A 115343-nucleotide genomic window follows, 5' to 3' on the forward strand; every position below is an offset into this window, starting at 1 on the left:
TGCGACGGACAAGGACGTCTGGGAGGAATACTGGATCAAAAAGGGCGAGATTGATTTTGAGCCGGTTCCGGTGGGCGTGATTGTGACCGTGGTCGGCACTGGAAGCGAGGTCAACGGCGAGGGTGTAATCACCCATGAGGAACAGAAAATTAAGACGAGCCGGAATTATCCGCGCTGCAATCCGGTGTTTGCGATGATGGACCCGAAATATACCTACACGGTTTCTCCACTCCAGACGGCAGCGGGCGGTTTTGATATGCTCAGCCATGTGATGGAGACATATTTCAGTGCACCGGATGAGGATAATCTTTCGGATGCGATCTCGGAGGCGTTGATGCGGAGTATTATTGAGAACCTGCCGGTGGCGATCCGGGAACCGGAAAATTATGAGGCGCGCAGCAACCTGATGTGGGCGTCCACGATGGCGGAGATTGGCATTATCAAATTAGGAAAACAGTGTGATTTTGAGGCGCATATGATTGAACATCAGATGGGGGCTTACACGGACTGCAACCACGGCATGGGACTTGGCGTGATCCATCCGGCGTATTATCGTCGAATTTGCCGGGACGGCATCAAGAAATTTGTGAAATTTGCCGTAAATGTCTGGGGAATGTCACCAGATGGCGGCGATGAGGAAGAACTGGCATTTGGCGGAATTGACGCATTGCAGGCGTTTATTCAGGAGATTGGTTTGCCGGGGACGCTGCGGGAACTGGGGATCACAGATCAGAGCCTGCTGAAAACGATTGCTGATTCATGTATCCGCAATGACGGCGGGTATCGGCAGCTGACGCACGCGGAAATCTTGGATATTTTGGAAGAGTGCTATTAGTACAAAGGAGGAAAATCATGCCACACATTGCAATATCTATGTACCCGGGACGGAGCCGGGAAGAGAAAGCAGCGCTGGCTGAGAAGGTCAGAACGCTGGTATCAGAAGAATTAAAGAAGGATCCGAAGGTTGTGACGGTATCGGTTCATGATGTACCGGCTGAGAAATGGCAGGAACATTTGGATGCGATTCCGGGCGAGGAGAGATTCTATTAGAAGTCTAAGTCGGGGTTGCAGAAAGAGGCAAAAGATCATCAGACGATGGATAATATACCAATGGATAATATAGCTCAAGCAGTGTCGAAAAAATAAACTGCAAAAGATATATAATAATGAATAAAAAAGAACGGACTGTTCATAAATAGACAAAAAAGCATAGGATGTAGAAAATAGATATTTGAACTGTGCCGGTTTACAGAGTATCATCTGTAAACCGGGCAGAAAGAAGCACATTTACGCGCATTACTTAGTGGATTTTGTCTGTATGAACAGTCTTTTTTGCAGCATTTTATAATTGAGAAAACATTTCATTTACTCCTTTTAAATTTCCACAAATATTTCTTGACATTTCCCAGTTACATTCATATAATGAACATATGAACAATGATTCATATAAATAAAAATATTTCAAAGAAATCTTGATAAAATCCTGCAAACTGGTTTCACGAAAGAAGCAGTGAAGCAGGGCAGAAACGCGTAGCATGAAGGGAGAAATCGGATGGCAATTCATGATGTAGAGTGCTGTGAGGAGTGTGCTGTTCACGATGAGGTTGTGCAGTCGGTCCGGGGAATGCTGCCGGATGACGATGATTTGTATGATCTGGCGGAGCTGTTTAAGGTATTTGGTGATTCGACGCGGATCCGGATTTTGTTTGTGCTGTTTGAGTCGGAGATGTGTGTCTGCGACATTGCACAGCTGCTTAATATGACGCAGTCGGCGATTTCGCATCAGCTTCGGATTCTCAAGCAGTCGCAGCTTGTCAAGAGCCGCCGGGACGGAAAGTCGGTGTTCTATTCGCTGGCAGACGACCATGTTTACCGGATTATCAACCAGGGCTTTGAGCATATTAAAGAATAGCAAGTTCCTTGAATGATGATAATGGATTGAATGAATGTGAAAGCGGTGCTATCTGTAAAGAAAAAAATTGCAGGTCTCGGAAAGCAAACATTAAAAATTTATAACTCAATAAAAAGAGGAGGATTATCATGAAGAAGAAATTTAAATTAACTGATCTGGATTGTGCAAACTGTGCAGCAAAGATGGAGGATGCGATCAAGAAGCTGGATGGAGTCAATGATGCGAGTGTCAGCTTTATGATGCAGAAAATGACGATCGATGCGGATGACGCACGTTTCGACGAGATCATGAAAGAGGTTGTAGAAGTGTGCAAGAAGGTGGAACCGGACTGCATTATTAATATGTAAAATTGGAAAAGGCATAATCGGATCAAAAGCTGCTTTTTAAAAGAATAAAATCAGATTGTGTAATGCACAGAAGGGCAAAGTAAAAAGATATAGGCAAATGAGCTGTGCCGGCACATTTTCCTATATCTTTTTTTCTGGGAATGTGTTTCCAGAATGAAGGGAGGCTTTATGAATCAGAAGCAGAAAACGATGCTGAAGCGGATCGTCGCGGCGGCAATCGTATATATCGCGGCGGCAGCAGCGAAAAAAATGAATGTATTTGCCGGAATGCCGCAGCCGTGGACAGAGTTAGTCGTATTTTTAATTCCGTATCTGATTATTGGATGGGATATTGTATACAAGGCGTTCCGGGGGATTAAAAATGGTCAGGTGTTTGATGAGAATTTCCTCATGACAGTAGCGACGTTCGGAGCGTTCGGTGTGGGCGAGTTTTCTGAGGCGGTTGCGGTTATGCTGTTCTATCAGGTTGGCGAGTTGTTTCAGAGTTATGCGGTCAACCGTTCGCGCCAGTCGATCAGCGATCTCATGAATATCTGCCCGGAATATGCCAATATTGAAAAAGATGGACAGATAGAGCAGGTCGATCCGGATGATGTGGAAGTAGATGACATCATCGTGGTACAGCCGGGAGAGCGGATTCCGCTGGATGGCGTGGTGGTAGAGGGTGAATCGATGATCGATACCTCGGCGCTGACTGGTGAATCGGTACCGCGCCGTGCGGCAGCCGGGGATGGAATCATCAGCGGATGTGTCAATGGCAGCGGGCTTCTGCGGGTGCGCGTGACGAAAGAATTTGATGATTCGACGGTGGCGCGGATTCTGGAACTGGTGGAGAATGCCAGTAGCAAGAAGGCGAAGGTGGAGAACTTTATCACCCGGTTTGCCAGATATTATACGCCGGTGGTCGTGATCGCGGCGGTTGCTTTGGCATTTGTGCCGCCGATTGTGCTGGGCGGAGAATTTGGCGAGTGGATTCAGAGAGCTTGTATTTTCCTGGTAATTTCCTGCCCGTGTGCGTTGGTGATTTCGGTTCCGCTTAGCTTCTTTGGCGGCATTGGTGCTGCATCCCGCATCGGTGTGTTAGTTAAGGGAAGCAATTATCTGGAGGCAGTTTCGGAGCTGGATACGGTTGTATTTGATAAGACAGGCACCCTGACGAAGGGCGAGTTTAAAGTGACGGAGCTGCATCCGGCGGGAATCAGAGAGGATGAGCTTCTGGAGCTGGCGGCGTATGCCGAGAATTATTCGACGCATCCGATCGCGGAATCGATACGGGAGGCGTATCGTGAGAGAAAATGCAGTTTGGCAGAAGCAGAAACTCAAAAGGCGAATGCGGGAACAGCAGAAATCGTTCTGGATGCTGACAATGACACAATAAAAGAGGTGCAGTCCAAAGAGGGTGTGCAGGGAGTGGTACGCAAACCCCTGATCGACTTAACCCGCATCGGTGAAACCAACGAGATTTCCGGTCATGGTATCGAGACAACGATCGACGGTCACATAGTTCTGGCGGGTAATGGACGCCTGATGAAGAGTAAAAATATACCGTATCAGGAATGCGACGGCATCGGCACTGTGATTTATCTGGCAAAGGACGGAAAATTTGCCGGAAGTATCCTGATTGCCGATACGATCAAGCCGGAGACGGAGGATGCGATCCGTGGACTGAAAGCGGCTGGAATCCGCCGTACTGTTATGCTGACGGGCGACCGGAAAGCGGTCGGCGAGGCGGTGGCTGCGAAGGTTGGCATCGATCAGGCGTACACGGAGCTGCTTCCGGCGGATAAGGTGCAGAAGGTCGAGGAGATGCTGGCGGAGATGACCGGAAAGCGGAAGCTGGCATTTGTCGGCGACGGCATCAACGATGCACCGGTTCTCTCCCGCGCAGATGTCGGTATTGCAATGGGAAGCATGGGAAGTGACGCGGCGATCGAGGCGGCGGACATTGTCCTGATGGATGATAACCCGGCGAAGATTGCAGGTGTGGTTAAAATCGGACGCAAGACAATGGCAATCGCGCACCAGAATATCGTGTTTGCCCTGGCGGTTAAGGCGGTTGTGCTTCTGATGGGCGCGGCTGGAGTGGCGAATATGTGGGAAGCCGTGTTTGCGGACGTCGGTGTTTCCGTCATTGCAATTTTAAATGCGATGAGGGCATTAAGAACTAAATAATCGGTAATATCAAAAAGCTATGGCGGAAGGAATACTTGATGGTTCCGGAAACTGTAGCTTTTTAAACTTGCGGCTCTAAGGGATTTATATATAAAACCAATATTTGCAAGTGGTAAAAGAATAGGTATAAGAAAGAAATCAAGGCTTGGAAAAGACAAAATGCTGGGAACCATACAGAATTTCCAAAATAGTTGTAATAATCCTTAATAAAATAGTAATTGAAACTGACGGAAGAATGAAGTATGATCAAATACCATAGGATATTAGACGGAAAGGAAGGAACAGGATGAAAAAATGGATGAAAACGGCGCTTGTCCTGGCTGCAGCGGTCTGCCTGAGTGTGGCGGCTGCGTTCACAGCACTGGCGGCGCAGACGTTTCAGATAACCGCTTCGATCGGCTCCTGTCTGATTGGTTCGGGGCAGAATACAGTGGATATTTCACTTTCAAGCAACGGTGATACAACGGGGACGGACGGAAAGATTTATCTGTTTGAATTGCGGCCGTATGAGTCGGAGATTGGAAGCCGGACTGATTATGTCAGCAGCGTAGGCGCAGGGGAGACGAGGACCGTCTCGATTCCTTTAAACAAGGGAACTGCCCAGGACTGCCTTTACAGCCGGTTTGTTCCGGCAGTGTTTGACGGAACTACATTTACGGCAGTTGGCGCGGCACATTATATCACAAATCCGGAGGTGGTTGCATCCAATCAGGATGCGTTTAAGACGCCGCTGACGAAAAAGGGCTTGAATATCCAGTTAAATATGCTCAACGATGCATTTACACTGGGTGTCAAACATGTGGCGGTCAATATCGCATTTTCCCAGTTTTTAGGAAGTGGCATTGATTATGAGTACGATGGAAAAACGTATCATTTTAATAAGTCGGTGGTTGAAAATTATGACAAGGTGATCAGTGCATATATCGGAAAAGATATATCTGTGACGGCGATCGTTTTAAATGACTGGAATGACGCGCACCCGGAACTGGTTCATGCGGGAACTGCGAAATCTTCGAGCGCCAATTATTATATGTTTAACACGAAGACACAGGAAGGATTTGAGACAACGCGTGCGATCTTCGCGTTTTTGGCGGATCGTTACAGCGGCAAGAATCATAATTCAAATTATGCGAAGATTTCCAACTGGATTCTGGGCAATGAGATCAACAACCAGATTTGGAACTACATGGGACCGGCAGATTTGAATACATATGTATCCACGTATCAGCAGGCATTCCGCACGTTCTACACGGCGATCAAGAGCACAAGTGCGAATGACCGGGTTTATTTTTCACTTGATTTCTGGTGGGGAGCTCCGTATGAGAACCTGAACGATCAGGTGCATTATACGGGCAAAGGCATTGTTGATACGTTTAACGCCTTGGCAGTAACGGAAGGCCAGATGGACTGGGGCATTGCCTACCATCCGTATCCGTACCCGATGACGGAACCGGAATTCTGGGATGATCCGGCAACGGGGCTGGTAACCGAGAGTGCAGATTCACCGATTGTCAACTTTGCAAACCTGCATGTACTGACCGATTATCTGAATCAGGATTCGATGAAGACAGCATCTGGCGAGGTGCGCCATGTCATTCTGACAGAGGAAGGATTTACTGCACAGAGTCTGACGCGCGGCGATGTGTCGGATATCCAGGCGGCGGCATTTGCATATTCTTACTATATCGTGGACAGTAACCCGTATATCGACGCGTACATTCTGAGTCGTCAGGTCGATGCGCCGTCAGAGGTAAGGGCAGGCTTAAGCTTCGGTCTGTGGTCCTGTGATATGAATCAGGGCAATGAGATTGTAGCGGTAAAGGATCGAAAGCTCTGGAGAGTTTTCCACGACATTGATCAGAAGAGATACACGCTGGAAACTTCGAATTTTGCAAAATCAATCATCGGAATTAATAAGTGGTCGGATGTGATTCCGAACTTCCGGTGGAAGTCTCTGGAACAGTAGCGGATGGTAGACAGAGACTTGTAGAACAAAAACTATAAGAAAAAAAGTATAAATAAAAAAGTGCCTTTCTTCTCGAAGAAAATTTCTTGAGAGGAAAAGCACTTTTTTTAGAAAATAAACGTATCTGATGTATCGGAGAACCGGGAGTCTCAGATACCATAGATGGTTTGCTGGAGTTTGTCTCCGAATTCTGCCGATTTTATCAGATCTTGAGTTCTTATCAGATCTTATTGCTCTGTCTCCAGATATGCATCTTCTCAGCTTCCTTAATCAGCTGATCGCGGAACTGCGGATGTGCAACGGAGATGATAGCTTCGCATTTCTGCCAGGTTGCAAGACCCTTTAAGTTTACTTTACCGTACTCAGTTACCAGGTAGTGCAGGTTTGCACGTGTATCGGTTACGATGGAACCCTGATTTAAGGTCGGGAGAATACGGGACTGCAGCTCGCCAGCCTTGTTCTTGAAGGTGGAGGAGCAGCAGATGAAGCTCTTTCCGCCCTTGGACAGGTAAGCGCCCAGAACGAAGTCAAGCTGTCCGCCTGCACCGCTGATGTGCTTGATTCCTGCGGACTCTGCATTTACCTGACCGAAGAGGTCGAGGTCAACCGCGTTGTTGATGGACATGAAGTTGTCCAGGGCTGCGATGGTGCGGACGTCGTTGGTGTAATCAACCGGAGCACTCATGCAGGCCGGGTTGTTGTTTAAGTAGTCATACAGTTTCTTGGTACCAGCGCCGAATGCGTATACCTGACGGCCTTTGTCCAGTGCTTTGTGAGCGCCTGTGATCTTGCCGGCTGCGGCAATATCAACGAATGCGTCAACGTACATCTCGGTGTGAACACCCAGATCCTTTAAGTCAGATTTCGCAATCAGGGAACCAACTGCGTTCGGCATACCGCCGATACCTAACTGTAAGCAGGCACCATCCGGGATCTCGTCTACGATCAGTTTTGCAACTGCTTCATCGACATCAGTCGCCGCTGCGCCGCCTCCCATCTCTGCGATGGTCGGGTTGCTGCCCTCTACGATCATGTCTACGTTGGAGATATGAACACCGTTCTCAAATCCGCCGAGGCAGACCGGCATATTTTCATTGACCTCTACGATGACAACCTTGGAAGTCTCGCAGCAGGCTGCCATATGGGAAGCATTTGGTCCGAAGTTGAAATAACCGTGCTCGTCCATCGGAGCGACCTGAAATACAGCTACATCCGGTTTGGTTGCGGACTCACGATAGTATCTCGGAAGCTCGGAATAACGGATCGGAGCATAGAAGCTGAATCCCTGTGCGATTGCCTTTCTCTCGATACCGCTCATGTGCCAGGAGTTCCAGGTCATATGAGCTGCCGGGTTTTCGATCTTGAAGATCTCCGGTACCCACATCAGGATACCGCCGCGGAAGTTTACATTCTCCAGTTCCGGAAGACGTTTTGCGATAGCAGCATCGACTGCTACCGGAGTGCCGGTGGTCCAGCCATAGTCAACCCAGTCGCCAGATTTAACGACGGAAGCAGCTTTTTCAGCGGAAACCAGCTTTTCTGCATACAGTTTCTTGTAATCCATATTTATTCACCTTGTCCTTTTTAATAATATGAAGAAGTCCGTACAAATGCGTGATTCGGACATCCCCCGTTGTTTATCAGTGTATCATCTCCACTACCCCTTGTCAACGAAAGAGGCGGAGGACAAAATAGGGGAAAATGACGACATATTCATATTTATGAATTACAGATATAAGCATATGTAAATGGAAGAGAAATGAGTTTGTCTATTAATTCACAAACAAAATACCGTGTTGGTTATAATGCCAGAGAAGACCACTTTTATTGAGAAAACGGAAGAAAAAAATTGTGCATTCCGCCTAAAGGAGATCAAAACGATGTAGAAATAAGTGGATTGTACGCGGAAAAATGAGAATCTTAAATCTTTATAAATCCATTGATAATTATTTGACAGGAGCCGCGCGGGGTGTTAAGATACAAATACACTATCATATTTATCACTATTTTACTATTTACTGCAGTTGTGTTATTTACGTGGTGGATCATTTTCAAGGAGGATTTTTTCAATGTCTAAGAAAGTCGTAATTGCAAGTGCATGCCGTACCGCAGTAGGTTCCATGGGTGGCCAGCTCAGTACTGTTCCAGCAGCTGAGATGGGTGCCGTAGTTATCAAGGAGGCTCTGAAGAGAGCAGGCGTTGCTCCGGAGCAGGTTGATCACGTATACATGGGATGTGTTATCCAGGCTGGCCTTGGTCAGAACGTAGCACGTCAGATGTCTCTGAAAGCTGGTCTTCCGGTAGAAGTTCCGGCAGTTACCCTGAACGTGGTTTGCGGTTCTGGTCTGAATGCTGTAAACGCAGCAGCAGATATGATCCTTGCAGGCGATGCTGACATCGTAGTAGCTGGTGGTGCAGAGAACATGTCCGCAGCTCCGTATGCTCTGATGAAGGCTCGTTACGGATACCGTATGAACAATGCGACCATGATCGACACCATGGTAAATGACGCTCTGTGGGATGCATTCAACGATTACCACATGGGTATCACCGCTGAGAACATCTGCGATCAGTGGGGTATCACAAGAGAAGAACTCGATGAGTTTGCAGCAGCTAGCCAGCAGAAGGCTTGCGCAGCTATCGAGGCTGGACGTTTCAAAGACGAGATCGTTCCGATCGAAGTTAAGAAGAAAAAAGAGACTGTTATCGTAGATACCGATGAGGGTCCGCGTCCGGGTTCCACTGTAGAGGTTCTTGGCAAGCTTCGTCCGGCATTCAAGAAAGACGGACGTGTAACAGCTGGTAACGCTTCCTCCATCAACGATGGTGCAGCAGCTGTAGTTGTTATGAGCGAAGAGAAAGCAAAAGAACTGGGTATCAAACCGATGGCTACATGGGTAGCAGGCGCTCTGGGCGGTGTAGATCCGAGCATCATGGGTATTGGACCGGTTGCAGCTACCAAGAAAGTTCTGAAGAAGACAGGCTGGAAGGTAGAAGACTTCGACCTGATCGAGGCAAACGAGGCATTCGCAGCTCAGTCTATCGCTGTAGCTCGTGACCTTGGCTTCAACAAAGACATCCTGAACGTAAACGGCGGTGCAATCGCTATCGGACATCCGGTAGGAGCATCTGGCTGCCGTATCCTGACAACTCTGTTATACGAGATGCAGAAACGTGACGCTAAGAAGGGTCTGGCTACTCTGTGTATCGGTGGCGGCATGGGCTGCGCAACGATCGTTGAGAGAGACTAATTTCTGACGCAGAACCGGAGTCGTCGGGGCTTATCCCCGGCGCTCCGGCTGTTTCTGGTTTTACGTATTTCAATTCAAGAGCTTTTTAGGAGGAACTGGAAGTGGGATTTGTAGACTATGAGGTAGACGGACACGTCGCAGTCATAACTATTAATCGTCCGAAGGCACTGAACGCGTTAAACGAGGATGTGCTGAAGGATATTGAAGCTGCATTTGATGCAGTAGACCTTTCCGAAATTCGTGCAATTATCCTGACCGGCGCAGGAGAGAAATCTTTCGTAGCCGGTGCTGACATCGCTGCTATGAGCGTGATGACCAAGGAGCAGGGCGAGCACTTCGGTAAATTCGGCAACGATATTTTCCGCAAGATCGAAACTTTCCCGGTTCCGGTTATCGCGGCAGTAAACGGTTTCGCACTCGGCGGCGGCAACGAGCTTGCCATGAGCTGTGATATCCGTATCTGCTCGGACAATGCATTATTCGGACAGCCTGAAGTAGGTCTTGGTATTACACCAGGCTTCGGCGGTACACAGAGACTCGCACGTCTCATCGGACCGGGCAAGGCAAAAGAGATGGTATTTGCGTCCCGCAACATCAAAGCGGACGAGGCATACCGTGTCGGACTTGTAAATGCTGTTTATACACAGGAAGAGCTGATGCCGGCTGCGAAGAAGCTGGCAGGCGCTATCGCAAAGATGGCTCCGATCGCTGTCAGAAACAGCAAGAAGGCGATGAACGACGGACTTCAGACTGATATGGATCAGGCTATCGTGATCGAGGAAAAACTGTTTGGCGGATGCTTCGAGACAGAAGATCAGAAGAACGGTATGCAGGCATTCCTTGAGAAACGGAAAGTGGAGCAGTTTAACAATAGATAGTTAGTTAAATTATAGTTGTATAATTTCAGGAGGATTTGTCATGAAAGTTGGTATTATTGGTGCAGGAACCATGGGTTCCGGAATCGCTCAGGCATTTGCCCAGGTAGATGGATATGAAGTATGCCTGTGTGATATTAACGAAGAGTTTGCTTCCAACGGCAAACTGAAAATTTCCAAGAACTTTGAGAAGAGAGTAGCAAAAGGAAAGATGGCAAAAGAGGATGCAGACAAGATCCTTGCCAGAATCCATACCGGCGTTAAGACTATCTGCAGCGACTGCGATCTCGTAGTTGAGGCAGCAATCGAGAACATGGAGATCAAAAAACAGACCTTTAAAGAGCTGGGCGCTATCTGCAAGGCAGACTGCGTATTCGCTACCAACACCTCTTCTCTGTCCATTACTGAGATCGGTGCAGGTCTTGACCGCCCGGTTATCGGTATGCACTTCTTCAACCCGGCTCCGGTTATGAAGCTGGTTGAGGTTATCGCAGGCTTAAACACTCCGGTAGAGATTGTTGACAAAGTTAAGACGATCTCTGAAGAGATCGGCAAGATCCCGGTACAGGTAGAAGAGGGCGCTGGTTTCGTAGTAAACCGTATCCTCATCCCGATGATCAACGAAGCTATCGGTATCTACGCTGAGGGCGAGGCTTCTGTAGAGGGTATCGATACCGCTATGAAGCTGGGTGCTAACCATCCGATGGGACCGCTTGAACTGGGCGACCTGGTAGGTCTGGACGTTGTTCTGGCTATCATGGAAGTACTTCAGTCTGAGACTGGTGACCCGAAGTACCGTCCGCAGCCGCTTCTTAGAAAGATGGTTCGCGGCGGCAAGCTTGGCCGTAAGTCTGGCGAAGGCTTCTACAAGTACAACTAATATGTACATAAGTCTGGCTTCTTGACCAGATGAAAACATAATAGAGTACCAGATTTTTAAGAACCGCAACGGGGCGGCGCTTAAAGCCGCCTCTTAAGCGTATATAAGAAAATGATGGAGGAATAGACACATGGATTTTACATTAAGTAAAGAGCATGAAATGGCGAGAAAGTTATTCCATGACTTCGCCGAGAACGAAGTAAAACCTTTGGCACAGGAAGTTGACGAGACAGAGCACTTCCCGGAGGAAACCGTTAAAAAGATGCAGAAGCTTGGCTTCATGGGCATCCCGGTTCCGAAGGAGTATGGCGGACAGGGCTGTGATCCGTTAACATACGCTATGTGCGTTGAGGAGCTTTCCAAAGTTTGTGGTACTACCGGCGTTATCGTATCTGCACACACATCTCTGTGCTGCGATCCGATCCAGACTTTCGGTACTGAAGAGCAGAAACAGAAATACCTGGTTCCGCTTGCTAAGGGCGAGAAGCTTGGTGCTTTCGGTCTTACTGAGCCGGGTGCTGGTACAGATGCTCAGGGTCAGCAGACCAAGGCTGTATTAGACGGCGACGAGTGGGTATTAAACGGCTCCAAAGTTTTCATTACCAATGGTAAAGAGGCTGACATTTACGTTATCATCGCTGTAACAGGCGTTGTTGAAGTAAAGGGCAGAAAGAAAAAAGAGATCTCTGCATTTATCGTAGAGAAAGGAACTCCGGGCTTCACCTTCGGTACCAAAGAGAAGAAGATGGGTATCCGTGGATCTGCTACATACGAGCTGATCTTCACAGATTGCCGTATCCCGAAAGAGAACCTGCTTGGCCAGAAGGGCAAAGGTTTCCACATCGCTATGCATACCCTGGATGGCGGACGTATCGGTATCGCTTCCCAGGCACTTGGTCTTGCAGAGGGCGCTCTTGAGAGAACTGTTGATTATGTAAAAGAGAGAAAACAGTTTGGTCGTGCTATCGGTCAGTTCCAGAACACTCAGTTCCAGCTGGCAGATATGGCTACCAAAGTTAAAGCAGCTCAGCTCCTTGTTTACAGAGCAGCCGTTGCTAAGAAGACACAGAAAACCTATTCTGTAGAAGCAGCTATGGCTAAACTGTATGCAGCAGAGGTTGCTATGGAAGTTACAACCAAGGCTGTACAGCTTCACGGTGGTTACGGCTACACGAGAGAGTACGACGTAGAGCGTATGATGCGTGATGCTAAGATCACTGAGATCTACGAGGGTACATCTGAGGTTCAGAGAATGGTTATCTCCGCTGATCTGTTAAAATAATTCAGTCTGCAGAGAAATCAGAACAATCTCAGTCCTAGAGAAAAAAGAAAAAAATAAGGAGTGAAAATACCGTGAAAATTGTAGTTTGTGTAAAACAGGTTCCGGATACCAAAGGCGGAGTTAAATTTAACCCGGATGGTACTCTTGACAGAAGCGCAATGCTGGCAATCATGAACCCAGATGATAAAGCAGGTCTGGAGGCAGCGCTTCGCTTAAAAGATCAGTATGGTGCAGAAGTTACCGTAGTTACTATGGGTCTTCCGAAGGCTGAAGAGGTTCTTCGCGAGGCTATGGCTATGGGCGCAGACAATGGTGTTCTTGTAACTGATCGTGTACTTGGTGGTGCAGATACCTGGGCTACTTCCCAGACAATCGCAGGCGCACTTCGCAACCTGGATTATGACTTAATCATTACTGGCCGTCAGGCTATCGATGGCGATACCGCTCAGGTAGGTCCGCAGATCTCCGAGCACCTTGGCCTTCCGGTAATCAGCTACGCTCAGAAGATTCGTGAAGTAAACGAAGCTGAGAAATACATCGTAGTTGAGCGTCAGTATGATGATAGATATCATGTAGTAAAAGCACAGCTTCCGTGTCTTTTAACCGCTCTTGCAGAGTTAAACGAGCCGCGTTATATGACTCCGGGCGGAATCTTTGATGCATATGCAAAAGAGATCACCGTTTGGGGCAGAAAAGATCTGAAAGAGGTTGAGGATTCCAACCTTGGTCTGAAGGGATCACCGACACAGATCGCAAAAGCTTCCGATAAGGTAAGAAAGGGTGCTGGCGAGAAAGTAGAACTTGATCCGGCAGCTTCCGCAGATTATATCGTTGGCAAACTGGCAGAGAAACACATTATCTAATTATTTTATAGAAAAGAGTGGTGAATAAGATGAACAACTTAGAAGCATATAAGGGCGTATTTGTCTTTGCACAGCAGGTGGATAATGTTATCAGCAATATCGCTTTTGAGCTGATTGGCAAAGGTAAAGAATTAGCAAAAGATTTAGGAGTAGAAGTAACCGCTGTTTTAGTTGGTTCTGACGTTAAGGGTCTTGCAGATCAGTTAGCAGAGTACGGTGCAGACAAGGTTATCGTTGTAGACGATCCGGAGTTAAAAGAGTACCGTACAGAGCCGTACACACATGCAATCGCATCTGTTATCGAAGAGTTCAAACCGGAAATCTTCCTGATCGGTGCTACTGCAATCGGTCGTGACCTTGGTCCGCGTGTTTGCGCTAGAATCCATACAGGTCTGACTGCAGACTGTACAAAACTTGATATCGGTGATTTCCCGATGAATCCGGTTCCGGGTAGAGAGACAAAGCACAATCAGCTGCTTATGACTCGTCCGGCATTCGGCGGCAACACCATCGCTACCATCGCTTGCCCGGATTTCCGTCCGCAGATGGCAACCGTTCGTCCGGGTGTTATGCAGAAGGCTCCGAAGGAAGCTGGCAAAAAAGCTGTTGTTACTGAGTTCAATCCGGGATTCACAAAGAACAACAAATATGTTGATATTCTGGAAGTTGTTAAGGCTGTATCCAACACCGTTGATATCATGGATGCTAAGATCCTTGTATCCGGCGGCCGTGGCGTAGGAAGCCCGGAGAACTTCAAGATTCTGGATGATCTGGCAGAGGCTATCGGCGGTACCGTAAGCTGCTCTCGTGCAGTTGTAGATGCTGGCTGGAAGCCGAAGGATCTTCAGGTAGGTCAGACAGGTAAGACTGTTCGCCCGAACGTATACTTTGCAATCGGTATCTCCGGTGCTATCCAGCATCTGGCAGGTATGGAAGAGTCTGACATCATCGTTGCTATCAACAAAGATGAGTCTGCTCCGATCTTCGATGTTGCTGACTACGGCGTAGTAGGTGACTTAAACAAGATCGTTCCGATGCTGACTGAGAAGATCAAAGAAGCTAAAGCAGCAGCTAAGAACAACTAATTAAAAGCAGGAAGAGATATCTTCTTACAATAAATAAGCAGTAGAGTTTTGTATATTTTTCTCTGATAAATATATGAGACAGCGCCGGCTGGACGGATTTACTCCACCCAGTACTCCGCAGTCCCGTGCCAGCGAGTAAAGAGAACCCTGTTTCCGAGGTGATGAACCTGGGAGGCAGGGTTTTTTTGTGTAATAGGAAATTCCTTAGAATTCGCTATTACACAAAAAGGCACATTCTTTATTCTGGTCAAAAACACTTGACAGATTAAGGGGGATTACCCGTATAATAGAGTGTCTGGAATATAGATATGATTTATCTGCTATATAAGAAAATACAGATTACTGTTCACGGGTAGGCACTTTTGGAACCGAAAGTGCCGTAAGAAAACGTGGTGGCGGCAGGAATTTGCCGTCTTTAAATGAGAAGCCACGGCAAATTCCGTTACTGGGGACGTATTCGTGAAAAGTAACAAATACAGGTTACTGTTCACGGGTAGGCACTTTTGGAACCGAAAGTGCCGTAAGAAAACGTGGTGGCGGCAGGAAGTTGCCGTATTTAAATGCGAAACCACGGCAAATTCTGTTACTGGGCACGTATGCGTGAACAGTAACAAATACAGGATGGTATGATTTATGTTATTTAGTTCCCTTGTGTTCCTATGGTATTTTTTGCCAGCGGTATTTTTTCTTTATTTTATAACGAAAAATCTGCATATCCGCAATAGCGTCCTTCTGACTGCCAGCCTCTTTTTTTATGCGTGGGGCGAGCCGAAGTATGTGATTCTGATGCTTGTTTCGATCGGGCTGAATTATTTCTTTGGATTGTGGATTGGGAGGATGCAGAGTAAACACAGAATGCGCCTTGCTGTTACAACCTGCGTGTTTTTAAACCTCCTTCTTCTGGGCTATTTCAAATATTTTAACTTCGCAGTCGAGATTGCAAATTCTCTGTTAAGCCGCTTTGCGGGCGGCGCACATACACTTTCTTTCCGCGAGATTGCTCTTCCGGTCGGAATATCCTTCTACACGTTTCAGGCGCTTTCCTACGTGGTGGATGTGTACCGGGGGACGATTCAGGCGCAAAAAAATATCTTTCATCTGGCGCTCTATATTTCTTTCTTTCCGCAGCTCATCGCGGGACCGATCGTCAAGTATCACGATGTCTGCGAACAGATTGGGGACCGGCAGTGTACGGCGGAGGGGATGGCGTATGGAATCAAGCGCTTTTCCTACGGACTGGCGAAAAAAATGTTGTTTGCTAATACCTTTGCGGCGACGGTGGACTGGATGATGGAGAAACCGCTGGCACAGCTGGGAACGGTCAATGCGTGGATGTTGGCGGTTTTGTACACACTTCAGATTTATTTTGATTTTTCGGGATATTCGGATATGGCGATCGGATTGGGAAAAATGTTTGGATTTGATTTTATGGAGAACTTCAATTATCCGTATATATCTACCTCGATCCGCGAGTTCTGGAGACGCTGGCATATTTCACTCTCGACCTGGTTTAGGGAATATCTTTATATCCCGTTGGGCGGCAACCGGAAAGGGCAGGTGCGGACGTATATTAATCTGCTGATTGTCTTTTTTGCGACCGGGCTCTGGCATGGCGCTGGGGCAACCTTTATCATCTGGGGATTGTACCATGGGCTGTTTCTGGTGGTGGAACGCATGGGACTTGGGAAGCTATTGGAGAAGAACTGCTTCCGGGGACTGAATCACATCTATACGGCGTTGGTTGTAGTGGTTGGCTGGGTGTTCTTCCGCGCCGATACGCTGGCGGATGCGAAAGTGATCCTGCATCAGATGTTTACCTGGGAGAACGGCATCTATCCGGCGTCGCTGTTCGTGAATCGGAAGGTGATTTTTCTTGCGGTGCTGGGCGTGCTGCTTTCGGGCATCGTGCAGAGTATATGCCCGAAGCTGCGGGAGCATCTGTATGAGAAAGAAGTGACAAAGACAGTGGATATTGTGATTATGGCTGTGCTGCTGTTTTTGTGTACCATGTATCTCGTCAGCAGCACGTATAATCCGTTTATTTATTTCAGGTTTTAGATCCAGCCGCCGTCCAGTTGAATTATCTGTCCCGTTAAATAGGAGTCCTCGCTCCCCAGCTGGTATGCCAGTTTTCCGACTTCCTCGGCACGCCCCATACGTCCTGCTGGAATTTCTTCCAGCAGGGCATTCCGTTCTTCTTCATCGAGAAACTGGTTCATTTCGGTGTCAATAGCGCCGCAGGCGATCGCGTTGACCTGGATGCTGCTCGGCGCAAGTTCCTTCGCGAGGGCGCGCGTCATGGCGTTGATGCCGCCTTTGGTGGCAGAATAGGCGACTTCGCAGGAAGCGCCGCAGACGCCCCAGACGGAGGAAATATTGAGAATGCGTCCCGATTTGCGTGACACCATCATTGGAACGGCGAGGCGGCAGCAGTTGAAGACGGAGGTCAGGTTGGTATTGAGAATGTGGTTCCACTCGTCCGGCGTCATATCCTGGAACAGACCGATGTAGGAAATCCCTGCATTGTTGACGAGGACATCCAGGGAACCGAAGCGCTCCCGGATCGCGCCAAACAGGCGGGAACAGCTCTCAAAATCGCCCGCATCGCCCATCCAGGTAAGGCAGGAAACGCCCAGCGCTTCGATTTCGCGCTGGGTCTTTTTTAATTCTTCTTCCCGCCTCAGGCAGGTAATCACGACATCCCAGCCATTCCTGGCGTAGGTTAATGCAATCGCTTTCCCGATTCCGCGGGAAGCGCCGGTTACGAGGATAGTTTTATGATTCATGGCAGTAAACTCCTTATATGCGTATATTTGATGATACCAGGGTCAAAAGGTCAGAAGTTCGACGCAAGCTTGCTTGCAGGAGAATTTTTGACCTTGGGACCCGCCAAAAACATGAGTAAGTAGCCATTTTTCAAAGAAAAATGAGCGAATTGCGAATGTTTTTGAGAATTGCGGGAGCACGCAGTGCAGAGCAATTTGGTATTAGAGGGGTCAAAAGCTTTTGACTCCAACATCATATTTGATTGAATTATAGCATGTATTTAAAATTCATGAAATAGTTTCATTTTTCCGCCTGTCATAAAATCGTAAGAAATTTTCATCCATTTTTTGCTCTTCTGAGTGTTTTACAGCATTGTATGAAAGTGCCAAAATGTGTTATACTAAAACCAAATGGATCTGACACAGCGATAGAGCGGATCAATTACCGAACAGATTCGGAAGAAAGGGACTGTATACCATGTATGATATAATAATCATTGGTTCCGGACCAGCTGGCTTGAGTGCGGCGATTTATGCACAGCGGGCATGTCTGGACACGATTGTGATAGAGAAGAATGGAATCAGCGGCGGACAGGTGCTGAATACCTGGGAGGTGGACAATTATCCGGGATTTCCGGGTGTGACCGGCTTTGAGCTTTCCAGACAGTTCCGGGAGCATGCAAACAAGCTGGGAGCAAGAGTTGTACAGGATGAGGTCGTGCAGGTCGAGCTTTCAGGAAATGTGAAGAAAGTAGTCTGCGAGGAAGAGACGTATGAGGCACGCTGTGTGATTCTGGCATCCGGAGCACATCACAGGACGTTGGAGGTGCCGGGAGAAGAGGAACTTCGCGGGGCAGGCGTTTCATACTGCGCGACCTGCGACGGGGCATTTTTCCGGGGAAGGACGGTTGCCGTTGTGGGCGGCGGCGACGCGGCGCTGGAAGATGCAATTTTTCTTGCACGGATGTGTGAAAAAGTATATATCGTCCACCGCAGAGACAAGCTTCGCGGGGCAAAACGGCTGCAGGAGCGCTTACAGGCGCTTGAAAATATTGAATTTGTCTGGAACAGCGAGACGGTTGCGATTGAAGGGGAAGGTCAGGTGGAGGCGTTGCGGCTGAGACAGACCCAAACCGGAGAAGAGAGGCGGCTGGACGTGGATGGTGTCTTTATTGCGGTCGGAATCGCACCGGAGAGTGAGCTGTATGCGGGTCAGTTAGAGCTTGATGAGCAGGGCTACATCCGGGCGGATGAGAGCGGTCAGACGAGCGTTCCGGGCGTATTTGCAGCCGGAGATGTCCGGACCAAGGCGCTGCGCCAGATTCTGACAGCGGCATCGGACGGTGCAAACTGCGTGGCATCTGCAGAGCGATATCTTCAGGCATAACTCATTTTTAACATAGAAGAAAACAGAGTAACTGTTTAGTAGGTCTGCGCATTTACTGCGCTGACCGTACGAAAACATGGGTCAGCAGGCAAAAATCCCATTGCCGTAGGCAATTTTTAATGGATTTTTGCGCGTGACTGTGAAGGTACTGAACAGTTACAGTTTGAGATAAAACGACGGAACAGAACGGACAGAAGAGTAGGAGGTTCTTATGAGAAAAACGCTGAAATTTCTGATAGCATCAGGGGCGTGCCTTGTGATGGCAGGGACGGGACAGATGAGCGCCCAGGCGGCGATGAATCTGGAGACGGATGCCCCGGTCGCTGGTGCGTCAGTGGCGATCAATAATTACTATGCGAGCAGCTTGAACCCGGAAAAAGAGCTGGCGGAGGCATTTGCTTCTAAAGAAGTTCTGGCAGTGGCGGGAGCCGGTCAGACGGGCGTGGCAGGCGGCGCGCAGACAGCCAAACCGGCACAGGTGGCAGCAGAGACGAAAGCCCAGCCAAAGGAGACAACTGGCGAGACTGAGGCGGTTGTCCGCGCGATGTCCAAGTCGATCTACGATAATATCGCGATTTCCCGTGTGACCAATTATGTCAATGTTCGCGCACAGGCGAGCACAGGCAGCGAGGTAGTTGGAAAGATTTACAATAACTGTGCGGCGACAATTCTGGACACGGTGGACGGCGAGGGCGGCAAATGGTACCATATCCAGTCGGGTTCCGTGACCGGTTATATTAAAGCACAGTATTTTGTGACCGGTGAGGAGGCGTCCAAGATTGCCAGGGAAGTCGGCACAACCTACGCGAAGGTTACAAATACCTCTACGCTTCGCCTGAGAGAGACGCCGAGCTTAGAGGGCAAGACGCTGGATCTTCTTTCTGCCGATGCAGAGTATGAGGTGATCGGAGAAGAGGGCGATTTTGCCAAGATTTCCGTCGATAATGATCTGGTCGGATATGTGTATAAAGATTATATTACGACACAGGTAGACTTTAAGCAGGCAGTTTCCGTAGCTGAGGAACAGCAGCAGAAAGCTGAAGAAGAAAAACTGAAACAGGAAGCGAATGCGGCGATCGAGAACCTGGAACAGGTAAAGAAGAAAGCCGAGGAAGAGTCGAGGGCAGCGGAAACCACGGCAGCGGCGAAGGAAACCACGGCAGCGGCCAAAGAGACGACCAAAGCACCGGAGACTTCCTACAGCGGAACAATAGAGGCGAATCCGAGCGAAAGCAAGGCAGCTGGGACGACAGCGGCAGCCAAGGAGACGACAAAGGCAGCTGAGACGAAAGCGCCGACTACCGCGGCAGCGACGAAAGCGACCACTGCAAGCGGCGTTGGACCGGGCGGCGGACCAGGCACAGGCGGTACGTCCTCTTCTGGAAATGAAGTAACAAATGCTACCCGTTCTGCGGTTGTGGCATATGCAAAGCAGTTCCTTGGAAATCCGTATGTATACGGCGGAACCAGTCTGACAAACGGCGCGGACTGTTCCGGATTTACAATGAGTGTATTTGCACATTTCGGTATTTCAACCGGACGAAGCTCGAGAGATCAGGCGGCAAAGGGCAAGGAGGTTGCGGTCAGCGCAGTACAGCCGGGCGATCTGCTTTTTTATGCGAGCGGCAATTATATCAATCACGTAGCACTTTACATAGGCAATGGACAGGTTATCCACGCAAGTACGGCAAAGAGCGGCATCAAGATTTCGCCGTCCAACTACCGAACACCGTGTAAGGCAGTTTCATTCTTAAATTAGTAAACGCAGATAAAGGAGTATATCGGTTCTTACGGAACGATTTCATATCCGTAGGGCTCGGTGGGAATACCGCAAAATTACGTTGCCAGCGGGGCAGAAGATTTCTGATCGGTGAGACAAGTAATTTTGCGGTATTTTTTCATTTTCATAGGAGAATGTATGCACTCGCGCGAAGCAGAAACATGTCGCAAGCGACCGCGCTCGGCGCGAGAATGTGCCAAGGCACATTCTTTTTATAAAAAAGGAGAAAAATCATGGCAGAATTAAGAGAACTTTCCGTAAACCAGTTTGTAGAAGAAGCTGCTTCGAAGGCGTCCGTACCGGGCGGCGGAAGCGTGTCGGCGATGGTGGGGGCGCTGGGCGCGGCATTGATGGAAATGGTGGCAAATCTGACGATCGGAAAGGAAAAATATGCCGGGGTGCAGGAGGAAATGCAGGCGCTGGCAGCTGAGGGCGCTGCGCTGCATGAGGAGCTGCTGGCGGGGATCAAAAAGGACAGCGAATCGTTCAATGGATATATGAGAGCGCTGAAGCTTCCGAAGGAGACGGAGGAGGAGAAAAAAATCCGCACTGCCGCCCTGCAGCAGGGGTTAAAAGAGGCGACCGAAGCGCCGCTTGCGATTGCGGAGTCAGCGGCAAAGATTTTTCCGATGGCGGAAGCGGTCGTAAAGAGGGGCAATAAAGGTGCCGTTTCCGACGGTCTGATTGCGGCGATGTTAGCCCGGACAGCGGTTGTGGGTGCGCTCTTTAATGTGAAGATCAATCTGGCATCGATCAAGGACGAAAGTTATGTATCAGAACTTGAGAAAAGAGTAGAAAAACTGGAATCGGATGCAATTTTTTGTGAAAAATCAATTTTGTGTCTTTCCAAATTGTCAGACACAGTATATAATAGATAACATTCACAGCCTTTCCGGGAAATTCACAGGGGGGATCTTCTTTACAGAAGATAAAGCAGATAACATTCACTGTGTGAAAACTTCCGGAACAGGCAAAACCGCAAAAACAGGGAGGTACAGGAGTAATGATGACAGATATTGAGATTGCACAGGCAGCGAATCCACTGAAAATCGGTGAGATTGCACAGGCAGCAGGCGTAGACGAGAAGTATCTGGAGCAGTATGGAAATTATAAGGCAAAGGTTGACTACAGTCTTCTGAAAGAGACCGAGGGCAAGGATGGAAAACTGATTCTGGTGACCGCGATCAACCCGACTCCAGCCGGAGAAGGAAAGACCACGACCACGGTCGGTCTGGCAGACGGATTGAAACGTCTTGGCAAAAAGGTAACCGTAGCGCTTCGTGAGCCGTCGTTGGGACCGGTCTTTGGTGTCAAAGGTGGTGCAGCTGGCGGCGGATATGCACAGGTCATTCCAATGGAGGATATCAACCTCCATTTTACCGGTGATTTCCACGCGATCGGCGCAGCAAACAACCTGCTGGCAGCGATGCTGGACAATCATATCTATCAGGGCAATGCACTCCGCATCGATCCGAAGCGCATTACCTGGAAGCGTGTTGTCGATATGAATGACCGTCAGCTCCGCAACATCGTAGATGGTCTGGGACGCCGCGTGGATGGCGTGACCCGTGAGGACGGATATGACATCACGGTTGCCAGCGAGATCATGGCAGTTCTGTGCCTGGCACGCAATATTACGGATCTGAAAGAACGCCTTTCCAAGATTATCGTAGGTTATACCTATGACGAGGAACCGGTCACTGCCGGTGATCTGAAAGCAGCGGGCGCGATGACGGCTCTTTTAAAGGATGCCCTGAAACCAAACCTGGTACAGACCTTAGAGCATACACCGGCATTTATCCACGGCGGTCCGTTCGCGAACATCGCGCATGGATGTAACTCCGTCATTGCGACAAAGATGGCATTAAAGCTGGGTGATTACACGATCACAGAGGCTGGCTTCGGCGCTGACCTGGGTGCGGAGAAATTCCTGGATATCAAGTGCCGGATGGCAGAGCTGAAACCGTCGGCGGTCGTTGTAGTAGCGACAGTACGTGCCCTGAAGCATCACGGCGGCGTGGCGAAGGCTGACTTAAACGCAGAGAATCTGGAAGCACTGGAGAAGGGACTTCCGAACCTGATGCAGCATGTAGAAAATATTACCAAGGTATATGGACTTCCGTGTGTCGTAGCGATCAACCGTTTCCCAATGGATACCGAGGCAGAATTAAAGCTGATCGAGGACAAGTGCCATGAGGTCGGTGTCAATGTAGCTCTGTCCGAGGTATGGGCGAAAGGCGGAGAAGGCGGCGAGGAGCTGGCAAAAGAAGTCATCCGCCTGTGCGAGACTGAGAGCGAGTTCCACTACTGCTACGAGACCGATACAACGATCGAGGAGAAACTGGATGCGATCGTGAAGAAGATCTACCACGGCGACGGCGTTGTACTCACGGATGCAGCAAAGAAGCAGGCAAAACGCCTGACTGAGCTTGGATTTGGTAACTATCCGATCTGTATGGCGAAGACGCAGTACAGCTTTTCGGACAATGCGAAGCTGCTCGGCGCACCGAAGAACTTTACAGTAACTGTCCGCAACCTGAAAGTATCCGCGGGCGCAGGCTTCATCGTAGCGCTGACCGGCGACATCATGACGATGCCAGGACTTCCGAAGGTGCCGGCGGCAGAGAAGATCGATGTCGATGAGAATGGACGGATCACGGGGCTGTTCTAAGAAAAGAAATAGGATATGAATGGAACTTAACACAACGCAAAAAGGGGAACTGCCACATGGCAGCTCCCCTTTTTGCTAGGAAACTTGTCTACTTATAGTACGAAGCGATGAATTAAAATTCTGGTTCAATCAATCCGTAGGTGTTGCCTTTACGTTTGTAAACAACATTGACCTGCTCGGTCTCGGAATTCAGGAATACATAGAAACTATGTCCTAAGAGTTCCATCTGTACACAAGCCTCTTCCGGATCCATCGGCTTCATAGCGAATTTCTTTACTTTGACGATATCTACTTCGTCGTTGGAATCATACTCTTCGTTTATGAAGAGGTCAGAGAATGCAACGGCTGCCTGTTTCTTGTCTACGATTTTATTCTTATATTTTTTGAGCTGACGCTCGATGATTTCTTCTACCAAATCAATCGATACATACATATCGTTGCTTTCCTGCTCTGCACGGATGATGGTGCCTTTGACAGGGATGGTAACCTCGATCTTCTGACGATCTTTCTCAACCGTAAGTGTGATATTCACTTCGGTGTCCTGATTGAAGTATCGCTCTAACTTTCCGATCTTCTCCTCTACAGCTGCTTTTAACCCCGGGGTAACATTGATATTTCTTCCAGTAATCTTATAACGCATAATCATCGCTCCTTTTTATTGGGATGGCTATAGTATACCACTTTTGGATGTTAAATTCAACCTTTTTCGCAAAATTGTCAACACAATTAATTGAAAAACAGGTCGAAATACTGTGTCGTTTGATTTTTCACGAATTGCTGTTGTTTTATAAGGGAGTTGCGCGCGGTTTGTGCGGCGGACAATGAAATATGAAAAAAGAGTCTTGCAGGATAGGGCAGAATGGGTGTGTTTTTGCAACAAAAAAAGGTCGAAAAAGCTAGGAAAAACGGGGGTTTGGAGGCAATGCGAGGGTTCTTCATTTGTCAATAGATCTGCTTGTATTTTTGGAAGAAATATGCAAGTTTATGAGATCTGAACAAAAAAGAAATCAAAATGCGCCGGGGAAAACGGGGGCTTCGTGAACAGACGGAAATTGTGGATAATGTGGATAAGTCGGTGCAAAACTCCATTTTCCCTAAAAAAGGGAAAAAATGGGTGTGCAAAACTTATCCACAAAACTGGGGACAAAATGTGGATAATGTGGACAACAAGAAAGCCGAACATACATTTTGTGCAACTTGTCTGGTTTACCATAAAGTTGGCGGGATGGCAGAAGAAAAAACGTTTTACCTGGATAGGCAGAGAGGCGGCGTTTTACAGCAGGTTTCTTTGTTCGTGTATGGAGGGTCTTGTTTTATGGCTGGGATTTTCCGGGTACGGCAGGTTCGGGTTATCTCAGCCGGGCGCGTGCGCAGCGTAAATGTAAAAAAATAATGAAATCATTGAATAAAATCCCCGTTAGTGTTAGAATAAATAAGATTGTATAACTATGCCTATATGATCTTTATGTATTAAAACATATCATTTATGATGGAATGAAATAAAATAACTAGATTTAGAATGTAAGAAATAGGAGAGAAAAGCATGAATCTGATAGAGAAAGTGTTTGGTACCCACAGCGAACGCGAGCTGAAGCTGATCCGCCCGATCGTGGATAAGATTCTAGGTATGCGCGAGCAGATGACTGCCTTATCGGATGATGAACTGCGTGACAATACGCGCAAGTTCAAAGAGCGCCTTGCAAACGGCGAGACGCTGGACGACCTTCTGCCGGAGGCATTTGCAACCGTGCGTGAGGCGGCGAGACGAGTATTAAATATGGAGCATTACCCGGTTCAGCTGATCGGTGGTATCGTCCTGCATCAGGGACGTATCGCAGAGATGCGTACTGGTGAGGGTAAAACCTTGGTTTCCACCGCACCGGCGTACTTAAATGCGCTGGCTGGAAAGGGTGTATTCATCGTTACCGTCAACGACTATCTGGCAAAACGAGATGCAGAGTGGATGGGCGAGGTTCACAGATTCCTCGGCCTGACGGTCGGCGTGGTTTTAAACTCGATGAATTCCGACGAGCGCCGGGAAGCTTACAACTGTGATATTACCTACGTTACCAACAATGAGCTTGGTTTCGATTATCTGCGTGACAACATGGCGATCTACAAAGAGCAGATGGTTATGCGGAATCTGGACTATGCGATTATCGATGAGGTCGATTCCGTCCTGATCGATGAGGCGAGAACTCCGCTTATCATTTCCGGACAGAGCGGCAAGTCCACGAAGCTCTATGAGGTCTGCGATATTCTGGCACGTCAGCTGGAAAAGGGCGAGGAATCAGCGGAATTTTCCAAGATGGCAGCCATCATGGGCGAGGAGATCGAGGAGACAGGCGATTTCGTAGTCAATGAGAAAGATAAAGTAGTCAACCTGACCGAGGCTGGTGTGAAGAAGGTCGAAGATTTCTTCCACATCGAAAACCTGGCGGATCCGGAGAACCTGGAGATCCAGCACAACATCATTCTGGCACTGCGTGCCAACTACCTGATGTTCCGCGATAAAGACTACGTGGTAAAAGATGACGAGGTTCTGATTGTCGATGAGTTTACCGGACGTATCATGCCGGGACGCCGTTATTCCGATGGTCTCCATCAGGCGATTGAGGCAAAAGAACACGTACATGTGCGTCGTGAGAGCCGCACACTGGCTACCATTACGTTCCAGAACTTCTTTAATAAGTTCAATAAGAAAGCAGGTATGACCGGTACGGCACAGACTGAGGAGAAGGAGTTCCGTAACATTTACCAGATGGACGTTATCTCCATCCCGACGAACCGCCCGGTACAGCGTATTGATTACGAGGATGCGGTTTATAAGACGAAAAAAGAGAAATTCCATGCGGTTGTCGAGGAAGTGGCAGCAGCCCATGAAAAGGGACAGCCGGTTCTGGTTGGTACCATTACGATCGAGACTTCCGAGCTTCTGAGCAAGATGCTGACAAGACGCGGCATTCCGCATAAGGTATTAAATGCGAAGTTCCATGAGCTGGAGGCTGAGATCGTAGCAGATGCAGGTATCCACGGTGCCGTTACGATCGCGACTAATATGGCAGGTCGTGGTACGGATATCAAGCTGGATGAGATTTCCAGAGAACTGGGCGGCTTAAAGATTATCGGTACAGAGCGTCATGAGTCCAGACGTATTGATAACCAGCTGCGCGGTCGTGCCGGACGTCAGGGCGATCCGGGTGAATCACGTTTCTATTTGTCTCTGGAAGATGATCTGATGCGCCTCTTTGGTTCTGAGCGTCTGATGAATATGTTCAACGCCATGGGCGTACCGGAGAATGAGCAGATCGAGCACAAGATGCTTTCCAAGGCGATCGAGAAGGCACAGATGAAGATCGAGACCAACAACTACGGTATCCGCGAGAACCTGTTAAAATACGACGAGGTTATGAACGAGCAGCGTGAGGCAATCTACGCAGAGCGCCGCCGTGTACTGGATGGCGAGAATATGCGTTCCGTTATCATGAAGATGATCACGGATATCGTAGAAAACGCCGTAGATATGTCCATCTCTGATGAGCAGGAACCGGCTGAGTGGGATTTGTCCGAGTTAAATTCCCTGCTGCTTCCGGTTATCCCGTTAGAGCCGATTCAGCTGGCGGAAGATCAGCAGCATATGAAGAAAAATGAGCTGAAACATATGCTCAAAGAGGCGGCAACGAAGCTTTATGAGACACGCGAGGCAGAGTTTACAAGCGCGGAACAGGTACGCGAGATGGAGCGCGTGATCCTTCTGAAAGTGGTTGATGCAAAGTGGATGGCTCATATCGACGATATGGATCAGCTGCGCGAAGGCATCGGTCTGCAGGCGTATGGTCAGAGAGACCCGCTGGTTGAGTATAAGATGAGCGGCTATGAGATGTTCGACAGCATGACGGCAGCGATTCGTGAGGATACCGTCCGTATTCTGTTCCACATCCGTGCAGAGCAGAAGGTCGAGCGTGAACCGGCTGCCAAGGTAACGGGAACCAACCGTGACGACAGCACCGTGCAGGCACCGAAGAAGCGTGAGGAGAAGAAGATTTACCCGAACGATCCGTGCCCATGCGGTTCCGGCAAGAAGTACAAACAGTGTTGTGGACGGAAGCTGTACGCGAAGAATTAATAGATGAAAGAAGGCAGGCTGCCGTGATTTTACAGCAGTCTGTGCAGAAAATTCCCGAAACTATGGCGAAATACCTGGTTCCGGGAATTTTTCCAAATATAAAAAAGAGTTACGGTCTATATGTGTGTGATCCGTAACAAAATATAACTGAAAGAATGCTGAACCGTTGAGGAAAATGGCAGCAGATAGATGAGAATGGAGAAGGTGAGAGCATGGTTGAATTAGATCAGTTTAAGTATACATTATCAACCTACGATGAGACGCTGAAAGAGGTCAAGGATTCCCTGGATCTGGAAAATAAGGAGCGCCGCATCACGGAGCTTGACAAATCAATGGAAGAACCGGGCTTCTGGGATGATCCGGAGCGCTCGACCAAGACGGTCCGTGAGGCGAAAAATCTCAAAGATACCGTGGATGGCTACAAGCACCTTGAACAGCAGTATGAGGATATCCAGGTCATGATCGAGATGGGCTATGAGGAAAATGACCCGGCGATGATTCCGGAGATTCAGGAGATGTTGGATGAGTTTGTCAAAGAGCTGGAAGAACTCCGCACAAAGACACTCCTGTCCGGCGAGTACGACGGCTGCAACGCGATCCTCAAGCTGAACGCGGGCGCGGGTGGTACCGAGGCGATGGACTGGTGCAGTATGCTGTATCGTATGTACCAGCGCTGGGCGGACAAAAAGGGCTTTACGACCGAGGTGCTTGATTTCCTGGATGGCGACGAGGCGGGACTTAAGTCCATCACACTGCAGGTCAACGGCGAAAATGCCTACGGCTACCTGAAATCGGAGAAAGGTGTCCATCGTCTGGTCCGTATTTCCCCGTTCAACGCGGCTGGCAAGCGTCAGACCTCGTTCGTTTCCTGTGATGTCATGCCGGATATTGAAGAAGATCTGGATGTGGAGATTAATCCGGACGATCTGCGGATCGATACCTATCGCTCGAGTGGTGCCGGTGGACAGCATATCAACAAGACGTCCTCCGCGATCCGTATCACGCATCTGCCGACCGGTATCGTCGTACAGTGCCAGAATGAGCGTTCCCAGTTCCAGAACAAGGACAAGGCGATGCAGATGTTAAAGGCAAAGCTGTACCTGCTCAAACAACAGGAGAATGCCGAGAAGTTGTCCGACATCCGCGGCGATGTCAAGGACATTAACTTCGGAAACCAGATCCGTTCCTACGTTATGCAGCCGTACACGCTCGTCAAGGATCACCGGACGAACGCTGAAAATGGCAATGTGAACGCGGTGATGGATGGAGATATTGATCTGTTTATCAGTGCGTATTTAAAGTGGATCAGCCTGAAAAACCAGAAGACAGAAGAGGCGTAAAAGAAGATAAATCAGCCTGGATTGGCGGCACAAAAGTTTGACAGAGAAGAAAATACTCTGTCGAGTGCCGTCAGTTCAGGCTGTTTTTTTACAGATACAATTCGATTATTATGAAAAAAATAGATTGCAGAGCGTCAATAAATGTGATAATATCTTCCTGGTAAACACAAATGTATTTCTGGTGCGTACATAAGCGGAGATGGAATGGAAGAAAAGACAAAGTATTATCTGTTAAAGCAGAAAGCAGTGCCGGAAGTCCTTTTGAAGGTGGCGGAAGCGAAGAAGCTCATTGCGTCGGAAAAGGCGATGACGATTCAGGAGGCGACCGACCAGCTTGGGATCAGCCGGAGTTCCTTTTATAAGTATAAGGACGATATTTTTCCATTTTACGACAACGCCAAGGGCAAAACGATTACCATGGTGCTGCAGATGGATGATGAACAGGGACTTTTATCGGATCTTCTTCATATCGTAGCGATTTACAAGGCGAATATTCTGACGATTCATCAGAGTATTCCGGTCAACAATGTGGCGACGCTGACACTCAGCGTGGAAGTCCGCTCGGATACCGGAAATATATCGCATATGGTCGAAGAGATGGAAGAAAATTCGGGAGTACACAACGTAAAAATTATAGCCAGGGAGTAAAGATTATGATTCAGGTAGCAGTGATGGGCTATGGAACAATTGGTTCCGGAGTCGTAGAAGTATTAGAAACCAACAAAGACAAAATCACAGAAAAAACCGGCAAAGAGATTGCAGTAAAATATATTCTGGATCTGCGTGAATTTCCGGGTGATCCGCACGAAGCGCAGATTGTTCATGATTTTGAGATCATTGAAAAAGACGAAGAAGTAGAGATCGTTGTGGAGGCGATGGGCGGCGTCAATCCGGCATACAAGTTTGCAAAAGCGTGCCTGTTAGCCGGTAAGCACGTTGTGACCTCCAACAAGGCACTTGTAGCGGCACACGGCACCGAGCTTCTGGCGATTGCACGCGAGAAGAACTTAAACTTCCTCTTCGAAGCCAGCGTAGGCGGCGGTATTCCGCTTCTGCGTCCGCTGACCCAGTCTCTTGCGGGCGAGAAGATTGAGGAAATCAGCGGTATCTTAAACGGTACAACTAACTACATACTTACCAAGATGGCAAGAGAAGGTCAGACCTTTGAGGAAGCCTTAAAGAAAGCGCAGGAACTCGGATATGCAGAGCGCAACCCGGAGGCAGACGTAGAAGGTTACGATACCTGCCGCAAGATCACGATTCTCACCTCTCTGGCAACTGGAAAAGAAGTAAATTACGAAGATGTGCCGACTGAGGGCATCACAAAGATTACCGATACCGATTTCAAGTATGCGTCAAAGCTGGGAACCTCGATTAAACTGTTCGGAACCAGCCGCATGGAGGGCAATAAAGCCAGTGTTTATGTATGCCCGATGATGATTGGATCAGATCACCCGCTCTTTGCAGTCAATGACGTATACAACGCAGTCATGGTTCGCGGCAATACACTTGGAACAGTCATGTTCTACGGCAGTGGCGCCGGAAAACTCCCGACCGCCAGCGCGGTCGTCAGCGACATTGTGGAGATTGCCGGACACATGGAAGACAACATTCCGACCGGCTGGACCGACGAAAAACAGCCAGTTGCACCGATGGGCGAAGTGACCTTCAGCTACTTCCTCCGCCTGGCAGGCAAATCAGCCGATAAACTTGCCGATGTGCGTGCAGCTTTCGGTGAAGCAGAAACCATCGAACTCCCGGAGATGGACGAATTTGCAGTCGTAACCGGAGAAATGACCGAAGCACGCTTCCGGAAACTGGCAGCAGCATTCGAGGAAGATATCCGCCAGACGATTCGCTATACCAGATAGGATATAGAGCTTAAAAACAAAAAGCACGCCAAAGTCAATATGTTGACAAGGCGTGCTTTTTTTTACTGCAGTGGACCAATCAAACTCTCATACAACTCCATCGCCTGATCAAAAAACGGCGCATATTGTGGATCTGTAATCATATGGTACACCTGGATCAGGCAGAAAAACTCAACTACTCCAAAGATGGTAGACATAACTCCCAGTATCAGCCCGACCACTGCGCTGCCGCGCCGCGGCTGTCCTTCCTCCTTGGATAGGACAAACAGTACATTCGCCGACATTCCGAGCAGAATCGCGGCGGAAAAACTCAAAAACAGGGAGAAAAATGCGAAGATGCCGCACATCATTGACATCGTGGCATAGCGGCGCGAACGATTGCGCCGGGTTTCATTTGTATCTGAATGTTCCTTCGGAGAAGGTGTTTCATCGTAATAACTCATCGTATATCTAATCCTTTCATAACTGTGAAAAAAGAAAACAGCTACATCCTTTTCTGAAAATTAGAGACAGCCGCCAAATAGGGCAAAACAAAATCTATGCCAATCCGGCAGATTGAATCCGATAAAAGTGTATCATGAATAAAGCCGCTTGTCCAGTTAGGCATTGACTTGCGAAATATGCGCTGGAATGGTATGATTAAACAGCGTATTGATATTGAAGGAGAGTTTTTGCATGGATATTATACAGGCATTAAAAGAAGAGCTTCAGATAGGGAAAAATCAGGTCGAGGCGGCGGTCAAACTGATCGATGAGGGAAACACGATCCCGTTCATCGCGCGCTACCGCAAGGAGGCAACCGGTTCCCTGAACGATGAGGTGCTGCGCCAGTTAGATGAGCGTCTGCGCTATCTCCGGAATCTGGAGGATAAAAAGGAGCAGGTGATCGGGGCGATCCGCGTCCAGGAGAAGCTGACGCCGGCGTTGGAAAAACAGATCCGCGAGGCTGCAACGCTGGTGGCAGTGGAAGATCTGTATCTTCCGTACCGCCCGAAACGTCGTACCCGTGCCGGAATTGCCCGTGAAAAAGGGCTGGAACCGTTAGCGGTCTGGATTTACAAGCAGGAAGCGGGCGGCAGCCTGGAGGCGGAAGCGGCGAAGTATGTGTCGGAAGAAAAGGGCGTTGCAGATGTTTCAGAGGCAATAGAAGGAGCGCGTGATATTCTGGCTGAACGAATCAGCGAGATGGCAAAGTACCGCAACTACGCACGTAAAAAGACGATGCAGGACGGTCTTTTGGAGGCGTCCGCGAAGGATGAGAAGGTACAGTCGGTGTACGAGATGTATTATCATTTTTCCGAACCAGTCAAAAAGCTGGCGGGACACCGCGTGCTGGCGATCAATCGCGGTGAGAAAGAGAAGATTCTGAGCGTGAAGCTTATAGCGCCGGAGGAGCAGATTGTCCGGTATATGGAGAAACAGCTGATTATCCGCCCGGATGGGGATGCGGCGCGCGCGATGGAAGAGGTCATTTTAGACAGCTACCGCCGCCTGATCGGACCGGCCATCGAGCGCGAGATCCGCACGGGGCTGACAGAAACGGCAGAGAGCGGCGCGATTCAGGTATTTGGCAAGAATCTGGAACAGCTCCTGATGCAGCCGCCAATCGCAGGATGCGTGGTGCTCGGCTGGGATCCGGCATTTCGGACGGGCTGCAAGCTGGCAGTTGTGGATGAGACGGGAAAGGTGCTCGATACGACGGTCATTTATCCGACCGCACCGCAGAACCGCGTGGAAGAGTCGAAGGAGATCGTGAAAAAGCTGATCCGCAAGTATGGCATTTCCCTGATCTCGGTGGGAAATGGTACGGCAAGCCGTGAATCTGAGCAGATCATCGTGGAACTCTTAAAAGAAATTCCGGAGAAAGTCCAGTATGTCATCGTCAATGAGGCGGGCGCGTCGGTTTATTCGGCGAGTAAGCTGGCGACGGAGGAATTTCCGCAGTTTGACGTCGGACAGAGAAGTGCGGCATCGATCGCGAGACGCCTGCAGGATCCGCTGGCGGAGCTGGTAAAAATTGATCCGAAATCCATTGGAGTCGGTCAGTACCAGCATGATATGAACCAGAAAAATTTAAGCGAGGCGCTGCAGGGCGTGGTGGAAACGTGCGTAAATAAGGTCGGCGTGGATCTGAATACGGCATCGGCGCCGCTGCTCGCCTATATTTCCGGCATTAACAAGACGATCGCGAAAAATATCGTGGCATACCGGGAGGAGAATGGCGCATTTTCAACGCGCCGTGAACTTTTGAAGGTGGCGAAGCTGGGACCGAAGGCGTATGAACAGTGCGCCGGATTTATGCGGATTCAGGGCGGCAGGAATCCTCTCGATGTGACGAGTGTGCACCCGGAGAGCTATAAAGCAGCGGAGGCACTTTTAAAGCAGCTTGGACATGATCCGAAGGAGATCGCGGCGGGCGGCATCCGCAATATCCGCAATGAGATCGCGGATACGGCAAAGCTGGCAAAAGAGCTTTCGATCGGCGAGCCGACCTTACTTGATATCGTGAGCGAGTTGGAAAAACCGGCGCGCGACCCGCGTGAGGAGATGCCGAAGCCGATTCTCCGCACGGATGTGCTGGAAATCAAGGATTTGAAGCCGGGTATGATTTTAAAAGGAACTGTGCGGAATGTCATTGATTTCGGCGCGTTTGTGGATATCGGCGTGCATCAGGATGGTCTGGTTCACGTGTCCCAGATGACAGACCGCTATATTAAGCATCCGCTGGAGGCGGTCAGCGTCGGGGACATCGTGGAGGTCAAGGTGCTGGCGGTTGATGTGGCGAAAAAGCGCATTTCGCTGACGATGAAAATCCGGGAGACGAAGTAAGCTGCGGCAGATTCAGCCGTTGGTTATATGATGCAGGACCGCCGACTGGAATGGGGCGGCGGATAAGGCATAGAAAATTAGGGGGAAGATAAAATGGACTTACGTGTAAAAATACAGCCAAAAGAGATTTTTATTTATTCAATGTACAATTTCTGGGCGGGAATGCGTGGAATCGGAAGCATCATACTGACGGTGCTCGTCATTATTGCGGCGGCAGCCAGCGAGGAACGTCTGGGAACGCAGGTGACGAATCTGGTGATTCTGGGAGTGATTGCCTTGACAGGCTTTCAGATTTTTGCAATCTGGAAACAGGCAGAGCGCACCGCCGGGGATGCGAAAACGGGAGCTGAGATTGTATTTCACATTGGAGACGAGGGCATCCGTGCCCGCCAGGCGAACAGCAAGGGCGAGATCAGCTGGGATAAGCTGGTAAAAGTGAAAAAGATCGCGGGAATCTATGTGCTTTACCTGGGTCGGGACAAGGCGTACCTGATGCCGAAGCGCGTGTTCAGAGGTTCGGAGGAGCAGATTTTTCTCAGTATGCTTACAAGAAATCTGCCGCAGGAAAAGAGAAGAGGAATTCGAGCATGATGATAGAAACAAACAGCCCGGAAGAGACGTATGCGTTTGGAAAAAAGCTTGGAATGGAAGCGCAGGCAGGGCAGGTGTATTGTTTGAATGGTGATCTGGGCGTAGGAAAGACGGTCTTTACCCAGGGGTTTGCCGCGGGACTTGGAATTCAGGAACCGGTCAACAGCCCGACTTTCACGATCGTGCAGGAGTACGACGATGGGCGCCTGCCGCTCTACCATTTTGATGTATATCGTCTCGGCGATGTGGACGAGATGGATGAGATTGGCTATGAGGACTATTTCTACGGCGAGGGCATCTGCCTGATCGAATGGTCGGAGCGCATCCGCGAGATCCTGCCGGAACATCCGATCCAGATCACGATTGAAAAGGATCTGGAAAAGGGCTTTGATTACCGGAAAATTTCAGTAAACGAGCAGTAGCCGGCGACAGGAGGAAAGAGAAAATGAGAATTTTGGGAATCGAAAGCGCATCCCTGGTGGCATCGGTTGCTATTGTTACGGATGATGTGATCACGGCGGAATATACGGTGAATCTGAAAAAAACGCATTCGCAGACACTTCTTCCGATGATTGATGAGATTGTGAAAATGCTGGAGGTGCCGTTGGAAAGCATCGATGCAATCGCAGTATCCGGCGGTCCGGGCTCTTTTACGGGGCTTCGGATTGGCTCTGCGACAGCGAAAGGACTGGGACTGGCGCTTGGGAAGCCGCTGATCCATGTGCCGACGATGGATGCGATGGGATATTGTCTGTACGGGGCTTCGGCGCTCATCTGCCCGATGCTGGATGCGAGACGGCAGCAGGTGTACACGGGACTCTATCGCTATGAAGAGAAGTTCGAGATTGTGAAAGAACAGTGCATTACGGATATCCATGCGTTGATTGCCGAGTTAAATGAGCGCGGCGAGCGCGTGATTTTCCTGGGGGACGGTGTGCCGGTCAACCGGGCGGTGATCGAGGAAGAGATGAAGGTGCCGTATTCGTTTGCACCGGCACAGGCGAGCCGTCAGCGAGCTTCGGCGGTGGCAGCGCTTGGTGCAGTGTATCTGGCAGAGGGAAAGACTGAGACGGCAGCCGAACACAAGCCGGATTATCTGCGGAAATCGCAGGCGGAGCGCGAGCGCGAGGTCGCAGAGCGCCAGGGCGAGATGGATAAGCTGGCAGCCGGTATTGTGGTTGTGGAGAAGAAATAATGGCGGCAGGAACGGGAACGCAAAAAAAGCTTCGTGTTCAGATAGTGGATTTTCAGCCGGGGGATCTTCCTGCGGTCCGGGCACTGGAACTGGAATGCTTTTCGGATGCATGGTCGGAGAAGCTTTTACAGGATCTGCTGACGAGCAGCTGGGATAAAAACTGGGTGCTGAAAGAGGATGAAACCGTCCGTGGCTACTGCAATTTCCGCGTCATTGCCGGGGAAGGCGAGCTGATGCGGATCGCGGTTCACGGCGCGTGCCGGGGGCGCGGCTATGGGCGGCTTCTGATGGAACGGCTGTTAAGAGAAGCAGAGGAAGAAAACGTCGAGGATATCACCTTGGAGGTGCGTGCATCCAATGCCCCGGCGATTGCGCTGTATGAGGCGTATGGCTTTCAGAAAGAGGCGGTTCGGAAGAATTATTACAGCGGGCCGACGGAAGATGCGCTGATTTATTGGAAAAGAAGCGGAAAAAGCATTGACAGATGAAATGGAAATGAGTATACTGTTTAACAGATAAAAGCGTAACACTTTACAGTGTTAAATTAAGAGAAAAGAACGGTAGGAGGTTCATATGCTGAGTCAGGTATCTATTTTTGCAGAGAATAAGAAAGGACGTTTACAGAATATTACATCCCTTCTTCAGAAGGAGAATATTAACATCTGGGGTTCGATCACGAATGACAGTGCGGAGTACGGTATTATCCGTATGGTTGTTTCTAATCCAGAGCACGCGGAGAAAGTGCTGGCGGAAGCTGGTTATCTCTGCCGTCTGACAGAGGTGCTTGGCGTCGAACTGGATGACGAGGTCGGAGCACTCAACCGTCTGTTAATTTCCCTCGAAGAGAGCAATATCAATGTAGATTACCTGTATCTCTCCTTCAATCGTGATTCTGGCAAGCCGGTTATGGTGCTTCACACGGACGATGTGAGGGAGGTCAGCATCTGCCTGACATCGAAGGGATATAAGGTACTGTAAGTATTTCCAGCACTTTCCGCTTAAAAACCGGTATAAAAAACAGTATAATGATGGAGAAGCTGTGGAGGACATGGCTTCTCCATTTTGCGTATATAGAAGAGAAAGGCGAGGAGAGCATGAGAAAATATGGAGAGAGCGGCATTCTTCTGTCGGTTGTCTGCAACCGGTGCGGAAAGAAGCTGGCGGTGAAAGAAGGCATTCTGCGCGAAGGAGCGGCGCATTTTGATGTGGCATGGGACTATTTTTCGGAGAAAGATGGGGAGGTGCATCATTTTGATCTGTGCGAGGAGTGCTATGATGGAGTGACGCGGGAATTTCTGATTGAGGCAGATAAGGAGGAGAGGACGGAACTATTGTAGAGTCGTGAGGGGGACGGAGAAACGCGGGACAGGCGGTGTGCCATCTGCGTCTCTCCAGTGAATTGGATTGCTTAATTTCTGGCTTGCAACATAGTATTTCTTTATGATATTATTAAATGATATGGGAGTTAGGAGAAAAGGTGTTTTGACAGCTTTTTGCATGACTTTTAATTAAAAAGATTTATTATGAATCATTTATTTAATAGAAAAGAGGATGTTTCATGTTAGATGTATGTTTGCTGGGAACGGGCGGGATGATGCCGCTGCCGTATCGGTGGCTGACGGCTTTGATGGTCCGCTGCTCGGGCAGCAATTTGCTGATAGACTGCGGGGAAGGCACGCAGATTGCGTTGAAAGAAAAGGGCTGGAGCCCGAAGCCGGTGGATGTGATTTGTTTTACACATTATCACGCGGATCATATCAGCGGTCTGCCGGGACTTTTGTTGACGATGGGAAATGCGGAGCGGACGGAGCCGATCACGATGATTGGACCGAAGGGACTGGAACGCGTGGTGACGGCACTGCGGACGATCGCGCCGGAACTGCCGTTTCCGCTTGAGTTTATTGAGCTGACGGAGCCGAGACAGCAGCTTCAGATTGGACCGTATGTGATCGATGCGTACCGGGTCAACCATAATGTGACCTGTTATGGGTACTCGATTTCGATTCCGAGAAAGGGACGGTTCGATGTGGAACGCGCGCGGGCGCAGGAGATTCCGCAGAAGTTCTGGAGCCGCCTGCAGAAGGGGGAGACGATCGAGGAGGAAGGCAGAACGCTGACACCGGATATGGTGCTCGGAGGTGACCGGAAGGGAATCAAGGTGGCATACTGTACCGATACGAGACCGCTTCCGGTAATTGCGGAGTACGCGAAGGATGCGGATCTGTTTATCTGTGAAGGCATGTACGGCGAGGACGGGAAAGAAGCCAAGGCGAGAGAATACAAGCATATGACATTCCAGGAGGCGGCGCACCTGGCGAAGGAGGCCCAGCCGAAGGAAATGTGGCTGACTCATTACAGCCCGTCGCTCATCCGTCCGGATGATTATATGGATAAAGTGCGTGAGATATTCCCGAGAGCGAAAGCCGCCCGTGATGGTTGGACGGCAGAGCTGGGATTTGATGAGGAGTAAGGGCGATGCAGACGGAAGAAAAGAGAGAAAATATAGAAGAAAAGAAGGAAGAACGGATGGAAATGCCAGTTTCAGGAGCATTTGGACGGGGACTAGGGAAAGCTCCGGTATCGGGGGCAGAGATTTCCGTGCATGATACAGAAAACGGACACCCATCAGAAGATGTTTACATTCTTGCAATCGAGAGTTCCTGTGATGAGACGGCAGCTTCAGTCGTGAAAAACGGACGTACCGTTCTTTCCAATATCATATCTTCCCAGATCGATCTTCACACGCTGTTTGGCGGCGTTGTGCCGGAGATTGCGTCGAGAAAGCATATCGAGAAGATCAACCAGGTTATTGAAGAGGCGCTGACAGAGGCACATATGAGTCTGGAGGAGATGACGGCGATTGCAGTTACCTACGGTCCAGGGCTGGTTGGCGCGCTTTTGGTCGGTGTGGCGGAAGCCAAAGCACTCGCGTATGCGGCGAAGAAGCCGCTGGTCGGCGTACACCATATCGAGGGGCACGTATCGGCAAATTTCATCGAAAATCCGGATCTGGAACCGCCGTTCATGTGCCTGATCGTGTCAGGCGGACATACACATCTGGTGATTGTGAAAGATTATGGCGAATTTGAGATTCTGGGACGCACCCGAGACGATGCAGCAGGCGAGGCGTTTGACAAGGTGGCACGCGCGGTCGGGCTCGGTTATCCGGGCGGCCCGAAGGTCGATAAGGCGGCAAAAGAGGGGAATCCACATGCGATTGAGTTTCCACGGGCAAAAGTGGGCGACAATCCATATGATTTCAGCTTCAGCGGCTTAAAATCGGCGGTCTTAAATTATATTAACCATGCGAAAATGATGTGCGAGGAGATTAATGTGCCGGATCTGGCGGCTTCGTTCCAGAATGCGGTTGTGGAAGTGTTGGTATCGCGCACGATCGAGGCGGCGAAACAGCATGGCTATAAGCGCGTGGCGATCGCCGGTGGTGTGGCATCTAACTCCGCTCTCCGGGCGGGCATGGAGAAGGCCTGTAAAGAGGCGGGCATCCAGTTTTTCCATCCGTCACCGATCTTCTGTACGGACAATGCGGCGATGATCGGCGCGGCGGCGTACTATGAATATAAGAAGGGCGCGCGCGCAGGCTGGGATCTGAATGCGGTGCCGAATTTGAAGCTGGGCGAGAGATAATACAAATTTTTTCAGGAAGAATTGTTTTGCGGTTAGTTTTTTTTAAAATATTGATTTGACAAAAAGTGGAAAAAGAGTGTTTTAAGAGATCGTTCTGGCATGGAGGAGAAACGAGATGGAACATACATTGGATCAATTTGGGAAAGAGAAAATTACACCGCATCCGACCCGCACCGCCGCTATCGTTCTGGCAGCCGGACAGGGAAAACGGATGAAAAGCAAGATTCAGAAGCAGTTTCTCCTTCTGGAGGAAAAGCCGGTCATCTGGTATGCACTTCACGCGTTTGAGGAGAGCCGGGTCGATGATGTGATTCTGGTGACCGGGGCGGATGAGATCGCGTACTGCCGGGACGAGATTGTAGGAAAATATGGATTTTCCAAGGTGCGCGCTATCGTTGCGGGCGGAAAAGAGCGCTACCATTCGGTCTACGAGGGTTTAAAGGCGCTCGGCAGCCAGCTTTCCTATGGGGAGGGGGACTGCGTCCTGATTCATGACGGGGCGCGTCCGTTTGTGGACGAGCCGATGATTGAACGTATCGTATCAGATATACGAAGTTATAGCGCAGCAGTGGCAGGCATGCCGTCAAAGGATACGGTCAAGCTGGTGGATGCGGACGGATTTGCCTCTGTGACGCCGGAACGGGCGCATGTCTGGATGATTCAGACACCGCAGGGATTTACTTACCCGCTGATCCGCGCGGCGTATGACAAGATGATGAGTCGGGAAGAGTACCAGCAGGGAGTGACGGATGATGCGATGGTGGTCGAGACGATGACCGATCACAAGGTGCGCCTGACCGAAGGTTCTTACCGGAATATCAAGGTGACAACGCCGGAGGATATGGAGGTTGCGGCTGCATTTTTACAAAATAAAAAAAGTTAATAGGTCTATTGACAACCCTTGACTTCTATGTTATAGTACTTATCGTGTTTAACTGCCGAAGACAGCAGGTGCCGAAAGGCATAAGGTTAATACGCCTGCCGAGGGAACTGATATCGTTGTATATTTCTATCCCCCTGTCCTGCGAGTGACGGAGGGATTTTATTTTACAGAAAACGTTTACCAGGCGGTTATAGAAATAAAACAGGAGGTAAACCAATCATGGCAAAAGTTGAATTAAAGCAGCCGGTTGTTGCTGAAATCGCAGAATTATTCAACGGCGCTAAGGGCGCAGTAGTAGTTGACTACCGTGGACTGACAGTTGAGCAGGACACACAGCTCCGTAAGCAGTTAAGAGAAGCTGGTGTTACTTATAAAGTATATAAGAACACCATGATTCGTTTCGCTGCTAAGGGTACCGCGTTCGAGGCTCTGGAGCCGAATCTGGAGGGTCCGACCGCTCTGGCTGTATCCAAAGAGGATGCTACAGCTCCGGCAAGAATTTTAGCTGAGTTCGCTAAAAAAGCAGACAAGCTTGAGATCAAGGGCGGCGTTGTAGAGGATACTTACTACGATGCAAAGGGCATGCAGGTTATCGCAACCATCCCGTCCAGAGAAGTTCTTCTTGGAAAACTTCTTGGAAGCATGCAGTCTCCGATCACAAACTTCGCTCGTGTTATCAAACAGATCGCAGAGCAGCAGGAGGCATAAGACCCTTACCTGCAAAGCAGGGTGTAAGGTGCGTGAGAGCCGCATAGTAAAGCAAGAGGCCGCATAAGGTCGATTTAAAATTCAATCACAGGAGGAATATTAAAATGGCAAAGTTAACAACAGCTGAGTTCATTGAGGCAATCAAAGAATTATCCGTATTAGAGTTAAACGATTTAGTAAAAGCTTGCGAGGAAGAGTTCGGTGTATCCGCAGCAGCAGGCGTTGTTGTAGCAGCAGCAGGTGCAGCTGAGGCAGCAGAAGAGAAGACTGAGTTCGACGTAGAGCTGACAGAGGTTGGCCCGAACAAAGTTAAAGTTATCAAGGTAGTTCGTGAAGCTACAGGTCTTGGTCTGAAAGAGGCTAAGGAAGTAGTTGACGGTGCTCCGAAGGTAGTTAAGGCTGGCGCTTCCAAGGAAGAGGCTGAGGACATCAAGACTAAATTAGAGGCTGAAGGCGCTAAAGTTACCTTAAAGTAATTTAAGTAATTTCGCATAGAGCTAATTGCATTACAGATGGAGAGTCTGGCGTGTGCGTGAGCGCATGCCAGGCTCTTTTTATTTCATGGGAAATTGCATCCTATGAAATAAAAAACGCTCCGCGAAGATGCAGACTCTTTTTTAAACGGGGGAATCAAATCAAGATGGCAGAGAAGACAAGAAATGAAACGGCAGCAGATGAGGAACTTAAAACGCTTCGGGAACGGCTTAAGGCGTGCGAATTTCTGCTGATTGGGCTTGGAAGCGAATGGGAGAAGGCGGGAGGCGCGGAGGTACAGGAGGCATACCGGGCGCTGGCATCGATGACAGAGGGGAAGGATTATTTTATCGTGACAACCGCAAAGGATGCGCGCATCTTTGAAAGCCCGTTGGATGAGACGAAAATCACGGCGCCGTGCGGTAATGTGAACTGGCTTCAGTGTTCGAAAGGCTGTACGAAGGATATCTGGGAGCGCGGCGAGGTGGCGGATGGTATCTGCCCGCACTGTGGGGCGCCGCTGACAGAAAACACAGTTCTGGCGAATCCGTATATCAAGGAAGGTTATTTGAAAAGCTGGAATCTCTACCGGGAATGGCTGGCTGGAACCTTAAACCATGCGCTTCTGATTCTCGAGCTGGGAGTGGATTTCAAGACGCCGACCGTCATCCGCTGGCCCTTTGAAAAGACGGTCTTTTTTAACCGCAAATCGCATATGTATCGGATAAACCAGAAGTTTTACCAGATTGTCGGAGATATTCAGGAGAGGACCGTATCGATTCCGCAGAATTCGGTCGGCTTTATCCGCAATTTTGCTTCCTGCGATTGAGAGTCCACTTAATTACTGGGCACGTATGCGTGAACAGTAACGTCCACTTATCTGCAGAGGGGACATTTGGGAAGCAAAACTTGAGAAACCGCTTCGATTGTGCTAAAATGGAACCATCGTTTGACAGAAAACGACAGAAAATGACATGGACGAGAGGATAGGGCAATGGGAGCAATCAGTAATGACTGGCTGGCTCCGCTCAGCGGAGAGTTTAAAAAGCCATATTACAGAAAGTTATACGATACTGTGAAACGGGAATATGAGACGCATGTTGTATATCCGGATGCGAATGATATTTTCAATGCATTTGATTTTACCCCTCTTTCCGAGGTAAAGGTGGTTATTTTAGGTCAGGATCCCTACCATGGTCCGGGACAGGCGCATGGGCTTTGCTTTTCGGTAAAGCCGGATGTGGAAATCCCGCCGTCCCTGGTGAATATTTATCAGGAATTGCACGATGATCTCGGCTGCTACATCCCGAACAATGGCTATCTGACGAAATGGGCGAAGCAGGGAGTCATGCTGCTGAACACAGTTCTGACCGTCCGCGCGCATCAGGCAAATTCCCACCGTGGAATCGGCTGGGAGGAGTTTACGGACGCTGCGATCAAGATCTTAAATGAGCAGGACCGTCCGATGGTATTTATTCTGTGGGGACGTCCGGCACAAGCGAAGAAATCGATGCTTAATAATCCGAAGCATCTGATTCTCGAAGCACCGCATCCGAGCCCGCTGTCTGCGTACCGTGGATTTTTCGGCAGTCGGCCATTCAGCAAGACCAATGAATTTTTAAAAGAACATGGTGTTGCCCCGATCGACTGGCAGATAGAAAACGTGTAGGAAGGAGCAGACATGAGTTTTGTTGAGATTTTAAAGGTAATTGTACTGGGAATCGTGGAAGGTTTCACGGAATGGCTTCCGATCAGCAGTACCGGGCATATGATTCTGGTGGATGAGATCATCCATCTGGATGTCAGCGAGGCGTACCGGGAAGTGTTTATGGTTGTCATCCAGCTGGGTGCGATTCTGGCGGTTATGGTGCTGTATTTCAATAAATTGAATCCGTTTTCACCGCACAAATCGATGGCGCAGAAGCGCGGTACAATCCGTTTGTGGATAAAAATTATTATAGCCTGCATTCCGGCAGCGGTGATTGGGCTTCCGCTTGACCATTTCATGGATAAACTGATGAACGGCTATGTCGTAGCAGCGATGCTGATTCTCTACGGCGTTTTGTTTATCGTACTGGAAAATCGAAACGTACACCGTCATTTTCCGATTGAGCGCGTGACGCAGATTTCGTTCCAGACAGCGGCACTGATCGGCTGTTTCCAGGTGCTGGCGATGATTCCGGGTACTTCCCGTTCGGGCGCGACGATTCTGGGCGCGATGCTGATCGGCTGTTCACGTCCGGCGGCGGCAGAATTTTCATTCTTCCTTGGGATTCCGGTTATGTTCGGTGCGAGTTTTTTAAAGATTGTGAAATTTTTCATTCAGGGCGGCGGATTTTCTTTCGCGGAGTTCATTTATCTGGTTCTTGGTATGGTGGTCGCATTTGGCGTGTCTGTGTACTCGATCAAGTTCCTGATGGGATATGTCCGCAAGCATGATTTCAAGTTTTTCGGATATTATCGGATTGTGCTTGGTATCGTGGTGCTGTCCTACTTTGGTATTTCGGCGCTAGTAGGTTAAAATGTACTCTCGGAGTCTTTCCTACACTTGCTTTTGCGGCTGGCGGAAAGATTCTGAGAGCACATTAAATAGAAAAAGAGGATTCAGACCTGACAGAAATGCGGAGGTCTGGATCCTTTTTTGCATTCATATAATACATGGAAGCGGAAACGCAAATATAAAGGGGATGCCCTGTCACAGTTCAGGGCTGACACGTCTAAAATGGTAAATCGGATCATTCAAAATAAGGGTTCCATGAGGAAAAAACTGCTCTGCCTGTGCACGGCAGTGCTGCTGGATCTGTGTTTCTTAGGAATCGTGTGCAGGCTGGCAGTGGGGATGCAGTGGGAAGATTTGGCGGAAGTGGAGCAGGCGGACCAGACGGACCAGACGGTTTCCTCCCCGGAATGCTTTTCCGGCGGGGAGCTGGCGCTGACCTTCGACGACGGACCGCACAGGGTGTACACGAAAAAGCTGCTGGACGGCTTGCGCGAGAGGGGCGTGAAAGCCTCTTTTTTTCTGGTCGGGGAAAATATTCCGGGTAATGAGGAACTGGTGCAACAGATGGCTAAAGACGGTCATCTCATCGGGGTTCACTGCATGGCACATGTGGATCTGGCGCGCCAGCCGATTGAAAAGAGCGTGGAGGAGATTCGGGAGACGGCCGATTGGATCGAGGCGGTCACGGGAAAACGTCCGGAATACATACGTCCGCCGTATGGTTCATGGAGTACGGAGCTTCAGGAGAGAGTGTCGATGACGCCGGTGTTCTGGGACGTCGATACGCTGGACTGGAAAAACCGGAATACGGCGCGGATTGTGAAGCATATCTGCAAAAATGCGGCGGTTCACACGGTGGTGCTGATGCATGATGCATATCAGACTTCGGTCGATGCTGCGCTTGAGACGATTGACACATTGACGGCGGAGGGATATACTTTTGTTACAATAGAAGAATGTCTGATTGATTGAGAGGATACGATGGATTTATTTGATTATATGCGGAAAAATACGATCGAGCAGGAGGCGCCGCTGGCATCCAGGCTGCGCCCGTCCACGCTTGACGAGGTGGTGGGACAGAAGCATATCATAGGAAAGGATAAGCTTTTGTACCGGGCGATCAAGGCAGATAAGCTCGGATCGCTGATTTTTTATGGACCGCCCGGAACGGGCAAAACGACGCTGGCGCGCGTGATTGCCAACACGACGAGCGCGCGTTTTGAGCAGCTCAACGCGACGGTGGCGGGGAAAAAAGATATGGAACAGGTCGTGCAGGATGCCAAGGATGCGCTGGGGATGTACGGAAAGCGCACGATCCTGTTTATCGACGAGATTCACCGCTTTAATAAGGGGCAGCAGGACTATCTTCTGCCGTTTGTTGAGGACGGGACGATTCTGCTCATTGGTGCGACGACGGAGAATCCGTATTTTGAGGTCAACGGGGCGCTGATTTCCCGATCACGTATTTTTGAGCTGAAACCGTTGGAAAATGCGGATATCCGCGAGCTTTTAGAGCGGGCGATCCATGACAAGGAAAAGGGCATGGGAAGCTATCGCGCGGAGGCGACGGACGAGGCTCTGGATTTTCTGGCCGATATGGCAGGCGGAGACGCGCGCGCGGCGCTCAATGCGATCGAGCTTGGTATTCTCACAACGGAACGGAGTGGAGATGGGCTGATTCACATTACACTCGATGTGGCGCAGGAGTGCATCCAGCGCCGTGCCGTGAAGTATGACAAGACGGGGGATAACCATTACGATACGATCTCAGCGTTTATCAAGAGTATGCGCGGTACCGATCCGGATGCGGCAGTTTATTATCTGGCGAAGATGCTGGATGCAGGCGAGGATATCAAATTTATTGCGCGGCGTATCATGATCTGTGCGTCGGAGGATGTCGGCAATGCGGATCCGCAGGCGATTCAGGTTGCGGTCAGCGCGGCATTGGCAGTGGAACGGATTGGTCTGCCGGAGGCGCGGATTATCCTGTCGCAGGCAGCTACCTATGTGGCGAGCGCGCCGAAGAGCAACGCGGCGTATGTGGCCGTCGATGAGGCACAGGAGGCGGTCAGGTTAAAGGGCAACTTTACGGTGCCGTCCCATCTGCGCGACTGCCATTACAGCGGGGCGGAGAAGCTGGGGCATGGCGACGGGTACAAGTATGCACATGATTATCCGAATCATTATGTGAAGCAGCAGTACCTGCCGGATGGACTGGAGGGCAGCACATTTTACCGCCCGTCAGAAAATGGGTATGAGAAGAAGATTGGGGAGTGGCTGCGCTTCCTGAAGGGCTCTGAATGAGAAAAGCTTCTTTTCAGATGGATTTTGCCGATGCTACGCATTCCAAATCGGCAAAATCTGCTGCCGGAACTGTATCGTACGGAATTTTCAGTTCAGAAAATTCCTACCTGTGAACAGTTACTATGTTCCTGAATTGATATGTATGAAGAAAATGTCTACTTGAATTTTTATGAAAACCGTTTATAATAAAACCAAGGTGGCTGCAGGATAAAGAGCAGTCACAGCATAAAAGGCTATGTTAAAAAGGTATGCCGGGCAGGTATCTGCCTGTCCGGTTTCGTGTAAGTACCTGGAAGACATCCACACGTTTCTTATTTCTGATTTTTGAATCCCAGAGAATATGACACAATTAAACAGGGCAAGGAGAATTATATGAGAGAAAAATTAAAGACACTCCCTCTGGTGCAGCTTCGGGAAATGGCGAAGGCACAGGGGTTAAAGGGGATCAGCACCCTGAAAAAGGCGGAGATCATAGACAGGCTGTGCGAACTTGAGAAGCCGGTGGAAGAGGGACAGAAAGAAGAAACGCCCCAGGCTTCTGTCAGTGAGCATCCGGCTGGATCGGCGGAACCGGCAGAGAGAACGGAAATGCACGTGCAGCCGCGCAGAACTGATGCAGGGCAGAATACATCGGCACAGACGTATTCGCAGCCGCGGAGATCTGCCAACGGAGAACGGGCTGCGGGAGGGCAGAATTACAGTTATGAGCGCCGCAGCGAAGGCGGATACCGCCGGAATGAATACGGCTCCTATACACGCCGTGAGAATAATAATACCCGTTATCAGGATAATCGCAGACGCGAGTACACGCAGCGAGAGGGGTATCAGAGAAATTCCTATGTGCCGCGTAACAATTACAATGAAGCGATGAGCGCAAGAACCGAGTATAGCCAGCCGGAACATACCGCACCGGCACCGCAGATGGCAGAAGCAGCCTCCGAGTACAGTCAGCCGGAACGTACCGCGCCGGTGCAGCAGATGGAAAGCACCCGTACTGAGGTGGAAAATGCACGCATGGAGGATCTGAAAAATGAATTTCAGGAGCTGGACAGCGGCATCGAGGCGAACGGAATCCTGGAGGTTATGCCGGATGGATTTGGATTTATCCGTTGTGAAAACTTCCTGCCGGGTGAAAATGACGTCTATGTGGCGCCGTCCCAGATCCGCCGTTTTAATCTGAAAACTGGTGATATCGTGCGCGGAAGCCGTCGTGTGAAGTCGGCGACGGAGAAATTTGCCGCATTATTATATATTAATTCGGTCAATGGATACCCGACCAGCGTGGTGGAAAAACGTCCGAATTTTGAAAATCTGACGCCAATTTTCCCAAATGAACGTCTGCACCTGGAATATCCGGGGGTTAAGACTTCCATGGCGATGCGTGTGATGGATCTGCTGTCCCCGATCGGAAAAGGACAGCGAGGCATGATCGTATCCCCGCCAAAAGCCGGAAAGACCACCCTGTTAAAGCAGGTGGCGACGACCATCACAAAGAACCATCCAGAAATGCACCTGATCATCCTTCTGATCGATGAGCGTCCGGAGGAGGTGACAGATATCCGTGAGACGGTAACGGGAGAAAATGTCGAGGTCATCTATTCGACGTTTGACGAGCTGCCGGAGCGTCATAAACGTGTGTCGGAGATGGTAGTAGAACGGGCGAAGCGCCTTGTCGAGCACGGCAGGGACGTTATGATTCTTTTAGACAGTATCACCCGTCTGGCGAGGGCTTACAACCTGGTGGTTCCGCCGAGTGGACGAACTCTTTCAGGTGGTTTGGATCCGGCAGCGCTGCATATGCCGAAGCGCTTCTTCGGTGCGGCGAGAAATATACGCGAGGGCGGCAGCCTGACGATTCTGGCGACCGCGCTGATTGAGACGGGCAGCCGTATGGACGATGTTATTTACGAGGAATTTAAGGGAACCGGCAACATGGAGCTGGTGCTTGACCGCAAACTTTCCGAGAAGCGCATCTTCCCGGCGCTCGATATCCTGCGTTCCGGTACGCGAAGAGATGATCTGCTTCTTTCGTCCGCCGAGGCGGAAGCGGTCGATATCGTCCACAAGGCGACCAACACGCAGAAACCGGAGGATACCGTCGAGCGGATCCTGGATCTGTTTGCCAAGACGAAGAACAATACGGAATTTGTAGAGATCACGCGGAAAAAGGGGTCATTTTACTAAAAATCATGTTTCACCAATAGCGCATCTGTGAGGACTTTCTTCAAGGCAGGAAAACAGGACTGTAAGAAGAAAAATAGTATTGAAAAATAGATAAAATTGCTTGCTAAAAAGTACACACCATGATATAATTATAAGGCTGTATTAACAGACGGTAGTTCTGACATCTGCGTGAGTCGTCCTTACGAGTGGAAGGAACGCTTAAATGATGGAATAGCGTGCCTGGATGTGCGGAGCTTTATATAGAGCCGTTTTAAGACGGCTTGCAATTAAAAAAGCGGTCGGAAATCGCAATGAAAAATTCAGAGAGGTGAAAGAAATGAGAGAAGGAATCCATCCAGCCTATTATCAGGCAAAAGTAGTTTGCAACTGTGGTAACGAGTTCGTAACTGGTTCTACCAAGAAAGACATCCACGTAGAGGTTTGCTCCAAGTGTCATTCATTCTACACAGGCCAGCAGAAAGCAGCCGCTGCCCGCGGACGTATCGATAAGTTCAACCGCAAGTACGGCATCAACGCAGGCAAATAAGTTTGAACCATGTAAAGGTTGGGTTTTAGTGGCGACATTAAACTCAGCCTTTTTGTTTTCTTCGTAACTGTTCAGTACCTTCACAGTCACGCGCAAAAATCCATTAAAAATTGCCTGCGGCAATGGGATTTTTGCCTGCTGGCTCATGTATTCGTACGGTCAGCGCAGTAAATGCGCAGACCTGCTGAACAGTTACTTTTCTTCTTTTTTTATTTTATTTTGAAAGGACAGCATGAAGTATTCAGGAATTGGCGGTCAGGCGGTAATTGAAGGAATCATGATGATGAAAGGCGAGGACTATGCAGTGGCAGTCCGCCGGCCTGACAAAGAGATAGAAGTAAAAAAAGACACATACCAGAGTATCACGAAAAAAGCGAAGATTTTACAGCTCCCGTTTGTGCGCGGCGTGTTCCGGTTTGCAGATTCGATGATCATCGGCATGCGGAGTCTGTCGTATTCCGCCAGCTTTTTTGAGGATGATGAGGATGCAGAGCCTGGAAAATTCGAACAGCTTTTAGACCGTGTGTTCGGCGAGAAGCTGGAGAGTGCGATCATGGCAGCAGTTCTGGTAATTTCGTTTATCCTGGCAATTGGTATTTTTATGATCCTGCCGCTGGGGATTGCGAACCTGTTTAAGGGAGTTATCACATCGGATCATCTGATGGCAGTGCTGGAAGGTGTGATCCGGATCGCGATTTTTATTATCTATATTAAACTCGTTTCGCGGATGGAGGACATCCGGCGGACATTTATGTACCACGGGGCGGAGCACAAGTGCATCAACTGTGTGGAACACGGACATCCGCTGACGGTAAAATATGTGCGCGAGAGCTCGAAGGAGCACAAGCGCTGTGGTACCAGTTTCATATTGATTGTCATGGTGATCAGTATTCTGATGTTTATGGTGATCCGGGTCGATACGATCTGGATGCGGATTCTGAGCCGTATTATTCTGGTTCCGGTCATTGCAGGTATATCATATGAGGTATTGCAGTGCGCCGGACGGAGCAATTCGAAGTTTATGGATCTGGTGAGCCGTCCGGGTATGTGGATGCAGGGTCTGACGACGAAGGAGCCGGATGACTCGATGATTGAGGTGGCGATCGCGGCGACCGAGGCAGTTTTTGACTGGAGAGAATACCTGACGGAGAATTTCCCAGGCTGGGAAAAGCAGCTGGAAGAGTCATAAATAGAACACGGTACGACAGAGGGGATGATTCGATGAGCGAGGAAAACGGAAGAACAGACCTGACCTGGAGAGAACTGTTGGATGAGGGCGGCGCGCGCTTAAGTGAGGCGGGTGTACCGGACGCAGGGACGGATGCCTGGTATCTGATGGAAGCGGCGTTCGGGATTGACCGGGTGCATTATTATCTGGATCAGAACCGTCCGATCCATGCGGAACGCCTGGAAAAGGGCTATGGGCGCTATCAGGAAATGCTTCAGAAACGGGCAGAGCGCATTCCACTGCAGCAGATTCTGGGAATGCAGGATTTTATGGGAATGACATTTTCTGTCGATGAAAATGTCCTGATTCCGCGCCAGGATACGGAGACGTTAGTTGAGCGGGTTCTTCGGGATTACCCGGAAAAGGATCTGAAACTTTTGGATATGTGTACCGGATCCGGCTGTATCGCGATCAGCCTTGCCGTGCTTGGCGGCTACCAGAACGTGACGGCGGTGGATATTTCCGAGGCGGCGCTGCGCGTGGCAAAGAAAAATGCGAGACGTCTCTTTTTGATTCAGAAGGGAACTGCGCGGTCAGAATCGTTTCAGGTATCGGAGGATCCGTGGTGCATCCGCCTGAAAACGTGGCTGGCAAAGGGACCGCGCCTGCAGGCAGAGATCGAGGAACACAGCCTGACACTTTTGCAGAGCAATCTGTTTCAGGCGGTGGAGGCGGATGTCATGTACGATGTGATTGTGTCGAATCCGCCATATATCCCATCGGCGGTGATCGACGGTCTGGAACCGGAGGTACGCGACCATGAGCCTCGGCTGGCGCTGGACGGCAGCGAGGACGGTCTGTATTTTTACCGGGTTCTGGCGCTGGAGTGCAGCAAACATCTGAACAAGGGCGGCTGCGTATATTTTGAGATAGGATATGACCAGGCGGAGGCGGTCAGCCGGATACTGACCATCGCCGGGTATCGGGAGATAGAAGTGATAAAGGATGAGCCGGGGCTTAACCGCGTGGTAAAGGCACGGTGGAACCGTTAGACGATAGAGGAGGATATCATGTTTGACAGATTGGATGATTTGCTGATCCGTTATGAAGAGCTGATGGAAGAGCTCGGCAGCCCGGAAGTGGCAAGCGATACAAATCGTTTCCGCAAGCTGATGAAGGAGCAGTCGGATCTGGCTCCGATTGTGGAGGCATATAAAGAGTATAAGAAGGCAAAACAGGACGTAGAGGACAGTCTGGCGCTTCTGGATGAGGAATCCGACGAGGAGATGCGCGAGATGGCGAAGGAAGAGTTAAATGCTGCGAAAAAGCGCATCGAAGATCTGGAGCAGGAATTAAAAATTCTGCTTCTTCCGAAGGATCCGAACGATGAAAAGAACGTTATCGTCGAGATCCGTGCAGGTGCAGGCGGCGATGAGGCGGCATTATTTGCGTCCGAACTGTACCGTATGTATGTGCGCTTTGCAGAGCGCAACCGCTGGAAAACTGAGCTTGTCAGCGTCAGTGAAAATGGAATCGGCGGCTTCAAGGAGGTCGTTTTCATGATTACCGGTCAGGGCGCTTACTCCAAGATGAAGTACGAGAGCGGTGTCCACCGCGTACAGCGTGTGCCGGAGACCGAGTCCGGCGGACGTATCCATACCTCGACCGCGACGGTTGCCGTGATGCCGGAGGCAGAGGATGTGGACGTTGTCATCGATGATAAAGATATCCGTATTGACGTTATGCGTGCGTCCGGAAACGGTGGACAGTGTGTCAACACGACTGACTCCGCGGTACGTCTGACCCATATTCCAACCGGTATCGTGATCTACAGCCAGACTGAGAAATCGCAGTTACAGAACAAGGAAAAGGCGTTCCGTCTTCTGCGTTCCAAGCTATATGATCTGGAGCTGGAGAGACGCCAGAACGAGGAAGCGGCAGAACGCCGCAGCCAGATTGGTACCGGTGACCGTTCCGAGAAGATCCGTACCTATAACTTCCCGCAGGGACGTGTGACCGAGCACCGCATCAAACTGACCTTGTATAAGATCGATTCGATCATGGACGGCGATCTGTATGAGATCATTGACAGCTTAATTGCAGCCGATCAGGCGGCGAAGCTGGCGAAGATGAATGAGGGCATCTAAAGAATTAGAGAAAACGGAAGGGGGATCCTATATGGAAAGAAGAGATAAAGTCAATTATTATTTGGATCTGGCGGAAATGGTTTCGCAGCGGAGTACCTGTCTGCGAAAGCACTACGGGGCAGTGATTGTGAATAACGATGAGGTTATCTCGACCGGCTATGTGGGTGCCCCGCGCGGACGGAAAAACTGTTCCGATATCGGTCGCTGCATCCGCGAGGAGCTTCATGTGCCGCGCGGCGAGCGGTACGAGTTGTGCCGCAGTGTCCATGCCGAGGCCAATGCCCTGATCAGTGCCTCCAGAGAGCGCATGATCGGCGCGTCGCTGTATCTGACCGGTGTCGATGCGAGAACCGGCGGGTATGTGGAAAAATCGAGCTGCTGTTCGATGTGCAAGCGCATGGTAATCAATGCCGGAATTGAACATGTCTATATCCGTGATACGAAAAATGAGTACCGAAAAGTCGATGTAGAAGATTGGATCCGCGAAGATGAATCGCTGGAAGGAAAATTTGGGTACTAAGAAGCGCACAGGAGACGGCGCTGCCCGCTGGGCACGCCGCATCTTCTGTGCTTTTTTGATCGTGATTGGATGTCTGGTTCTGGCGGATGGTGTGGGGGATGCGGTTAGAAGGGCGGAAAACAGAGATTCCCAATCTGAAGGAAATGTAGAGCAGAATTTATCTGGAAAATCTGATTCAGATGCGTCAGAGCCGATATGGCAGCCAGATTTCGCAGCCTTAAAATGCCAGAATGCCGACGTCATCGCCTGGATTCGCATTCCCGGTACTCACATCGACGAACCGATTGTCCAGACAACCGACAATGAATCGTACCGCAGCATCGGGCTGGATGGAAAACCAGATCCAGCCGGGACTGTCTTTCTGGACTGCGAGAGTGCACCGGATGCATCGGATTTTCATTCGATTTTTTACGGGCATCATATGAAGGACGGAAGCCGGTTTTCCGAGCTGATCCGCCTGAAAGACGAAGATTTCTTCCAGAAGCATCGGACTGCTTATCTCTATTTCCCAGATGGGAAAAGGCGGACACTCCGTCTGATTGCAGCGCTCACTGCGGGCAGTCAGGGGGAACGGCGTAGGACGGAATTTGCGGATCGGTCGGAGATGCATCCTTATATAGAAGAAATGACGGAGGGATGCCGGTTTCGCGAACTGCCAGACGAGGAGGTTTCCCACTTGTATTCCTTTGTGACGTGCAGTTATGAATTTGCGGATGCGCGGACGATTGTGTATGCAGTGGATGAATGATGCTTATGGATTGTACGTTACAGTTCACGTATACGTGCCCAGTAACGGAATTTGCCGTGGCTCCGCATTTAAATACGGCAAATTCCTGTTGCCACCACGTTTTCTTACGGCACTTTCGGTTCCAAAAGTGCCTACCCGTGAACAGTTACGATTGTACAATGCAAGAAAGAAGTGCAAAGCAAATAAATTTGCAAGCAGCAGGCAAATGTGGTATATTACTTATAGTGATGAGATCTGCCTTTTTTTAGAAAAGAGGCGTGAAAATAAAACATATGAGGAGAACAAGATATGAAGGGTATCGTTTTAGCAGGCGGTTCAGGCACACGCCTTTACCCGCTGACACGCGTAACTTCCAAACAGCTGCTTCCGATTTATGACAAACCGATGATTTACTATCCGATCTCCGTTCTGATGAACGCGGGAATCCGGGATATTCTGATTATTTCGACACCGGATGACACACCGCGTTTTAAGGAATTGTTGGGCGATGGACATCAGTTTGGTTTACATTTAAGCTATGCCGTGCAGCCAAGTCCGGATGGACTGGCACAGGCATTTATCATCGGCGAGGAGTTCATCGGAGACGATTCCGTGGCGATGATTCTGGGCGACAATATTTTCCAGGGTCAGGGACTTGTGAAACGCCTGCGTGCTGCCTCTGCCAAGAAAGAGGGCGCGACTGTATTTGGCTACTATGTCGATGATCCGGAGCGCTTCGGTATCGTAGAATTTGACGACCAGGGCAAGGCGATCTCCATCGAGGAGAAGCCGGAGAAACCGAAGTCCAATTACTGTGTAACGGGTCTGTATTTCTATGACAACCGGGTAGTAGAGTATGCGAAACAGTTAAAACCGTCTGCCAGAGGCGAGCTTGAGATTACCGATTTGAACCGCATCTATCTGGAAAATGGCGATCTGGATGTCATTCTTCTGGGACAGGGCTTTACCTGGCTCGATACCGGTACACATGAGTCCTTAGTTGAGGCAACCAATTTCGTTAAGACAGTAGAGACCCACCAGCACCGCAAGATCGCGTGCCTGGAGGAGATTGCGTACTTAAACGGCTGGATCAGCAAGGAAGAAGTGCTGGAGGCATACGAGGTATACAAGAAAAACCAGTATGGCAAATATCTGAAAGACGTACTGGATGGGAAATATGTTGATAAAATACATCAGAATTAAAAGGAGTTAAAACAATGAAGATTATCGTGACAGGCGGAGCCGGATTCATCGGCGGAAACTTCGTACACCATATGGTAAATAAATACCCGGAGTATCAGATCATCAATCTGGATCTTCTGACCTATGCGGGTAACTTAGAGACACTGAAACCGGTTGAAAACAAACCAAATTACAAATTTGTACACGGCGATATCGCAGACCGCGACTTCGTATTCAAGCTGTTTGAAGAGGAAAAACCAGATGTCGTTGTAAACTTTGCAGCGGAGAGCCACGTAGACCGTTCCATCACGGACCCGGAGGCATTTGTCCGTACCAATGTCATGGGAACGACCACCCTGCTGGATGCCTGCCGCACCTATGGAATTAAACGTTATCATCAAGTATCGACCGATGAGGTATACGGCGATCTGCCGTTAGACCGCCCGGATCTCTTCTTCACGGAGACGACCCCGCTTCATACCTCCAGCCCGTACTCTTCTTCCAAGGCGAGTGCGGATCTGTTTGTATTGGCATACCATAGAACCTACGGACTTCCGGTGACAGTATCCCGCTGCTCCAACAATTACGGTCCATATCATTTTCCGGAGAAGCTGATTCCGCTGATGATCAGCCGTGCGCTGGCAGACGAGGAACTTCCGGTATACGGCGACGGCGCGAACGTTCGCGACTGGCTGCACGTATCCGATCATTGTGAGGCGATCGATCTGATTCTCCACAAGGGACGCGTCGGTGAGATTTACAACATCGGCGGACACAATGAGAGGACCAACCTGGAGGTTGTCAAAACCATCCTGAAAGCGCTGGACAAGCCGGAAAGCCTGATCCGTTACGTCAAGGATCGTCCGGGTCATGACCGCCGTTATGCGATCGATCCGACCAAGATCGAGACGGAGCTTGGCTGGAAGCCGAAATACAATTTTGACACCGGCATTCGTCAGACGATCGACTGGTATCTGAACAATCAGGACTGGTGGAAACACATTTTAAGCGGTGAGTACAGCCAGTACTTCGAAAAAATGTATGGAGATAGATTATAATGAGAGTATTAGTGACAGGCGTTAAAGGCCAGCTTGGCTATGACGTGATGAATGAGCTGAAAAAACAGGGTCTTACTGGCATCGGTGTGGATGTCGATGAGATGGATATTACCGATGCAGAGGCATGCCGCCGCGTGATCACCGAGGCAAAGCCGGATGCAGTGATCCACTGCGCTGCATATACTGCAGTAGACGCAGCGGAACAGAATATGGAACTCTGCCGTAAAGTCAATGCAGATGGAACGAGAAATATCGCTGAGGTCTGCAAAGGTCTGGACATCAAAATGATGTACATCAGCACCGATTATGTATTCAACGGTCAGGGCACCCGCCCGTGGGAGCCGGATGACCACCGGGAACCACTCAACGCCTACGGTCAGTCGAAGTATGAGGGTGAGCTGGCAGTCGAGGAGCTGGTAAAGAAGTTTTTCATCGTCCGTATAGCGTGGGTATTTGGCGTGAACGGCAAGAACTTCATCAAGACGATGCTGCGCGTTGGCAAAGAGCGCGGGGCAGTCAGTGTTGTGGATGATCAGATCGGTTCCCCGACTTACACATACGATCTGGCACGTTTGCTGGTTGATATGATTCAGAGTGATAAATATGGTCGTTACCATGCGACGAATGAGGGACTTTGCAGCTGGTATGAATTTGCAGTTGAGATCTTTAAACAGGCGGGCATGGACGTCAAGGTGACGCCGGTCAGCACTGCCGAGTATACAGCTGCTTATCCGGGTCAGGCAAAACGCCCGATGAACAGCCGGATCAGCAAAGAAAAACTTTCGGACAACGGATTTGAGCGCCTTCCGTCCTGGCAGGATGCGGTAGGTCGCTATCTGAAAGAAATTCAGTAAAAAATGTGCAATCAGACATAGAAAGCAGCAGCGGCAGAAAGTGTGAAGCGCCGTTGGCTGCAGGATTTTCTTCAGGTTGGAATCAAAATCGTAGAAGGTCATGTATGTTAGTGGGGTATTTCCATAAATGTACATGACCTTTGGACTCTGTATTTGATGATGTAGGAGGAACTCTCAAAATGGGTAAATATTTTGGAACAGACGGATTCCGCGGCGAGGCAAATGTGACGCTGACCGTGGAGGACGCCTATAAAGTAGGTCGTTTCCTGGGCTGGTACTATGGACAGAAGACGAAAGCAGATCGCTGCCGGGTCGTGATCGGCAAGGATACGAGACGCAGCAGCTATATGTTTGAGTATTCGCTGGTATCGGGACTGACCGCTTCCGGCGCAGATGTCTATCTGCTTCACGTGACAACTACTCCGAGTGTATCGTATGTTGTACGCACCGAGGAGTTTGACTGCGGTATCATGATCTCCGCAAGCCACAATCCATACTATGACAACGGAATCAAGGTCATCAATGGACGCGGCGAGAAACTGGAGGAGGAGACGATCGAGAAGATTGAGTCGTATCTGGATGGCGAGATGGGCGAAATTCCATTTGCCAAGCGCGATGCGATCGGACGCACCGTTGACTATGCAGCGGGACGCAACCGCTATATCGGTTATCTGATTTCCCTGGCAACACGGTCTTTCAAAAATATGCGGGTAGGTCTGGACTGTGCAAACGGAAGCGCTTCCGCGATTGCGAAAAACGTATTCGATGCACTGGGCGCGGAGACGCACGTCATCAACAACACGCCGGACGGTCTGAATATCAATACAAATTGCGGTTCCACCCACATCGAGGGACTGCAGAAATACGTGGTTGAAAATCATCTGGACGTTGGATTCGCTTATGATGGAGATGCGGACCGCTGCCTGGCAGTGGACAGTGAAGGCAAGCTGGTGGATGGCGACAAGATCCTCTATGTATGCGGAAAATACATGAAAGAACAGGGCACGCTGGTCAACAATACAGTTGTCACCACGGTTATGTCAAACTTCGGTCTTTATAAGGCATTTGAGCGCGATGGTATTTCCTATGAGAAGACGGCAGTTGGCGATAAGTATGTCTATGAAAATATGTCCCAGAACGGCCACTGCTTGGGAGGCGAGCAGTCGGGTCATATCATTTTCAGCAAGCACGCGACGACCGGAGACGGCATTTTAACATCATTAAAGCTGATGGAAGTGATTCTGGAGAAGAAAGAGACACTTGCAAAGCTGGCTGACGAGGTGCAGATTTATCCTCAGGTTCTGAAAAATGTCAGAGTCAAGGATAAAGAGGCGGCGCAGGCAGACCGCGACGTGCAGGCGGAGGTTCAGAAGGTATCGGATGCGTTGGGCGATACCGGTCGAATCTTAGTTCGTCCGAGTGGTACGGAGCCGCTGATCCGCGTGATGGTCGAGGCACCGACGGATGAAATCTGCGGAAAATATGTAGCACAGGTTGTAGAAATGATAGAAAAAAAGGGACTGGCAGAGTAAGACATGAGAGAGCAGCTGACAGAAAGTGATGTAAAGAAGATTCAGGAAGAGATCGACCATCGGAAGCTGGTGGTCCGCAAAGAGGCGATCGAGGCGGTCAAGGAGGCGCGCGCACAGGGTGACTTGAGCGAAAACTTCGAATATTATGCTGCTAAGAAGGATAAGAACCGGAATGAAAGCCGTATTCGCTATCTGGAAAATATGCTGAAGCACGCTAAGATCGTATCGGAAGAATCCCGCCCGGATGAGGTCGGAATGAATGATACGGTTACCCTGTATTTTGAGGATGACGACGAGGAAGAAGTATACCGTCTGGTAACGAGCATCCGGGGCAATTCCCTGGAAAACCGGATCAGCATCGAGTCGCCGCTCGGAAAAGCGATCGAAGGACACCATGTGGGTGACCAGGTGGAAGTGAAGGTCAACGATAAGAGCAGCTATGTGGTGGAGATCCGGAAGATCGAGAAGACGGGGGAAGAGGATTCGGATCGGATTCGGAGCTATTAGTTGTAACGCAAAGGAGAGTTTTGATTACTATGAAATTTGAAGAATTATGTGATGCACGTTATTCACTTCGTAAATTTGACAGCCGTCCGGTTGAGGCAGAAAAATTACAGAAAGTGCTGGAGGCGGGACGCAAAGCCCCGACGGCACATAACTTACAGCCACAGCGCTTTTTCGTGATGCAGAGTGAGGAGGCTCTGGCGAAAGCGGATGCATGTACGGCGTGTCAGTTTCATTCGCCGGTTGTGATTGTAGCAGCCTATGATCCAGAGATTTCCTGGAAAAGGGAAGAGGACGGGAAAAACCATGGAGAGATCGATGTGACATTGGCGGTTTCCCAGATGATGCTGCAGGCAGCAGAACTGGGACTGGGAACAACGTATGTTGGTATGTTTAATCCAGAAAAATTGCTGGAGCAGTTCCCAGAGATGAAGGGCTTACAGCCGACGGCCTATCTGCCGCTTGGATATCCGGCAGAGACAGCTCATCCGTCCAGGCTGCATACAGATCGCAAGCCGCTAGAAGAGCTGGCAGTATTTCTGTAAAATATAGACAATCCGTAACTGTTCAGTACCTTCACAGTCACGCGCAAAAATCCATTAAAAATTGCCTGCGGCAATGGGATTTTTGCCTGCTGGCCCATGTTTTCGTACGGTCAGCGCAGTAAATGCGCAGACCTACTGAACAGTTACGACAATCCTTTATTTACCATAATCCTTAATCGATACAGTCTGTTTCCTGAGAAGCTTGGAGACAGGCTGTATTTTTGTGTAATGCCAATGATGCGCACTCGCGCGAAGCAGAAATATGTAACGATATATCTTGCAATCCATGTGCATTTAAAAGTATAATAAAAAAATATGAAGAGAAGCATGAAACGATGTAAGATGAGAAAAGGAAATGGTATGTTATTAAGAGAATATTTAAAAGAATGGACCAAAGAAGACTTATTAAACGAAGCAAGAAGCTACGAGTTAAAGAACTGTTCCCGGCTTAAAAAGGATGACCTGATTGACCGAATTGTTGAATATTTAACGACAAAAGAGGCACTCCGGGGCAGACTTTCATGCCTGACGAAAGAGCAGATGGTGCTTTTTTGCAAAGCCTGTACCGAGCCACAGAAAATTTCTGCAGAAGAGATTATGGATGGAATGCAGTTATATAAATACGTACTTGGAAGTTTTGAGGAAGTGAGTGACTGCTTTACTGTCTTTGAAGAGATTGCACAGGGGTTTAGCGGGATTGACGATGAGGCATTCCGGGCGGTTCAGAGCAAAAAAGGCTGGCTGATGAAGTGTATCAGCTTCTTTATCGATTATTATGAGATTGCGCCGTTGGAAATTTTGTATGAACTGTACAAATTGAAGGTGAAAGGCACGATCGAAGAAATGATCGGGATGCTGGAGGAAATGCCGGAGGACATCACAGAATCCTGCATTTTCCCGATGGAGAAACTGGGAATGCAGGACCTGCCGAAAGAGAATCCGCTTTATTCCGAGAGGGGATTGTATGTACATCTTCCAGTTTTTGAGGGTGATGGACTCACTGCTTTGTTGAAACAGCAGCAGAATAAAAAATTCTATATTCCGTCTGCACAGCAGTTGGATGAAATCTGTCAGAAAGGGTATGAGTCAGGGGTACTGGCTTATAAGGAGCTGGAGTCCTATTTCATAAAAAAATTGGATGTGTCGTATGAGAAAGCGGCTAGATGGTGCTTTGAGACGTGGACCAACAGCTATGAAGGAAAATCACCGGCAGAACTGATGAATAAGATGCATGAAGAAGGGATTGTTTTCCAGAGCGAGCAGCAGATGGGCGAATTTTTAAGACTTCTCATGGATGCGTTCAACAATACGAGAACAAAAGAAAACCGTGGAAATAAACCGTGGGAATTAAGTGAGAGAGGTATGATCGGCGGCATGCCGGCGATGGTGCCGGAAATGTCCCAGCCAGCACCGGTAACCGCGAAAAAGGTGGAGAAGATTTATCCGAATGATCCGTGTCCTTGCGGATCTGGGAAGAAATATAAGAAGTGTTGTGGAAGAAATTAATACTCAGAGGTGAAATGAAAAATGCAGCAAGAGAGGAAAGAAATATCTGGCAAAGCTAATACGATCGCTGGTTTTTCCATCCCTCTGTATCTAGGCATCTTGGCGCTGGTGGTGGTCTGTATGTATATAGACTGTCTTCCGGCAGGCTTGGTCGGCGGCATGATTGCGCTGATGGTGCTGGGCGAGGGACTCAATTTTTTAGGAAATCATACACCGGTTGTGAAAACGTACCTGGGCGGCTCGGTCATCTGTATTCTGGGGGCGGCGGTCATCCAGGCGCTGGGGCTGATTCCGGAGCAGACGCATGAGATCCTGGACAATTTTGTCAACAAAGAAGGATTTCTGGTCTTCTATATCTCAGCGCTGATCACAGGAAGTCTTTTCAATATCGACCGCGGGCTTCTGATCCGCGCAACGGTGAAACTGCTTCCGACAGCTGTCATATCGCTGGCAGTCGGCGTGATACTTTCAGGTCTGCTCGGTATGGTGATGGGGGATAGTTTTCTGGAAGGCATCCTGTATATCGGTATTCCGATGACGAGCGGCGGCATGACGGCGGGAGCAGTGCCTCTGTCGGCAATGTATTCGTCGGTTCTGGGGACGGACGCCGGACAGATCCTGACGCGGATCGCACCGGCGACGGTGCTGGGAAATTGTGTAGCGATCATTTTTGGCGGTTTAGCCAATAATATCGGCGAGCGAAAGCCATCCCTGACCGGAAATGGCTGCCTTGTCAATGACGGTCACGAAGTGAAGAAACAGCCTCCGATGAAACCGACCTTCGCACTCTTATGTACGGGGCTTATCATTTCAATGGCATTTTATGAACTGGGGGCGCTCTGCCATCATTTTATTTCGATTGTACCGACGTATGCGTGGATGATTGTAGCAGTTGTGATTGTGAAGGGAACGGGAATCCTTTCAGAGCGCCTGGAGGACGCGGCGAGAGAGTGGGGACAGTTCGCGATCCACAGCTGGACAGCGGCGGCGCTGACCGGAATCGGGGCGACGCTGATTGATTTAAAGACGATTTTACACACGATCACTCCGTTTTATCTGCTCAGTGTCGTGCTGATTGTCGGGGCGATCACACTGACCGCCGGATTGATCGGCATCAAGATGGGATTTTATCCGCTGGAATCATCGATCGCAGCGGGGATGTGTACAACGAACATGGGCGGCTCCGGAAATGTAGCGGTGCTCAGCAGTTCGAAACGGATGGAACTGCTTCCATTTGCACAGATTGTGACGCGTTCCTGCGGGGCACTGATGCTGACCATCGGGGGCGTGCTGATACAGCTGCTGGCGAGGTAAAAAAGAATTGTGATTGACAGAGAAATGTGCCTGATAGAGGGAAAATAAGTGAAAACAGGGGAATAGAGAAATAGGGAAAAGCTGGGAGGTAGGTCTTATGAACATATTCATTGCGATCATGCTTGTATTTGCGGCAGCCGGGCTTTTGGATGAGATACTGGGAGGAAAGCTGGGGCTGATGCCGAACTTTGAAAAGGGGCTTGCCACCATGGGCGGTCTGGCGATGTCCACGGTCGGATTTTTTGCGATCGGAGTTACATATGTGCAGACCCACGCGGAAGCGATTGCAGAGGCGGCAAAGCATATGCCGTTTGATCCGGCGCTCATTCCAAGCTGCCTTCTGGCGCCGGATATGGGGGCGCTTGGCATGGCACAGAAGCTGGCGGCGACACCGGCTCTGGCAGCATTTACCGGTGCGATGGTAGCAGGCAGTCTGGGAATGACGGTCGGATACCAGCTGCCGGTCTTTCTGGCAGCCGTTCGAAAAGATGAAATAGGAGAGCTGATGCGGGGATTCATCTTCGGGCTGATTGCCATACCGTCTGGTCTGGCGGTCGGAGGTCTGATGCTGGGTCTGCCTGTCCGTCAGCTCTTTTTTAATATGATCCCGGTGCTGGTGCTGTGCGTGGTGCTGATTGCGGCATTTGTGCTGGTTCCGGAGCTGACGATGAAGATCATGATTTTCATCGGAAATGCGATCCGTATTTTTAGTTTTTTCCTGTTTGGTGTGGCAGTCTTCGGAATTTTTATGCCGAAGTATGCGGTTGTCGAGAATGCTCTGATTGAGGAAATGCTTTTTATGGTACTCCGTATGGTCATCGCAGCGTGCGGCGGTCTGGTGTTGTCGCAGGTGGCGTTAAAACGTCTCCAAAAGCCGATCCAGCGCATCGGGGCGATCCTGGGTATCAATGAGGAGGCAGTTGTCGGACTGTTCCTTTCCTTTATACAGAGCCTTGCGATGCTGCCATTGTTTTCCAAGATGGATAAGCGCGGGAAAGTATTAAATGCCGCTTTCTCTGTGGCAGGTGCCTATGTAGTAGGCGGTCAGATGACCTTGGTAGCGTCCCTGATACCGGGAAACTGGGTAACAGCCTATATGATCAGCAAGGTGCTGTCAGGCGGTCTGGCAGTTGCCCTGGCGTTTATCTCAGCTGAGAAGATTCCCGCATTAGGTGGCGAGTAACAGCAAATTTGACTAAAATTATCTAAGAAGGACAAAAATGATAACAGAGTAGAGCGGAATATCTGATATTGAGATAAGGATAAAGAAATAAGAAAGCCCCGGCAGTTTCGCTGCCGGGGCTTTCCGCCCTTTTGGGGCTATATCATTTTCATAGAAGGCATTAATAGGTTACAATGAAGACTTTTAGAGTTGTCAAACTGTTGCGAGCAATTAACAGCAGCCACAGCCTCCAAAGCTCTGCTCGGTTCTCTCAATGATCTCGTTCTGAAGCGGTTTATCCAGGTTACGGAAGTAGTCACTGTATCCGGCTACGCGGACGATCAGTTCTTTGTATTCCTCCGGGTTCTTCTGAGCTTCAATCAGAGTCTGGCGGTCGATAACGTTGAACTGCATATGATGTCCGTTCATAGCGAAGTAGGAACGAATCAGAGCAGCCAGGTTGTCAATACCCTTCTCGCCTGCGATAGCAGCCGGAGTAAACTTCTGGTTCAGCAGAGTACCGCCGGTCTCACAGTGATTCATCTTGGAGCAGGATTTAACAACTGCGGTCGGTCCGTTGATATCAGCGCCTTTTTCTGGGGAAATACCCTCAGACAGCGGGATATGTGCCAGACGTCCGTTCGGGCTTGCGATCATAACATCACCGAAGTATACGTGGCAGGTGGTCGGAAGCATATCTACATGATATACACCGCCTCTGGTGGTAGGTCTGCCGGTGATATAATCTTTGTACTCGTTGAATACGCTTACCATGATGTCATCTGCATAATCATCATCGTTGCCGTATTTCGGAGTCTTATTCTTAACCAGGTTCAGGATATCCTCATGACCCTTGAAGTCGTCATTCATAGCGTCGATGAGTTCTTTCATGGTAAACTTCTGATTGTCAAATACGTTGAACTTGATAGAGGAAAGTGCATCGGAAATGGTTCCGATACCAACACCCTGGATATAGCTTGTGTTGTATCTTGCACCGCCAGCGTTGTAGTCTTTACCTTTCTTGATACAGTCATCGGTACAGATGGAAAGGAACGGAGCCGGCATCATTTCTGCGTAAATTCTCTCGATAACCAGGTTGCCGCGCATCTTAACATCGATGATGTACTCAAGCTGTGTCTTGAATGCGTTCCACAGTTCGTCGTAGGATTTAAAGTCTTCTGCCTTGCCGGTGTGCGGTCCGATCTGTTTTTTGAACATTACATCGTAGCCATCATACAGAGCGAGCTGTAAGCACTTCGGGATGTTTAAGTAACCGGTCAGCCAGTAAGCCTCGGTTCCCCAAGCACCTGTCTCAACACATCCGGAGCATCCAGCGTTTCTTGCATCTACCAGAGATTTACCCTGATTTACCAGCTCCTGAATCAGCTCATCGGTATTGTAGAATGCCGGCTGGCCCCAGCCCTGACGAGCGATCTCGCAGGCTCTCTTTAAGAACTTATCCGGAGTAACTTTGGAAATCTGTACGTTGGAGTTCGGCTGGTTCTGTCTCATATCTTCCATACAGTCAAGGATTAAGTAAGAAACAGCGTTAACTGCATCAGTACCATCTTCCTTCACACCGCCGGAGTTGATATTTGCGAAGTCTACATATGTACCGGACTCTTTTAAGGTTACGCCAACCTTAACCGGAGCCGGAGAGTTGAACAGTTTAACCCAGAGGCACTCAAGAAGCTCAAGAGCTCTTGTATCATCCAGAGTACCTGCAGCGGTATCTTTCTCATAGAACGGAATCAGATGCTGATCCAGACGACCCGGTGTAAATGCATCCCACGGGTTTAACTCGGTTGTAACACCAAGGTGTGTAAACCAGTACATCTGAAGTGCCTGCCAGTAGGTCTCCGGTTTGTGCTCCGGAACAACCGCACAGTTAGCTGCGATCTGCTCGAGCTCTGCTTTTCTGACCGGATCCTTCTCCTCAGCAGCTTTCTCAAGAGCCAGATCGTGATATCTCTTACCTAAGATAATGATAGCATCGCAGCAGATATCCATAGCGCGAAGTTCCTGCTCTTTGTCATAAGCTTCCGGATCATTGAAGTAGTCAAGCTCTTTGATAGCCTGCTCGATCTCTTTCTTGTAGTCGCCGTAGCCCTTGATGTAGAAGTTCTTGCCGCCGGCTGTATGACCCGGTCCACGCTGCTCCATGAATTCGGTAAACATACCAACCTCATAGCAGTCTCTCCATTCCTGGGTCATAGCTTTTAAGAGATGCTCTCTGACTGCACGGTTCTTCCAGTACGGAATGATCTCTTCTTCCTGAAGCTTCAGATCGTCTTCGGTAACGGTAAAGTTAACCAGTTTACGATCATTCATAATGTGCATATCTTCGATGGTATGACAGCACAGCTCCGGGAAAGTCGGTGAACACTGCGGGTCTTTACCCTTCTCACCAACTAACAGCTCATCATCGCCTAAGTAAAGAGTTTTCTTGGAGAAATACTCTTTCAGAACGAGAGCTCTTAAAACCGGTACAGATACGGAACCTTCGTACTCTTTGTAAACATCGGTTTCAATTTTGGCTCTTTCCAGATCCAGATGCGGCTGGGTAGAGTGGCTGAGTCTTCTCAGTCTTTTAATTCTTTCGGTACATCCGCGGTCGTTGTCTTTTAACAGACCTTCTGGTGTGTTGATTACGAATGAAGTATCCATTTTTTCTGCCATTTAAATCATCCTCCTATATTGACTTTGTTGAAGCCCTGTTCTTCGAACATGGACTTAAAGTGTTCCATAAGCTCGGACACCGGTACGCTCATCTCATCATCATGGTACTCCATGTCGAGGCTGGCGTATTTACCCTTTCCGATGTCATGATAAGGTAAAAGGTTTACCTGACGTGCGTGAATATTGTTTTCCTTCAGGAAATGGATGACACTTTCAATGTGTTCATCGGTTGCGTTGACCTGCTGGATAATCGGAAGCCGGATATAAAGACCTGCGCCCTCATCACTTAATTTCTTTAAGTTCTCAAGAATCAGTGAATTGTCAACGCCGATATACTTCTTGTGGTCTTCCGGATCCATCACTTTGATGTCGTAAAGAAAAACATCTACGTAAGGAAGAATCCGCTTCAGATTCTCATAGTCTGTGTAGCCGCTGGTGTCGATGAAAACGCTGACACCGTTCTCGTGGAGCTTGCGACAGACCTCTTCCACATAGTCCATATGCTGGGAAGCCATAACCTCGCCACCGGAGAGTGTCACACCGCCGCCGGACTGCTCATAGAAGATTTTGTCCTTCATCGCTTCCTTGACAAGTGCATCTACCGTGTATTCCTTACCGGCTAACTCCCGGGCCTCTGTGATGCACCAGTCGGTACAGACGCCGCAGGCGGTACACTTGGAACGGTCAAATACAATCTTGCCGTCTACGATGGAATTGGCTCCCTGTTTACATTTTGCAACACATCGACCACAGGCGGTACATTTGTGATGATGAAAAATCAGTTCCTTATAATAATGCTGACTCTCCGGGTTGTGGCACCACATACAGCGTAAGGGACATCCCTTGAAGAAAATCGTGGTGCGGACACCATCGCCGTCGTGCGTTGAAAATTTCTGGATGTTAAATATGTAAGGAGTTTCTGCCATCCTTTCCCCCTCCTTTGCAAAAACTAGACTGTGTTCTAGTTCTGAGTCTATAATACTACAACCAACTCAAGAATACAAGAGTAAATTGAAAAAAATGTATTAATTTAATTTTTAACAGACGAATCTGAAAAATAATCATCCGATCACGCTGAAACAAGCGGAATGCGGAATGACTATAAAAGAAAATTAATATAACATATAAGATATCATAGAAAAAGGGGGCTTACAATCGGCAAAAGTGAGGATATTATGCATGAAAAGAAAGTGAAAATTGTAGAAAAGATAGAATGGTTTGAATATTCATAATATATAAAACAAAAACAAAAAATTAAGCACAGTTAAAAGAGTATCGCACAAATATGAAAAGGGAAAATCAAGATAGAAGTGAAAAAAGACTAAAAATCCAGAATAACAGTAGAAAAGAGCAGTAGAAAACAAAAGACAAAATAAATAAGAAGCTTGAAAAAATGAAAAAATTTCGCTCATGTGAAAGTTGCCCGGTTGACAAGAAGAATTTTGACATGGTATAGTAAAAATGTATAAGGATGTTTCGGGAAGTATTAGAAAAACCCGGACAGCAGAAGCCAGGAAAACTATATTTCGAGCTGAAAAACCTAACACAGTATATTGTCAGGGTTCACAGCCAATGGGTATCAGGGGAAACTCGGATGCCTCCCGCATTTGGAAAGAAATGCATTGGAAAGAGAAGTAGAACCTGCTGCTTATTAGGAAGAAAGGCAGCTGGTAAAAGGCGGCGCATCCTCTGCCAGAGTCTCGTTCCGATGAAATGTTTTTCAGAGTATTCTTAAACAAAAGAAGGGAGAAGAACAATTTTATGAAGAAGACAAACAGAATCATTGCATTAGCAATGGCGGCTATGACAGCATTGTCTATGACAGCCTGCTCTGGAAGTGCAAAAGAGACGACGGAGGCGGAAAGCGCCGCAGAGACAACCGCAGAGGCTGCTGAGGAAAGCAGTGCAGAGGAGACCAAGAAAGCATCCGGAGAGACGCTTCTGATGGCAACGACGACCAGTACCGATAATACGGGTCTTCTGGATTACTTAAAGCCAATCTTTTTAGAGGATACAGGTATTGACTTACAGTGGACGGCAGTAGGAACCGGTGATGCGATTCAGAAAGCAAAAGATGGTGAAGTCGATGTGATACTGGTTCATTCCAAAGCAAAAGAAGAAGAATTCGTGGAGAGCGGCTACGGTGTAGAGCGCTTCCAGGTTATGTATAATGATTTCGTGATCGTAGGACCGAAGGATGGTCCGATTGCAAAGACGGATGATATCAACGCTGCATTTAAGCAGATCATGGACGAGCAGCTGACATTTGTGTCCCGTGGAGACAACTCCGGTACCCATAACAAGGAGACCGGAATCTGGGAGAAGCTGGGAATTACAGATTATGAGAGCAATCCAAACTATGTATCGGCAGGCGCTGGAATGGCTGATACACTGGCGATGGCAGATGAAAAAGGCGGCTACTGCCTGTCTGACCGCGGTACCTGGCTTGCCAAGAAGGCAGATTTCCCGGATATGGATATTGTATGTGAAGGCAGCAAGGAACTTTTAAACCAGTACGGCGTTATCGCAGTAAATCCGGAGAAATATCCGGATGTCAACAACGAGGCGGCGAATACGTTTATCAAGTGGATCTGTTCTCCGGAAATCCAGACTCTGATCGGTGAATACGGCGTAGAGGAGTACGGCGAGCCGTTATTCTTCCCGAATGCAGAGCAGAAGTAGAATACTGCCGGATGATATGCGGCAGTGCTGGAATTAGCGTATTTAAACGAATAAAGCAGGCAGTTGAACCTTGCAGAATTTATAATGTATAAACAGGAAACCGGAGAAGGGAGGATGCACTTTTTCCGGTTTTTCTGTCATTAAGAATTGAGAAAATGAGAACGCCTGCAGAATATAAGGTGTTTCAGTGAATATGCTGGGAGAAAAAATATGGGAAACCTGTTTTCAAAATTTTTTGGTACGGTCGGAGTGATAGATTCTATCCGGGTAACGCTGGTGATGTCTTTCTGGTCAACCTTGATTGCGTCCATGCTTGGAATTTTTCTGGGACTTGTGCTGGAGCAGACGAAATTTCCAGGAAAAAAGCTGGTAGTCCGCGTGAACCGGACCTTGATGGGAGCACCTCCGGTCGTCATCGGACTGCTCACATATATGCTTTTGAGAAAAAAAGGTCCGTTTGGGGCGCTTCGATGGGTATTTACGATCAAAGGAATGGTGGCAGCCCAGGTTCTGATCATCACTCCGATCGTCTGTGGAATGGTATATTCATATGCGGTTCGCACGGCGCCTTCGATCCGGGCGTTTGCCAGGACGATGGGAGCTGACCGGCATCAGACCGCGCGGCTTCTGCTGCGTGAAATGAAAAATGAAATTTATTTTGCGGTTGTGTCTGGATATGGGCGTTCCATCAGTGAGGTCGGGGCGGTCTTTCTGGTAGGTGGAAATATAAAAAACAGCACCCGGACAATGACAACTGCGATTTCAACCCTGAAAGGTGCAGGCGATTATTATGAAGGGGTATTTTTGGGAGTGATCCTGATGCTTCTGGCATTTTCGGTACAGACATTGGCAGAACATTTCAGACAGGAGGAGACACCGGATGAAAATCTCTAAGCTGCAAAAGAAGATAGGTCAGTTTACGCTTCAAATCGAGGAACTGTATCTGGAGAGCGGGAAGGTTCATGGTCTGATAGGAACCAATGGCTGCGGAAAAACAACACTTTCCAAGCTGATACAGGGGATATTGGTTCCGGATGGCGGGAAGATTGATTACGAGGGACTGACACCCCGGGATATCACGATGACAACACAGAGACCGTATCTTTTGCATGATACGGTGTATCAGAACCTGATCTATCCGCTGAAAATACGGGGAATCCGCCCGGATGAGGCGAAGATGGATGCCTGGCTGGAACGATGTGGGCTTCTGCAGAAAAAAAATCAGTATGCCCGTTCCCTGAGCAGCGGAGAACAGCAGAAATTATCATTTATCAGGGCTCTGGTATTTGACCCTGCGTTTGTGATTGTTGATGAAACGCTTTCCAACCTGGATCCTGACAGTACAGAATTGTTTGAACAGCTGATGCGGGAGCAGCAGACGAAAAATAAGATGACATGGCTGCTAATCAGCCATCAGCTGGTGCATGTCCGCAAGATTTGTGACCAGGTACATTTTATGGAGCAGGGGAATGTTCTGGTGTCCGGAACACCGGAAGAAATCCTTCTTCACCCGTCGCATCCGTCCATCCGCCGGTATTTGGCAGATACGGAGGTTTCATATCGTGAAAATGAAAAAAATTCAGAAATATGAATATAAATGCGAGGCGATTGCGTTGAACATGAAAAAAATGGGAAGAGTTTTGCTTGGGATGATTGACACAGTTTGTGAAAATGTGGTATAATTTCTGGTAGAAAATCATGAGAAAGAGAATTGTCGCACGAGAGCGGCAGTTATACAGAGTTGATTTCGAGCTTTTCTGCCTAAGCTGTGAACCGATTGACAGGATGGAAGAAAAGCCAATGGGTATCCGGGGAAACGCGGGTGCCTCCCCGCATCAGACGATGCATTGGAAAGGAATAGCTCTCGGATGACCGGGATGAAGCCCCGGAAGTTCTGGAAAAGAGCAGTAAATTCCGCCAGCGCAAGCAAAGCCTGATGTAGATAAGTGCATATCAGCAGAAAGCCATAAGAGGCAGACTGCATTATCAGGAACGGATACAGAGAGCGGAATGTTTTCTGTATTCGTTTTTCTGTTTCATTCGGAGAGGCGGTCTATGAATCAAAAGCACTTCGCATGGATGCATACCTTCGCGAAGAAGAATCATGCCGCAAGGGAGGAAATATGAAGTTATTGAAAGTTGATACGCTGGCGCAGGCGCGGGAACGTCTGCTTGAAGCGGCAAAAGAGTGCCTGCCAGAGACGGAGCGGGTTGCGCTTGCAGATGCATCTGGCTGCATTTTAGCAGAAGATATTGTCTCTGAGGAAATGATTCCGGCATTCCGCCGTTCCAGTGTAGATGGGTATGCAGTCTGTTCAAAGGACACGGCGGGCGCAACAGAAAGTATCCCGGTTTTTCTGAAGGTGCTGGAAGAAGTAGAGATAGGACATCCGGCGGTATCAAAGATTGAACCGGGTACCTGTGCCTATGTACCGACCGGCGGCATGGTTCCGGAAGGGGCAGATGCCATGGTGATGGTAGAATACAGTGAACGGTTCGGAACAGATGAGGTTGCCCTGTATGAAAATGTTCCGTATGGAAAATGCATCGTGCTTCCGGGAGAAGATGTAAAAACCGGGGATATAGTCCTTAAAGCGGGAACCCGGATTGGCCCGGCGCAGGCGGGAACGTTGGCAGCGCTTGGCGTGGTGCAGGTGCCGGTTTTTAAACCGTGGAAGGTGGCAGTTCTATCGACGGGCGACGAACTGGTCAGGATCGATCAGGTTCCTGGACCGGGGCAGGTGCGGGATATTAATACATGGGCGCTGTCCTGTTATGTGAAGAAGACAGGTCTGGAGCTTGTTTCGGCAGAGGCAGTGAAGGATGAAGAAGTACTTTTAGAGGAGAAAATCAGGGAGGCGGTCAAAGCCTGTGATTTGATTCTGATCTCCGGAGGAAGTTCCCAGGGAAAGAAAGATATGACTATGGAGATATTAAACCGCATCTCCAAGGAGGGAGTATTTACCCATGGGCTGGCACTGAAACCGGGAAAACCGACGATTCTGGGATATGATAAAGAGAAACATACGCTGTTAGGAGGACTTCCTGGGCATCCGGCAGCAGCGCTTGCCGTTTTCCATTTATTATTTGTGTGGCTTTGGAAGCAGGTAACCGGTCAGCCGGATCAACCTCCGTTAGAAGCCTTTATGACAACGAACCTGGCGGGTGCACCCGGAAAAACAACCTGCCTGCTGGTAAAGCTTCAGATGGCTCCCCAGGGGCTGGAGGCAGAACCGGTATTTGGAAAATCAGGCTTGATTTCGACGATGGCAGAGGCAGACGGCTACGTTCTGATTGATATGAATCAGGAGGGTCTGAAGAAGGGTGAGCAGGTGAAGGTATACCGTTTTTAAAATGAATTGTTTCCAGAAGAGCGGCGGAGGATAAAGAATCGGCAGAGCCTGGTGGAAACAGAATAGAGGCAGAGATGGGAAAGAGAAATTTATATCTGAATAATACACCGGTGGAGGAGGCAAAAGCCCTTTACCAGAAAGCACTGGGGGAATTATTAAGCCCCAAGGCAGAATGGATTCCCGTGACGGAAAGTCTGCACCGGATTACAAAAGAGGCAGTCTATGCGAAATATTGTTCCCCGCTTTACAATGCGGCGGCGATGGATGGAATCGCGGTTGAGGCAGAGAAAACAAAGGGAGCATCGGAGCGGAAACCACTTACCCTATATCCGGGTACAGATTTTACAGTGGTGGATACGGGCGATCCGATTCACGCACCATGCGATGCAGTTATCATGGCGGAGGATCTGCTGGAGCAGGAGGATGGCTCGGTGCAGATTACGGATGCAGCTGCATCATGGCAGCATGTGCGCCCGATCGGAGAGGATATCGTAGCGGGTGAGATGCTGATGCCCGGTTATCATGAGATACGCCCGATTGATATAGGTGTTCTCCTGTCTGGCGGAATTACAGAGATTGAGGTGTTGAAAAAGCCGTCGGTAGCGATTTTTCCGACGGGAACCGAAATCATAGAGCCGGGACAGGAACCCAGGGATGGGGACATCATCGAATCGAATTCGAGAGTGTTTGAGGCACTGGTAACGGAACATGGCGGTGCGCCCCATCGTTTTCCGCCGATTGCGGATGAATATGAAACATTGAAAGCAAAGGTGGCAGAGGCGGTTGAAAACTATGACATGGTGATTGTCAATGCCGGCTCCAGTGCAGGAACTGAAGATTTTACGGTTCATGTACTTCGGGAATTGGGGGAGGTTCTGGTACACGGGGTGGCAATCAAGCCGGGAAAACCGGTAATATTGGCGATTGTCAATGGAAAACCGGTAATCGGACTTCCGGGATATCCGGTATCCGCCTATATCAACTTTGAAAATTTTGTGATTCCTGTGCTGCAGAAACTGGCAGGACGTACAGAAACAGGCGGCACGATGGTGCGGGCTGTCATATCCAAACGCCTTGTATCATCCCTGAAACATAAAGAGTATGTGCGGGTGAAGGTAGGAGAAGTGGGTGACAAGCTCGTCGCTTCTCCATTGGCGCGCGGGGCGGGAGCAGCAATGAGCCTGGTGCGGGCAGACGGATTCTGTGTGATTCCTCAGAACAGCGAGGGGGTCGAGGCGGGAGATACCGTTGACGTAGAGCTATACCGTTCCCTGGAGGAAATTGGAAGTACGGCAGTGGCAATCGGAAGCCATGATCTGATTCTGGATGTGATGGCAGATTTGCTGCCGTGTATGTACCCGGGTAATTACCTTTCCAGTACGCATGTAGGCAGTATGGGCGGTTTAATGGCATTAAAGCGGGGAGAGGCGCATCTGGCTCCGACCCACCTGCTGGATGAAGAGACAGGAGAATATAATATTGCGATCCTGAAAAAACTGTTTGCGGGTGAAAAAATGGCACTTGTCAAGGGTGTTGAGCGAATTCAGGGAATTATCGTAAAAAAAGGAAATCCGCTTGGAATCCATGAAATTGAAGATCTACGTGGTTTGAATTATGTCAACCGACAGAGAGGAGCGGGGACAAGAGTCCTTTTTGATTATAAGCTGAAGGAAGCCGGTATTTCACCGGAAGAGATTCACGGATATGACAGAGAGGCGGCAACGCATATGGCAGTGGCGGCTGCCGTGTCCGGCGGCGATGCAGACGCGGGCATGGGAATCCAGTCGGCAGCCAGGGCAATGGGACTTGATTTTATTGAGATTGGACGGGAAGAGTATGACTTTGCGATTCCAGTCAGATTTCTGGATTTTCCATCGGTACAGCATTTTCTGGCGGTTTTGAAAAGCCGGGAGTTTGCAGAGAGAGTGGAGAAGCTCGGTGGTTATGGGCTGGCAAGAACCGGAGAAATTTTATATTTATAAAAGAGGGGATTAGATGGGAGCAGTTGTGCGCGAATTATATGTGTTCCGGCAGAGGGGACAGCCGGGAGAAGCCGTGGAGAGCGCCTGGTTCCGAAGGGGGATCGGAATGGAGGGTGACCGGCATGCAGCGGGAGGTGAAAGGCAGACTTCGCTGTTGGCGGGAGAAGCCCGGGACTGGATGGAGAAGCAGACAGAACCGGGACTCTGCTTCCGTCGCTACAAGGCAAACCTGATAACGGAGGGAATAGATACCACCCAGTTAAATACGGGGGATCTTCTGGCGGCGGGAGGGGCGGTGTTCCGCGTCTCCGGGTATGGAAAAAAGTGTTTTCCAGAGTGTATTTACCATGAAAAAGGAGTTTTCTGCCGCCTTTCGGCAGGAGCCATATTTTTGGAAGTGATTCGGGACGGGTATGTATCTGTTTCGGATGAAATAATGAAATTAGGCAAAAAGGAGGAACTGTGATGAGACGATTAGAGAAAGATGAATCACTCTGCATTGGCTGCCACCAGTGCGAAGAAGCCTGTTCGAAGGCATTTTACAAGGTTTCGGATCCAATGAAATCCTGCATCCGCATTACCGACAAGGAGGATGGAAGCCATCATATTGCTGTGTGCACACAGTGTGGAAAATGTTCTGAAGTATGCAATACAGGTGTGATTACGGAGGATGCGAGAGGCGTTTACCGGCTGAATAAGAAAGAATGTGCCGGCTGTCTGATGTGCGTCGGATTCTGTCCGGAGAATGTTATGGTACAGTGTGATGATTATCTGGAGCCGTCCAAATGTACGGCGTGCGGATTGTGCGTAAAAGCATGTCCGACCGGAGCGATCCGTCTGGTAGAAGAGTAAAGGGAGGAGAAAGGCATGATTAAAATGTGTGATCTTCCGCGTTATGCGGACGCAGATATGGAAGAAATCAAAAAAATGAAAGAGGCCCACACGGTTCTCAATCAGGTTACATATGAGCCAAAGCCGCTGTATCATGGATATACGGATAAGCGCCTTCGAATCAATGTGACAGATAACACCATCGATATGATCGACATTCCTCAGGAGGTCAAAGAAAAATTTACCGGCGGCAAAGGTTATTGCCTGCGTTATCTGTGGGATGCAACGAATCCGGATACAAAGTGGAACTCTCCGGAAAATGCCATTACCATGTCGGCAGGACCGATTGCCGGAATTACGCAGTACGGCGGTACCGGAAAATGCCTGGTATGCAGCATTTCACCGATGACAGATATCCCGATTGATTCAAACGTCGGCGGATATTTTGGCCCATTCTTAAAATTCTCCGGATTTGATGTGATCGAGCTGACTGGAAAAGCGGAGGAAGACGTGATTATTGTCATCGATGGCAATAAGGGAACCGTTTCAATTGAAAAAGCACCGTTAGAGCATAAAGATGCACATGTACTGGGAGAAGAGCTGACAACCATGTATGCGGAGGATGACAATGATCGCAAAAACGTGGCGGTCGTATGTTCTGGTTCAGCGGCGGATCATTGCAACCTCTCTATGCTGAATTTTACATTCTATGATCCGAAGCGAAATGTAGTCCGCTTAAAACAGGCTGGACGTGGTGGTATCGGACGTGTCTTTGCGGACAAGCACATTAAAGCGCTGGTATGCCATTTTAAAGGTGTAAAAGCAAATCTGAACCATGTATATGATATCAGTATCTTGAACCGGGATGGCCTGAAATTCCATCGTGAGGTGGCGACACAGGATGACAAACAGAATTCAATGCGTAAATCCGGAACAGCATACTCCCTGCGTATCATGAGCGATTATGATATTCTGCCGACGCGCAATTATAAATATGGCGGAACGGATAAGATCGATGAGATGGCACCGGAGGTATGGAGAAATAAATGGCTGACCCAGGGCGGAGCGGACGGATGCTGGTATGGATGTTCGATGGCGTGTGCTAAAACAGCCGATCAGTTTGAATTAAAGACAGGTCCGTATAAGGGACATAAAGTATGTGTGGATGGTCCGGAGTATGAGACAGCAGCCGGTGTTGGTCCGAACTGCGGCGTAACCGATCCGCAGGTAATCCTGGAAGTGAATTTCTACTGTGATACATATGGCATTGATACGATTTCCTTTGGCACCATGACTGCCTTCCTGATGGAATGCTATGAAAATGGTATCCTGAATAAGGAGAGAACCGGCGGTCTGGAGCTTGTATGGGGCAATGCAGAGGCGGAGCTGGAGCTGCTGCACCAGATGGCGCGAAACGAAGGCTTTGGCAAGATTGCGGCACTGGGAAGCCACAAGCAGAAAGAGTATTTTGCAGCGCAGGGCTGGGGCGATATGGATTTCATGAATGATATTGCGATGGAACAGAAGGGACTTGAATATTCAGAGTATGCTTCCAAAGAATCCCTGGCGCAGCAGGGCGGCTATGGTCTGACCAATAAGGGACCGCAGCATGATGAGGCATGGCTGATTTTCATGGATCAGGTAAATAACCAGATCCCTACCTTTGAGGATAAGGCGGAGGCGCTGTATTACTATCCGATGTTTAGAACCTGGTTTGGTCTTCTGGGACTTTGCAAGCTGCCGTGGAATGATATTGTACCGGCTGACAACAGCCTGACCGATGAACCGGCGAAGGTACCGGAGCACGTAGATAACTATCTGGATCTTTATTATGGTGTTACTGGGGTCAAGATTGATAGGGATGAGATGATTAAAATGTCCGAGCGTGTCTACAATTTCCAGCGTGTTTTCAACATTCGTCTGGGCAAGGGACTGCGTGCGAACGACGCGATTCCATACCGCTCCCAGGGACCGGTTACGGAAGAAGAATATCTGTCTCGTCAGGAACGCTACGATGGTCAGCTGGTAGAGCTGGTTGGTTTTACAAAAGAAGAAGTCGAAAAAATGTCCTTAAAGGAAAAGATGGCTGCGACCAGGAAGCACAGAGAAGGGGAATATGAGAAGCTGATTGATGCGGTATATCCGAAGCGCGGCTGGAATTTAAACGGCGTTCCGACAATTGCACATCTGAAAGAGCTTGGCATGGATCTTCCGGAGCTTTTGGAAGTAGTTGAGCCGCTTCAGTAAGACTATTCATTAATACGTTGCAGAAGGGAAGTGGATATAATGGTACTGAATAACCGTCCATATCCGGACTGGCATGAAGGACTGACAATCAGGGGTGTGATGGAACACATGAAATTTACCTGGCCCAAGCTGGTCGTGAAGGTAAATGGGCAGCTGGTCTGGCCAGAAGACTATGATAAAGTAACACTTGAAGAAGCAGATGATTTGAAGATTTATCATTTACTGGGGGGCGGTTGATTCAGAAAGGAGACGCTGGTTTGGAGATAGACAAAGAACGCTATAAAAGAAATATTCTCCTGCCGGAGGTAGGAGAAGAAGGACAGAAAAAGCTGGCGGAAAGCCGGGTGCTGGTAGTCGGGGCGGGGGGACTTGGATCTCCCGTCAGCCTCTATCTGGCAGCAGCAGGAGTCGGTACGATCGGGATTGCTGATTTTGACCGGGTGGATATCAGCAATCTGCAGCGGCAAATCCTTTACCGGGAACAGGACATTGGAAAAGCAAAAGCAGAACTGGCGGCGGAGCAGCTTCAGAGCCGGAACCATTCGGTGCAGGTAGAATTATACCCAGAGGGGATTACAGCTGAAAATGCAGAAGAAATTCTTGCAAAGTTTGATGTGATTGTGGATGCTTCGGATAATTTTCCAACCCGCTATCTGCTGAGTGACACATGTATGAAGCTGGGAAAGCCGGATGTATATGGAGCTATCTGTGAATTTGCGGGACAGGTTACCGTGTTCGCATCGAACGGACCATGTCTGCGTTGTCTCTGTCCGGAGGCAGAGGACCCATCCGGAAACCCGAATTCGGCTGCTTATGGTGTGCTTGGCGTGATTCCCGGCATGATCGGGTGTATGCAGGCGGCAGAAGTATTGAAGCTTCTTTTGGGCAAGGGAGAGCCGCTGATTGGAAAAATGCTGTTCATTGATGCCAAAACGTGGTCCACGGATCTGATAGAAGTTCCGGTGCATCCCCAGTGCAGCTGCCATACACATACCAAAGTTCACCGGACGTGAAAACGATATTAAAAATAGACACTATGAACAATCTCTTTACTTCACAGGAAAAGAATGATAAAATAAATTAAATTGTCGAAAGCAGATGAGGAAGATTATCCACTCTGCTTTCGGCTGGATTCAGGTAAACAAAAAGGTAAATTAGATGATCAGGAATGTTTCCCTGAAATTACGATTATTGAGAAGTTAAGAGGTAAAAGGCAAATGGCGAAGGGTAATAACACAAAAGCAAAAATTGCCCGTGTTGCATGGAAATTGTTTCATGAGAAGGGATATGAGGAGACGACGATCGATGAGATTATCCTGCAGTCTGGAACATCAAAGGGAAGCTTCTATCATTATTATAGTGGAAAGGATGAGCTTCTGGCATCTCTCCCAGAGATCTTTGATGCAAAGTATGAAGAGGTAATGCAGGCGCTGGATCCGGAGATGGACAGCTTTGACAAGCTTATGACGCTCTGCTTCAGTGTACATGATCTGATAGAGTCGGATATCCCGGTAGGGCTTCTGGCGTCACTCTATTCCTCACAGGTGGTGACAAAGGGGGATAAGCATCTTTTAAACCAGAACCGTTTTTACTATAAGATGGTAAATCAGCTGGTCGATGAGGGGCAGCGCCGGGGGCAGATTACCCGCAGTATGCCATATTACGAGATTGCACATATGTATGCACTCTGCGAGAGGGCAATCATCTATGATTACTGCATTTCAGACGGTGGCTATGCGCTTGGAGAGTATACAAGAAAGACAATGCCTCTGCTGTTCGGCGGAGTGCGTGTAAAGCAGGAAGTCAAATAAAAAAGCAGACGGAAAATGCTTCTTAGGGGTATTTTCTGTCTGCTTTTGTGCGTGATAGCCGCGTACAGATCAGGATAGCATTGAGTACCTTTAAAATAAAGGAACCTGGGACGGGAAAATGCAGCTTAAGAAAGGAAGAATGCCAGATGGAACGAGAAAATCAGGAGTACATAAGCATTGTGAATGCAACGGAAAACAACTTGAAACATGTGTCGTTGAAAATTCCGAAAAAGAAAATCACGGTTTTTACCGGTGTGTCCGGTTCGGGCAAATCATCGCTCTGCCTTGATACGATTGCGGCAGAGTCGCGGCGGGAGCTGAATGTGACATTTCCAAGCTTTGTCCAGCAGTTTCTGCCGAAATATGGTCGTCCGGAGGTTGAGCGCATGGAGAATCTTCCGGTCACGATCGTGATCGATCAGAAAAAGCCGGTGGCAAACTCCCGCTCAACGGTCGGCACATACACCGATATCTATGCGCTGCTGCGCCTGCTCTTCTCACGTGTGGGCAAACCGTTTGTCGGCTATTCGGACAGCTTTTCCTTCAACCATCCGAGCGGCAAGTGTGAGCGCTGTGAGGGCCTGGGCGTTGTGACGGAGCTGGACATCCACAAGCTGGTGGATTTTGATAAATGCCTAAACGATGAGGGCGTTATCCAGTGGCCGGCGTTCACGACCGGTGCATGGCGGTGGAAGCGGTACGCGTACAGCGGTCTGTTTGATTTGGACAAGAAGATCAAGGATTATTCGAAGGAGGAGATGGATTTATTTCTCTATTCGCCGCAGATCCGCCTGAAAAACCCGCCGGCAAATTGGCCGAAATCCGCGAAGTATGAGGGCATTTATCCGCGTATGTACCGCAGTATCATTACATCTAAGGAAGGACAGCTTCATAAGAAAGAGCTGGATCGCATTGTCAGCACCTTTACGTGTCCGGAGTGCCACGGGGCGAGGCTGAATGCGAAGATCCGGAGCTGCCTGATTAACGGAAAAAATATCTGCGAGGTTTCGGATATGCCGATCCCGGAGGCGGCAGAGTTTATCCGCCGGATCGATGATCCGCTGGCGCGCGATATCAAGACCGAGATCCTGAAGCGGATGAATGCGCTGATTGAGATCGGACTCAGCTATCTTTCTTTAAGCCGTGGAACCGACACTCTCTCCGGCGGCGAGGCGCAGCGTATCAAGATCGCGCGTTACATCAATTCTCCGCTTACCGATATGATGTATGTGCTTGATGAGCCAAGCGTCGGACTGCATTCGCGCGATATCCAGAATCTTAAAAATTCGCTGATCAAGCTGAAAGAGCACGGAAATACCGTGATGATTGTGGAACACCACCGGGAAGTCATTGCGCTGGCGGATCACATTGTGGATATGGGACCGGAAGCGGGCATAAACGGTGGACAGATCATGTATCAGGGAAGCTACGAGAACCTTTTGAAAGCGGACACTGTGACCGGGCGGATGCTGCGGACGAAAACGCCGATGAAGATGGAGTACCGCAAGCCGACCGGATGGTATCAGGTCGAGCACGCGAAGCTTCATAACTTAAAAGATCTGAGCGTAAAGCTGCCGCTTGGCGTGATGACGGTCATCGCCGGTGTGGCTGGTTCGGGAAAAAGCTCCCTGATGGAATATTTTACGAGCCAGTATCCAGGCGAGGTGATCTCGATCCGGCAGAAGGATATCGGTATCAATCTGCGTTCAACTCCGGCGACGTATCTGGATATCGCGGATGCGATCCGGGCGCTTTTTGCGAAAGCGAACCATGTCGCACAGGCATATTTCAGTTTCAATTCCAAGGGCGCCTGCCCGGCGTGTCAGGGTAAAGGTGTGATTATATCGGATATGGCATATATGGACTCGATCGAGACGGTCTGCGAGATCTGCCACGGAACGCGGTATTCGGAGGAAGTTCTGAAATATCAGTACAAGGGAAAGAATATTGCGGAAGTCATGGATATGACCGTCCGTCAGGCGATCCAGTTCTTTGAAGATGCGGATTTTGTGAAGAAACTCGATACGCTGGTACAGGTCGGACTCGGTTACCTGCATCTGAATCAGTCGATGACGACGCTTTCCGGCGGCGAGCTGCAGCGTGTGAAGCTGGCGAGCAAGCTGGATGAGCGGGGACAGATATTCATTCTGGATGAGCCGACCGACGGGCTTCATCTCGACGATATCCGCCGTCTGATGAAGCTTTTTAACCGGATGACCGATCAGGGCAATACGCTGTTTATCATCGAGCACAGCCTGGATGTGATGAAGGACGCCGATTATATTGTGGAGCTCGGACCGGGCGGCGGCCTCGCAGGCGGCGACCTGCTCTTTGCCGGGACGCCGAAGGAGATGCTGGAAGCGGAGCGGAGTGTGACGCGGGAGTATCTGCGGGAGAGCTTATAAATAAAAAAATATCCCGAATGCATCGGAACGTACATTCGGGATATTTTTAACAACACTCAATCAATTCGTTCAAATACCATGGTAGCTTGAAAGATATTTCTTCGCATCCTTAAAAAACGCCGCCACGATCAGGAGAATGATAAACGCGATCGGAAATGCTGCAATGATGGACACGGTCTGCAGGTTTGCCATTGAATTATCACTGAAAATGAGGACCATCGGCAGTAGAATCAGGCTCAGGGACCAGAAGGTTTTGATCGCCATGTGCGGTTCGTCCTCGCTTGTCAGGTTCTTGTAGGAGTAGGCGGAGGCAACCAGTACGATCGCGTCAAAGCTGGTGGCATAGAAGGCGATCATCGCCGCCGCGAGCAGAACGAGAACCATCGGGGCGAGCGGAAGCGTGCGGATGATGGCAGTGATTGTGGAATAGAGGTCGCCACTGGCGGCATAAAGCCCCATGACATCCAGTTTTCCGAACACCTGGAGTCCCAGGCTGTAGTTTCCGAGGATAATAAAGCTCACAAACGTGCCGCCAAGCCCGAACACGTAGCCGCCGAGGATTGTCTGCCGGATCGTACGTCCACGAGAGATGGTTCCGATGAAGAACGGGGCAGCGACGCACCAGACCATCCAGTATGCCCAGTAGAACATTGTCCATGTCTGCGGAAATGAGGTGGTGCGCTGTGGGTCGGTGTAGGTGGACAGTCCGATAAAGTTCTGTACCAGATTTCCGATGGAGGAAAAGCCGGTTTCGATGATATAGCGAGCTTCACCGCCAAACAGCAGCACATACGCCAGAAGAGCGAAGAAGAGGTAGACGCAGGACGCCGCGAGCTTCTGGATGCCCTTCATGCCACGCACGACGGAAACGGTATATACCAGGCAGGTGACTGCCAGAATCGCGATGGTGATGAGGCGGGTGTCGCCGAATCCGAAGAGTTCGGAGACGATCTGGCTCATCAGAGGGGTCGCCAGCGTAAAAGTCGTGGTTGTGCCGGCCAGCAGTGCGAAGACCGCCATCAGATCAATCAGGGTTCCGGCAAGCCCGTCTGTGTGTTTTCCGAGGATCGGGCGGCAGGCTTCGGAGTATTTCTGTTTATGGCAGCCGCGCACATGAAGCATGAAGCCAAAGGCAGCGGCGAGCACGACATAGAAGCCCCACGGGATCGGACCCCAGTGAAAGAGCGGGTATGTGCTCGCCCAGTCCTGAATACTGCCCATTTCTGCCAGATGCGGGTCATTGGCGTAGAGAACCCACTCACACAGGGAGTAAAAGAGAATGTCCGCCGCAAGTCCGGAGGTAAACATCATCGAACCCCAGGCAAAATTGGAATAGAGCGGCTTCTCATCCGGTTTTCCGAGCCGGATGGTTCCGTAGCGGGAAAAGGCGATGTAGATTGACAGAAGAAAAATGCCGAGTCCGATGGCAAGGTAGCCGACACCGAAGTTTTCCCCGAGAAAGCTCCGGAGATTTTCCAACACTGCCTTGGATGCATCTGGCGCAGCCAGAAAGCAGAGACAGAGTATTATAATAAGAAGAAATGGGACGACCATCGTGGTCAAGTCCAGGCGTTTTGGCTCTGGCGCTGTTTGGGATTGTGGATTTTGCATGGGAAACCTCCTTTTAAATCATTTGTAAAAATGAGGATTTTTGCAAATGGTTCATGTTCATTTTTTGATAAATAAATTAAATATTGAACACATTATAGCATTGGGTGGAAAAAAAATCAATGAAAAATTTGGGAAAAAATAGAGAAACAAGGAAATAGATGTTACCGGTTCACGGGTAGGCACTTTTGGAACCGAAAGTGCCGTAAGAAAACGTGGTGGCAGCAGGAATTTGCCGTATTGAAATGCGAAGCCACGGCAAATTCCGTTACTGGGCACGTATGCGTGAACAGTAACGAATAGATGGAAAAATGTATGGGAGGCGGCAATGGAAAAATCCTGCCGCCTCCCTACTGCTCAATCTGCACATCAAATCCCAGTCCGCGCAGCATATTCGCATAATTCTCCATATCCTGGCCGGAGAAGGTCTGCTCGCGGGCAAGCGTCGGAGATTGCGTGTATTTTTCATATTTAATGATCCCCAGATTTGAATAGGAGAGCAGAATTACATGTCTGATGTGGTGCTCAGACAAAAGGTGGGCATACCTGCGGGCATCGATGAGCGTGTCGTTGATGCCGGGGGTAATGGTAATGCGGACCGCCACTTTTTTTCCGATAGAGATGGCAAAGTCCAGATTTTCCAGAATCGAATGATTTGAGACACCGGTGAACTGGATATATTTCTTTTCAGAATAATGTTTTAAATCGATGATAATCATGTCCGCGTTGGCGATGAAGCGGGAGAAAGCCAGCGGTTTGGCGAAAGCGGTCGTCTCAATCGCGGTGCGGATGCCGTGTTCTTTACATTTTTTTAGGACAGCGGTGGCTGCTTCCGGCTGCATCAGCGGATCGCCGCCGGAGAGAATGACGCCGCCATTTCCATAGAGCTCCTGGTCGGCAAGAATTTTTTCCATGATTTCATCCATATCCATCATCTGACCGACGAAATGAAGCATCCGGGACGGACAGTGATCCGTACAGGCACGGCAGAATGTACAGGTGTCCGGGGTAAAGGTGAGACGGTTGTCTGAAAATGCCAGACTTCCGGTGGGACATTCGCTGACACAGAGATTGCAGTAGAGACAGTGCTTGCTGTCCCAGAGAATCCGGGTCGGGCGCTCATGCGCCTGCGGTGTTGAACACCAGACACAGCGCAGGGGGCATCCTTTAAAATAAATCGTAGTTCGCAGCCCGGAACCGTCAGCCAATTCATTTCGTTTGATTTTAAATATATTCGCCTGCATGAATACAATACTCCTGAAAATCCTTCTGATATTTATAAAACACGATAAGACATTGAGTATTCCAGCACGGGATGGCACCGGAATTTCCGAATGGATTCGTAATACATCTGAATGCAAAATACAGGCTAACTATAGCATAAAGAAGATAAAAAGTAAATGAGACAGTTTCTCCAATTTGCTGCTTGATTTTTTTACAAAGATTTGACAAAAAAACGGGAATAAATTTTACAAATAAGCGTTATAATAAAACAGGTTCGAGAGAGAATATGTGTGAACGCTGCGAAAGAGCAGGTTATACAGCGGCAGATTTGCCAACTGGCACATATCGAAAAAAAAACCACGAAGGAATACCGCGAGAGATCGGGCGGCTGGCTTAAAATGAAGCGCGAAAACAGCTGCAGGAAAAAGATGGAAGATGGCGGGGAAGATATGGAATTGAAATATGAACTCTGGAAAGAGAGTATAGTTCAAGAGAAAGTTATATGTGAATGTAGGAAGCGTCTGTCGGGATATCGGCGGGCGGTTTTTTGTGTAATAGGAAATTCCTTGGAATCCCCTATTACACAAAAAGGCACTAACGTGAAATTACAGTATTATACATAATTTCTATACACAAAAGAGGTATTTGTTTATGTTATGAGCACAGGCTTACAACACTTATTAATAAGAATTAATATAAGGTACTTTTAACGAAAAATTTGCGGAAAATCACGCTTACAACGTGAAAAACACGGTTGTATTTAGGAAATAAACTTGTTATAATGAGTGGCTGAAATGGAAAATGTAAAACAAAAAAGAAAAAAGTTGGGAGGTTACGAAGGTGAAAAGATTGAGTGCGTTTTGCGCGAGCCTGGGATTATTTTTGATGGCAAATCCGATGACGGCTCTGGCAGCAGAACAGGAAGGCGGTGCATCGGCATCCTCTGTGCCGCTCTGGATGTGTATTCCATTTGCGGGACTGCTTCTCTGTATTGCGATTCTGCCGCTTGTGAAGGCAGAATGGTGGGAAGAGCACCAGCCTCATGCGGTTGCTCTTTGGTCAATTCTTTTTATCATTCCGTTTGCGATGCGTTACAGTGCGGGGACAGCACTGGAAACGGTTCTGGAATGCCTGGTCAATGACTATTTGACCTTTATTATTTTGTTATTTGGACTTTTCTGCGTTGCCGGTAATATCACGATGTCCGGTGACCTGGCAGGTTCTCCGCGTGTCAATGTAGGACTACTGGCACTGGGAACCCTGCTTTCAAGCTGGATCGGTACGACCGGTGCCAGTATGCTGATGATTCGTCCGGTTGTCAAGATGAATGCATGGAGAAAGAAGAAACGTCATATCATTATCTTCTTTATTTTCCTTGTATCCAACATCGGCGGATGTCTGACCCCGATCGGTGACCCGCCTCTGCTGATGGGCTTCATGCGCGGCGTACCGTTCTTCTGGAGCTTACATCTGGCGCCGATCTTATTCTTCAATATGCTGGTGCTGTTGACAATCTTCTATTTTATTGATAAGAGGGCATATCGTCAGGATATCGCGAGCGGTCTGAAACCGGATATCAGCAAACCGGGTACCGAAGTAAAGCTGCGCGGCGCGCACAACCTGATTTTCCTGGTTATGATCGTGGCAGCCGTTATTTTAAGCGGTACCTTACCGTCCATGCCGCAGTTCCAGGATGCAGCCGGAAAGGTGCTTGGCATCCATCTGTTTGGAGAGGTAGAATTAAGCTATCCGGCCATCATTGAGATTGTGATCATTCTGGTGGCGGCCTTCCTGTCCTTCAAGACCACGAAGGTTGAGATCCGCCGTGAGAACCACTTTACCTGGGGCGCGATTCAGGAGGTTGCGGTTCTGTTTATCGGTATTTTCATCACGATGCAGCCAGCCCTGATGATTCTGAAAGCAAATGGCGCGAATCTGGGCATCTCCGAGCCGTTTGAAATGTTCTGGGCGACCGGTCTGCTGTCCAGCTTCCTGGATAACACGCCGACCTATCTGGTATTTTTAACAACGGCAGGTGCGCTTGGATTTACGGAGGGCATGGTGACGACGTTAGGAACGGTTCCGATCAAGATGCTGATGGCGATCTCCTGTGGTGCGGTATTTATGGGTGCGAACACCTACATCGGAAATGCACCGAACTTCATGGTTAAGTCGATTGCGGATGAAAACGGTGTGCGTATGCCGTCCTTCTTCGGATATCTGCTCTGGTCGTTCGGTATTCTGGTTCCGGTCTTTGCACTTGATATGCTGTTATTCTTTTTATAGGGGGTGAGTGACGATGAGCAACAATCAGGAACATACCAATACAGATAATATGGAAAATCAGACGCAGCAGGCGCTTGAAAAGGACAGCGCCCAGTATGCGAATGAAGTAACGGGTGCGGAAAATGCAGCCGAAAAGGATTCAGCAGGGAAGAAGCCGGGCAGCACGGTGCCTGGAAGAGATGAAAAACGAATCCGTGAACTGGCGGAGAGTATTTACGATCTGGATGCGGAGGTTTATGCACAGTTAGGTTCTTCTCTGGGACGTGTTTTCAATCGTGACCGGAAGCGCTGCGTGGATGAGCTGACTCATCTGATGCTGACACGCCCGCAGGGTAACCTGGTTCGAAGTGAGATTGCCCTGATCGGAAACATGGCGCGTACCATCGAGAATAAGGAAGAGCGGAAGCTCGTCATGACCGAGTACAACCGGATTCTGACCGAAGTCATGAGTCTGCCGACCAGTTTCGCGAGCGGCGACGTTATCAACGCAGAGCTGGCGAAGCTGAATACATTTAACCTGAAAAACCGTTTCTCCGAAAATGACCACCTGATCGTATGTATCAGCTGGACCTACGGAAGCGGCGGTGTAAATATCGGATTTAAGCTGGCAGATAAGCTGAAAATCAATTTCTACGACGCGGAGATCTTTGAAGCGGTTCTGAAACGTCTCGAGGCTCAGAAGGATTCTATACAGGATTCTGTCAGCTACGGAATCAAGCCGGGAATCAAGAAAGAGCCGGCGCACGATCAGGATGCCAATGTAAACCCGAGTGAGGCATTCATCCCGGAGCGCCATCTGACCCTGCGCCAGCGCATGCGCGAGTTCAGCCGTTTCCACGGACTGCCGAAGCGTGATGCGGTCTTCTTCAACGAGAGCGACCTTCTGGTTGACATGGCGAAGAAGGAAGATTTTGTTATTCTGGGACGATGCGGAGATGCCATCATGGCAAATAACAACATCCCGCATATCAGTATCTACATCACGGCGCCGTTTGAGCAGCGTATCAAACGTGCGATGGAGATTGACAGCTCCCTGACGGTCAAGCAGGCACGCCATATGTTAAAGCATCTGGATCATGTCCACAGCCAGTACTATCATTACTATACAAACCGAAACTGGGGACATTCCAACAACTATGATCTCTGTATCAACAGTGCCAGCTACGGTATCGATGGAACCGTGGATTTCATCTATCGGATGATCACGGCACGGGAAGAGGATAAATAAGAGAACGGCTGAAGATGATGGGAGTCAGCGAAAGACAACAGACGCTGCTCCCAGATTCTTCGGTCGTTTTTTTACATTTATAGTTTACTGCCAATAGGATGTATAACTAAAAAGATTCAGAATTTTTGCAGCGGAATACTTGCAAATTTGAGGGAAAGCCAGTATACTAGGTACCATATCACAGGGAAGTCCTTCGAAAGCGGGAGATTGGAAGAGGCATCCTTCTCGAAAGGAGAAATAAATTATGGAAGAAAGAATTATGCGCCGCGTAGCGGATTCAGCTGTTATCCAGACACAGCTTGTATTAAATAGTCACTTAAATGGTGCTGGTCGTTTGTTTGGCGGTCAGCTGATGGAATGGATCGACGTTGTAGCGACCGTTGTTGCGCGCCGCCACGCGCACTGCAATCCGACAACTGCATCGGTTGATAACCTGCAGTTCAAAGAGGCAGTCCACCTGAACAATACCCTGATTATCGAGGGTAAGCTGACTTACGTTGGAAGAACCTCCATGGAAGTGCGTGTCGATACATTCGTAGAGTCTTTAAGCGGCGCGCGTAAACTGGTTAATACCGCTTATGTGGTTATGGTAGCGCTGGATGAAAACGAGCATCCGATGGAAGTTCCGGGACTGCTTGTCGAGACCGATGAGGAGAAGGCAGAGTGGGAAGCTGGCGTGAAGAGAAACGACTTGCGGAAACACCGCCGTGCGGAGAACTACTAATCGGCAGTGTTTTTGTTTGGGAAAGGGAATTCGCATAAATCGGAAACAGATGTAATAAGATGTAAAAAACGTTCTCAGGGGAACTCCCATGAAGGAATATATCGAGGAACGGGCGGTTGCGATCGCTAATTACATCATAGACTACAATGCGACAGTGCGGCAGGCGGCCCGGAAATTTGGGATCAGTAAATCTACCGTGCATACGGTTGTACCAATAAGGAACATATTATTTGGATTATTCGATAAAAGTAAAAAAGGGGCAGAAACCTTAATTGTAGAGGTTTCTGCCCCTGCTCTGTTTTATTTAAAATAATAGTTCTTTTGAAGTTTTATATAACTTCCATCATCACATATAAGATATAATTCGTCTTTCAAACGTCCAAACTCATCTGGAGGAACACAATATTCCTGAGTATATCCATAAGATACAGAGTGTGAGCGACTGCTTATTGTAGTAGACTTAGTTTCAACTTCCTGTTTTCCAATTATATCAGAAAAGTAGCGCTGACTGTCTGGATCTGTGATTCCTAAAATCACTTTATAGCGGATATTATTTAAGATGGAATCCCGTATTTTTGCCCCATATAATATGTCTAAATCAAGGAGGGATTGGGTTAGAATCATAAGCCGCACATTCTTTTTCCTGTATTTACGGACGGCATTCAAGATATCAGAAGCGCCAATTCGTAAGGATGCAAATTCATCAAGCACGAATAAAATCGTGGTTTTTTCCTGATTTTTCCGGGCAGCGCAAAAATCAAATGCTTGAGCGCTGACAATGCCAAGGAAAGAACCATATATATCTGTTTTGGAATCAGGAATACATAAGAAAATCGAATGATCCTTTAATAATTGGGGCGTGACACATAATTCATTTTCTTTAGGACGTCGCACAGCATTAGCCATTCGAAAATTATTTGCATATAGAGAAATATAATGATCGGCACATTGCTTACATCCGGCGGAATTTTTTTCGTTTGCTCCAGAAAAACTGCTTATGTATCGGATGGCATTTTCATTATTGGTTCGGACTATGTCGTATAATAATGTTTTATAGTCAAGAGAGACTATTTTTTTGCAGATGGGAACGAAATCCAGTCCTTCATGGTAAAATGCGATCAAAGAGCCAATCAGCATTTTTCTACCGTTGTTAAGAAAAAATGCACCTGCATCGTCAGAACTGTTGGTTTCAGGCATAATTAGAAAGCCTAGTTTTTCTAATAATTCGTTTTGGATATTATAGTCGTTTTCCATATCAACTGCGTAAAACACATTATATGGCGTTGTGGCTGGGTTTTCGATATCAAAGATAATTTTCTTAGGGATCGCACAATTACTTGATATATCCCCCGAAATATCGATGCAGAAACACGTCCCTCGGCTTGGATCCTTGCAGGAAGAGCGAATCGAGGGGATAGCTAAGGCGCTGGTTTTTCCAGCCCCGGAAGAAGCACAACAAAAGACGTGACATTCATCTTCTATCGGGCTAGAATAGAATTTGTTTTTTCGCCGTCCAAAGATGATTCCATTCGTTTTGCTGAGTGAAGCAATGTGTAAATGCGGTGGGACGCGGGCATTTTTTTGTTTTTCCTTTTTTAGGGATGATTTCAAGTGTTCCTGATAGAGCCACAATAAGATAAACAAAGCTATAAGCGAAATATATTTGATTTTTTCAATAAGAGTCATATTAAAAAGTAAAGCTCCTTTCATAAGAATAAGTCAGAGAATCGCGTTTCAGTTCTTTTACTATCCGATTTCCTCCTGATTTATTTGTTATACCGGAATACACTGTTGCCCGAATAGGTTCCCCATTTTTGTCACAGGATTGATTAATAAAACGTTGTAAATCCTGATGGAAATTTCGTAAATCCTGACGATTGAGTATTTTCTTGGCACAAATATGCAAAGCGCCTTCCTTATTTGGTGCGGCAGGAATGAAAGAATAGTGAAGATGAGGACGCGAAGTCTTTAGTTGCCCCGTTTTCGAATCGATAAAGGTGTGGATCTCATCGTAATGAACGATTGCCTGTAATTCGTTTTCGGGCAAATAACGCTTCTTCAAAAATTTATGACAGCACCGAAAAAAATCTGCTTCTTGGCTTGGAGCTAAATCATCGGGCGCGGTAATAATCCAACTAGCCATCTTGATAATATCAGGACGGTTCATACATTTGTATTCTTGTACATGCTGTTTGAAATAATCGTAATCAGTGCAGGTGCGTTCCGGCGATAATCGATAGTTTAAATTAGATTTTTCAGAATCAATATCGGGATTGCTGTGAGAACGTGCTGTTCGTTCGTTATGCTTTAACATCGCGTACACGGCAGATTGAGTATATTTATCCATAGAAGCCATATAAAGATAATCTCCTTTCATTTAGTTATTCGTTGTTTTTTCTGGTCTGGTATACCAGATATACCAAATGTTTCACATTTAGTACCGGATGCGTTGCATCCTTATCTGGCTGAGAGGGTTTCACCCCTCAGACTCCCCTGCAAAGGTCGGTCTCTACGACCTCCCAATGCAAAAAAAAGCGGCCGTTAAAGGCCGCAAAATGGTGCTTGCTGAAAGTTATTTTAAATGCTTTAAATTCGGATCCATTTCAAAAATATCCAGAAGCACTCGATAAGCCCAAGTGAAATTTTCAAGCTTCTTCCAATTTTCCAAGAAGAAATTCAGAATGTCTTGATACGTGTTCAAAGAGTATGTGGGATTCGCTATATTTGTACAAATGTCCATACATTTTCGAAAATGTGGGTAGCGGAAATGTTTTAAATCAATTGTTTCATTTGAAACACATCGGGACAAAAAATAGATTAAGTCCAGAGTTTTATGTGCTTTTCGGGCTTCAAGGGTTCCGCTACAAAGTTCCAAAACGTTCAAAATATCGTTTCTTTTGAATTTCATTATAAATATTCTCCTTTCCAAATTATGGATTTACGCTGTAAAAATAATAGTTACACATATAATATGTAAGATTTGAAATGAAAAAAGGGGAAAAAGTGAGAAAAATTAGATTGAAATGCAATCTGAAATCAGGTATACTAAACTTGTGGTTTGCAATTTGAGGGAGTACAAAAACAAAGGAGAATTGGTTATGAGAAAGAATATGAAGAAATTAGCGGCAGCACTTCTCTCTATGGGAATGCTCCTGTCGATGAGCGTACCGGGATACGCAAATGTTACTTCCACAGAAAGACGCGGAACAACTACATATGTAAAAACAGATAATGCAGTAGAGAACTATCCGGCTTGGATTTGGCGCGATGGCGCGTGCTATTACTATGATGCCAGCGGACACATTCTGAAAAATACTACTACGCCGGACGGCTACACCGTCGATGGCGAAGGTCGCTGGACTGTGAATGGAGTCGTACAGAGCAATGGATTCGGAAATTACGTGGCTGATATTTCCGACTATGCAGGAAAAAATGATGATGAACTTTGGAAATCAATGAAACGAAAATTGGCTAAGGTTTATGAGGGAAGTATTCCGAGTGGATTATCGAATGCAACGGATCAGTGGACGTACTCTATTACAGACGATAACCAGAGTTATGATGTAGTAGCATATGATGTTGACAATAAAACAAGAGGAATTGGCGAATCATATGCAATCAAAGGATATTCGATGTATCCAAATGATGTGTTTACGGTTTGCCTTGGACGAGCATGGTCTGATATGGCATCGACTATGATAGATGCAGCGGGAACAGCACATTATAGTGATACTTCATTTGTTCACGAAAAAACATTAAAGACCGTACTTGGAAATAATGTTGGTGGAGAATTTTTCAATTATATTAAACCTTTTGCAGATCAGACAGCATCAGGATATGTTCCTGCAAAGGATGCAAATGGAAATTTAATTTATGGCACCTATCAATATGTTTCAGATGGAAAAGGTGACTTTAATCGTATTTTTGTAGAAGATGCAAATGGAACAGAATTTCGGATTGATGCTGTTTCAAATGCTGGAGATGGAATTAATACAGATTTACTTGATTTAAGTAATTGGCAGAATAGAACCACTGACTATGGAAGAGCGTTTTCTATTGGGACTTATGAAGGAACATTAACAATCCATTTTACGAAATAATGTATGATTAAGTCTCACACTTGAGAAATCAAGATACAGTGAGTGTTTATATAAGTTTTCAAAGAAGTCGTATGATTATTTCTATGATATAGCTTCTGGAACTCCTCGGTTATGCCGGGGAGTTTTTCTTTTTTATTAGATAAGTAGACAGTTCATTTTGGATTGTCTACTTTTTTAGTTCAATCTAAAATTTTCTTTTTCGATACTCAAATCTAAAACACTTTTGAAAATACATATAATAAGGTAAATTCCAAAATAATAATTTGAAATAAAAAGCGAACTCAAATCTTCTAAATCTAGCATATTATTTTTGTACCATTCCGAGCACCGTTTGGAAAACGTTGGTCTGCCCGTCTCCCAGACCAGCGGACAGGAGAAGCATTCTGTCCTCAAATGGAAAATTAGAATCCCCCTTTGCCAATCGATTCCCCGGTGGGGAATCCCTCTTTTTATCGCCAGCCATGTTCGTGCTCTTCTCTCCTATTCTGTTGATGCATTCTGAGTTCCTGTTTCTAGTCGGAGACGTATATTCTAAATTAAAAAATAGATTCCCACAAGGACAAGATAAATGCGCTATGGCGCATCCTTGCATGAATCTATCTTTTAATTTCAAACGAATATACCCGACGAAACAAAGAACTCAAAACGCATCAACAGAAAGGAGGAAAAAGCGAGGGGACGAGTATTGACGATAAAAATATATTCCCCTCAGAAACTGCAAAATCTAAAACGCATCAGAAAACGCAGATATTAGTCAAATGAAAAAGGAGAAAAGAAAATGGAAAATTTACACTTTATTGAAAAGAGAATGAAAAATCGAGAATTTATTTTGAAACATATCAGTATCGGGATTCAGAAAGAAAGTGAGGAAGCGGTTATTAAGAAGAACAGTGATTTTGATGGAATGGAGTTCTACTTATATATTAGTTGTTCGGTTGGAGTGGAAAAAAGAATACAGAAAAAAATTACAAGGAAGAATTTGGAAGAAATCAGATTGACAGAAATCGAAGCATGGAAAAAAGCCGATGAAAATCTTCAGAAACACACAATTATTAAGAATATAACTGATGTATTATCCGGTATATGCGGAAATGAATCTGACAGCCGAACACTCTGTGAACAGATGGATTTGGAGGATAACGGAATTGAGTTGTCAATACCGATGTATGTAATTAGTTCAGATTCAGGCTTATGGGGCGCGGGAGCGATTTATAACAAAGAAATGTTGGAAAGGTTCGTAGAATTACATAATGTGAAGAAGTTAGTGATTATTCCATCATCAATACACGAAATGATTTTAGTTCCATCTCCAGATTTTTTCGATGAAGAGGAATGGAATCAGATGGTATTCGAAATTAACCGGAGTGATGTGTCAGAATCAGATAGACTGACGGATCAAGTGTATGTAATGGAATTTTAAAGGTTTATTAATGTAGGGGGCATCCGCCTCCTACAAATAAAAATAAATTTTTTTGAAAAAAGTAGCACCAAATTCTCCAAATCTTTCATATTACCTATGCAAGAGTCAGCTGATAAGGAAAACGGATTGGAGAATAGAAAGTGATGATTCTGAAAAGAGATACAGAAGCGTTATGTGATAAAGTGAGAATTTATAATTTTTTCATTTCTGAAATTTTAGATATTCCAAAATTACAGGAAATCGGAATTGTGAATATCATAAAAGGAAGAAAAATTTATATACCTGTTAATAAGGAAGATGAGATAAGTAGCGTTTTTATCAAGGAAAATGAATATTTTGATAATTTGATATACTCGGTCGGAATAGATGGACACGTTTTTTCAGAAATGGAATTATCGGTTCCCGATGATGAAAAATACCATAATTTAAATTGTATGAGATTAGAAGAATGTCAGCTTCGATTAGAAGAGATAAAAGATTTTTTACTAAAAGAATACGGAATTGTTATCCGGTTTGAGGATTCTAAATTTAAAACGATGGAAATAAACAAAACGATCATCCTAAACGATGAATTTTTAAAGTATCAGAGACCGATAAAAACTATTATGTATCTGTTTCCAAAAAAATTGAGATTGAAAGAGAACGATTATTTTTCGGAAGACAAAAATACAGAAAAAAATTTCAAACGTTCCATTGAAACATTTATGAAAGACTCAGGAAAACAAGGAATAACCATCAAGTTTTATGATAAAAAAAGACAATTAGAAAATAAGTATAAAATTTCTCTTCCGTTCGAATGCTTACGGTTCGAAATAACATTGAAAAAACCATCCAAAATAAGGAAAGATTTAGGGACAAATAAAGTGTTCGAATTGACGGATGAAAAAATAAACGTTTACTTCAGAAAATTTGTAGAAGAAAACATTCGAAAACCAATGGAATTGTATCAGAAGCAAATGAAATCTAATTTACGTCGAATATTGAAGAAATATTATAGTCCATCCAGCCATACTTGGAGCAGGGATATTTTATTACAAATTAGTGGACAAGAATTAGAAAAAGGAGTGCCGCTTATGTTTGATATATCAAATTTATTAAATGAAATAGATGTTTTGAAACTTGGTTCAAAACAAAAGAAATATTCAGTTAAACAAAGATTTATCTGCATATGCCGGGAAGAGTTGCAGATTTATATGCAAGAAGACGGAAAACGCTGTTATGAACTCCTAACAAAATTGTAGTTTTTCTACTCATAACAACCCGTTTGAAATCGCTGGTTTGAAATCCTATAAATCCCCTGCGAAGCATTGATTTTTCAAAGGATTTTACACCAGAACGGGTAAAGGAAAAAACATTACCACAAATACAAAAAGGAGGAACACAGAAATGAATAGAAAACACATAAGAGAACCTACAAATTATTAATTAATATTATACCGTATCAAATCAAAATAACTAAATCAGAGAAAGGATATAAAAATTATGAAGAAGATTATTCATAATAAATTGTATAACACAGATACATCTGAATTGCTCGGACAGAAAGAATGGGGCGAACCCATGGACTTCTATTACATATTTGAATCATTATATCGAACCAGCAAGGGGAATTTCTTTCTATATAGGAAAGTTGGAGCTGGAAGTGAGTTTGCAAAACCCATAGGAAATAATAGCTGGGTTCCCAGAGAAGATATCGAAGCATTAGATAAGGAACAGGCACGGAATTGGGCTATCGACTATTTGGAACAGGGTAAGTTTGAAGGAGCAGAATGTCTCTTATATGTATAAGTAGTAACTGATTTTTTCGATGATCGCACCTGGTTATGCGGTCATCGGATATCAAAAGATAAATTTTTGAATATGTAAAGGAGAAAGAACCATGAAGAAAATCATTAACGGTAAGATGTATAATACGGAAACTGCAACGGAACTGGGACACTATCGGATGCATGAGTGCACTTTTAGTAGCATTTATGAGGCTTTGTATAAGACAAAAAAGGGGAACTACTTTTTACATGGTAGCGGAGGACCGCAATCAAAGTATAGTATCCAGAATGGATGTGATATTTGTGGCGGTGAAGAGATAATTCCGTTTACGGTAGACCAGGCGAGAGAATGGGCGGAGAAAAATTTGAATCCAGATGAGTATATCGCAGGATTTGGGGAAGTAGAAGAAGCCTAGGAAAATGGACTGGATATAAGCAGTATCAAATGTAACCTGATAATGGTTAGTATTAAAAGTGTACTAAAAACACTTCGTTTTACTTCCAAAAACCATTATTAAAACTAATGAACGTCAGATTTAATAGTATAGGAGAAAAAATGATATATGGATATGTAAGAATTTCAACGTCAAAACAAAGCTTGGAGCGTCAGATTCGAAATATAAAAGCAGTCGCCCCGAATGCTGTAATTGTAGAGGAAAAGTTTACAGGAACAACATTGAATAGACCCGAATGGATGAAATTATATAGTCATTTACAGTTCGGAGATACAATTTATTTTGATTCAGTTTCGCGAATGAGCCGAAACGCAGAAGACGGGTTTGCACTATATCACGAACTTTTTGATAAGGGGATTTCGCTTATATTTTTGAAAGAACCGCATATTAATACCGAAGTTTATAAGAAATCAATGGAAAATGAAATTCCAGATACTGGAACTGATGCCGATATAATTTTAAAGGCTGTTCGGGAATATTTAATGCGTTTAGCTGAAAAACAGATTCAAATTTCATTTGAACAAGCGGAAAAAGAAGTGGCAGATTTACGGCAAAGAACCAAAGAGGGACTAGAATCAGCAAGGTTACATGGAAAAAGAATTGGAATGCAATCAGGGCGTAAGCTACATATTAAGAAAAAAGCTGGGTTTCAGGAAGCAATTAAAAAATATAGCAAAGATTTCGATGGAAGTTTAAATGATATAGATGTGATGAAATTAACGGGTTTGTCACGGAATACATATTATAAATACAAGAAAGAGTTGAAAGGCGAATAAAAATGAAAAAATTTCAATTTGTCAATAATAGGACTATTTTTAGAAACTTATACATAGTAATTGGACAAAGGATGATCCTTGGGAGGATTTATGAGAAGAAACAAATGTTTGGATTATGTGATCCATAACCCAAATGAAGAAAAAGCAATGGAAGATTATTTATTTAGAATATTAGTAGATATCAATAAGCAAAAAGCGGAAAAAGCCTTTTTAGGTGAGGGCGAAAATCAAAATGCTAAAGAATCAGCTTGATAAAATCTAGCCCCGCATTTGTGCGGGGCTATTTTTGTAAAATATGTAGATTGGTAAAAGGAGAATATAATATGAATGTTGCAGCGTATTGTCGAGTATCAACAGATAAAAAGGATCAAATCAACAGTTTGGAGACTCAAAAAAATTTTTTTGAAGAATATGCAGATCGTAAAAAAGATAATATGGTAAAAATATATGCTGACGAAGGTATTTCTGGAACAAAAGTAAAAAATCGAAAACAGTTTTTACAAATGTTACGCGATGCTGAAAGAGGATTTTTTGAAAAACTATTGGTTAAAGATGCATCCAGAATGGCTAGGAATACGGTGGATTTTTTACAAGGAATACGAAAGTTAAAATCGTTGGGAGTAGATGTTGAGTTTGTTACATATAACATGACGGTTTTGGAGCAAAGTGAATTTGCATTGACAATTTGCGCGGCTCAGGCACAGGAAGAAAGCGCAAATATGTCTAAAAAGGTTAAATTTGGAAAGAAATTTAATGCAGAACGAGGAAGAGTCCCTAATATTGTATATGGATATGATAAAACACCGGGAGAATATTTTAAGTTGGATATAAATGAACAAGAAGCTGAGATTGTCCGTCAAATTTTTAAATGGTATACAGAAGAAGGATATGGAAGTCTTTCAATTGCTACCAAATTGAATGAAATGAATATACGGACAAAACGTCATTGTAAGTGGTCGCAGCACGCAATTGGTCGGATCCTTAAACATGATATTTATACAGGGAAAATCATAAATGGAAAAGAAGAAGTGGAAGATTTTCTGACAGGCAAGCGGAGAGCAAAGGATCCGAGTGAATGGGACGTTGTAGAGCGTCCAGAACTTAGAATTATCAGTGATGAAACCTTTGCACAAGCGCAGAAAAATTTTGCAGAAAGATATGATGCTTTTCATATGACAAGCGAACGATATAGTAATCGCTATCCTTTTTCTACATTAATTAAGTGCAAAGATTGTGGTAGGTCATTTCGACGACAGGCAAGAGGAAAGAAAAAAATAGCATCTTGGATATGCTCGAATCGAAATTATAGAGGAGTAGATGCTTGCCCGAATGCAAGTAAGGTCAAAGAAGAAGAATTAATGGACATAATACAGGAGATGTTTGAGAATCTTATAGCAGATAAAGAGATGATGATAAAGCGGGTTAAGGCGGAATTTACACGGATTTATAAAAAAACAAGTGATAATTTTCAGCGTGAAAAGGAATTAAAAAAGGAATTGAATAGGCTACAGGCAAAGAGAGAGCGTTATATAGAAATGCGAAGTGATGGACTGTTATCACGTGAAGAAGCAAAAGCCAAAAACGAAGCAGTACATAAACAGATAGATGTGATTGAAAATGAATTAAAGATAATGTCCTGCTGTCAGGTAGATAGTAGAACATTGGAAATGCGTTTGGCTAATACATTTAAAACGATTGAAGATATAGTAGATGTAAGAAAAATGGATAATGTTCAGTTGAAAAAAATCATTGATAGAATAGAAGTGGACAAGTCTGGACAAGTGAAAATTTTCCTTCATCTATTAGAAGACCTGCATATTGATGAAGATGTTCTGATTTGTGACAACCGTACATAAAGATGTGGCCGAGCGCCTTTCCCATATCAATCCGCCGCTTGCATCCCGGGCGCGTGTAGTACTGGACATCAACAAAGCGGAACGCCATATCCGGGGCGGGATGGCGACGAAAGAAAAATATGAGCATGAGCACCAGCTGCGCGCGTGCAGCCGGGATGAGAAATAGAAAAGCTGGTAAAATTGGAGCTGAAAGCAGAAAAAGGGGCATTCCGCCTGGACGGGCGGAGTGCCATTTTTTCTGCTTCATTGCAAACTATTTCAAAATATGCTATAGTAGCTTCGATTCATAAAGCTATATGTCAGCCAGATTCAGGCATATGGCAGCGTAGGAGGAACGGGAAAATTCTGAATTGAAAGATAAAAAACAAAGAGGAAGAATGATAGATGGAACCAAGACAGGCAATCCTGGTAGTCAGCTTCGGGACAAGCTACAATGACAGCCGAGAAAAGACGATCGGAGCGGTTGAGCGTGCAGTGGCGGAGGCATTTCCGGCATATGAGGTGCGCCGGGCATTTACCAGCCAGAGGATCATTGATAAATTGAAAAAGCGGGATCAACGGTCGATCGACAATTTGAAGGAGGCACTTGACCGGGCAGCAGCCGATGGGATTAAAAGTCTGATTGTGCAGCCGACCCATCTGATGGATGGATTTGAATACATGGATGTAAAAGCGGAAGTGGAAGCGAATCAGGGGCGTTTTGAACGGCTGGCGCTGGGAGCACCGCTTCTTGCCAGTGAAGCGGATCTGGATGCGGTGATCCGGGCGATGGCAGGAGAACTGGGCGGATATGACGATGGAAAAACGGCACTCTGCCTGATGGGGCATGGGACGGACGCGGCTTCCAATCAGGTGTATCAGAAGATGCAGGATAGGATGATCGCGGGCGGCTATGCAAATTATTACATCGGAACCGTGGAGGCGCAGCCGGATTTACAGGCGGTGATCGAGAAATTGGGCGCGCAGAAACACTATCAGAGGGCAGTGCTGCAGCCGCTCATGGTGGTTGCAGGCGACCATGCGAATCAGGATATGGCAGGTGAAGAGGAGGATTCCTGGAAGAGCCGCCTGGAACGCGCCGGATACCAGGTGGAATGCCGCATCCGGGGACTGGGAGAGGTTGAGGCGATCCGGAAGCTGTATGTGGCGCACGTGAGAGAGGCAGAGTGGGAAAAATGAAGAAAATAGGATGGATAACGGGAAAGAAAAGGTTACTTAGGATGGCAGGGCTGTCGCTTATGGGGGTGCTGCTCTTGAGTGGCTGTGGAAATACGGGAAAGAGTGCGGTGGCGGCAGCGTCGTCTACATCCGCCAGTGAGACATCCAATGAGGCGGGTAAAGGTACGAAAGTGTCCCAGCCGGCAGAAAACGTGGACGCACAGGTGGCGGAGGCATCACTTCCACAGCCGGGTGAGGCGATCAGTGCGTCCCTGGCCTGGAAATCGCGGATGGAGCTTGCCTATGCGACCCAGTTTGCGGTCGATACCTATGAGGATGCGGACGGGATGCAGTACGAAGCAGTTTCGGTTGCGGATGGAAGCCGTTTTCTTCTGATTCCAGAGGGCGGAAAGGTGCCGGAAGATCTTCCGGATTCGATCCAGGTGCTTAAGCGCCCGGTCAAACAGATTTATCTGGTAGCGACCGCGACCATGGATATGTTCCGGATGCTGGGAGCGCTTTCGGATATCCGGTTTTCGGGAACCGATGCGTCGGGCTGGTACATCCCGGAGGCAAAGGAGGCGATGGAGAATGGGTCAATTCTCTACGCAGGCAAGTACAGCGAACCGGATTATGAGCGGATCGTCTCGGAGGGCTGCGGTCTTGCAATAGAAAATACGATGATTCTCCATTCGCCGGAGGTAAAAGAAAAGTTGGAAAGTTTCGGAATCCCGGTGCTTGTGGATCATTCCAGCTACGAAGCACATCCGCTGGGGCGGACGGAATGGATCCGCCTGTATGGAGTGCTGACCGGAAAAGAAAAAGAGGCGGAAGCGGCATTTGCAAAGCAGGAAGCGGCTTTGCAGCGTGTTACAGAAGAAGGTTCGGATGCGGAGAACGCAGGCGGGAGCGTAAAAACAGAACAGACGGCACAGGCGGAAAAGCCGTCGGCGGCATTTTTCTATATTACGAACCAGGGCAGCGTGAACGTGCGCCGTTCCTCTGATTATATACCGAAAATGATAGAATTAGCGGGCGGCAGATACATATTCGGGCATCTGGGGGATGACGGAAAGCGGTCTTCGACCGTCAATATGCAGATGGAAGAATTTTATGCAGCCGCGAAAGAATCCGATTATCTGATTTATAACAGTACAATCGATGGAGAGATTCACTCAATTTCGGAGCTTTTGGCAAAAGCGCCGGTTCTCAAGGATTTCAAGGCGGTACAGGCGGGAAATGTCTGGTGTACGACGAAGAATCTCTATCAGGAATCTATGTCAGTTGGAGCGATGCTGGAAGATATCCATGCGATTTTCAGCGGAAGCCAGGAAGATGGGACATATCTGTATAAATTACAGTCGTGAGGAAGGAAAGTGTAATAAAGATAGATAGGAGAAACGATGCGTTCAGTATCAGAAGCAAACAGACAAAAACAGGAAAAAAAACAAAGAAACCTGGCGCAGGCAGGCAGACAGGTGCGGATCGCAGCCGCATTTCTGCTTCTGATTATGCTGCTGCTCCTGTCGCTTATCTGGAGCGCCTGCTCGGGCAGTGTATCGGTTCCACTCGTGGAATTTTTAGAGGAATTGCGGGAGCCTAAGCTGCGTGGAATGGCATGGACGATCATCTGGGAGATCCGTCTGCCGCGCGCGCTGGCGGCGCTGATCCTTGGCGGGGCGCTGGCACTGTCAGGGTATCTGTTACAGACCTTTTTCCACAATCCGATCGCGGGTCCCTTTGTGCTGGGAATTTCTTCTGGTTCAAAGCTTTTGGTAGCACTTGTGATGGTCGGATTTCTGGAATGGAATATTACGATCAATTCGGGGATGCTGGTGGCAGCGGCATTTGCCGGAGCGCTTCTCTCTATGCTGTTTGTGCTCCTGGTCGCGCGGAAAATGGAACAGATGGCAATGCTGATCGTCGGGGGCGTGATGATCGGCTATATTTGCTCGGCAATCACGGATTTTGTTGTGACCTTCGCCAGTGATGCGGATATTGTCAACCTGCATAACTGGTCGCGCGGAAGTTTTTCTGGTATGACATGGGAAAATGTAGCAGTCATGGCGGGCGTGACCTTTGTCTCAGCGGCAGCGGTGTTTCTGTTATCCAAGCCGATCGGCGCATACCAGATGGGGGAGACGTATGCGAAAAGCATGGGAGTCAATGTCGCACATCTGCGTTTCTTTATGGTGATTTTGTCCAGCATCTTATCTGGCTGCGTAGCGGCATTTGCCGGTCCGGTTTCCTTTGTTGGAATCGCGGTTCCGCATCTGATCCGCTGGCTGTTTGCCGATACAAGACCGCTGGTACTGATTCCGGGCTGTTTCCTGGGCGGAAGCGTGTTCTGCCTGTTCAGCGACTGGCTGGCGCGGACGGTCTTTGCCCCGACGGAATTGAGCATCAGCACGGTAACAGCTGTCTTCGGTGCGCCGGTCGTGATTTTTGTGATGATGCGGAAACATCGAAAGAGCACCTGAAGCATAGAGCAGCAGAGGAGAAAATACCATGAATCCAGAAACTGAGGAGAAGATCTACTTTTATACAGAGGACTTACAGGTTGGATACGGTGGAAAACAGATCTTAAATCCAGTCCGGATCGGGATAAAGAAGGGTGAGATCCTGACTTTAGTCGGACCGAATGGAGCCGGAAAATCGACCATTTTAAAGAGTGTCGCCGCGCAGCTTCCCCCTCTGGGAGGCGCGGTTTACCTGGACGGCGCGGACCTTCTGGGAATGAAGGGAACGGAGCGCGCACGGCGGATGGCGGTCATGTTTACGGAAAAGGTCCATGCAGAGTGGATGACCTGCCGGGATGTTGTGGCAGCCGGGCGTTATCCGTACACGGGGCGTTTTGGTGTCCTCTCGGAGGAGGACTGGAAGGCAGTTGATGAGGCGATGGAGGCAGTGCAGGTATCAGAGCTTCGGGAGCGGGACTTCCAGACGCTCAGCGACGGTCAGCGGCAGCGGGTGATGCTGGCGCGGGCGCTCTGTCAGGAGCCGGAACTGCTGCTTCTCGATGAGCCGACTTCCTATCTGGATATCCGTTATAAGCTGGAATTTATGTCGGTCTTGCAGGAGCTGGCGCGCCGCAAGAAGGTGGCAGTCATTTTATCCATTCATGAACTTGATCTGGCGGAGCGCGTCTCTGACTGGGTGCTGTGCGTCAGCCCGGGGCAGGAAAGCCGGTTTGGACGCCCGGAAGAGATGCTGACTCCGGAACATCTTTCCGAGCTTTTCCAGATCGAGGAAGGGCGCTTCCGTCAGACAGGCGGCAGTATGGAGCTTCCGCGTCCGGAGGGGGCGCCAGAGGTGTTTGTGCTGGCAGGAGGAGGAAGCGGGCGCGCTGTCTTCTGGCAGCTTCAGAGAGCTGGAACCACGTTTGCGGCAGGGATCGTATCGGAAGCCGACTTAGATTATCCGCCGGCTTGTACATTGGCGTCCAGATTGATTGCAGTCCCCGCATTTGAAGAAATATCAGAGGAAAAGGAACAAGAAGCCAGAGAATGTCTGGATGCGTGCCAGTGCGTGATTGCGTGCCGCAGGCAGTATGGGGGCTGGGCGGCGGCGAACGACCGGCTGCTGGCGTATGCCAGGGAAAAAGGAAAAAAGATAGAATATCACAACCTTCCGCTTCATAAAATGCAGTAAATCAAAGCATTTTGCCGCGTGGCTGCGTGCAGGGGAGCGGGAGGTTTTTTATTTGATGAAAAGTAAGAAAAGCAGGAAAAAATGGCTTCTAAGCCTTATGGTTGTGATGGGAATCTTTCTGGCGGGGGTCTATGCGGTTGCATGCGGCGGTGAAAAACAGGCAGAAAAATTGCGGGATCTGGAATTTGCCGTCATAGGTCCCGATGAGACGCCGCAGGAGCTGGCGCAGATCATAGAAGAAAAGAAGAACGATTCCTTCCGCCTGACTTACACAAGCGGAAATGACCTCTACATAGCTGCCGGGTACGGCAAGCAGGAGACCGGCGGTTACAGCATTACGGTTCCGGAGTTGTACCTGACGGACAATTCGATCATCGTCAAGACCGAGTTAAAAGGACCGGAGAGAAGCGAGCCGACCGGGGAAGAGCCGTCGTATCCGTATATTGTGCTGCGGACGGAACTGCTGGAGGAACCAGTGGTATTCCAGTAGTTTCCTATGAAACAAAAAAACAGGAACCGGCGAGAGTATCATCCGGTTCCTGTCTTTATGCAGTTTCTGCAGAACGATTTCCGCAGGATTTCCTATATGAGTATAAGACTGGTTTCCTGATTACAGGGAAAGAGCCTCTTTTACCTTGGAAATGATGTGAAGTCCGATGTCTCTGGAAGCATCTACGGACTGAGCGCCGATGTGCGGGGAAACGATGAAGTTGTCGCACTCGAACAGCGGGCTTGCGAATGTATCATCACCTGTCAGACCGCTGCCAGCCAGCTCGTTCTCCATAACGTCTGCTGCGTAGCCGCCGATCTTGCCAGCTTTCAGAGCCTCGTACATATCTTTCTCGTTTACGATACCACCACGACTCATGTTCAGAACAACTGCATCATCCTTCATCTCAGCGATGGACTTAGCGTTGAACAGATCCTTTGTCTCTGGTGTCAGCGGTACGTGGATAGATACGAAATCAGCTACCTTTAACATCTCGTCTACGGACATGCCAGTTGCATGCTCTTTCTCGAAATCTTCCGGTTTCAGGAATGGATCGTAAGCAACGACAGTCATACCAAATGCACGACCAAGTTCACCGACTCTCTTACCGATACGACCGAAGCCCATAACGCCCAGAGTCTTGCCGCGAAGCTCACGACCTTCGAATTTATATTTGTTCCACTCATGTTTTACTTTTACATCGTAGTTAGCTGTGAAAGTACCACGGGAGATATCTAACATCTTGGAAATGGTCAGCTCTGCAACTGCGTTAGCGTTTAAGCCCGGTGCGTTGAAGATCTGGATTCCTTTGGATTTTGCGTAGTCCATATCAATGTGGTTCAGACCAACGGAGCAAACGCCGATAACCTTCAGGTTCTTAGCAGCGTCGATGATCTCCTGATCGATCTTCGGATCTACACGCATGATCAGAACGTCTACGTCACCGATTTCAGCTAATAACTGATCCTTGGTGGACGGCAGATTCTCTGCAGTTTTAACTTCCATGTATTTGCTGAGTTCTTCAGCAATACCAGCGTATACTTTGTCAATGATAAGACACTTCATAGTTTAATTTCCTCCGCTCTTATTTTGTAAAATGTACCTATATGCAAGTATACCTAAAATCTGCTGTCCAGTCAAGTCATTTTGCCGTACCAAACAGAAACTCGTATTCGATTTTTTGTATAACACTTATAAGTAAATGCTGGATGAAAAGGGGTTTTTGTAGAAAATGCCGCGGGAGCGATTTATAAATTGTATTTTGAGATAGGGCAGACTATAATAAAGGTACGATGCAGTTCAAAGTCCGGTTCCGGACGGCATTCGATGATTCTGCCCGCAAAGAGGGCATCTGTGATTCACAGAAATATCCGGGTATTTATGAAATTTCATAATGCATTTTTTGTTTCAGGGGAAACTGCGTCCTATGAAACAAAAAAATAGCAGTCATATGATTGAGCAGTGCTGAATATAAGTATCATATCGTTACTGTTCACAGGTAGGCACTTTTGGAACCGAAAGTGCCGTAAGAAAACGTGGTGGTAGCGGGAATTTGCCGTATTTAAATGCGAAGCCACGGCAAATTCCGTTACGGGGCACGTATGCGTGAACAATAACAATTTTAGAAAGGATGGAGAAGGTTGAGAGAGGAGTACGGAAATTTAGAACGTGCTTACGAAAGAATGCGGTTCGGCTGGCAGGAGACATTTGCCGGGGAATGGCAGAAAGGGAGAATGTATGGGGAAAAGAGAAGACAGAAGATATGGCGGGAGGCTGGCAGTGCTGACGTTTGTGCTGCTGTGCCTGCAGGGCACCGGCGGACAGGCTTACGCACAGGAAGATAAGGCGGGAGAACGGCGGATCCGTTATTCTTCTTCCTATTTGAAAGAGGTTGAGATACCAGAAGCGCCGGAAGAATATCTGGAAGAGGGGGAAATTACCTACCGGCTTGTGGGGACAGAGATAGAGGCGGTGCCGGTGCGCGGCAGAACGCGGGAGGTTTCGGGGGAGATGGTCTATCCATCCGTGACGCGGGAACAGGAGATCCCGGCGAGAGCGCCGATGGAGGTGGAGGATCGGGAGAGCCGGAAGACCGTATCGGTTATGTTGGATCTGAAAAGAACCTCTTATGAGAACGAACACTGGCAGGATGGATTTGAGATTTCGGTCGTATTTCACGAATACGGGGCGGACACATACCGGCTGGGTGGAACTGTCGTGATGCATGATGAAAAAGTGCCGCCGTTGGAGGCGTGCAGGGAAGAACTGCTTGCAAGTGCAGGGCTATCGGAGGATGAGGTGCAGATTGAGTCCGCAAGCTGGGAGGGAGATGCTTATCAGGATGAGGCTGGCATCTGGTGCCGCAATGCGGCGGTACAGGCAAAACGCCGCGTATGGGATTGCCGGGCAGTGTACGGGGGAACGGTCAGACTTCCGGAATATGAGCGTTACCGGAGGCGGATGGAGTATGAAAAAGCGGAACTGGATGTGGAAGAGATGACAGAAATAGAAGTGGATCCGGGAACTCTGGTGGAAACAGAGACTGCGCCGGTGGAAAACCTCCCGCTTCCGTTCTGGAGACGGTGGATTCACTACGGACTGACGATCAGTGTAAGTCTGCTGCTGCTTTTACTGGCATGGCTTGGATTTCGGCAGCTGCGGCGGATGGCGCGTGAAAAAAACGAACGGTAGGTTATGTGGGCGCAGTTGATAAAAGGAAAAAAGTGCCGTATACTAGAAAACTGGTAAGCTGGCGGTTATGGTTCGTGTAAAAAAAATTTGAAATCAGAGGCACGGCGTGAGGATATGCCGGCAGCCAGAATTGGGGATCAGACCAGAAAGAAGAGGAAAAACGGCGTGACAAGAGATGTTGTATTTAAAATGGAACGTCCGGGACTGGTAGAAGTCGGACAGACAGTAGAGGTGACGGAGTCGGTGACGCCGTTTAATGTCAATTATATGATTGAACCGGCGGTGGCGATGTCGGGGCTTTTTAAGCTGAATGACCGGATTCCCGCCGATCATGGCGTGGTAAAGGCGATCGAGGAAAATGACCGCGGTTACTATGTGACGGTTACGTTTGAGTATGAATAAAAGGACAGAAAGGGAAAAAGATGGCAGGAAAAATACCGAACGATCCGATTATGTGCCTGAGTTTTGTGAACACACAGCTCAGAGATTTTTACCCGGATTTAGATGAATTATGCAGTGCGTTTGATACAGAACGGTCGGAGCTTGAGAAGAAGCTGCAGGCGGTGGGATATACCTATGACAGAGAAAAGAACCAGTTCCGCTAGGGCACGGTCAGGCTTTACGCTGGCAGAGCTGCTGATCGTGACCGGGATTGTGGCGATTCTCGTTGCAGTTTCGATCCCGATCATGTCCGGACAGGTACAGAAAGCGAAGGAAGTGCGGGCGAAAGCCGAGGCGAGGATTCTATGCATGGCGCTCTGGATGTATCTACATGATTTGGATGAACAGGACATTCATCCGGAAAGCTGGGAGCTGATGATGGATCTGGGTGGTTCTTTCCGGGATCTGGGAGAAAATCCGCTGGAAAACTATCTGGATGGAGAGATTTCTGAGGATGTGTCTATCTACAGCGTGTATTACAGCGATACACTGGAAAGCTATGAGGGAATCTTGTGCGAGATAGGTGGAATCGAGGTGGAAGCGCTGATCAGCGGAAAGACGGAGATTGTGAATCCATAAAAAATAGAGAGGCAGGTTACTGTTCACAGGTAGGCACTTTGGGAACCGAAAGTGCCGTAAGAAAACGTGGTGGCAGCAGGAATTTGCCGTATTTAAATGCGAAGCCACGGCAAATTCCGATACTGGGCACGTATGCGTGAACAGTAACAGAGGCAGGATGTCTTACAAGGAAAGTCTTGTAAAACCCTGCTTCTTTCTATATAATGAGACAGTAAAGCAGTCTGTCTGGAAATGAAAATAGCAGGATAAAAACCAGACGGTTTCGGACAGATACAAGAGAAAAGAGAGGTATCAGTATGTTTCGCGCGATAAAGATAGTAGGAACGATCGTCAGCTTCCTTGTTGGTTCCATCGGCACATTGCACCGTATGGATAAACAGGGACAGGTAGATCCGGTCGCAGTGGAGGAAGAAAGCACCCAGATGGTGCGTAATATTTTTGAAAAACTGCTCAAAATGGCAGGTGTGACGGTAGAGGTGCGCGGATATGAAAATATTCCGCAGGATCGCCCGGTGCTCTATGTGGGAAACCACCGGAGCTATTTTGATATCCTGGTTGGCTATACGACGGTTCCGGGACTGATGGGATTTGTGGCAAAGAAAGAGATGGAGAAGATTCCGCTCTTGTCAAAATGGATGCTCAATGTCAACTGTCTGTTTTTAGATCGGAATAATATAAAAGAAGGTTTAAAAACGATTCTGGCGGGGATCGAGAAAGTGCGCCGCGGCGTTTCTGTCTGGATTTTTCCGGAGGGAACCCGCAATAAAAATGAACAGCTTTCAGATCTGCTTCCATTTAAAGAGGGAAGCTTGAAGATTGCAGAGAAATCTGGCTGTCCGGTTGTTCCAGTGGCGATCAAGGGAACAGCGGAGGTCTTTGAGAAGCATATTCCGCTTATTTGTCCAAGCCATGTCGTGATTGAGTTCGGCGAGCCGTTTATCGTGAAAGAGCTGGATCCGGAGAACCGGAAGTTTGTCGGCGCATATACGAGAGAAAAGATCGCAGGGATGCTTTCAGAGATGGAAAAGGAGAACAGCTAAGAGATGGATTTGCTGGAGATAAGAGGGCGTCTGGACCAGATTGACACCCAGATAGAAAAGTTATTTGAGGAGAGAATGCGCCTTTGCAGCGAGGTGGCAGAGTATAAGATCGCGACCGGAAAGGCGGTTTACGACGCCGAGCGTGAGAAACAGAAGATCGAGTCAGTTCAGGCGATGGCGGAGAGCGAGTTCAACAAGCAGGCGGTTGCCGAACTGTTTTTGCAGATGATGACGCTGAGCCGCCGGTATCAGTATCAGACCATTGCAGGGCGCGTCGGCGGTCCGGATCTGGGCTTCCATAAGGTGGAGAAGCTTGAAACAGCCGGAAAGCGCGTGGTGTTCCAGGGATTAGAGGGCGCTTACGGTCATGCGGCGGCGCTGCAGTTCTTTGGAAAAGACGCGGATATCCATCATGTACGCCGGTTTGAGGATATGATGGTGGAGATTCAGGAGGGAAAAGCCGATTTTGCGGTGCTTCCGATTGAAAATTCTTCCGCCGGTGCCGTGACGGACAACTATGATCTGCTTTTAAAATACGACAATGTGATCGTGGCGGAGACATTTCTGCCGGTACATCACTACCTGCTTGGCACACCGGACGCGGAACTTTCCGATGTGAAGCGTGTTTTTGCCCATCCGCAGGCGTTGATGCAGAGCAGCGACTTCTTAAACCAGCACGACTGGCAGCAGCTCAGCATGGAAAATAATGCTGTGGCGGCACAGAAGGTACGCGATGAGAAAGATCCGTCACAGGCGGCAGTCGCAGGTGAGGTGGCAGGTGAGATTTACGGACTCAAAAAGCTGGCAGGTCCGATCAACAACTGTCCGGACAATACGACCCGTTTCCTGATTCTGGCGAAGGATCGCGTCTATCAGGCGGGTGCAGAGAAAATCAGCCTCTGTTTCGAGCTGCCGCACCGCAGCGGTACGCTGTACAGTATGCTCGGCAATTTTATTTTCAATGACGTCAATATGCGTATGATCGAGTCCCGTCCGATCCCGGAGGAGAGTTGGCAGTACCGCTTCTTCGTGGACATCGAGGGAAACCTGGAGGATGCCGGTGTGCAGAATGCACTGTACGGAATCATGCGCGAAGCGAAAAATGTAAAAATATTAGGAAATTACTAGACTCTTTAGCTTAGGACAAGACAGAATGGGTTGCTGTCCACGGGCAGGCATTTTTGAGACTGAAAGTACTGTAAAAAAATGTGATGGTAACCGGAAAGGCAGAAGAATGGAAGAAAAAAGAAAAAATACGATGATTTTATATCGCAACCTGCGGTATCAGCAGTTATTTGATGACATGTGCAGCCTCTTAAAACCAGAGGAGGGCGAGGCACGCCCGGATGCGTATGCATGCGCGAGCCAGCTCATCGATCTGGCAGTGACCTATGGATTCCGCGGAAACCTGTGGCATTGTTTCCTGGCGTTCTGCATGGCAAACAATGAAAATGCCTACAGCACATCCTGCGAGATCATCGGACCGGTCGGCGGCAGCTTGAGCGAGCTTGCACGTCACGATTTTGCACAGGTCAGAGAGCTTTTTTCCCTGGATATTGCCTGTCTGGACGAGACTGAGAACGGCATCTGGTCGGAGATGAAGCATTACGAAAATGCGCTGGAAAACAGCAAGGCGTTCAACCACCGCATCCGCGACCGGATCGTTGAATTATCGGTTTCCCTGGAGAATGCGGAGAGTGATCAGGAATTTCAGGATATCGTGACCGAATTTTATAAAGAATTTGGTGTCGGCAAGTTTGGTCTTAACAAAGCATTCCATATTATCATGGATGACGAGGCAAAGCAGGTCGATATCGAGCCGATCACGCGCGTGGAACATATCGAGCTGAGCGATCTGGTAGGCTATGAGCTGCAGAAAGCCAAGCTGATTGAGAATACCGAGGCATTTATCGAGGGGCGCGCGGCAAACAACTGCCTGCTTTTCGGTGACAGCGGTACCGGTAAATCATCCAGTATCAAGGCGATCTTAAATCAGTATTATGACCGCGGACTCCGCATGATCGAGGTGTACAAGCATCAGTTCCGCGGACTGTCAGATGTCCTGGAGCAGATCAAAGACCGCAACTACAAATTTATCATTTATATGGACGACCTTTCCTTTGAGGAATATGAGCTGGAATATAAATATCTGAAAGCAATCATTGAAGGCGGTCTCGGCATCAAGCCGCAGAATGTCCTGATCTATGCGACATCGAACCGCCGCCACTTAATCCGCGAAAAATTCAGTGATAAGCGCGAGCTGGACGACGATCTGCACTCCAACGATACGGTGCAGGAAAAACTGTCCCTGGTTGCGCGTTTTGGCGTCACGATCTACTACGGCTCACCGGACAAGAAAGAATTCCAGAACATCGTTCGCGTGCTGGCAGACAAATACCACATCCATATGCCGGAGGCAGATCTGCTTCTGGAAGCCAACAAGTGGGAGTTAAGCCACGGCGGGCTGTCCGGACGTACTGCCACCCAGTTTATTGCAAACTTACGCAGCAAGCTGAAAGGAGAGATCAAGTAATATGACCGTTAAAACCTTTGCCGCTATTGATGTGGGTTCCTTCGAACTGGAGCTGGGAATTTTCGAGATTTCTGCTTCCGCCGGAATCCGCGAGATCGATCATGTGCGCCATGCGCTGGCGCTTGGCAAAGACACGTACAATGACGGACGTTTGAGCCACGAGATCGTGGAGGAAATGTGCGAGGTCCTGAATAAGTTCCGGGAAGTGATGAAAACATACCGGGTATCGGATTACCGGGCATTTGCGAGCAGTGCGCTTCGGGAGGCGCGGAACAGCCAGATGGTACTGGACCGGATTCTGGTGCGTACCGGACTCCGGGTCCGCACGATGAACAACTCGGAGCTGCGTTTTAAGAGTTATAAAGCTGTTGCAGCCAGGGAGGAAGAATTCCAGCGCACCGTGAAAAACGGCGCGGCGTTGATGGATGTCGGATTCGGAAGCACCCAGATCTCCCTCTTTGATGAGGAGGTACTGGTATCGACGCAGAACCTTCTGCTCGGCGTGCTGCGCTTAAGCGAAATGTCAGCACACTGGCGAGTCGATTACCGGAAGATCCCGGCGATCATCGACGAGCTGGTAGAAAATGAATTATACACATTCCGGAAGATATTTTTAAAAGAGCATCAGATCGAGACGCTGATTGCGACCGGCGAGACAATGAACTATATGATCAGCCGCGGCATGCATGAAAAAGGCGGGGCGCGGTTCACGGCAAAGGAATTTGGCGTGTTCTGCGAGAAGCTGATTGGAATGTCCTCGGAGGAGATTCAGGAGCGCTATGAGCTGCCGCAGGATTACGCAGAAGTGCTGATTCCAAGTGCGATTCTCTACCGGAAGGTATTAGACATGACGGGTGCTTCCTATATCTGGGCACCGGGGACGACACTCTGCGATGGTATCGCGGCAGAGTACGCACAGGAAAACCGTCTGGTCCGCTTCCATCATGATTTTGAGGCAGATATCCTCTCAACGGCGCGCCAGATGGCGAAGCGCTACCGCTGCCACGGCGCACATGTGCGCGAGGTAGAGCGGTCGGCGGAGATGATCTTTGATGCAACGAAAAAATACCATGGTCTGGGAGCGCGGGAACGCCTGCTTTTAAAGATCGCAGCGACCCTGCATGACTGCGGCAAGTTTGTCAGCATCACGCGCGGTTCGGAAAGCTCGTACCAGATCATCATGGATACGGAGATCATCGGAATTTCCCATCTGGAGCGCGAGGTTGTAGCCAATATCGTGCGCTACAACATTCAGGAATATGCCTATGATGAGGTCATCCTGGAGTCGGATCTGTCCCAGTATGCGGGGCTTGGAACCTCCCGGAGAGAGCTGACGATCCTGATTGCGAAGCTGACGGCAATTTTGCGTCTGGCCAATTCGATGGACCGCAGCCACCGCCAGAAGCTGAGCGACAGCCGCATCGCTGTGCGGAACGGCAGTCTGGTGATTACGACGGACTGTCCGGAGAGTATCGTGCTGGAGCAGTATTCATTTGACCAGAAGGCAGATTTCTTTGAGGAAGTCTTTGGAATACGGCCTGTACTCAGGCAGAAAAGAGGGGTATAAGGATGTCGGATGCAGTGTTGAAATACGGAGAACCTGAAAATTATGTAAACCGTGAACTGAGCTGGCTGGAATTTAACTACCGGATTCTGGGTGAGGCGCGCGATAAGACGACCCCGCTGTTTGAACGCCTGAAATTTTTAAGCATCACGGCGTCGAACCTGGATGAGTTTTTCATGGTCCGCGTGGCATCCCTCAAGGACATGGTTCACGCCAATTATACGAAGCGGGATATTGCGGGTATGACGGCACAGGAACAGCTGGATGCGATTGATGGAAAAACGCATGAGCTGGTCGAGAATCAGTACCGGACCTACAACCGGATGCTCCTGCCGCTCTTAAAACAGCACGGTCTGCGCGTGGTCACCGAGCATGAGAAGCTTACGAAGGAAGAAGCGGTGTACGTTGATCGGTATTTTGAGGAATCGGTCTACCCGGTCCTCACGCCGATGGCGGTTGATTCCTCCCGCCCGTTCCCGCTTATTCACAATAAATCGTTAAATATCGCCGCGCTGGTTCGCAAGAAAAAGGGAGACGGCGAGCTGGAATTTGCGATGGTCTGCGTGCCGGGCGGGCTTGCGCGCGTGGTGGAGCTGCCGTGCCAGGAGGGCAAATCGATCATTTATCTGGAAGAAGTCATCGAGCGGAACATCGACAAATTGTTCTTAAATTATGATATTATCAGCTGCCATCCGTTCCGTGTCATGCGAAATGCCGATCTGAGCATCGACGAGGATGAGGCGGAGGATTTGCTCAAGGAGATCGAGCAGAAGCTCAAGAAACGCCAGTGGGGCGAGGTTATTCGCCTGGATATCGAGAAAAAGGCGGACAAGCGCCTCTTAGACATCCTCAAAAAGGAGCTGCACGTCGGCGGGCACGCGATCTATGAGATTGACGGGCCGCTTGATCTGACCGTCCTCATGAAGGTGTTCGGTCTGCCGGGCTTTGATGAATTTAAGACACCGCCGTATACGCCGCAGCCGGTTCCGGCGCTGATGAATGAGGATGATATTTTTGCCAATATCCGCAAAGGCGATATATTGCTGACCCACCCGTTTGAGACCTTTGAGCCGGTCGTCAATTTTATCAAGAAAGCTGCCCGCGACCCGGAGGTGCTGGCGATCAAGCAGACACTTTACCGTGTCAGCGGCAACTCCCCGATTATCGCGGCGCTCGCCGAAGCGGCGGACAATGGAAAACAGGTGTCGGTTCTGGTTGAGCTGAAAGCCCGTTTTGACGAGGAAAACAATATTCTCTGGGCGAAGATGCTGGAAAAAGCCGGCTGCCACGTTATCTACGGTCTGCTGGGGCTGAAAACACACAGTAAGATCACGCTGGTAGTGCGCCGCGAGGAAGAGGGCATCCGCCGTTACGTCCATCTGGGAACTGGAAATTACAACGATTCGACGGCAAAACTCTACACCGACTGCGGTCTTTTAACCTGTGATCCGCTGATCGGTGAGGATGCGACTGCAGTCTTTAACATGCTGTCGGGTTATTCGGAGCCGCTTGGCTGGAACAAGCTGTCGCTGGCGCCGCTGTGGCTGCGCGGACGTTTTCTGCGCCTGATCCAGCGGGAAACGCGCAACGCCCGCGAAGGTATTCCAGCGCGGATCGTGGCAAAGATGAACTCCCTGTGCGACCGTGAGATCATTGCGAGTCTTTACGAGGCGTCCAATGCGGGGGTAAAAATACAGCTCATCGTCCGCGGCATCTGCTGTCTGCGCGCCGGGATTCCGGGATTAAGCGAGAATATAACGGTCTGCTCGATCGTTGGAAATTTCCTTGAGCACAGCCGTATTTTCTACTTCGAGAACGACGGTGAACCGCAGATTTTCATGGGAAGTGCCGACTGGATGCCGCGAAACCTCGACCGTCGTGTGGAGATTCTCTTCCCGGTTGAGGATGAGAAGCTGAAAGCACGCATCTGTCACATCTTAGAGGTACAGCTTGCCGACAATGTCAAGGCGCAGTACCTGAGACCGGACGGAACCTACGCTAAACGCAACCGCCGTGGCAAAGAGCCGGTCTGCGCGCAGGATACCTTCTGTGCGGAGGCAGTGCAGGCGGCGAAGGAAGCTGGAAAAAAGCAGGACCCGGCGGCGATGAGGGTGTTTATTCCGCTGGAACAATAAAGAAATTGCAGTTCGCAGATAAGCAAAATTCTCCAAAAATGTAATAAATTTTTAAAGCATAAATCCTCCCCATATGGTAAACTGGAAACAGGTATATTCGTCTGGTATTTCGCATAGAGATACCGGGAACCTGCATTACATATGAGGGAGGTTTTTTTATGTCTGAAATACACGTTCTGGTGGTGGATGATGAGAAAGAGATTGCCGATCTGGTGGAGATTTATCTGGTCAGTGATGGTTATAAAGTATATAAGGCATCCAATGCGTTAGAGGGATTGGAGATTCTGGAGAAGGAGACGATTCATCTGGTGCTTCTCGATATCATGATGCCGGGGATGGATGGTCTGGAGATGTGCCGCAAGATCCGGGAGACGAACAATATCCCGATCATCATGCTGAGCGCGCGCTCAGCGGATCTGGATAAGATTCTGGGACTGGGAACCGGCGCGGATGATTACGTGACGAAACCATTTAACCCGCTGGAGCTGACGGCGCGCGTCAAATCACAGCTTCGCCGCTATACGCAGTTAAATCCGCAGAGCGGTGCAGGAAACCAGGTTAAAAATGAGATCTCGATCAAGGGACTCACGATCAACAAAGATAATCATAAAGTGACGGTGTACGGCGAGGAGATCAAGCTGACGCCGATCGAATTTGACATTCTGTATCTGCTGGCATCCAATCCGGGGCGGGTCTTCAGCACCGATGAAATCTTTGAGAAGGTGTGGAATGAGAAAGTCTACGAGGCAAATAACACGGTTATGGTACATATCAGACGGCTTCGCGGCAAGATGAAGGAGGACACCCGACAGAACAAGATCATTACAACGGTCTGGGGGGTAGGATACAAAATTGAAAAATAAAAAAGATATGAGTCGCCGGTTCCGGACACGGATGGTCATGAACATCGTTTACAGCACCGTGGTGGCATGCCTGGTGGAGGTATTTCTGATTGCCAATGTTTCGATGATCAGCAGCTATCTGCGGGAGACGCGGT

Annotated in this window: 107 protein-coding genes, 1 pseudogene, 2 riboswitches and 1 other annotated feature (2 of these 111 only partly in view); of the genes and pseudogenes, 97 read left to right on the forward strand and 11 right to left on the reverse strand. The window is 48.3% G+C overall.

Annotated elements, in window-relative coordinates; all coding sequences use genetic code 11:
- The 6 genes from PG862_RS10050 to PG862_RS10075 all read left to right on the forward strand — a co-directional run.
- A protein-coding gene (locus PG862_RS10050) for an iron-containing alcohol dehydrogenase (protein WP_408640001.1) crosses the window boundary here: on the forward strand, positions 1 to 835 show its 3' portion. 368 nt of this gene lie to the left of the window's left edge; 835 of the gene's 1203 nt are visible here — the last part of the coding sequence; the start codon falls outside the window, past its left edge; its stop codon occupies positions 833 to 835.
- A 17-nt stretch (positions 836 to 852) separates the two neighbouring features.
- Positions 853 to 1050 (forward strand): tautomerase family protein, encoded by a 198-nt coding sequence (locus PG862_RS10055; protein WP_117796107.1) that lies wholly within the window; start codon positions 853 to 855, stop codon positions 1048 to 1050.
- A 502-nt stretch (positions 1051 to 1552) separates the two neighbouring features.
- The gene (locus PG862_RS10060; protein ID WP_022358591.1) at positions 1553 to 1912 is read left to right on the forward strand and encodes an ArsR/SmtB family transcription factor; all 360 of its coding nucleotides are present in this window, start codon (positions 1553 to 1555) and stop codon (positions 1910 to 1912) included.
- Positions 1913 to 2040: 128 nt separating this feature from the next.
- The gene (locus PG862_RS10065) at positions 2041 to 2259 is read left to right on the forward strand and encodes a cation transporter (RefSeq protein ID WP_022358590.1); all 219 of its coding nucleotides are present in this window, start codon (positions 2041 to 2043) and stop codon (positions 2257 to 2259) included.
- A gap of 168 nt (positions 2260 to 2427) precedes the next feature.
- Positions 2428 to 4431: a heavy metal translocating P-type ATPase gene (locus PG862_RS10070; RefSeq protein ID WP_270707279.1), complete on the forward strand. Its 2004-nt coding sequence runs from the start codon at positions 2428 to 2430 to the stop codon at positions 4429 to 4431.
- A 286-nt stretch (positions 4432 to 4717) separates the two neighbouring features.
- On the forward strand, positions 4718 to 6397 hold the full coding sequence (locus tag PG862_RS10075) for a DUF5722 domain-containing protein (protein WP_270707281.1): 1680 nt from the start codon (positions 4718 to 4720) through the stop codon (positions 6395 to 6397).
- A 220-nt stretch (positions 6398 to 6617) separates the two neighbouring features.
- Here the strand turns inward: PG862_RS10075 and PG862_RS10080 are convergent, their stop codons facing one another.
- Positions 6618 to 7961 carry a butyryl-CoA:acetate CoA-transferase gene (locus PG862_RS10080; RefSeq protein WP_118472575.1) on the reverse strand — a complete coding sequence of 448 codons (1344 nt, stop codon included), beginning with the start codon at positions 7959 to 7961 and terminating at the stop codon, positions 6618 to 6620.
- A gap of 505 nt (positions 7962 to 8466) precedes the next feature.
- Between PG862_RS10080 and PG862_RS10085 the strand changes: the two genes are divergently transcribed.
- The 7 genes from PG862_RS10085 (at position 8467) to PG862_RS10115 (ending at position 16691) form a co-directional block, all read left to right on the forward strand.
- Positions 8467 to 9648, forward strand: a complete 1182-nt coding sequence (locus PG862_RS10085; RefSeq protein WP_107001360.1) for an acetyl-CoA C-acetyltransferase — start codon at positions 8467 to 8469, stop codon at positions 9646 to 9648.
- A gap of 101 nt (positions 9649 to 9749) precedes the next feature.
- The gene (locus PG862_RS10090) at positions 9750 to 10526 is read left to right on the forward strand and encodes an enoyl-CoA hydratase-related protein (RefSeq protein WP_022358585.1); all 777 of its coding nucleotides are present in this window, start codon (positions 9750 to 9752) and stop codon (positions 10524 to 10526) included.
- A gap of 40 nt (positions 10527 to 10566) precedes the next feature.
- A complete protein-coding gene (locus PG862_RS10095; protein ID WP_270707282.1) occupies positions 10567 to 11403 on the forward strand; it encodes a 3-hydroxyacyl-CoA dehydrogenase NAD-binding domain-containing protein in 837 nt (278 codons plus the stop codon).
- Between the two features lie 130 nt (positions 11404 to 11533).
- Positions 11534 to 12685: an acyl-CoA dehydrogenase gene (locus tag PG862_RS10100; RefSeq protein WP_107001362.1), complete on the forward strand. Its 1152-nt coding sequence runs from the start codon at positions 11534 to 11536 to the stop codon at positions 12683 to 12685.
- 71 nt (positions 12686 to 12756) lie between these two features.
- Entirely contained in the window at positions 12757 to 13548 is a 792-nt protein-coding gene (locus tag PG862_RS10105) for an electron transfer flavoprotein subunit beta/FixA family protein (protein ID WP_107001363.1), read from the forward strand.
- A 29-nt stretch (positions 13549 to 13577) separates the two neighbouring features.
- On the forward strand, positions 13578 to 14633 hold the full coding sequence (locus tag PG862_RS10110; RefSeq protein ID WP_117796101.1) for an electron transfer flavoprotein subunit alpha/FixB family protein: 1056 nt from the start codon (positions 13578 to 13580) through the stop codon (positions 14631 to 14633).
- Positions 14634 to 15266: 633 nt separating this feature from the next.
- A complete protein-coding gene (locus PG862_RS10115) occupies positions 15267 to 16691 on the forward strand; it encodes an MBOAT family O-acyltransferase (protein ID WP_270707284.1) in 1425 nt (474 codons plus the stop codon).
- Here PG862_RS10115 and ymfI read toward each other — a convergent pair.
- On the reverse strand, positions 16688 to 17419 hold the full coding sequence (gene ymfI, locus PG862_RS10120) for an elongation factor P 5-aminopentanone reductase (RefSeq protein ID WP_270707286.1): 732 nt from the start codon (positions 17417 to 17419) through the stop codon (positions 16688 to 16690). The two genes, PG862_RS10115 and ymfI, sit on opposite strands and share 4 nt — an antisense overlap.
- A gap of 457 nt (positions 17420 to 17876) precedes the next feature.
- Between ymfI and trxB the strand changes: the two genes are divergently transcribed.
- From trxB to PG862_RS10140, 4 genes are all read left to right on the forward strand, one after another.
- On the forward strand, positions 17877 to 18785 hold the full coding sequence (gene trxB, locus PG862_RS10125; RefSeq protein WP_408640002.1) for a thioredoxin-disulfide reductase: 909 nt from the start codon (positions 17877 to 17879) through the stop codon (positions 18783 to 18785).
- Positions 18786 to 18996: 211 nt separating this feature from the next.
- A complete protein-coding gene (locus tag PG862_RS10130; protein ID WP_333563204.1) occupies positions 18997 to 20544 on the forward strand; it encodes a C40 family peptidase in 1548 nt (515 codons plus the stop codon).
- A gap of 254 nt (positions 20545 to 20798) precedes the next feature.
- Positions 20799 to 21443 (forward strand): cyclodeaminase/cyclohydrolase family protein, encoded by a 645-nt coding sequence (locus PG862_RS10135; protein ID WP_270707289.1) that lies wholly within the window; start codon positions 20799 to 20801, stop codon positions 21441 to 21443.
- A gap of 125 nt (positions 21444 to 21568) precedes the next feature.
- Positions 21569 to 23236: a formate--tetrahydrofolate ligase gene (locus PG862_RS10140; protein ID WP_107001369.1), complete on the forward strand. Its 1668-nt coding sequence runs from the start codon at positions 21569 to 21571 to the stop codon at positions 23234 to 23236.
- A 112-nt stretch (positions 23237 to 23348) separates the two neighbouring features.
- Here PG862_RS10140 and hpf read toward each other — a convergent pair whose 3' ends face one another.
- Complete coding sequence (hpf, locus tag PG862_RS10145) at positions 23349 to 23876, reverse strand: ribosome hibernation-promoting factor, HPF/YfiA family (protein WP_022360630.1); 528 nt, start codon at positions 23874 to 23876, stop codon at positions 23349 to 23351.
- A gap of 372 nt (positions 23877 to 24248) precedes the next feature.
- Here hpf and PG862_RS10150 point away from each other — a divergent pair, with 372 nt between their 5' ends.
- From PG862_RS10150 to PG862_RS10170, 5 genes are all read left to right on the forward strand, one after another.
- Positions 24249 to 24629, forward strand: a complete 381-nt coding sequence (locus PG862_RS10150; protein WP_270707291.1) for a hypothetical protein — start codon at positions 24249 to 24251, stop codon at positions 24627 to 24629.
- 150 nt (positions 24630 to 24779) lie between these two features.
- Positions 24780 to 27362 carry a preprotein translocase subunit SecA gene (gene secA, locus PG862_RS10155; protein ID WP_118468417.1) on the forward strand — a complete coding sequence of 861 codons (2583 nt, stop codon included), beginning with the start codon at positions 24780 to 24782 and terminating at the stop codon, positions 27360 to 27362.
- Positions 27363 to 27574: 212 nt separating this feature from the next.
- Positions 27575 to 28702, forward strand: coding sequence for a peptide chain release factor 2 (gene prfB, locus PG862_RS10160; RefSeq protein ID WP_117796089.1), 1128 nt, complete (start codon positions 27575 to 27577; stop codon positions 28700 to 28702).
- A 204-nt stretch (positions 28703 to 28906) separates the two neighbouring features.
- Positions 28907 to 29350, forward strand: a complete 444-nt coding sequence (locus PG862_RS10165; RefSeq protein ID WP_107001373.1) for an ACT domain-containing protein — start codon at positions 28907 to 28909, stop codon at positions 29348 to 29350.
- Positions 29351 to 29355: 5 nt separating this feature from the next.
- Positions 29356 to 30573: a homoserine dehydrogenase gene (locus tag PG862_RS10170; protein WP_270707293.1), complete on the forward strand. Its 1218-nt coding sequence runs from the start codon at positions 29356 to 29358 to the stop codon at positions 30571 to 30573.
- 62 nt (positions 30574 to 30635) lie between these two features.
- Here PG862_RS10170 and PG862_RS10175 read toward each other — a convergent pair whose 3' ends face one another.
- Positions 30636 to 31016, reverse strand: coding sequence for a hypothetical protein (locus PG862_RS10175; RefSeq protein WP_118492426.1), 381 nt, complete (start codon positions 31014 to 31016; stop codon positions 30636 to 30638).
- A 232-nt stretch (positions 31017 to 31248) separates the two neighbouring features.
- Between PG862_RS10175 and PG862_RS10180 the strand changes: the two genes are divergently transcribed.
- From PG862_RS10180 to PG862_RS10340, 33 genes are all read left to right on the forward strand, one after another.
- A complete protein-coding gene (locus PG862_RS10180; RefSeq protein ID WP_270707294.1) occupies positions 31249 to 33402 on the forward strand; it encodes a Tex family protein in 2154 nt (717 codons plus the stop codon).
- Between the two features lie 93 nt (positions 33403 to 33495).
- Positions 33496 to 33993, forward strand: coding sequence for a YcxB family protein (locus PG862_RS10185; RefSeq protein WP_270707295.1), 498 nt, complete (start codon positions 33496 to 33498; stop codon positions 33991 to 33993).
- Positions 33990 to 34415: a tRNA (adenosine(37)-N6)-threonylcarbamoyltransferase complex ATPase subunit type 1 TsaE gene (gene tsaE, locus PG862_RS10190; protein ID WP_022360622.1), complete on the forward strand. Its 426-nt coding sequence runs from the start codon at positions 33990 to 33992 to the stop codon at positions 34413 to 34415. Before PG862_RS10185 ends, tsaE begins: the two co-directional genes overlap by 4 nt.
- Positions 34416 to 34438: 23 nt before the next feature.
- Positions 34439 to 35188: a tRNA (adenosine(37)-N6)-threonylcarbamoyltransferase complex dimerization subunit type 1 TsaB gene (gene tsaB, locus PG862_RS10195; RefSeq protein WP_117796084.1), complete on the forward strand. Its 750-nt coding sequence runs from the start codon at positions 34439 to 34441 to the stop codon at positions 35186 to 35188.
- Entirely contained in the window at positions 35188 to 35676 is a 489-nt protein-coding gene (rimI, locus tag PG862_RS10200) for a ribosomal protein S18-alanine N-acetyltransferase (RefSeq protein ID WP_118570264.1), read from the forward strand. Before tsaB ends, rimI begins: the two co-directional genes overlap by 1 nt.
- 85 nt (positions 35677 to 35761) lie before the next feature.
- Positions 35762 to 36166, forward strand: a complete 405-nt coding sequence (locus PG862_RS10205; RefSeq protein ID WP_022360619.1) for an ACT domain protein — start codon at positions 35762 to 35764, stop codon at positions 36164 to 36166.
- Positions 36167 to 36282: 116 nt separating this feature from the next.
- Entirely contained in the window at positions 36283 to 36525 is a 243-nt protein-coding gene (locus PG862_RS10210; RefSeq protein ID WP_181357235.1) for a hypothetical protein, read from the forward strand.
- A 221-nt stretch (positions 36526 to 36746) separates the two neighbouring features.
- Positions 36747 to 37658: a ribonuclease Z gene (locus PG862_RS10215; RefSeq protein WP_022360617.1), complete on the forward strand. Its 912-nt coding sequence runs from the start codon at positions 36747 to 36749 to the stop codon at positions 37656 to 37658.
- Positions 37659 to 37663: 5 nt separating this feature from the next.
- Positions 37664 to 38833: a tRNA (adenosine(37)-N6)-threonylcarbamoyltransferase complex transferase subunit TsaD gene (tsaD, locus tag PG862_RS10220; protein ID WP_270707298.1), complete on the forward strand. Its 1170-nt coding sequence runs from the start codon at positions 37664 to 37666 to the stop codon at positions 38831 to 38833.
- A gap of 115 nt (positions 38834 to 38948) precedes the next feature.
- Positions 38949 to 39716, forward strand: a complete 768-nt coding sequence (ispD, locus tag PG862_RS10225) for a 2-C-methyl-D-erythritol 4-phosphate cytidylyltransferase (protein ID WP_118293361.1) — start codon at positions 38949 to 38951, stop codon at positions 39714 to 39716.
- A gap of 37 nt (positions 39717 to 39753) precedes the next feature.
- Positions 39754 to 39888: a sequence feature (ribosomal protein L10 leader region), on the forward strand.
- A gap of 47 nt (positions 39889 to 39935) precedes the next feature.
- Complete coding sequence (gene rplJ / locus PG862_RS10230) at positions 39936 to 40424, forward strand: 50S ribosomal protein L10 (protein ID WP_022360614.1); 489 nt, start codon at positions 39936 to 39938, stop codon at positions 40422 to 40424.
- Positions 40425 to 40528: 104 nt separating this feature from the next.
- On the forward strand, positions 40529 to 40900 hold the full coding sequence (gene rplL / locus PG862_RS10235) for a 50S ribosomal protein L7/L12 (protein WP_107001383.1): 372 nt from the start codon (positions 40529 to 40531) through the stop codon (positions 40898 to 40900).
- 164 nt (positions 40901 to 41064) lie between these two features.
- The gene (locus tag PG862_RS10240) at positions 41065 to 41727 is read left to right on the forward strand and encodes an SIR2 family NAD-dependent protein deacylase (RefSeq protein ID WP_270707299.1); all 663 of its coding nucleotides are present in this window, start codon (positions 41065 to 41067) and stop codon (positions 41725 to 41727) included.
- Between the two features lie 165 nt (positions 41728 to 41892).
- Complete coding sequence (locus PG862_RS10245; protein ID WP_022360612.1) at positions 41893 to 42567, forward strand: uracil-DNA glycosylase; 675 nt, start codon at positions 41893 to 41895, stop codon at positions 42565 to 42567.
- 12 nt (positions 42568 to 42579) lie between these two features.
- On the forward strand, positions 42580 to 43419 hold the full coding sequence (locus PG862_RS10250; RefSeq protein ID WP_022360611.1) for an undecaprenyl-diphosphate phosphatase: 840 nt from the start codon (positions 42580 to 42582) through the stop codon (positions 43417 to 43419).
- A gap of 234 nt (positions 43420 to 43653) precedes the next feature.
- Positions 43654 to 44370 (forward strand): polysaccharide deacetylase family protein, encoded by a 717-nt coding sequence (locus PG862_RS10255; protein WP_181357236.1) that lies wholly within the window; start codon positions 43654 to 43656, stop codon positions 44368 to 44370.
- 9 nt (positions 44371 to 44379) lie between these two features.
- Positions 44380 to 45702 carry a replication-associated recombination protein A gene (locus PG862_RS10260; RefSeq protein ID WP_118492413.1) on the forward strand — a complete coding sequence of 441 codons (1323 nt, stop codon included), beginning with the start codon at positions 44380 to 44382 and terminating at the stop codon, positions 45700 to 45702.
- 372 nt (positions 45703 to 46074) lie between these two features.
- On the forward strand, positions 46075 to 47886 hold the full coding sequence (rho, locus tag PG862_RS10265) for a transcription termination factor Rho (protein ID WP_118638294.1): 1812 nt from the start codon (positions 46075 to 46077) through the stop codon (positions 47884 to 47886).
- A 316-nt stretch (positions 47887 to 48202) separates the two neighbouring features.
- Positions 48203 to 48412, forward strand: a complete 210-nt coding sequence (rpmE, locus tag PG862_RS10270; protein ID WP_022360607.1) for a 50S ribosomal protein L31 — start codon at positions 48203 to 48205, stop codon at positions 48410 to 48412.
- Between the two features lie 232 nt (positions 48413 to 48644).
- Positions 48645 to 49601, forward strand: coding sequence for a DUF1385 domain-containing protein (locus PG862_RS10275; RefSeq protein ID WP_270707302.1), 957 nt, complete (start codon positions 48645 to 48647; stop codon positions 49599 to 49601).
- A gap of 32 nt (positions 49602 to 49633) precedes the next feature.
- The gene (locus PG862_RS10280; protein WP_118472589.1) at positions 49634 to 50632 is read left to right on the forward strand and encodes a N5-glutamine methyltransferase family protein; all 999 of its coding nucleotides are present in this window, start codon (positions 49634 to 49636) and stop codon (positions 50630 to 50632) included.
- A gap of 18 nt (positions 50633 to 50650) precedes the next feature.
- Positions 50651 to 51727 carry a peptide chain release factor 1 gene (gene prfA / locus PG862_RS10285; RefSeq protein ID WP_107001390.1) on the forward strand — a complete coding sequence of 359 codons (1077 nt, stop codon included), beginning with the start codon at positions 50651 to 50653 and terminating at the stop codon, positions 51725 to 51727.
- Positions 51728 to 51758: 31 nt separating this feature from the next.
- A complete protein-coding gene (locus PG862_RS10290; protein WP_022360603.1) occupies positions 51759 to 52247 on the forward strand; it encodes a deoxycytidylate deaminase in 489 nt (162 codons plus the stop codon).
- Entirely contained in the window at positions 52216 to 52995 is a 780-nt protein-coding gene (locus PG862_RS10295; RefSeq protein ID WP_117796074.1) for a class B sortase, read from the forward strand. The genes PG862_RS10290 and PG862_RS10295 overlap by 32 nt, the downstream gene beginning before the upstream one ends.
- A gap of 288 nt (positions 52996 to 53283) precedes the next feature.
- Positions 53284 to 54177, forward strand: coding sequence for a glucose-1-phosphate thymidylyltransferase RfbA (rfbA, locus tag PG862_RS10300; protein ID WP_022360600.1), 894 nt, complete (start codon positions 53284 to 53286; stop codon positions 54175 to 54177).
- Positions 54178 to 54191: 14 nt separating this feature from the next.
- Positions 54192 to 55214 carry a dTDP-glucose 4,6-dehydratase gene (gene rfbB, locus PG862_RS10305; RefSeq protein WP_270707304.1) on the forward strand — a complete coding sequence of 341 codons (1023 nt, stop codon included), beginning with the start codon at positions 54192 to 54194 and terminating at the stop codon, positions 55212 to 55214.
- The gene (gene rfbD / locus PG862_RS10310) at positions 55214 to 56068 is read left to right on the forward strand and encodes a dTDP-4-dehydrorhamnose reductase (RefSeq protein ID WP_107001395.1); all 855 of its coding nucleotides are present in this window, start codon (positions 55214 to 55216) and stop codon (positions 56066 to 56068) included. The genes rfbB and rfbD overlap by 1 nt, the downstream gene beginning before the upstream one ends.
- Before the next feature lie 179 nt (positions 56069 to 56247).
- Positions 56248 to 57600, forward strand: a complete 1353-nt coding sequence (gene glmM, locus PG862_RS10315) for a phosphoglucosamine mutase (RefSeq protein ID WP_118629308.1) — start codon at positions 56248 to 56250, stop codon at positions 57598 to 57600.
- A 3-nt stretch (positions 57601 to 57603) separates the two neighbouring features.
- Positions 57604 to 58107, forward strand: coding sequence for a transcription elongation factor GreA (gene greA, locus PG862_RS10320; protein ID WP_022360596.1), 504 nt, complete (start codon positions 57604 to 57606; stop codon positions 58105 to 58107).
- A gap of 29 nt (positions 58108 to 58136) precedes the next feature.
- Positions 58137 to 58649, forward strand: coding sequence for a nitroreductase family protein (locus PG862_RS10325; protein WP_270707305.1), 513 nt, complete (start codon positions 58137 to 58139; stop codon positions 58647 to 58649).
- Positions 58650 to 59009: 360 nt separating this feature from the next.
- Entirely contained in the window at positions 59010 to 60155 is a 1146-nt protein-coding gene (locus tag PG862_RS10330; RefSeq protein ID WP_270707306.1) for an SEC-C metal-binding domain-containing protein, read from the forward strand.
- 21 nt (positions 60156 to 60176) lie between these two features.
- Positions 60177 to 61469, forward strand: coding sequence for a 2-hydroxycarboxylate transporter family protein (locus PG862_RS10335; RefSeq protein WP_270707307.1), 1293 nt, complete (start codon positions 60177 to 60179; stop codon positions 61467 to 61469).
- A 97-nt stretch (positions 61470 to 61566) separates the two neighbouring features.
- Positions 61567 to 62652: an ethanolamine utilization protein EutH gene (locus PG862_RS10340; protein ID WP_270707308.1), complete on the forward strand. Its 1086-nt coding sequence runs from the start codon at positions 61567 to 61569 to the stop codon at positions 62650 to 62652.
- Between the two features lie 210 nt (positions 62653 to 62862).
- On the opposite strand, the gene hypD is transcribed toward PG862_RS10340, so the two are convergent.
- On the reverse strand, positions 62863 to 65298 hold the full coding sequence (gene hypD, locus PG862_RS10345) for a trans-4-hydroxy-L-proline dehydratase (protein WP_270707363.1): 2436 nt from the start codon (positions 65296 to 65298) through the stop codon (positions 62863 to 62865).
- Between the two features lie 17 nt (positions 65299 to 65315).
- On the reverse strand, positions 65316 to 66236 hold the full coding sequence (locus PG862_RS10350) for a trans-4-hydroxy-L-proline dehydratase activase (RefSeq protein WP_118523290.1): 921 nt from the start codon (positions 66234 to 66236) through the stop codon (positions 65316 to 65318).
- A gap of 586 nt (positions 66237 to 66822) precedes the next feature.
- Positions 66823 to 66944: riboswitch (molybdenum cofactor riboswitch) on the forward strand.
- A 127-nt stretch (positions 66945 to 67071) separates the two neighbouring features.
- Here PG862_RS10350 and PG862_RS10355 point away from each other — a divergent pair.
- The 12 genes from PG862_RS10355 to PG862_RS10410 all read left to right on the forward strand — a co-directional run bounded on the left by PG862_RS10355 (position 67072) and on the right by PG862_RS10410 (position 80621).
- Complete coding sequence (locus PG862_RS10355; protein WP_270707310.1) at positions 67072 to 67992, forward strand: substrate-binding domain-containing protein; 921 nt, start codon at positions 67072 to 67074, stop codon at positions 67990 to 67992.
- 210 nt (positions 67993 to 68202) lie between these two features.
- Positions 68203 to 68886, forward strand: coding sequence for an ABC transporter permease (locus PG862_RS10360; protein ID WP_270707312.1), 684 nt, complete (start codon positions 68203 to 68205; stop codon positions 68884 to 68886).
- Complete coding sequence (locus PG862_RS10365; RefSeq protein WP_270707313.1) at positions 68873 to 69583, forward strand: ABC transporter ATP-binding protein; 711 nt, start codon at positions 68873 to 68875, stop codon at positions 69581 to 69583. The genes PG862_RS10360 and PG862_RS10365 overlap by 14 nt, the downstream gene beginning before the upstream one ends.
- Before the next feature lie 142 nt (positions 69584 to 69725).
- A riboswitch (molybdenum cofactor riboswitch) is annotated at positions 69726 to 69866 on the forward strand.
- A 249-nt stretch (positions 69867 to 70115) separates the two neighbouring features.
- Positions 70116 to 71345 (forward strand): molybdopterin molybdotransferase MoeA, encoded by a 1230-nt coding sequence (locus tag PG862_RS10370; RefSeq protein ID WP_118468391.1) that lies wholly within the window; start codon positions 70116 to 70118, stop codon positions 71343 to 71345.
- Positions 71346 to 71419: 74 nt separating this feature from the next.
- Positions 71420 to 73327: a molybdopterin biosynthesis protein gene (locus PG862_RS10375; RefSeq protein WP_270707314.1), complete on the forward strand. Its 1908-nt coding sequence runs from the start codon at positions 71420 to 71422 to the stop codon at positions 73325 to 73327.
- Between the two features lie 13 nt (positions 73328 to 73340).
- Positions 73341 to 73793 carry an MOSC domain-containing protein gene (locus tag PG862_RS10380; RefSeq protein WP_022360327.1) on the forward strand — a complete coding sequence of 151 codons (453 nt, stop codon included), beginning with the start codon at positions 73341 to 73343 and terminating at the stop codon, positions 73791 to 73793.
- Positions 73793 to 74179 (forward strand): 4Fe-4S binding protein, encoded by a 387-nt coding sequence (locus PG862_RS10385; RefSeq protein ID WP_022360326.1) that lies wholly within the window; start codon positions 73793 to 73795, stop codon positions 74177 to 74179. The genes PG862_RS10380 and PG862_RS10385 overlap by 1 nt, the downstream gene beginning before the upstream one ends.
- A 15-nt stretch (positions 74180 to 74194) precedes the next feature.
- A complete protein-coding gene (locus PG862_RS10390; RefSeq protein ID WP_207663956.1) occupies positions 74195 to 76405 on the forward strand; it encodes an aldehyde ferredoxin oxidoreductase family protein in 2211 nt (736 codons plus the stop codon).
- A 39-nt stretch (positions 76406 to 76444) separates the two neighbouring features.
- The gene (thiS, locus tag PG862_RS10395) at positions 76445 to 76642 is read left to right on the forward strand and encodes a sulfur carrier protein ThiS (RefSeq protein ID WP_022360324.1); all 198 of its coding nucleotides are present in this window, start codon (positions 76445 to 76447) and stop codon (positions 76640 to 76642) included.
- Between the two features lie 20 nt (positions 76643 to 76662).
- On the forward strand, positions 76663 to 77418 hold the full coding sequence (locus tag PG862_RS10400) for a HesA/MoeB/ThiF family protein (RefSeq protein WP_270707315.1): 756 nt from the start codon (positions 76663 to 76665) through the stop codon (positions 77416 to 77418).
- Positions 77419 to 77622: 204 nt separating this feature from the next.
- On the forward strand, positions 77623 to 78216 hold the full coding sequence (locus tag PG862_RS10405; protein WP_107001407.1) for a TetR/AcrR family transcriptional regulator: 594 nt from the start codon (positions 77623 to 77625) through the stop codon (positions 78214 to 78216).
- Between the two features lie 146 nt (positions 78217 to 78362).
- Positions 78363 to 80621: an excinuclease ABC subunit UvrA gene (locus tag PG862_RS10410; protein ID WP_270707317.1), complete on the forward strand. Its 2259-nt coding sequence runs from the start codon at positions 78363 to 78365 to the stop codon at positions 80619 to 80621.
- A 69-nt stretch (positions 80622 to 80690) separates the two neighbouring features.
- On the opposite strand, the gene PG862_RS10415 is transcribed toward PG862_RS10410, so the two are convergent.
- Both PG862_RS10415 and PG862_RS10420 read right to left on the reverse strand, forming a co-directional pair.
- On the reverse strand, positions 80691 to 82232 hold the full coding sequence (locus PG862_RS10415; RefSeq protein WP_270707319.1) for a BCCT family transporter: 1542 nt from the start codon (positions 82230 to 82232) through the stop codon (positions 80691 to 80693).
- A gap of 347 nt (positions 82233 to 82579) precedes the next feature.
- The gene (locus PG862_RS10420; protein WP_270707320.1) at positions 82580 to 83473 is read right to left on the reverse strand and encodes a glycyl-radical enzyme activating protein; all 894 of its coding nucleotides are present in this window, start codon (positions 83471 to 83473) and stop codon (positions 82580 to 82582) included.
- Positions 83474 to 83743: 270 nt separating this feature from the next.
- Between PG862_RS10420 and PG862_RS10425 the strand changes: the two genes are divergently transcribed.
- The 5 genes from PG862_RS10425 (at position 83744) to PG862_RS10445 (ending at position 88004) form a co-directional block, all read left to right on the forward strand.
- Positions 83744 to 84076, forward strand: a complete 333-nt coding sequence (locus PG862_RS10425; protein ID WP_270707321.1) for a hypothetical protein — start codon at positions 83744 to 83746, stop codon at positions 84074 to 84076.
- A 217-nt stretch (positions 84077 to 84293) separates the two neighbouring features.
- Complete coding sequence (locus PG862_RS10430) at positions 84294 to 85739, forward strand: sodium:proton antiporter (RefSeq protein ID WP_227589679.1); 1446 nt, start codon at positions 84294 to 84296, stop codon at positions 85737 to 85739.
- Between the two features lie 13 nt (positions 85740 to 85752).
- On the forward strand, positions 85753 to 86967 hold the full coding sequence (locus PG862_RS10435) for a cytidylate kinase-like family protein (protein ID WP_022360314.1): 1215 nt from the start codon (positions 85753 to 85755) through the stop codon (positions 86965 to 86967).
- Positions 86968 to 87211: 244 nt separating this feature from the next.
- Positions 87212 to 87691 carry an acyl-CoA thioesterase gene (locus PG862_RS10440; RefSeq protein ID WP_107001412.1) on the forward strand — a complete coding sequence of 160 codons (480 nt, stop codon included), beginning with the start codon at positions 87212 to 87214 and terminating at the stop codon, positions 87689 to 87691.
- 88 nt (positions 87692 to 87779) lie between these two features.
- On the forward strand, positions 87780 to 88004 hold the full coding sequence (locus tag PG862_RS10445) for a sporulation transcriptional regulator SpoIIID (RefSeq protein ID WP_270707324.1): 225 nt from the start codon (positions 87780 to 87782) through the stop codon (positions 88002 to 88004).
- Here PG862_RS10445 and PG862_RS10450 read toward each other — a convergent pair.
- Together PG862_RS10450 and PG862_RS10455 are read right to left on the reverse strand one after the other, a co-directional pair.
- The gene (locus tag PG862_RS10450) at positions 87992 to 89377 is read right to left on the reverse strand and encodes a type IV secretory system conjugative DNA transfer family protein (protein ID WP_270707326.1); all 1386 of its coding nucleotides are present in this window, start codon (positions 89375 to 89377) and stop codon (positions 87992 to 87994) included. The two genes, PG862_RS10445 and PG862_RS10450, sit on opposite strands and share 13 nt — an antisense overlap.
- A gap of 1 nt (position 89378) precedes the next feature.
- Positions 89379 to 90047, reverse strand: a complete 669-nt coding sequence (locus PG862_RS10455; RefSeq protein ID WP_270707327.1) for a plasmid recombination protein — start codon at positions 90045 to 90047, stop codon at positions 89379 to 89381.
- Positions 90048 to 90789: 742 nt separating this feature from the next.
- On the opposite strand from PG862_RS10455, the gene PG862_RS10460 reads away from it, so the two are divergent.
- From PG862_RS10460 to PG862_RS10525, 14 genes and pseudogenes are all read left to right on the forward strand, one after another.
- A complete protein-coding gene (locus PG862_RS10460) occupies positions 90790 to 91791 on the forward strand; it encodes a hypothetical protein (RefSeq protein WP_270707328.1) in 1002 nt (333 codons plus the stop codon).
- Positions 91792 to 92569: 778 nt separating this feature from the next.
- Positions 92570 to 93211, forward strand: a complete 642-nt coding sequence (locus tag PG862_RS10465) for a DUF5688 family protein (RefSeq protein ID WP_270707329.1) — start codon at positions 92570 to 92572, stop codon at positions 93209 to 93211.
- Between the two features lie 143 nt (positions 93212 to 93354).
- Positions 93355 to 94452, forward strand: a complete 1098-nt coding sequence (locus tag PG862_RS10470) for a hypothetical protein (RefSeq protein WP_270707330.1) — start codon at positions 93355 to 93357, stop codon at positions 94450 to 94452.
- 241 nt (positions 94453 to 94693) lie between these two features.
- On the forward strand, positions 94694 to 94999 hold the full coding sequence (locus PG862_RS10475; protein ID WP_270707332.1) for a hypothetical protein: 306 nt from the start codon (positions 94694 to 94696) through the stop codon (positions 94997 to 94999).
- Positions 95000 to 95090: 91 nt separating this feature from the next.
- Complete coding sequence (locus tag PG862_RS10480) at positions 95091 to 95393, forward strand: hypothetical protein (protein ID WP_270707333.1); 303 nt, start codon at positions 95091 to 95093, stop codon at positions 95391 to 95393.
- A gap of 140 nt (positions 95394 to 95533) precedes the next feature.
- On the forward strand, positions 95534 to 96208 hold the full coding sequence (locus tag PG862_RS10485; protein ID WP_270707334.1) for a recombinase family protein: 675 nt from the start codon (positions 95534 to 95536) through the stop codon (positions 96206 to 96208).
- 90 nt (positions 96209 to 96298) lie between these two features.
- Positions 96299 to 96460, forward strand: coding sequence for a hypothetical protein (locus PG862_RS10490; protein ID WP_270707335.1), 162 nt, complete (start codon positions 96299 to 96301; stop codon positions 96458 to 96460).
- 71 nt (positions 96461 to 96531) lie between these two features.
- Positions 96532 to 98064: a recombinase family protein gene (locus PG862_RS10495; protein WP_270707336.1), complete on the forward strand. Its 1533-nt coding sequence runs from the start codon at positions 96532 to 96534 to the stop codon at positions 98062 to 98064.
- A pseudogene (locus tag PG862_RS10500) lies at positions 98051 to 98230 on the forward strand (sporulation transcriptional regulator SpoIIID); the annotation flags it as partial. The gene PG862_RS10495 and the pseudogene PG862_RS10500, both read left to right, overlap by 14 nt.
- Before the next feature lie 218 nt (positions 98231 to 98448).
- On the forward strand, positions 98449 to 99243 hold the full coding sequence (locus PG862_RS10505; RefSeq protein ID WP_118481931.1) for a sirohydrochlorin cobaltochelatase: 795 nt from the start codon (positions 98449 to 98451) through the stop codon (positions 99241 to 99243).
- Entirely contained in the window at positions 99240 to 100589 is a 1350-nt protein-coding gene (locus tag PG862_RS10510) for an ABC transporter substrate-binding protein (protein WP_270707337.1), read from the forward strand. Before PG862_RS10505 ends, PG862_RS10510 begins: the two co-directional genes overlap by 4 nt.
- Before the next feature lie 36 nt (positions 100590 to 100625).
- Positions 100626 to 101702: a FecCD family ABC transporter permease gene (locus PG862_RS10515; RefSeq protein ID WP_333563205.1), complete on the forward strand. Its 1077-nt coding sequence runs from the start codon at positions 100626 to 100628 to the stop codon at positions 101700 to 101702.
- 28 nt (positions 101703 to 101730) lie between these two features.
- Complete coding sequence (locus tag PG862_RS10520; RefSeq protein WP_270707338.1) at positions 101731 to 102873, forward strand: ABC transporter ATP-binding protein; 1143 nt, start codon at positions 101731 to 101733, stop codon at positions 102871 to 102873.
- Positions 102874 to 102928: 55 nt separating this feature from the next.
- Positions 102929 to 103363 (forward strand): protease complex subunit PrcB family protein, encoded by a 435-nt coding sequence (locus PG862_RS10525; RefSeq protein ID WP_107001425.1) that lies wholly within the window; start codon positions 102929 to 102931, stop codon positions 103361 to 103363.
- A 120-nt stretch (positions 103364 to 103483) separates the two neighbouring features.
- Here PG862_RS10525 and PG862_RS10530 read toward each other — a convergent pair whose 3' ends face one another.
- Entirely contained in the window at positions 103484 to 104428 is a 945-nt protein-coding gene (locus PG862_RS10530) for a D-2-hydroxyacid dehydrogenase (protein ID WP_022360306.1), read from the reverse strand.
- A 672-nt stretch (positions 104429 to 105100) separates the two neighbouring features.
- Here PG862_RS10530 and PG862_RS10535 point away from each other — a divergent pair.
- The 11 genes from PG862_RS10535 to PG862_RS10585 all read left to right on the forward strand — a co-directional run.
- Positions 105101 to 106054: a hypothetical protein gene (locus PG862_RS10535; RefSeq protein WP_270707341.1), complete on the forward strand. Its 954-nt coding sequence runs from the start codon at positions 105101 to 105103 to the stop codon at positions 106052 to 106054.
- A 165-nt stretch (positions 106055 to 106219) separates the two neighbouring features.
- Entirely contained in the window at positions 106220 to 106456 is a 237-nt protein-coding gene (locus PG862_RS10540) for a hypothetical protein (RefSeq protein WP_333490915.1), read from the forward strand.
- 20 nt (positions 106457 to 106476) lie between these two features.
- Entirely contained in the window at positions 106477 to 106659 is a 183-nt protein-coding gene (locus tag PG862_RS10545) for a DUF4250 domain-containing protein (RefSeq protein WP_022360303.1), read from the forward strand.
- Positions 106631 to 107074 carry a type IV pilin protein gene (locus PG862_RS10550; RefSeq protein WP_118472612.1) on the forward strand — a complete coding sequence of 148 codons (444 nt, stop codon included), beginning with the start codon at positions 106631 to 106633 and terminating at the stop codon, positions 107072 to 107074. Before PG862_RS10545 ends, PG862_RS10550 begins: the two co-directional genes overlap by 29 nt.
- Positions 107075 to 107370: 296 nt before the next feature.
- Positions 107371 to 108114 carry a lysophospholipid acyltransferase family protein gene (locus tag PG862_RS10555; protein ID WP_107001428.1) on the forward strand — a complete coding sequence of 248 codons (744 nt, stop codon included), beginning with the start codon at positions 107371 to 107373 and terminating at the stop codon, positions 108112 to 108114.
- A gap of 3 nt (positions 108115 to 108117) precedes the next feature.
- Positions 108118 to 109242: a bifunctional chorismate mutase/prephenate dehydratase gene (locus PG862_RS10560; RefSeq protein WP_117796050.1), complete on the forward strand. Its 1125-nt coding sequence runs from the start codon at positions 108118 to 108120 to the stop codon at positions 109240 to 109242.
- 106 nt (positions 109243 to 109348) lie between these two features.
- Positions 109349 to 110647, forward strand: a complete 1299-nt coding sequence (locus PG862_RS10565) for an ATP-binding protein (protein WP_182435353.1) — start codon at positions 109349 to 109351, stop codon at positions 110645 to 110647.
- A 1-nt stretch (position 110648) separates the two neighbouring features.
- A complete protein-coding gene (locus tag PG862_RS10570; protein ID WP_118293389.1) occupies positions 110649 to 112214 on the forward strand; it encodes a Ppx/GppA phosphatase family protein in 1566 nt (521 codons plus the stop codon).
- Positions 112215 to 112216: 2 nt separating this feature from the next.
- Positions 112217 to 114346: an RNA degradosome polyphosphate kinase gene (locus tag PG862_RS10575; protein ID WP_270707344.1), complete on the forward strand. Its 2130-nt coding sequence runs from the start codon at positions 112217 to 112219 to the stop codon at positions 114344 to 114346.
- 158 nt (positions 114347 to 114504) lie between these two features.
- The gene (locus PG862_RS10580; protein WP_022360295.1) at positions 114505 to 115209 is read left to right on the forward strand and encodes a response regulator transcription factor; all 705 of its coding nucleotides are present in this window, start codon (positions 114505 to 114507) and stop codon (positions 115207 to 115209) included.
- Positions 115199 to 115343: the start of a sensor histidine kinase gene (locus PG862_RS10585; protein WP_333563206.1), read on the forward strand. Its footprint extends 995 nt past the window's final position; the window shows 145 of its 1140 coding nt (coding positions 1-145); it begins with the start codon at positions 115199 to 115201; its stop codon lies beyond the right edge, outside the window. Before PG862_RS10580 ends, PG862_RS10585 begins: the two co-directional genes overlap by 11 nt.

The organism is Clostridium fessum (genome assembly GCF_027698965.1).
GTDB lineage: Bacteria > Bacillota > Clostridia > Lachnospirales > Lachnospiraceae > Otoolea > Otoolea fessa.

Coding starts and splice junctions, on each gene's coding strand:
- PG862_RS10055 (WP_117796107.1), top strand. CDS start 853: ATGCCACACATTGCAATATCTATGTACCCGGGACGGAGCCGGGAAGAG.
- PG862_RS10060 (WP_022358591.1), top strand. CDS start 1,553: ATGGCAATTCATGATGTAGAGTGCTGTGAGGAGTGTGCTGTTCACGAT.
- PG862_RS10065 (WP_022358590.1), top strand. CDS start 2,041: ATGAAGAAGAAATTTAAATTAACTGATCTGGATTGTGCAAACTGTGCA.
- PG862_RS10070 (WP_270707279.1), top strand. CDS start 2,428: ATGAATCAGAAGCAGAAAACGATGCTGAAGCGGATCGTCGCGGCGGCA.
- PG862_RS10075 (WP_270707281.1), top strand. CDS start 4,718: ATGAAAAAATGGATGAAAACGGCGCTTGTCCTGGCTGCAGCGGTCTGC.
- PG862_RS10080 (WP_118472575.1), bottom strand. CDS start 7,961: ATGGATTACAAGAAACTGTATGCAGAAAAGCTGGTTTCCGCTGAAAAA.
- PG862_RS10085 (WP_107001360.1), top strand. CDS start 8,467: ATGTCTAAGAAAGTCGTAATTGCAAGTGCATGCCGTACCGCAGTAGGT.
- PG862_RS10095 (WP_270707282.1), top strand. CDS start 10,567: ATGAAAGTTGGTATTATTGGTGCAGGAACCATGGGTTCCGGAATCGCT.
- PG862_RS10100 (WP_107001362.1), top strand. CDS start 11,534: ATGGATTTTACATTAAGTAAAGAGCATGAAATGGCGAGAAAGTTATTC.
- PG862_RS10110 (WP_117796101.1), top strand. CDS start 13,578: ATGAACAACTTAGAAGCATATAAGGGCGTATTTGTCTTTGCACAGCAG.
- PG862_RS10115 (WP_270707284.1), top strand. CDS start 15,267: ATGTTATTTAGTTCCCTTGTGTTCCTATGGTATTTTTTGCCAGCGGTA.
- ymfI (WP_270707286.1), bottom strand. CDS start 17,419: ATGAATCATAAAACTATCCTCGTAACCGGCGCTTCCCGCGGAATCGGG.
- trxB (WP_408640002.1), top strand. CDS start 17,877: ATGTATGATATAATAATCATTGGTTCCGGACCAGCTGGCTTGAGTGCG.
- PG862_RS10130 (WP_333563204.1), top strand. CDS start 18,997: ATGAGAAAAACGCTGAAATTTCTGATAGCATCAGGGGCGTGCCTTGTG.
- PG862_RS10135 (WP_270707289.1), top strand. CDS start 20,799: ATGGCAGAATTAAGAGAACTTTCCGTAAACCAGTTTGTAGAAGAAGCT.
- PG862_RS10140 (WP_107001369.1), top strand. CDS start 21,569: ATGATGACAGATATTGAGATTGCACAGGCAGCGAATCCACTGAAAATC.
- hpf (WP_022360630.1), bottom strand. CDS start 23,876: ATGCGTTATAAGATTACTGGAAGAAATATCAATGTTACCCCGGGGTTA.
- PG862_RS10150 (WP_270707291.1), top strand. CDS start 24,249: ATGCGCCGGGGAAAACGGGGGCTTCGTGAACAGACGGAAATTGTGGAT.
- secA (WP_118468417.1), top strand. CDS start 24,780: ATGAATCTGATAGAGAAAGTGTTTGGTACCCACAGCGAACGCGAGCTG.
- prfB (WP_117796089.1), top strand. CDS start 27,575: ATGGTTGAATTAGATCAGTTTAAGTATACATTATCAACCTACGATGAG.
- PG862_RS10165 (WP_107001373.1), top strand. CDS start 28,907: ATGGAAGAAAAGACAAAGTATTATCTGTTAAAGCAGAAAGCAGTGCCG.
- PG862_RS10170 (WP_270707293.1), top strand. CDS start 29,356: ATGATTCAGGTAGCAGTGATGGGCTATGGAACAATTGGTTCCGGAGTC.
- PG862_RS10175 (WP_118492426.1), bottom strand. CDS start 31,016: ATGAGTTATTACGATGAAACACCTTCTCCGAAGGAACATTCAGATACA.
- PG862_RS10180 (WP_270707294.1), top strand. CDS start 31,249: ATGGATATTATACAGGCATTAAAAGAAGAGCTTCAGATAGGGAAAAAT.
- PG862_RS10185 (WP_270707295.1), top strand. CDS start 33,496: ATGGACTTACGTGTAAAAATACAGCCAAAAGAGATTTTTATTTATTCA.
- tsaE (WP_022360622.1), top strand. CDS start 33,990: ATGATGATAGAAACAAACAGCCCGGAAGAGACGTATGCGTTTGGAAAA.
- tsaB (WP_117796084.1), top strand. CDS start 34,439: ATGAGAATTTTGGGAATCGAAAGCGCATCCCTGGTGGCATCGGTTGCT.
- rimI (WP_118570264.1), top strand. CDS start 35,188: ATGGCGGCAGGAACGGGAACGCAAAAAAAGCTTCGTGTTCAGATAGTG.
- PG862_RS10205 (WP_022360619.1), top strand. CDS start 35,762: ATGCTGAGTCAGGTATCTATTTTTGCAGAGAATAAGAAAGGACGTTTA.
- PG862_RS10210 (WP_181357235.1), top strand. CDS start 36,283: ATGAGAAAATATGGAGAGAGCGGCATTCTTCTGTCGGTTGTCTGCAAC.
- PG862_RS10215 (WP_022360617.1), top strand. CDS start 36,747: ATGTTAGATGTATGTTTGCTGGGAACGGGCGGGATGATGCCGCTGCCG.
- tsaD (WP_270707298.1), top strand. CDS start 37,664: ATGCAGACGGAAGAAAAGAGAGAAAATATAGAAGAAAAGAAGGAAGAA.
- ispD (WP_118293361.1), top strand. CDS start 38,949: ATGGAACATACATTGGATCAATTTGGGAAAGAGAAAATTACACCGCAT.
- rplJ (WP_022360614.1), top strand. CDS start 39,936: ATGGCAAAAGTTGAATTAAAGCAGCCGGTTGTTGCTGAAATCGCAGAA.
- rplL (WP_107001383.1), top strand. CDS start 40,529: ATGGCAAAGTTAACAACAGCTGAGTTCATTGAGGCAATCAAAGAATTA.
- PG862_RS10240 (WP_270707299.1), top strand. CDS start 41,065: ATGGCAGAGAAGACAAGAAATGAAACGGCAGCAGATGAGGAACTTAAA.
- PG862_RS10245 (WP_022360612.1), top strand. CDS start 41,893: ATGGGAGCAATCAGTAATGACTGGCTGGCTCCGCTCAGCGGAGAGTTT.
- PG862_RS10250 (WP_022360611.1), top strand. CDS start 42,580: ATGAGTTTTGTTGAGATTTTAAAGGTAATTGTACTGGGAATCGTGGAA.
- PG862_RS10255 (WP_181357236.1), top strand. CDS start 43,654: ATGAGGAAAAAACTGCTCTGCCTGTGCACGGCAGTGCTGCTGGATCTG.
- PG862_RS10260 (WP_118492413.1), top strand. CDS start 44,380: ATGGATTTATTTGATTATATGCGGAAAAATACGATCGAGCAGGAGGCG.
- rho (WP_118638294.1), top strand. CDS start 46,075: ATGAGAGAAAAATTAAAGACACTCCCTCTGGTGCAGCTTCGGGAAATG.
- rpmE (WP_022360607.1), top strand. CDS start 48,203: ATGAGAGAAGGAATCCATCCAGCCTATTATCAGGCAAAAGTAGTTTGC.
- PG862_RS10275 (WP_270707302.1), top strand. CDS start 48,645: ATGAAGTATTCAGGAATTGGCGGTCAGGCGGTAATTGAAGGAATCATG.
- PG862_RS10280 (WP_118472589.1), top strand. CDS start 49,634: ATGAGCGAGGAAAACGGAAGAACAGACCTGACCTGGAGAGAACTGTTG.
- prfA (WP_107001390.1), top strand. CDS start 50,651: ATGTTTGACAGATTGGATGATTTGCTGATCCGTTATGAAGAGCTGATG.
- PG862_RS10290 (WP_022360603.1), top strand. CDS start 51,759: ATGGAAAGAAGAGATAAAGTCAATTATTATTTGGATCTGGCGGAAATG.
- PG862_RS10295 (WP_117796074.1), top strand. CDS start 52,216: ATGAATCGCTGGAAGGAAAATTTGGGTACTAAGAAGCGCACAGGAGAC.
- rfbA (WP_022360600.1), top strand. CDS start 53,284: ATGAAGGGTATCGTTTTAGCAGGCGGTTCAGGCACACGCCTTTACCCG.
- rfbB (WP_270707304.1), top strand. CDS start 54,192: ATGAAGATTATCGTGACAGGCGGAGCCGGATTCATCGGCGGAAACTTC.
- rfbD (WP_107001395.1), top strand. CDS start 55,214: ATGAGAGTATTAGTGACAGGCGTTAAAGGCCAGCTTGGCTATGACGTG.
- glmM (WP_118629308.1), top strand. CDS start 56,248: ATGGGTAAATATTTTGGAACAGACGGATTCCGCGGCGAGGCAAATGTG.
- greA (WP_022360596.1), top strand. CDS start 57,604: ATGAGAGAGCAGCTGACAGAAAGTGATGTAAAGAAGATTCAGGAAGAG.
- PG862_RS10325 (WP_270707305.1), top strand. CDS start 58,137: ATGAAATTTGAAGAATTATGTGATGCACGTTATTCACTTCGTAAATTT.
- PG862_RS10330 (WP_270707306.1), top strand. CDS start 59,010: ATGTTATTAAGAGAATATTTAAAAGAATGGACCAAAGAAGACTTATTA.
- PG862_RS10335 (WP_270707307.1), top strand. CDS start 60,177: ATGCAGCAAGAGAGGAAAGAAATATCTGGCAAAGCTAATACGATCGCT.
- PG862_RS10340 (WP_270707308.1), top strand. CDS start 61,567: ATGAACATATTCATTGCGATCATGCTTGTATTTGCGGCAGCCGGGCTT.
- hypD (WP_270707363.1), bottom strand. CDS start 65,298: ATGGATACTTCATTCGTAATCAACACACCAGAAGGTCTGTTAAAAGAC.
- PG862_RS10350 (WP_118523290.1), bottom strand. CDS start 66,236: ATGGCAGAAACTCCTTACATATTTAACATCCAGAAATTTTCAACGCAC.
- PG862_RS10355 (WP_270707310.1), top strand. CDS start 67,072: ATGAAGAAGACAAACAGAATCATTGCATTAGCAATGGCGGCTATGACA.
- PG862_RS10360 (WP_270707312.1), top strand. CDS start 68,203: ATGGGAAACCTGTTTTCAAAATTTTTTGGTACGGTCGGAGTGATAGAT.
- PG862_RS10365 (WP_270707313.1), top strand. CDS start 68,873: ATGAAAATCTCTAAGCTGCAAAAGAAGATAGGTCAGTTTACGCTTCAA.
- PG862_RS10370 (WP_118468391.1), top strand. CDS start 70,116: ATGAAGTTATTGAAAGTTGATACGCTGGCGCAGGCGCGGGAACGTCTG.
- PG862_RS10375 (WP_270707314.1), top strand. CDS start 71,420: ATGGGAAAGAGAAATTTATATCTGAATAATACACCGGTGGAGGAGGCA.
- PG862_RS10380 (WP_022360327.1), top strand. CDS start 73,341: ATGGGAGCAGTTGTGCGCGAATTATATGTGTTCCGGCAGAGGGGACAG.
- PG862_RS10385 (WP_022360326.1), top strand. CDS start 73,793: ATGAGACGATTAGAGAAAGATGAATCACTCTGCATTGGCTGCCACCAG.
- PG862_RS10390 (WP_207663956.1), top strand. CDS start 74,195: ATGATTAAAATGTGTGATCTTCCGCGTTATGCGGACGCAGATATGGAA.
- thiS (WP_022360324.1), top strand. CDS start 76,445: ATGGTACTGAATAACCGTCCATATCCGGACTGGCATGAAGGACTGACA.
- PG862_RS10405 (WP_107001407.1), top strand. CDS start 77,623: ATGGCGAAGGGTAATAACACAAAAGCAAAAATTGCCCGTGTTGCATGG.
- PG862_RS10410 (WP_270707317.1), top strand. CDS start 78,363: ATGGAACGAGAAAATCAGGAGTACATAAGCATTGTGAATGCAACGGAA.
- PG862_RS10415 (WP_270707319.1), bottom strand. CDS start 82,232: ATGCAAAATCCACAATCCCAAACAGCGCCAGAGCCAAAACGCCTGGAC.
- PG862_RS10420 (WP_270707320.1), bottom strand. CDS start 83,473: ATGCAGGCGAATATATTTAAAATCAAACGAAATGAATTGGCTGACGGT.
- PG862_RS10435 (WP_022360314.1), top strand. CDS start 85,753: ATGAGCAACAATCAGGAACATACCAATACAGATAATATGGAAAATCAG.
- PG862_RS10440 (WP_107001412.1), top strand. CDS start 87,212: ATGGAAGAAAGAATTATGCGCCGCGTAGCGGATTCAGCTGTTATCCAG.
- PG862_RS10445 (WP_270707324.1), top strand. CDS start 87,780: ATGAAGGAATATATCGAGGAACGGGCGGTTGCGATCGCTAATTACATC.
- PG862_RS10450 (WP_270707326.1), bottom strand. CDS start 89,377: ATGACTCTTATTGAAAAAATCAAATATATTTCGCTTATAGCTTTGTTT.
- PG862_RS10455 (WP_270707327.1), bottom strand. CDS start 90,047: ATGGCTTCTATGGATAAATATACTCAATCTGCCGTGTACGCGATGTTA.
- PG862_RS10460 (WP_270707328.1), top strand. CDS start 90,790: ATGAGAAAGAATATGAAGAAATTAGCGGCAGCACTTCTCTCTATGGGA.
- PG862_RS10465 (WP_270707329.1), top strand. CDS start 92,570: ATGGAAAATTTACACTTTATTGAAAAGAGAATGAAAAATCGAGAATTT.
- PG862_RS10470 (WP_270707330.1), top strand. CDS start 93,355: ATGATTCTGAAAAGAGATACAGAAGCGTTATGTGATAAAGTGAGAATT.
- PG862_RS10475 (WP_270707332.1), top strand. CDS start 94,694: ATGAAGAAGATTATTCATAATAAATTGTATAACACAGATACATCTGAA.
- PG862_RS10480 (WP_270707333.1), top strand. CDS start 95,091: ATGAAGAAAATCATTAACGGTAAGATGTATAATACGGAAACTGCAACG.
- PG862_RS10485 (WP_270707334.1), top strand. CDS start 95,534: ATGATATATGGATATGTAAGAATTTCAACGTCAAAACAAAGCTTGGAG.
- PG862_RS10490 (WP_270707335.1), top strand. CDS start 96,299: ATGAGAAGAAACAAATGTTTGGATTATGTGATCCATAACCCAAATGAA.
- PG862_RS10495 (WP_270707336.1), top strand. CDS start 96,532: ATGAATGTTGCAGCGTATTGTCGAGTATCAACAGATAAAAAGGATCAA.
- PG862_RS10505 (WP_118481931.1), top strand. CDS start 98,449: ATGGAACCAAGACAGGCAATCCTGGTAGTCAGCTTCGGGACAAGCTAC.
- PG862_RS10510 (WP_270707337.1), top strand. CDS start 99,240: ATGAAGAAAATAGGATGGATAACGGGAAAGAAAAGGTTACTTAGGATG.
- PG862_RS10515 (WP_333563205.1), top strand. CDS start 100,626: ATGCGTTCAGTATCAGAAGCAAACAGACAAAAACAGGAAAAAAAACAA.
- PG862_RS10520 (WP_270707338.1), top strand. CDS start 101,731: ATGAATCCAGAAACTGAGGAGAAGATCTACTTTTATACAGAGGACTTA.
- PG862_RS10525 (WP_107001425.1), top strand. CDS start 102,929: ATGAAAAGTAAGAAAAGCAGGAAAAAATGGCTTCTAAGCCTTATGGTT.
- PG862_RS10530 (WP_022360306.1), bottom strand. CDS start 104,428: ATGAAGTGTCTTATCATTGACAAAGTATACGCTGGTATTGCTGAAGAA.
- PG862_RS10535 (WP_270707341.1), top strand. CDS start 105,101: ATGGGGAAAAGAGAAGACAGAAGATATGGCGGGAGGCTGGCAGTGCTG.
- PG862_RS10545 (WP_022360303.1), top strand. CDS start 106,477: ATGGCAGGAAAAATACCGAACGATCCGATTATGTGCCTGAGTTTTGTG.
- PG862_RS10550 (WP_118472612.1), top strand. CDS start 106,631: ATGACAGAGAAAAGAACCAGTTCCGCTAGGGCACGGTCAGGCTTTACG.
- PG862_RS10555 (WP_107001428.1), top strand. CDS start 107,371: ATGTTTCGCGCGATAAAGATAGTAGGAACGATCGTCAGCTTCCTTGTT.
- PG862_RS10560 (WP_117796050.1), top strand. CDS start 108,118: ATGGATTTGCTGGAGATAAGAGGGCGTCTGGACCAGATTGACACCCAG.
- PG862_RS10565 (WP_182435353.1), top strand. CDS start 109,349: ATGGAAGAAAAAAGAAAAAATACGATGATTTTATATCGCAACCTGCGG.
- PG862_RS10570 (WP_118293389.1), top strand. CDS start 110,649: ATGACCGTTAAAACCTTTGCCGCTATTGATGTGGGTTCCTTCGAACTG.
- PG862_RS10575 (WP_270707344.1), top strand. CDS start 112,217: ATGTCGGATGCAGTGTTGAAATACGGAGAACCTGAAAATTATGTAAAC.
- PG862_RS10580 (WP_022360295.1), top strand. CDS start 114,505: ATGTCTGAAATACACGTTCTGGTGGTGGATGATGAGAAAGAGATTGCC.